Source organism: Pseudosulfitobacter sp. SM2401 (assembly GCF_042932805.1).
Lineage (GTDB): Bacteria > Pseudomonadota > Alphaproteobacteria > Rhodobacterales > Rhodobacteraceae > Ascidiaceihabitans.
The window spans coordinates 2,505,429-2,620,173 of sequence record NZ_CP170633.1; the positions used below are offsets into that span (position 1 = coordinate 2,505,429).

Annotated in this window: 109 protein-coding genes, 1 tRNA gene and 1 riboswitch (2 of these 111 only partly in view); of the genes, 64 read left to right on the forward strand and 46 right to left on the reverse strand. The window is 56.4% G+C overall.

Features of this window, described 5'->3' with window-relative positions; all coding sequences use genetic code 11:
- Positions 1 to 453: the start of an ABC transporter transmembrane domain-containing protein gene (locus ACFIO0_RS12475; RefSeq protein WP_390910722.1), read on the reverse strand. Its footprint begins 1,359 nt before the window's first position; 453 of the gene's 1,812 nt are visible here — the first part of the coding sequence; the start codon lies at positions 451 to 453; its stop codon lies beyond the left edge, outside the window.
- Positions 454 to 722: 269 nt separating this feature from the next.
- Between ACFIO0_RS12475 and ACFIO0_RS12480 the strand changes: the two genes are divergently transcribed.
- Entirely contained in the window at positions 723 to 1,460 is a 738-nt protein-coding gene (locus tag ACFIO0_RS12480; RefSeq protein ID WP_390910723.1) for a hypothetical protein, read from the forward strand.
- Positions 1,461 to 1,481: 21 nt separating this feature from the next.
- Here the strand turns inward: ACFIO0_RS12480 and ACFIO0_RS12485 are convergent, their stop codons facing one another.
- From ACFIO0_RS12485 to ACFIO0_RS12495, 3 genes are all read right to left on the reverse strand, one after another.
- Entirely contained in the window at positions 1,482 to 2,918 is a 1,437-nt protein-coding gene (locus tag ACFIO0_RS12485; protein ID WP_390910724.1) for an amidase family protein, read from the reverse strand.
- A gap of 172 nt (positions 2,919 to 3,090) precedes the next feature.
- Entirely contained in the window at positions 3,091 to 5,280 is a 2,190-nt protein-coding gene (locus ACFIO0_RS12490; RefSeq protein WP_390910725.1) for an NADP-dependent isocitrate dehydrogenase, read from the reverse strand.
- Between the two features lie 218 nt (positions 5,281 to 5,498).
- Positions 5,499 to 5,573, reverse strand: a tRNA-Gly gene (locus ACFIO0_RS12495).
- Positions 5,574 to 5,774: 201 nt separating this feature from the next.
- Here ACFIO0_RS12495 and ACFIO0_RS12500 point away from each other — a divergent pair.
- Positions 5,775 to 5,933, forward strand: a complete 159-nt coding sequence (locus ACFIO0_RS12500) for a hypothetical protein (RefSeq protein ID WP_390910726.1) — start codon at positions 5,775 to 5,777, stop codon at positions 5,931 to 5,933.
- A gap of 9 nt (positions 5,934 to 5,942) precedes the next feature.
- On the opposite strand, the gene ACFIO0_RS12505 is transcribed toward ACFIO0_RS12500, so the two are convergent.
- Together ACFIO0_RS12505 and ACFIO0_RS12510 are read right to left on the reverse strand one after the other, a co-directional pair.
- Positions 5,943 to 6,674 (reverse strand): Asp/Glu racemase, encoded by a 732-nt coding sequence (locus ACFIO0_RS12505; RefSeq protein ID WP_390910727.1) that lies wholly within the window; start codon positions 6,672 to 6,674, stop codon positions 5,943 to 5,945.
- On the reverse strand, positions 6,671 to 7,699 hold the full coding sequence (locus tag ACFIO0_RS12510; protein WP_390915336.1) for a pyridoxal-phosphate dependent enzyme: 1,029 nt from the start codon (positions 7,697 to 7,699) through the stop codon (positions 6,671 to 6,673). Before ACFIO0_RS12510 ends, ACFIO0_RS12505 begins: the two co-directional genes overlap by 4 nt.
- 143 nt (positions 7,700 to 7,842) lie before the next feature.
- Between ACFIO0_RS12510 and ACFIO0_RS12515 the strand changes: the two genes are divergently transcribed.
- Entirely contained in the window at positions 7,843 to 9,405 is a 1,563-nt protein-coding gene (locus tag ACFIO0_RS12515) for a trimethylamine methyltransferase family protein (protein WP_390910728.1), read from the forward strand.
- 17 nt (positions 9,406 to 9,422) lie between these two features.
- Here the strand turns inward: ACFIO0_RS12515 and ACFIO0_RS12520 are convergent, their stop codons facing one another.
- From ACFIO0_RS12520 to ACFIO0_RS12535, 4 genes are read right to left on the reverse strand one after another with little or no spacing between them, the layout of a single operon-like run.
- A complete protein-coding gene (locus tag ACFIO0_RS12520) occupies positions 9,423 to 10,757 on the reverse strand; it encodes an FAD-dependent oxidoreductase (protein WP_390910729.1) in 1,335 nt (444 codons plus the stop codon).
- On the reverse strand, positions 10,754 to 12,250 hold the full coding sequence (locus ACFIO0_RS12525) for an aldehyde dehydrogenase family protein (protein ID WP_390910730.1): 1,497 nt from the start codon (positions 12,248 to 12,250) through the stop codon (positions 10,754 to 10,756). The genes ACFIO0_RS12520 and ACFIO0_RS12525 overlap by 4 nt, the downstream gene beginning before the upstream one ends.
- A 4-nt stretch (positions 12,251 to 12,254) precedes the next feature.
- Entirely contained in the window at positions 12,255 to 13,172 is a 918-nt protein-coding gene (locus ACFIO0_RS12530; RefSeq protein WP_390910731.1) for a dihydrodipicolinate synthase family protein, read from the reverse strand.
- Positions 13,173 to 13,179: 7 nt separating this feature from the next.
- The gene (locus tag ACFIO0_RS12535; RefSeq protein ID WP_390910732.1) at positions 13,180 to 13,887 is read right to left on the reverse strand and encodes an FCD domain-containing protein; all 708 of its coding nucleotides are present in this window, start codon (positions 13,885 to 13,887) and stop codon (positions 13,180 to 13,182) included.
- Between the two features lie 82 nt (positions 13,888 to 13,969).
- On the opposite strand from ACFIO0_RS12535, the gene ACFIO0_RS12540 reads away from it, so the two are divergent.
- Positions 13,970 to 14,929: a helix-turn-helix domain-containing protein gene (locus ACFIO0_RS12540; RefSeq protein ID WP_390910733.1), complete on the forward strand. Its 960-nt coding sequence runs from the start codon at positions 13,970 to 13,972 to the stop codon at positions 14,927 to 14,929.
- Here ACFIO0_RS12540 and ACFIO0_RS12545 read toward each other — a convergent pair.
- The 8 genes from ACFIO0_RS12545 to ACFIO0_RS12580 form a co-directional block, all read right to left on the reverse strand.
- Complete coding sequence (locus tag ACFIO0_RS12545; RefSeq protein WP_390910734.1) at positions 14,926 to 15,546, reverse strand: hypothetical protein; 621 nt, start codon at positions 15,544 to 15,546, stop codon at positions 14,926 to 14,928. The two genes, ACFIO0_RS12540 and ACFIO0_RS12545, sit on opposite strands and share 4 nt — an antisense overlap.
- Before the next feature lie 11 nt (positions 15,547 to 15,557).
- On the reverse strand, positions 15,558 to 17,798 hold the full coding sequence (locus ACFIO0_RS12550; protein ID WP_390910735.1) for a molybdopterin cofactor-binding domain-containing protein: 2,241 nt from the start codon (positions 17,796 to 17,798) through the stop codon (positions 15,558 to 15,560).
- A 4-nt stretch (positions 17,799 to 17,802) separates the two neighbouring features.
- Positions 17,803 to 18,261: a 2Fe-2S iron-sulfur cluster-binding protein gene (locus ACFIO0_RS12555; RefSeq protein ID WP_390910736.1), complete on the reverse strand. Its 459-nt coding sequence runs from the start codon at positions 18,259 to 18,261 to the stop codon at positions 17,803 to 17,805.
- A 144-nt stretch (positions 18,262 to 18,405) separates the two neighbouring features.
- Positions 18,406 to 19,518, reverse strand: coding sequence for an S-(hydroxymethyl)glutathione dehydrogenase/class III alcohol dehydrogenase (locus ACFIO0_RS12560; RefSeq protein WP_390915337.1), 1,113 nt, complete (start codon positions 19,516 to 19,518; stop codon positions 18,406 to 18,408).
- Positions 19,519 to 19,622: 104 nt separating this feature from the next.
- Positions 19,623 to 20,402, reverse strand: coding sequence for an IclR family transcriptional regulator C-terminal domain-containing protein (locus ACFIO0_RS12565; RefSeq protein WP_390910737.1), 780 nt, complete (start codon positions 20,400 to 20,402; stop codon positions 19,623 to 19,625).
- 62 nt (positions 20,403 to 20,464) lie between these two features.
- Positions 20,465 to 21,823 carry a TRAP transporter large permease subunit gene (locus ACFIO0_RS12570; RefSeq protein WP_390910738.1) on the reverse strand — a complete coding sequence of 453 codons (1,359 nt, stop codon included), beginning with the start codon at positions 21,821 to 21,823 and terminating at the stop codon, positions 20,465 to 20,467.
- Complete coding sequence (locus ACFIO0_RS12575; RefSeq protein ID WP_390910739.1) at positions 21,823 to 22,491, reverse strand: TRAP transporter small permease subunit; 669 nt, start codon at positions 22,489 to 22,491, stop codon at positions 21,823 to 21,825. Before ACFIO0_RS12575 ends, ACFIO0_RS12570 begins: the two co-directional genes overlap by 1 nt.
- Positions 22,492 to 22,605: 114 nt before the next feature.
- Positions 22,606 to 23,838, reverse strand: coding sequence for a TRAP transporter substrate-binding protein DctP (locus tag ACFIO0_RS12580; protein WP_390910740.1), 1,233 nt, complete (start codon positions 23,836 to 23,838; stop codon positions 22,606 to 22,608).
- Positions 23,839 to 23,947: 109 nt separating this feature from the next.
- On the opposite strand from ACFIO0_RS12580, the gene ACFIO0_RS12585 reads away from it, so the two are divergent.
- From ACFIO0_RS12585 to ACFIO0_RS12615, 7 genes are all read left to right on the forward strand, one after another.
- Positions 23,948 to 25,543, forward strand: a complete 1,596-nt coding sequence (locus ACFIO0_RS12585) for a choline dehydrogenase (protein ID WP_390910741.1) — start codon at positions 23,948 to 23,950, stop codon at positions 25,541 to 25,543.
- A 127-nt stretch (positions 25,544 to 25,670) separates the two neighbouring features.
- Entirely contained in the window at positions 25,671 to 26,060 is a 390-nt protein-coding gene (locus ACFIO0_RS12590; RefSeq protein ID WP_390910742.1) for a rhodanese-like domain-containing protein, read from the forward strand.
- 434 nt (positions 26,061 to 26,494) lie between these two features.
- Positions 26,495 to 27,535, forward strand: a complete 1,041-nt coding sequence (locus ACFIO0_RS12595) for a TRAP transporter substrate-binding protein (protein ID WP_390910743.1) — start codon at positions 26,495 to 26,497, stop codon at positions 27,533 to 27,535.
- A gap of 76 nt (positions 27,536 to 27,611) precedes the next feature.
- Complete coding sequence (locus ACFIO0_RS12600; protein ID WP_390910744.1) at positions 27,612 to 28,412, forward strand: TRAP transporter small permease subunit; 801 nt, start codon at positions 27,612 to 27,614, stop codon at positions 28,410 to 28,412.
- 5 nt (positions 28,413 to 28,417) lie between these two features.
- Entirely contained in the window at positions 28,418 to 29,863 is a 1,446-nt protein-coding gene (locus ACFIO0_RS12605) for a TRAP transporter large permease subunit (RefSeq protein WP_390910745.1), read from the forward strand.
- 51 nt (positions 29,864 to 29,914) lie between these two features.
- Entirely contained in the window at positions 29,915 to 31,369 is a 1,455-nt protein-coding gene (locus tag ACFIO0_RS12610) for an aldehyde dehydrogenase family protein (RefSeq protein ID WP_390910746.1), read from the forward strand.
- Between the two features lie 25 nt (positions 31,370 to 31,394).
- The gene (locus ACFIO0_RS12615; protein ID WP_390910747.1) at positions 31,395 to 32,141 is read left to right on the forward strand and encodes a glucose 1-dehydrogenase; all 747 of its coding nucleotides are present in this window, start codon (positions 31,395 to 31,397) and stop codon (positions 32,139 to 32,141) included.
- 10 nt (positions 32,142 to 32,151) lie between these two features.
- Here ACFIO0_RS12615 and ACFIO0_RS12620 read toward each other — a convergent pair whose 3' ends face one another.
- From ACFIO0_RS12620 to ACFIO0_RS12630, 3 genes are read right to left on the reverse strand one after another with little or no spacing between them, the layout of a single operon-like run.
- Positions 32,152 to 33,411, reverse strand: coding sequence for a TRAP transporter large permease subunit (locus tag ACFIO0_RS12620; RefSeq protein WP_390910748.1), 1,260 nt, complete (start codon positions 33,409 to 33,411; stop codon positions 32,152 to 32,154).
- Entirely contained in the window at positions 33,408 to 33,938 is a 531-nt protein-coding gene (locus ACFIO0_RS12625) for a TRAP transporter small permease subunit (protein ID WP_390910749.1), read from the reverse strand. The genes ACFIO0_RS12620 and ACFIO0_RS12625 overlap by 4 nt, the downstream gene beginning before the upstream one ends.
- Positions 33,939 to 33,996: 58 nt before the next feature.
- On the reverse strand, positions 33,997 to 34,974 hold the full coding sequence (locus ACFIO0_RS12630; protein ID WP_390910750.1) for a TRAP transporter substrate-binding protein DctP: 978 nt from the start codon (positions 34,972 to 34,974) through the stop codon (positions 33,997 to 33,999).
- A gap of 208 nt (positions 34,975 to 35,182) precedes the next feature.
- On the opposite strand from ACFIO0_RS12630, the gene ACFIO0_RS12635 reads away from it, so the two are divergent.
- The 4 genes from ACFIO0_RS12635 to ACFIO0_RS12650 all read left to right on the forward strand — a co-directional run bounded on the left by ACFIO0_RS12635 (position 35,183) and on the right by ACFIO0_RS12650 (position 40,902).
- The gene (locus ACFIO0_RS12635) at positions 35,183 to 35,458 is read left to right on the forward strand and encodes a hypothetical protein (RefSeq protein ID WP_390910751.1); all 276 of its coding nucleotides are present in this window, start codon (positions 35,183 to 35,185) and stop codon (positions 35,456 to 35,458) included.
- A gap of 162 nt (positions 35,459 to 35,620) precedes the next feature.
- Positions 35,621 to 36,400 (forward strand): peptidoglycan-binding protein, encoded by a 780-nt coding sequence (locus ACFIO0_RS12640; protein ID WP_390910752.1) that lies wholly within the window; start codon positions 35,621 to 35,623, stop codon positions 36,398 to 36,400.
- A 54-nt stretch (positions 36,401 to 36,454) separates the two neighbouring features.
- Positions 36,455 to 38,470, forward strand: a complete 2,016-nt coding sequence (locus tag ACFIO0_RS12645; RefSeq protein WP_390910753.1) for a hypothetical protein — start codon at positions 36,455 to 36,457, stop codon at positions 38,468 to 38,470.
- 62 nt (positions 38,471 to 38,532) lie between these two features.
- Positions 38,533 to 40,902: a hypothetical protein gene (locus tag ACFIO0_RS12650; protein ID WP_390910754.1), complete on the forward strand. Its 2,370-nt coding sequence runs from the start codon at positions 38,533 to 38,535 to the stop codon at positions 40,900 to 40,902.
- Positions 40,903 to 40,935: 33 nt separating this feature from the next.
- On the opposite strand, the gene ACFIO0_RS12655 is transcribed toward ACFIO0_RS12650, so the two are convergent.
- The 3 genes from ACFIO0_RS12655 to ACFIO0_RS12665 form a co-directional block, all read right to left on the reverse strand.
- Positions 40,936 to 43,098, reverse strand: coding sequence for an ABC transporter permease subunit (locus ACFIO0_RS12655; protein WP_390915338.1), 2,163 nt, complete (start codon positions 43,096 to 43,098; stop codon positions 40,936 to 40,938).
- A 53-nt stretch (positions 43,099 to 43,151) separates the two neighbouring features.
- The gene (locus ACFIO0_RS12660; protein ID WP_390910755.1) at positions 43,152 to 44,168 is read right to left on the reverse strand and encodes a betaine/proline/choline family ABC transporter ATP-binding protein; all 1,017 of its coding nucleotides are present in this window, start codon (positions 44,166 to 44,168) and stop codon (positions 43,152 to 43,154) included.
- A 98-nt stretch (positions 44,169 to 44,266) separates the two neighbouring features.
- Complete coding sequence (locus ACFIO0_RS12665) at positions 44,267 to 45,208, reverse strand: glycine betaine ABC transporter substrate-binding protein (protein ID WP_390910756.1); 942 nt, start codon at positions 45,206 to 45,208, stop codon at positions 44,267 to 44,269.
- Between the two features lie 293 nt (positions 45,209 to 45,501).
- On the opposite strand from ACFIO0_RS12665, the gene ACFIO0_RS12670 reads away from it, so the two are divergent.
- From ACFIO0_RS12670 to ACFIO0_RS12685, 4 genes are read left to right on the forward strand one after another with little or no spacing between them, the layout of a single operon-like run.
- On the forward strand, positions 45,502 to 46,752 hold the full coding sequence (locus tag ACFIO0_RS12670; protein WP_390910757.1) for a sarcosine oxidase subunit beta family protein: 1,251 nt from the start codon (positions 45,502 to 45,504) through the stop codon (positions 46,750 to 46,752).
- 13 nt (positions 46,753 to 46,765) lie between these two features.
- On the forward strand, positions 46,766 to 47,053 hold the full coding sequence (locus ACFIO0_RS12675) for a sarcosine oxidase subunit delta (protein ID WP_390910758.1): 288 nt from the start codon (positions 46,766 to 46,768) through the stop codon (positions 47,051 to 47,053).
- The gene (locus tag ACFIO0_RS12680) at positions 47,050 to 49,995 is read left to right on the forward strand and encodes a sarcosine oxidase subunit alpha family protein (protein WP_390910759.1); all 2,946 of its coding nucleotides are present in this window, start codon (positions 47,050 to 47,052) and stop codon (positions 49,993 to 49,995) included. The genes ACFIO0_RS12675 and ACFIO0_RS12680 overlap by 4 nt, the downstream gene beginning before the upstream one ends.
- On the forward strand, positions 49,988 to 50,548 hold the full coding sequence (locus ACFIO0_RS12685) for a sarcosine oxidase subunit gamma (RefSeq protein WP_390910760.1): 561 nt from the start codon (positions 49,988 to 49,990) through the stop codon (positions 50,546 to 50,548). Before ACFIO0_RS12680 ends, ACFIO0_RS12685 begins: the two co-directional genes overlap by 8 nt.
- Before the next feature lie 9 nt (positions 50,549 to 50,557).
- Here ACFIO0_RS12685 and ACFIO0_RS12690 read toward each other — a convergent pair whose 3' ends face one another.
- Entirely contained in the window at positions 50,558 to 51,556 is a 999-nt protein-coding gene (locus tag ACFIO0_RS12690; protein ID WP_390910761.1) for a helix-turn-helix domain-containing protein, read from the reverse strand.
- 101 nt (positions 51,557 to 51,657) lie between these two features.
- On the opposite strand from ACFIO0_RS12690, the gene ACFIO0_RS12695 reads away from it, so the two are divergent.
- A complete protein-coding gene (locus tag ACFIO0_RS12695; protein ID WP_390910762.1) occupies positions 51,658 to 52,320 on the forward strand; it encodes a helix-turn-helix domain-containing protein in 663 nt (220 codons plus the stop codon).
- A 4-nt stretch (positions 52,321 to 52,324) separates the two neighbouring features.
- On the opposite strand, the gene ACFIO0_RS12700 is transcribed toward ACFIO0_RS12695, so the two are convergent.
- The 7 genes from ACFIO0_RS12700 to ACFIO0_RS12730 all read right to left on the reverse strand — a co-directional run bounded on the left by ACFIO0_RS12700 (position 52,325) and on the right by ACFIO0_RS12730 (position 58,610).
- Complete coding sequence (locus tag ACFIO0_RS12700) at positions 52,325 to 52,909, reverse strand: PAS domain-containing protein (protein ID WP_390910763.1); 585 nt, start codon at positions 52,907 to 52,909, stop codon at positions 52,325 to 52,327.
- 111 nt (positions 52,910 to 53,020) lie between these two features.
- Positions 53,021 to 54,088, reverse strand: a complete 1,068-nt coding sequence (locus ACFIO0_RS12705) for a heme-dependent oxidative N-demethylase subunit alpha family protein (protein WP_390910764.1) — start codon at positions 54,086 to 54,088, stop codon at positions 53,021 to 53,023.
- Position 54,089: 1 nt separating this feature from the next.
- Positions 54,090 to 55,052, reverse strand: coding sequence for a 2Fe-2S iron-sulfur cluster-binding protein (locus tag ACFIO0_RS12710; protein WP_390910765.1), 963 nt, complete (start codon positions 55,050 to 55,052; stop codon positions 54,090 to 54,092).
- Positions 55,049 to 55,660, reverse strand: a complete 612-nt coding sequence (locus ACFIO0_RS12715; RefSeq protein WP_390910766.1) for a dimethylamine monooxygenase subunit DmmA family protein — start codon at positions 55,658 to 55,660, stop codon at positions 55,049 to 55,051. Before ACFIO0_RS12715 ends, ACFIO0_RS12710 begins: the two co-directional genes overlap by 4 nt.
- A 58-nt stretch (positions 55,661 to 55,718) precedes the next feature.
- Entirely contained in the window at positions 55,719 to 56,867 is a 1,149-nt protein-coding gene (locus tag ACFIO0_RS12720; protein WP_390910767.1) for a glycine cleavage T C-terminal barrel domain-containing protein, read from the reverse strand.
- A gap of 157 nt (positions 56,868 to 57,024) precedes the next feature.
- Complete coding sequence (locus ACFIO0_RS12725; RefSeq protein ID WP_390910768.1) at positions 57,025 to 57,198, reverse strand: hypothetical protein; 174 nt, start codon at positions 57,196 to 57,198, stop codon at positions 57,025 to 57,027.
- Positions 57,199 to 57,221: 23 nt separating this feature from the next.
- Positions 57,222 to 58,610, reverse strand: a complete 1,389-nt coding sequence (locus ACFIO0_RS12730) for an ammonium transporter (RefSeq protein WP_390910769.1) — start codon at positions 58,608 to 58,610, stop codon at positions 57,222 to 57,224.
- 202 nt (positions 58,611 to 58,812) lie between these two features.
- Here ACFIO0_RS12730 and ACFIO0_RS12735 point away from each other — a divergent pair, with 202 nt between their 5' ends.
- From ACFIO0_RS12735 to ACFIO0_RS12755, 5 genes are all read left to right on the forward strand, one after another.
- On the forward strand, positions 58,813 to 59,742 hold the full coding sequence (locus tag ACFIO0_RS12735) for a glutamine amidotransferase family protein (RefSeq protein WP_390910770.1): 930 nt from the start codon (positions 58,813 to 58,815) through the stop codon (positions 59,740 to 59,742).
- On the forward strand, positions 59,742 to 60,425 hold the full coding sequence (locus ACFIO0_RS12740) for a protein GlxC (RefSeq protein ID WP_390910771.1): 684 nt from the start codon (positions 59,742 to 59,744) through the stop codon (positions 60,423 to 60,425). The genes ACFIO0_RS12735 and ACFIO0_RS12740 overlap by 1 nt, the downstream gene beginning before the upstream one ends.
- Before the next feature lie 11 nt (positions 60,426 to 60,436).
- On the forward strand, positions 60,437 to 61,783 hold the full coding sequence (locus ACFIO0_RS12745) for a glutamate synthase-related protein (protein ID WP_390910772.1): 1,347 nt from the start codon (positions 60,437 to 60,439) through the stop codon (positions 61,781 to 61,783).
- 102 nt (positions 61,784 to 61,885) lie between these two features.
- Entirely contained in the window at positions 61,886 to 63,214 is a 1,329-nt protein-coding gene (gene glnT / locus ACFIO0_RS12750) for a type III glutamate--ammonia ligase (RefSeq protein ID WP_390910773.1), read from the forward strand.
- Between the two features lie 110 nt (positions 63,215 to 63,324).
- Positions 63,325 to 64,659, forward strand: a complete 1,335-nt coding sequence (locus ACFIO0_RS12755; protein ID WP_390910774.1) for an NAD(P)-binding domain-containing protein — start codon at positions 63,325 to 63,327, stop codon at positions 64,657 to 64,659.
- A gap of 126 nt (positions 64,660 to 64,785) precedes the next feature.
- On the opposite strand, the gene ACFIO0_RS12760 is transcribed toward ACFIO0_RS12755, so the two are convergent.
- From ACFIO0_RS12760 to ACFIO0_RS12790, 7 genes are read right to left on the reverse strand one after another with little or no spacing between them, the layout of a single operon-like run.
- On the reverse strand, positions 64,786 to 65,652 hold the full coding sequence (locus ACFIO0_RS12760; RefSeq protein ID WP_390910775.1) for a dioxygenase: 867 nt from the start codon (positions 65,650 to 65,652) through the stop codon (positions 64,786 to 64,788).
- Between the two features lie 11 nt (positions 65,653 to 65,663).
- Positions 65,664 to 66,968, reverse strand: a complete 1,305-nt coding sequence (locus tag ACFIO0_RS12765; protein ID WP_390910776.1) for a TRAP transporter large permease subunit — start codon at positions 66,966 to 66,968, stop codon at positions 65,664 to 65,666.
- Complete coding sequence (locus tag ACFIO0_RS12770) at positions 66,965 to 67,531, reverse strand: TRAP transporter small permease subunit (protein ID WP_390910777.1); 567 nt, start codon at positions 67,529 to 67,531, stop codon at positions 66,965 to 66,967. Before ACFIO0_RS12770 ends, ACFIO0_RS12765 begins: the two co-directional genes overlap by 4 nt.
- A gap of 31 nt (positions 67,532 to 67,562) precedes the next feature.
- Positions 67,563 to 68,636: a TRAP transporter substrate-binding protein DctP gene (locus tag ACFIO0_RS12775; RefSeq protein WP_390910778.1), complete on the reverse strand. Its 1,074-nt coding sequence runs from the start codon at positions 68,634 to 68,636 to the stop codon at positions 67,563 to 67,565.
- A 44-nt stretch (positions 68,637 to 68,680) separates the two neighbouring features.
- On the reverse strand, positions 68,681 to 69,127 hold the full coding sequence (locus ACFIO0_RS12780; RefSeq protein WP_390910779.1) for an OsmC family protein: 447 nt from the start codon (positions 69,125 to 69,127) through the stop codon (positions 68,681 to 68,683).
- 24 nt (positions 69,128 to 69,151) lie between these two features.
- A complete protein-coding gene (locus tag ACFIO0_RS12785) occupies positions 69,152 to 69,817 on the reverse strand; it encodes a malonic semialdehyde reductase (protein ID WP_390910780.1) in 666 nt (221 codons plus the stop codon).
- Positions 69,814 to 70,698, reverse strand: a complete 885-nt coding sequence (locus ACFIO0_RS12790) for a fumarylacetoacetate hydrolase family protein (RefSeq protein ID WP_390910781.1) — start codon at positions 70,696 to 70,698, stop codon at positions 69,814 to 69,816. Before ACFIO0_RS12790 ends, ACFIO0_RS12785 begins: the two co-directional genes overlap by 4 nt.
- A gap of 49 nt (positions 70,699 to 70,747) precedes the next feature.
- Between ACFIO0_RS12790 and ACFIO0_RS12795 the strand changes: the two genes are divergently transcribed.
- The 8 genes from ACFIO0_RS12795 (at position 70,748) to ACFIO0_RS12830 (ending at position 78,413) form a co-directional block, all read left to right on the forward strand.
- Positions 70,748 to 71,170, forward strand: coding sequence for a YciI family protein (locus ACFIO0_RS12795; protein WP_390910782.1), 423 nt, complete (start codon positions 70,748 to 70,750; stop codon positions 71,168 to 71,170).
- A gap of 20 nt (positions 71,171 to 71,190) precedes the next feature.
- Complete coding sequence (locus ACFIO0_RS12800; RefSeq protein ID WP_390910783.1) at positions 71,191 to 71,856, forward strand: FCD domain-containing protein; 666 nt, start codon at positions 71,191 to 71,193, stop codon at positions 71,854 to 71,856.
- A 78-nt stretch (positions 71,857 to 71,934) separates the two neighbouring features.
- A complete protein-coding gene (locus tag ACFIO0_RS12805; protein WP_390910784.1) occupies positions 71,935 to 73,239 on the forward strand; it encodes a malonyl-CoA decarboxylase domain-containing protein in 1,305 nt (434 codons plus the stop codon).
- Positions 73,236 to 74,738 carry an AMP-binding protein gene (locus ACFIO0_RS12810; RefSeq protein ID WP_390910785.1) on the forward strand — a complete coding sequence of 501 codons (1,503 nt, stop codon included), beginning with the start codon at positions 73,236 to 73,238 and terminating at the stop codon, positions 74,736 to 74,738. Before ACFIO0_RS12805 ends, ACFIO0_RS12810 begins: the two co-directional genes overlap by 4 nt.
- 87 nt (positions 74,739 to 74,825) lie before the next feature.
- The gene (locus ACFIO0_RS12815; protein WP_390910786.1) at positions 74,826 to 75,854 is read left to right on the forward strand and encodes a C4-dicarboxylate ABC transporter substrate-binding protein; all 1,029 of its coding nucleotides are present in this window, start codon (positions 74,826 to 74,828) and stop codon (positions 75,852 to 75,854) included.
- 62 nt (positions 75,855 to 75,916) lie between these two features.
- Entirely contained in the window at positions 75,917 to 76,552 is a 636-nt protein-coding gene (locus tag ACFIO0_RS12820) for a TRAP transporter small permease subunit (protein ID WP_390910787.1), read from the forward strand.
- The gene (locus ACFIO0_RS12825) at positions 76,549 to 77,904 is read left to right on the forward strand and encodes a TRAP transporter large permease subunit (RefSeq protein ID WP_390910788.1); all 1,356 of its coding nucleotides are present in this window, start codon (positions 76,549 to 76,551) and stop codon (positions 77,902 to 77,904) included. Before ACFIO0_RS12820 ends, ACFIO0_RS12825 begins: the two co-directional genes overlap by 4 nt.
- Before the next feature lie 11 nt (positions 77,905 to 77,915).
- The gene (locus tag ACFIO0_RS12830) at positions 77,916 to 78,413 is read left to right on the forward strand and encodes a heme-binding protein (protein ID WP_390910789.1); all 498 of its coding nucleotides are present in this window, start codon (positions 77,916 to 77,918) and stop codon (positions 78,411 to 78,413) included.
- Here the strand turns inward: ACFIO0_RS12830 and ACFIO0_RS12835 are convergent.
- Positions 78,395 to 78,970, reverse strand: a complete 576-nt coding sequence (locus ACFIO0_RS12835) for a hypothetical protein (protein ID WP_390910790.1) — start codon at positions 78,968 to 78,970, stop codon at positions 78,395 to 78,397. The two genes, ACFIO0_RS12830 and ACFIO0_RS12835, sit on opposite strands and share 19 nt — an antisense overlap.
- 53 nt (positions 78,971 to 79,023) lie before the next feature.
- On the opposite strand from ACFIO0_RS12835, the gene ACFIO0_RS12840 reads away from it, so the two are divergent.
- Complete coding sequence (locus ACFIO0_RS12840) at positions 79,024 to 80,388, forward strand: hypothetical protein (protein WP_390910791.1); 1,365 nt, start codon at positions 79,024 to 79,026, stop codon at positions 80,386 to 80,388.
- Here ACFIO0_RS12840 and ACFIO0_RS12845 read toward each other — a convergent pair.
- The 5 genes from ACFIO0_RS12845 to ACFIO0_RS12865 all read right to left on the reverse strand — a co-directional run bounded on the left by ACFIO0_RS12845 (position 80,385) and on the right by ACFIO0_RS12865 (position 85,784).
- Complete coding sequence (locus tag ACFIO0_RS12845; RefSeq protein WP_390910792.1) at positions 80,385 to 80,966, reverse strand: cupin domain-containing protein; 582 nt, start codon at positions 80,964 to 80,966, stop codon at positions 80,385 to 80,387. The two genes, ACFIO0_RS12840 and ACFIO0_RS12845, sit on opposite strands and share 4 nt — an antisense overlap.
- Positions 80,967 to 80,976: 10 nt before the next feature.
- On the reverse strand, positions 80,977 to 82,857 hold the full coding sequence (locus tag ACFIO0_RS12850; protein ID WP_390910793.1) for a TRAP transporter fused permease subunit: 1,881 nt from the start codon (positions 82,855 to 82,857) through the stop codon (positions 80,977 to 80,979).
- Positions 82,858 to 82,916: 59 nt separating this feature from the next.
- Positions 82,917 to 83,849 carry a TAXI family TRAP transporter solute-binding subunit gene (locus tag ACFIO0_RS12855; protein WP_390910794.1) on the reverse strand — a complete coding sequence of 311 codons (933 nt, stop codon included), beginning with the start codon at positions 83,847 to 83,849 and terminating at the stop codon, positions 82,917 to 82,919.
- A gap of 108 nt (positions 83,850 to 83,957) precedes the next feature.
- Positions 83,958 to 84,896 (reverse strand): YHYH protein, encoded by a 939-nt coding sequence (locus ACFIO0_RS12860; RefSeq protein WP_390910795.1) that lies wholly within the window; start codon positions 84,894 to 84,896, stop codon positions 83,958 to 83,960.
- A gap of 144 nt (positions 84,897 to 85,040) precedes the next feature.
- Entirely contained in the window at positions 85,041 to 85,784 is a 744-nt protein-coding gene (locus ACFIO0_RS12865) for an IclR family transcriptional regulator C-terminal domain-containing protein (protein ID WP_390910796.1), read from the reverse strand.
- A 148-nt stretch (positions 85,785 to 85,932) separates the two neighbouring features.
- Between ACFIO0_RS12865 and ACFIO0_RS12870 the strand changes: the two genes are divergently transcribed.
- The 12 genes from ACFIO0_RS12870 (at position 85,933) to ACFIO0_RS12925 (ending at position 96,875) form a co-directional block, all read left to right on the forward strand.
- Positions 85,933 to 86,772, forward strand: coding sequence for a cyclase family protein (locus ACFIO0_RS12870; RefSeq protein WP_390910797.1), 840 nt, complete (start codon positions 85,933 to 85,935; stop codon positions 86,770 to 86,772).
- On the forward strand, positions 86,772 to 87,125 hold the full coding sequence (locus ACFIO0_RS12875; protein WP_390910798.1) for a cupin domain-containing protein: 354 nt from the start codon (positions 86,772 to 86,774) through the stop codon (positions 87,123 to 87,125). The genes ACFIO0_RS12870 and ACFIO0_RS12875 overlap by 1 nt, the downstream gene beginning before the upstream one ends.
- A 3-nt stretch (positions 87,126 to 87,128) precedes the next feature.
- The gene (locus ACFIO0_RS12880) at positions 87,129 to 87,914 is read left to right on the forward strand and encodes an SDR family oxidoreductase (RefSeq protein ID WP_390910799.1); all 786 of its coding nucleotides are present in this window, start codon (positions 87,129 to 87,131) and stop codon (positions 87,912 to 87,914) included.
- 2 nt (positions 87,915 to 87,916) lie between these two features.
- The gene (locus tag ACFIO0_RS12885) at positions 87,917 to 88,843 is read left to right on the forward strand and encodes a 3-hydroxyacyl-CoA dehydrogenase NAD-binding domain-containing protein (RefSeq protein ID WP_390910800.1); all 927 of its coding nucleotides are present in this window, start codon (positions 87,917 to 87,919) and stop codon (positions 88,841 to 88,843) included.
- Positions 88,844 to 88,865: 22 nt separating this feature from the next.
- Positions 88,866 to 90,137, forward strand: coding sequence for an ABC transporter substrate-binding protein (locus tag ACFIO0_RS12890; protein ID WP_390910801.1), 1,272 nt, complete (start codon positions 88,866 to 88,868; stop codon positions 90,135 to 90,137).
- A gap of 13 nt (positions 90,138 to 90,150) precedes the next feature.
- On the forward strand, positions 90,151 to 90,879 hold the full coding sequence (locus ACFIO0_RS12895) for an ATP-binding cassette domain-containing protein (RefSeq protein ID WP_390910802.1): 729 nt from the start codon (positions 90,151 to 90,153) through the stop codon (positions 90,877 to 90,879).
- Complete coding sequence (locus tag ACFIO0_RS12900) at positions 90,872 to 91,582, forward strand: ATP-binding cassette domain-containing protein (RefSeq protein WP_390910803.1); 711 nt, start codon at positions 90,872 to 90,874, stop codon at positions 91,580 to 91,582. Before ACFIO0_RS12895 ends, ACFIO0_RS12900 begins: the two co-directional genes overlap by 8 nt.
- Positions 91,582 to 92,445 (forward strand): branched-chain amino acid ABC transporter permease, encoded by an 864-nt coding sequence (locus tag ACFIO0_RS12905; RefSeq protein ID WP_390910804.1) that lies wholly within the window; start codon positions 91,582 to 91,584, stop codon positions 92,443 to 92,445. Before ACFIO0_RS12900 ends, ACFIO0_RS12905 begins: the two co-directional genes overlap by 1 nt.
- A complete protein-coding gene (locus ACFIO0_RS12910; RefSeq protein WP_390910805.1) occupies positions 92,442 to 93,461 on the forward strand; it encodes a branched-chain amino acid ABC transporter permease in 1,020 nt (339 codons plus the stop codon). Before ACFIO0_RS12905 ends, ACFIO0_RS12910 begins: the two co-directional genes overlap by 4 nt.
- A gap of 3 nt (positions 93,462 to 93,464) precedes the next feature.
- Positions 93,465 to 94,397 carry a 3-keto-5-aminohexanoate cleavage protein gene (locus tag ACFIO0_RS12915; RefSeq protein WP_390910806.1) on the forward strand — a complete coding sequence of 311 codons (933 nt, stop codon included), beginning with the start codon at positions 93,465 to 93,467 and terminating at the stop codon, positions 94,395 to 94,397.
- Between the two features lie 138 nt (positions 94,398 to 94,535).
- Positions 94,536 to 96,071, forward strand: coding sequence for an alkaline phosphatase D family protein (locus ACFIO0_RS12920; RefSeq protein ID WP_390910807.1), 1,536 nt, complete (start codon positions 94,536 to 94,538; stop codon positions 96,069 to 96,071).
- A 117-nt stretch (positions 96,072 to 96,188) separates the two neighbouring features.
- Positions 96,189 to 96,875: a pentapeptide repeat-containing protein gene (locus ACFIO0_RS12925; protein WP_390910808.1), complete on the forward strand. Its 687-nt coding sequence runs from the start codon at positions 96,189 to 96,191 to the stop codon at positions 96,873 to 96,875.
- A gap of 102 nt (positions 96,876 to 96,977) precedes the next feature.
- Here ACFIO0_RS12925 and ACFIO0_RS12930 read toward each other — a convergent pair whose 3' ends face one another.
- The gene (locus ACFIO0_RS12930; RefSeq protein WP_390910809.1) at positions 96,978 to 97,721 is read right to left on the reverse strand and encodes a glucose 1-dehydrogenase; all 744 of its coding nucleotides are present in this window, start codon (positions 97,719 to 97,721) and stop codon (positions 96,978 to 96,980) included.
- A gap of 326 nt (positions 97,722 to 98,047) precedes the next feature.
- On the opposite strand from ACFIO0_RS12930, the gene ACFIO0_RS12935 reads away from it, so the two are divergent.
- The 18 genes from ACFIO0_RS12935 to ACFIO0_RS13020 form a co-directional block, all read left to right on the forward strand.
- Positions 98,048 to 98,731, forward strand: coding sequence for an FCD domain-containing protein (locus tag ACFIO0_RS12935; RefSeq protein WP_390910810.1), 684 nt, complete (start codon positions 98,048 to 98,050; stop codon positions 98,729 to 98,731).
- Positions 98,732 to 99,109: 378 nt separating this feature from the next.
- On the forward strand, positions 99,110 to 100,105 hold the full coding sequence (locus ACFIO0_RS12940; protein ID WP_390910811.1) for a TRAP transporter substrate-binding protein DctP: 996 nt from the start codon (positions 99,110 to 99,112) through the stop codon (positions 100,103 to 100,105).
- Between the two features lie 99 nt (positions 100,106 to 100,204).
- Positions 100,205 to 100,735: a TRAP transporter small permease subunit gene (locus ACFIO0_RS12945; protein ID WP_390910812.1), complete on the forward strand. Its 531-nt coding sequence runs from the start codon at positions 100,205 to 100,207 to the stop codon at positions 100,733 to 100,735.
- Between the two features lie 3 nt (positions 100,736 to 100,738).
- Positions 100,739 to 102,019 carry a TRAP transporter large permease subunit gene (locus tag ACFIO0_RS12950; RefSeq protein ID WP_390910813.1) on the forward strand — a complete coding sequence of 427 codons (1,281 nt, stop codon included), beginning with the start codon at positions 100,739 to 100,741 and terminating at the stop codon, positions 102,017 to 102,019.
- Positions 102,020 to 102,060: 41 nt separating this feature from the next.
- The gene (locus tag ACFIO0_RS12955; RefSeq protein ID WP_390910814.1) at positions 102,061 to 102,579 is read left to right on the forward strand and encodes a redoxin domain-containing protein; all 519 of its coding nucleotides are present in this window, start codon (positions 102,061 to 102,063) and stop codon (positions 102,577 to 102,579) included.
- Positions 102,580 to 102,697: 118 nt separating this feature from the next.
- Positions 102,698 to 102,786: riboswitch (TPP riboswitch) on the forward strand.
- A gap of 42 nt (positions 102,787 to 102,828) precedes the next feature.
- Entirely contained in the window at positions 102,829 to 103,602 is a 774-nt protein-coding gene (thiM, locus tag ACFIO0_RS12960) for a hydroxyethylthiazole kinase (protein WP_390910815.1), read from the forward strand.
- Entirely contained in the window at positions 103,599 to 104,243 is a 645-nt protein-coding gene (gene thiE / locus ACFIO0_RS12965) for a thiamine phosphate synthase (RefSeq protein ID WP_390910816.1), read from the forward strand. The genes thiM and thiE overlap by 4 nt, the downstream gene beginning before the upstream one ends.
- Positions 104,240 to 105,043: a bifunctional hydroxymethylpyrimidine kinase/phosphomethylpyrimidine kinase gene (gene thiD, locus ACFIO0_RS12970; protein WP_390910817.1), complete on the forward strand. Its 804-nt coding sequence runs from the start codon at positions 104,240 to 104,242 to the stop codon at positions 105,041 to 105,043. Before thiE ends, thiD begins: the two co-directional genes overlap by 4 nt.
- 14 nt (positions 105,044 to 105,057) lie before the next feature.
- Entirely contained in the window at positions 105,058 to 105,996 is a 939-nt protein-coding gene (locus ACFIO0_RS12975) for an ABC transporter substrate-binding protein (RefSeq protein WP_390910818.1), read from the forward strand.
- Positions 105,993 to 106,679 carry a TenA family protein gene (locus tag ACFIO0_RS12980; protein ID WP_390910819.1) on the forward strand — a complete coding sequence of 229 codons (687 nt, stop codon included), beginning with the start codon at positions 105,993 to 105,995 and terminating at the stop codon, positions 106,677 to 106,679. Before ACFIO0_RS12975 ends, ACFIO0_RS12980 begins: the two co-directional genes overlap by 4 nt.
- Positions 106,676 to 107,401, forward strand: a complete 726-nt coding sequence (locus tag ACFIO0_RS12985; protein ID WP_390910820.1) for an ATP-binding cassette domain-containing protein — start codon at positions 106,676 to 106,678, stop codon at positions 107,399 to 107,401. Before ACFIO0_RS12980 ends, ACFIO0_RS12985 begins: the two co-directional genes overlap by 4 nt.
- On the forward strand, positions 107,401 to 108,129 hold the full coding sequence (locus ACFIO0_RS12990; RefSeq protein WP_390910821.1) for an ABC transporter permease subunit: 729 nt from the start codon (positions 107,401 to 107,403) through the stop codon (positions 108,127 to 108,129). Before ACFIO0_RS12985 ends, ACFIO0_RS12990 begins: the two co-directional genes overlap by 1 nt.
- A gap of 61 nt (positions 108,130 to 108,190) precedes the next feature.
- Positions 108,191 to 109,069, forward strand: coding sequence for a LysR substrate-binding domain-containing protein (locus ACFIO0_RS12995; protein WP_390910822.1), 879 nt, complete (start codon positions 108,191 to 108,193; stop codon positions 109,067 to 109,069).
- A 94-nt stretch (positions 109,070 to 109,163) separates the two neighbouring features.
- A complete protein-coding gene (locus ACFIO0_RS13000; protein ID WP_390910823.1) occupies positions 109,164 to 109,991 on the forward strand; it encodes a putative hydro-lyase in 828 nt (275 codons plus the stop codon).
- Between the two features lie 24 nt (positions 109,992 to 110,015).
- The gene (locus tag ACFIO0_RS13005) at positions 110,016 to 111,053 is read left to right on the forward strand and encodes a TRAP transporter substrate-binding protein DctP (protein ID WP_390910824.1); all 1,038 of its coding nucleotides are present in this window, start codon (positions 110,016 to 110,018) and stop codon (positions 111,051 to 111,053) included.
- A gap of 71 nt (positions 111,054 to 111,124) precedes the next feature.
- The gene (locus ACFIO0_RS13010; RefSeq protein WP_390910825.1) at positions 111,125 to 111,688 is read left to right on the forward strand and encodes a TRAP transporter small permease subunit; all 564 of its coding nucleotides are present in this window, start codon (positions 111,125 to 111,127) and stop codon (positions 111,686 to 111,688) included.
- 4 nt (positions 111,689 to 111,692) lie between these two features.
- Entirely contained in the window at positions 111,693 to 112,976 is a 1,284-nt protein-coding gene (locus ACFIO0_RS13015) for a TRAP transporter large permease subunit (protein ID WP_390910826.1), read from the forward strand.
- 67 nt (positions 112,977 to 113,043) lie between these two features.
- A protein-coding gene (locus ACFIO0_RS13020; protein ID WP_390910827.1) for a hydantoinase B/oxoprolinase family protein crosses the window boundary here: on the forward strand, positions 113,044 to 114,745 show its start. The gene runs 1,874 nt beyond the window's last position; 1,702 of the gene's 3,576 nt are visible here — the first part of the coding sequence; its start codon is at positions 113,044 to 113,046; its stop codon lies beyond the right edge, outside the window.

Sequence of the window (114,745 nt, forward strand, 5' to 3'; positions counted from 1 at the left end):
CACACTGAGGATCAGCGTGGTGTCTGTTGTGATGCGGCTCAGGACTTCGCCGGTCATGATTTGTTCGTAAAAAGACGGCGACATGCCGATCACACGGTCAAACACCGCTTTGCGAATGTCAGCAACGACGCGTTCACCCAAGCGGGTCACAAGCAAATAGCGCATGGCCGTGCCGATCGCCATCAGACCTGCAATGCCAAGGGCCGCAAGGAAATATTGGTCCAGAATTGCACCGTCCTCGACACGGAAATTGTCGACAACGCGGCGCACTGCCAATGGCAGCGTCAACGAGATCATCGCCGTCACGCACAAAGCCAGCAAAGCGGCAGTCATCAACATCCGGTACGGTCGCATGTAGGGCCAGAGCGCGCCAAGCGCCCCGATCTGCTTTGATTTCTCGCGCTCTTCCACGGCACCGGGCGCTGCGGGGCCGGGCTTGACTTGATCGGCCATGCACACTCCTGAGTGTTGATTGGCCTGCAGTATCGGCCAGAATTTACATTGCGCCGTTCTGATACGCGCATCCCTGCAGGTCAAGCGGACAGTTTGCCCGCATTTCCCTAGATTGGGGCGCGCAACATGTGCCATTATCGCCAATTCCCGCAATTTTAGAAAATATCAATCGTTTCGAATTTCCCTCTAATTGCCCAAATGTGAACACATTGTTTTCGTCTACAAGCAGCAATCCCGGTGCCACGCACCTTGCTTGTTTGGAAGATACCATGTTGAAATCTTATATCATTCTGCCATTGGCCTTGACTGTCACAGTTGCTGGTTGTGGCTATTCGCCGGTCACGAAATCAAATGGCGACGCAAGTCTTTCATTCATGAGCCAAAGTACTGAGGCACCGTTGAACGCATCGGACCACGCCGCAGAGATGCAGGAACAAGCCGCGACTTTGGACCGCATGATGCAAGATGTCGTGCGTGCCTCGACGGCCAAAGGTGCCATGATGGGGGCCGCTGTTGGTTGTGGTCTGGTTCTATTGTCCGCAAACAATTCCGCAAAATGTCTGGCCGGAGCGGCCGCAGGTGGCCTTGTCGGTGGCGTCGTTGGCAACAATGCTGGCAAACGCGATGCTACGCGCCGCGTCGGCTTGGTGTCGGCCAACAAACTGACGATGAATATCCGTCGCACAAACGATCAGGTGGATGATATTATGATCAGCCTGCGCGACACGTTAGCCAGTCAAGAAATCGAATTGGCAAACCTGCGCATCCAACGTGATGCAGGCAATATCGCAGCCGCAACCTATGACGCGCATGTTCAAACTGTCACGCGCGATCGTGCAGAATTGGCACATGCCCTGACGCTAAGCGCGGGCAAAGCTCAATTGGCGACCAAGCATCTGCAAGAGGCGTCAACCCGAGGTCAAACCGGTCTGGATTGGCACATCAGCGCGACCAGCCAGCTAGAACGCGACATCGAGTCCGCAAGATCCCAAATTTCGCTACTCTGACAAGATCGCAAAGAGCGGCCTTTACGTCACCATCGACGGCTTTCGATGCGCCCAAGATGCGGCTTGCTCAAGTTCAGCACACAGCGCAATCAAAGTGGCGTCTTGCCCGAATGGTGCCGCCACATGCACACCAACAGGCAGACCGCCTTCCGTCCAATGCATCGGCACAGTTGCCGCGGGTTGGCCACTGGCATTGAACGTCGCGCAAAACGGAGAATATTCGAACACGCCACCCGGCCCGACGCGGTAGTTTTCAAAGTCCTCGCGATCATGATGGAACCGGCCAACTTTTGCAGGCGGTTCCGCCAGCGTGGCTGACAAGATGATGTCATAGTCGTCAAATGCTGCGGCCATCTGGCGCCCGTAGGCGTGCACGGTGTTCACCGCTTGCAGATAATCAGGCCCCGAAATCGTTTGTGCAAATTTTGCAGCGCCACGTGCGACACCTTGCAGATCGCCTTGTTTTGCCACCTCACCTCTGGCTGTCGCGACATTCTGAATCCAAAGTGCGGTGCCGCACGCGACGATCTTGGTCCATGCGTGCATCATCCCCTCGTGATCCGCCTTTGGGCAATCGGGGGTCACATGATGACCCAGGTCTTCAAGAACTTTGGCGGTCTTGTCGACGGCGGTTTTGCATGCGGGATCAATTGCAGCGCCCGTAAACGTCGTGTCGCAAACTGCGATGCGCAAGCGACGCGGTGGGCGTTTGAGGGCTTGAGCGTAGGTCATTTCCATCGCGGGTGCCGCGTACGGCGCGCCCTGTTCTGGCCCCGCGCAGGCGTCCATCATCGCGGCGTTGTCGCGCACGGATCGTGACAAAAACCCGTCAATTGCCATGCCGCCCCAGCCCTCGCCAGAGGCGGGGCCGTCGGGGAAGCGCGCGCGCGTCGCTTTGAACCCGAACAACCCACAACTTGAGGCAGGAATGCGCACCGATCCGCCCCCGTCTGATCCGTGGGCCATGGGCACGATACCCGCCGCCACCGCCGCGCCAGAGCCGCCCGAGGACCCACCCGAAGTGCGCGTTGTATCCCACGGATTGCGCGTTGGACCGCCGTAAACCGACGCTTCGGTCACAGGCCCAATGCCACCTTCGGGCGAGGTCGTGCGCCCGAAGGTCACCACGCCTGTCGCCCGCATTCGGCGGAAAATTTCACTGTCGTAGCTGTATTTTGTATCGCGCATCAGGTTGGATCCACTGTGCGTCGGAAAATCGATAGCCTCGGCGCTCAGGTCCTTGATCAAAAACGGCACGCCTTTGAATGGGCCGTCCGGCAGCCCCGCTTTGATCGCGTTGCGCGCGGCCTGTTCCTGGATCAACACAACCGCGTTCAGCTGCGGGTTCAGGGCTGCGACGCGTTCCAATGCAGCGTCCAGCAATTCATCCGCAGACACGGCACCTGATGCGACCTGTTGCGCCAGAAATGTTGCGTCTTCTTGACCGTTGATTTCCATTTAGCCGGTCCTTTAGCTGAGGGCATCGGTTGGGGTTCTCCAATCCGCAGGCGGCGGATTAAGAAAAATCTTGCCCATCGCTGCGCCAAACACAACCCTTTACGCCCCCAAACGAAAAAGGGCCGCGCATTCCCTCAAAGAAGCACGGCCCGAAGGTTTGCGGCAGCTTGCCTTAGCCGATGATGGCGTTCAGGGTCGCTGACGGGCGCATTACAGCTGCGGTTTTAGCCGCGTCTGTTTTGAAATAACCACCCAGATCAGCAGCAGGCCCCTGCACAGCAGCCAGTTCAGAGAGGATCTGTTCCTCGCCCGCGGACAGGGCTGTTGCGATTGGCGCAAAGTGTGCGGCCAGTTCTGCATCGCCGGTTTGTTCGGCCAGCGCGTCGGCCCAGTAGCGGGCAAACCAGTAGTGGCTGTCGCGGTTGTCAGGTTCGCCAACTTTGCGCGACGGGGAACGGCTGTTGTCCAAAATGCCCTGGGTTGCGGCGTCAACGGCCTCGCCCAAAACGCGGGCTTTTTCGTTGCCTTTGGCGTCCGCAAGGAACGTCAGACTTTCGCCCAGCGCGCAGAATTCACCAAGGCTGTCCCAGCGCAGGTGGTTTTCTTCGACCAATTGCTGCACGTGTTTCGGGGCAGATCCGCCAGCGCCGGTTTCGAACAATCCGCCGCCGTTCATCAATTTCACAATCGACAGCATCTTGGCCGAGGTCGCCAGTTCAAGAATCGGAAACAGGTCGGTCAGATAGTCGCGCAGCACGTTGCCGGTAATCGCGATGCTGTTTTCACCTTTGGTGATGATTTCCAGCGAGGCGCGCGTCGCTTCGCGTGGGGCCATAATCTGGAATTTATCCGCAACGCCTTGGGCCGCAAGGATCGGTTTGACGTAAGCGATCAATTCCGCGTCGTGCGCGCGGGTTGCATCCAGCCAGAAAATCGCGCTGCAACCTTCGGCCTTTTGACGCGCAATCGCGAGGTTCACCCAGTCTTCGATCGGGGCTTTGCGCGCAGATGCAGAGCGCCAGATGTCGCCAACCTCGACGTTATGAGAGTGCAGCACAGTGCCGTCATCCAAGATCATCTTGACGGTGCCCGCCTCGGCGATTTCAAATGTTGTTGGGTGTGAGCCGTATTCTTCGGCTTTTTGCGCCATCAGGCCGACGTTTTGGACCGTGCCAGCGGTGGCCGGGTTCAGTTTGCCGTTTTCTTTGAAGAACTTGACCGACTCGTCATAGATTGGCGCGTAGGAATTGTCAGGGATCACGCAATTTGCGTCTGATTCCTTGCCATCTGGCCCCCAACCTTTGCCGCCAGCGCGGATCAATGCAGGCATCGACGCGTCGATGATCACGTCCGATGACACGTGCAAGTTGGTGATGCCTTTGTCAGAATCGACCATGTACATCGGTGGGCGGGACGCCATGCACGCGTCGATGTCAGCCATGATTGCAGCGTTGTCAGCAACGCGCGCCAGTAAATCGCCAAGGCCGGAATTCGGGTTCACGCCCAGATCAGCCATCGCATCGCCGTGCTTTTCAAAAACCGGCGCAAGGAACGCTTTGACCGCGTGGCCAAAGATGATCGGGTCCGAGACCTTCATCATCGTCGCCTTCATGTGCAGCGAAAACAGCGTGCCATCGGCTTTGGTTTTCTCGATCTCGCCTGCAAGGAAGGATTTGAGGGCCTTAGCGCTCATGAATGTCGCGTCGACAACCGTGCCTGCGGGGTAGGTGATCGCGTCCTTGAGGACAGTTTCGCCGGCGTCTGTGACCAGCACGATTTTTGCTGTCGCCTCTTTGCTCAGGGTCGCGGACACTTCGTTTGAGAAGAAATCGCCGCCCGACATCGCGGACACTTGGGTTTTGCTGTCAGCGGACCAATCGCCCATGCGGTGCGGGTTTTTCTGGGCAAAGCTTTTGACTGCCTTAGCGGCGCGACGATCAGAGTTGCCTTCGCGCAGAACCGGGTTCACGGCTGACCCTTTTAGCGTGTCGTATTTTGCGCGCGTCGCTTTGTCTGCGTCGGTTTCTGGTGCCTCAGGGTAATCAGGCAACGCAAAACCTTGCGATTGCAATTCTTTGATGGCGGCGACCAGTTGCGGCACAGAGGCCGAAATGTTCGGTAATTTGATCACGTTCGCATCTGCGGTTTTGACCAAGCGACCCAGTTCAGCCAAATCATCAGACTGACGCTGATCTTCTTTCAGATGCTCGGGGAACGTCGACAGGATACGGCCCGCAAGGCTGATGTCTTTTGTCCCGACAGAAACGCCAGCGGCGGCTGCGAATTTCTGGATGATCGGAAGGAACGACGCAGACGCCAGTTCCGGCGCTTCGTCCACTTTGGTGTAAATGATATCGGACATAGGAAACCCCTTGATGGTTGTTTTGCCGCTTCTTAACCGAAGCATCCGGAAGCGTCGATAGTATACTGTTGTATACATTGCAAACAGGTGGATAAAAGCCAACGCATGCGCGGCAATAGATCGCACCGGCTGATACAGGCGTGCCTAGCCTGAAACCAACGAGGGTTTGGGCCAAAAAACGTCAGATTTTATCTATTTTAGCGATCTGCTGGAAAAGGTGGAGCGGGCGGAGGGAATCGAACCCTCATCTTCAGTTTGGAAAACTGAGGTCTTAACCATTACACAACGCCCGCGTCATAGGTTTTACTGTTAGACCTAGGGTGGAATTACGTCATAGCCATCAGAGGGTCAAGACCGGATCGTTTAGAATTTCAGGGCTCCGGAACAGGGGCCATGCGTCCGGCGCAATGCGGGATTGCGTGGCGTCCCCTACCCTTTGCCGCAGCGCAGCACTATGTGCCAGTCAACGCAACAACAGCCCAGTTAGGTATATCATGTCCCGTTTGTTTTCCCGCCTCAAATCCAGCTTTGACACCACATCGACCATCGCCCAAGCCATGGAAATCCATGCCCTCAGCGACAAAGAAATGGCGGATCGCGGCATGAAACGGATCGATGTGGCCCGCGCGATCATGCTGAACACTGCTTGGTAAAACCGCACTTTAGGTCGGGGCGAACAATTGCCCTGGCCCTTGGGCCGCCACGCCGCCCAGACGCGCCATGTGCCAGGCCAAAACCTGGTTCGAGCTGAGCACAGGCAGGCCGATCGCCTGTTCAAGCGGATCGATCACATCCAAAGTGCGCAAATTTGTGCACGATAAAAACAGCGCATCTACGTCTGCGTCTTTGCACAGCGCGGTTGCTGCGGCGATGATCGACGGCCCGCTGATCCGCACCACTTTGGCTTCTTGCGCTTCGGCGAAGCTGCCAAAGACCGGCGTTTGCACGCCCCCCGCGGCCAAAACATCGCGCAACTTGCTTGAAACCTCTTCGATGTAGGGCGACAAAAACGCCAAACGTTTGATCCTCAAATGCGCGCAGGCTGCTTGCAAGGCGCTGACGGGTTCGCTGACGTGGCTGGTTTTTGCACCTTCGTTTACCAGCTGTGCGATCTGACCCGGGCCTATCTGCGCAGTGCCCGAGGTGCAGCCGTATCCGATAACCCCAAAATCCTGCGCCTGCGGCAACAGACCGGCCGCATGTGTGATTTGCCCTGCCATCTGTTGCAGCGTGTCCGAGGTGACTTCGGCCCCACTTGGCACCCGCGAAACATAGAGCGCAACGCCCGCCAACATCCGTTGCATGTCGCGTTCAATGGTTTCGTCGGTTTGCAATACGATCAGGCCCAGCGGGGCTGCGCCGTCGGGGGCCAATTCGTAGCTGAAAACGGTCATGCCGGTTCTTCGGACAAGATGCACAAAACAGTCGAGGTTGCGTTTAACCCCAAATCACCGACCTGCGCCGCAAGCAATGCTGCGATCCCGGCGGCGCCTGACGAGGATGACGCCATGCCATGATCGGCAACGGCCTGCACGCCTGCGGCCCCTTCGGCCTCGGAAATTGTCACAAAAGCGTCGGCATCTTGCGCCAATCCTTTGAGCGCAATCAACGACGGTTCTTTGCAATCGAGCCGCCCCATGTCTGACACTGGACCCGCGCTGACCACCGCCTTGCCCGCGTTGATCGAGTCGATGATGGCCGGTGCGAATTCCGGTTCGACCACGATAATTTTCGGCACATCGCCCCATGCTTTACGCGCCAGTGCAGCACATGCTCCGGCCAAACCGCCAACGCCCGCTTGCAGGATGATGTGCGTCGGTGTGGCGGGGACCTGTTCGATCGCCTCGCGCATCAGCATCAGGTAGCCTTCCATCAATCGATGCGGGCGGTCGAAATATCCGGGCCACGAGCTATCGGACAGCAAATCCCAGCCATTGTCGCTTGCGGCTTTTGCGGCGGCGGCCATGCTTTCCTCGTAGATATCGCCTTCGCGGCGTACATCAGCGCCGATGCCACGCAGCCTTTCAGCAAAGCTTTCGGGGACCGTTTCGGCGATGTAGACCACTGATTTGGCACCAAACGCTGCGGCCCCTGCGGCGACGGACATGCCGTGGTTACCCGCACTTGCAGTGACGTAAGTGCGATCTGCGACAGACCCGTTTGCGGCGTCATGGGCGATCACATAGGCCGCGCCCAATGCCTTGAAACTGCCTAGCCCCATGCGGGCGCGTTCGTCTTTGATCCACAGCGCGTCAACACCTAGATCAGCGGCCAGCTGATCCAGCGACGCAAGCGGCGTAGTGCCAGCGTGCGGGCAACGAGAAATGAGGGCGGCGACCGTGGCATCGTCCGTGCTGGGCAACGGGACATCATCAAGGCCTGCCATTTGGCGGCGCGGGGTGTTCATCAGTATATTCATACGTCCCAGAAACCCCTGTTTGTCCAATTCGTCAAGCGCCCAGACAGACAAGATGTGGTCGAAATCCGTCATGATGCTTCGCTTAGTGACAGGTCACAGAACCCGCGGCGTGGCAGTTTTGCGTCAACACGAAGGAACTTGATATGAATGACGCCAGCACTGAACCCCGCCGCCTGTCCCGCCAAGGGGGACGCGCAAACCGCCGCGCTGCCCGCAGCGTCACCGACACTGCGATGTTGCCGGGATTGTTCAACAAACTGCCCGCCTGCGAGGTCATGACCGGATCACAGGTCGAACGCATTGACGCGGCATCCATGGACATTCTGGAAAACGTCGGCGTGGTGTTTCGCGACGAAATTGCCTTGGCCGATTGGAAAGCTATCGGCGCAAAAGTCGTTGGTGAAACCGTGTATCTGGACCGTGCATTGGTCCGCGATTTGATTTCAACGATCCCGACGTCATTCACCTATCACGCGCGCGATCCGAAAAAGAACGTCGCCCTTGGTGGTCGTCATTCGATCTTTGTGCCGATGACCGGCGCGCCGTATGTGCGCGATCTGGACGATGTGCGCCGCAATCCGTTGATGGCGGATCTGTCGATGTTTCACAAACTCAGCCACATGATGCCATCGTTGCATTCCTCGGCGCATCACATCGTTGAACCCTACGATCACCCGATTTCACAACGCCATCTGCGCATCACCTATTCTTCGATGAAGCATTCGGACAAGACGTTCATGGGCATGACAACCTCGCCCAAGAACGCCGAGGACGTGCTGGACATGTGCGCGATCCTATTTGGTGATGAATTCATGGAAACGCACCCTGTCACGACCGGCAATTGCAACGGAAATTCGCCTCTGGTGTGGGACGAAACGATGTTGGGCGCAATGCGCGCGTTTTGCAAACGCAACCAGCCCGTGTTGTGTTCGCCGTTCGTGTTGGGCGGTGCCAATACGCCCGCGTCGGTCGCCGCATCCGTCGCGCAATTGAACGCCGAGGCCTTAAGTGCACTGGCCTACACCCAAGTCATCCGCCGTGGCGCGCCTGCAATTTACGGGCATTATTTGTCCACCGTTTCGATGAAATCCGGTGCCCCGATGGCTGGCACTCCTGAAATCTCGCTCATGAACTTTATGATCGGGCAGATGGCGCGGTTTTACGAGGTGCCTTGGCGCACGTCGAATACGTTGGGTGGGGCCAAAACCTTTGATGCGCAAGCCGGCTACGAAAGTGCCACAACCCTGTCCGCCGTCATGCACGCGGGCGCAAATTACATCTGGCATTCTGCGGGTTGGAACGAGGCTGGCATGCACTGTTCGGTCGCGAAATTCATCGTCGATGCCGAGCAATGCGCGATGGCCTACCGCATGGCCGAAGGGCCAAATTGGGATGACTTTGATGATGCGCTATCCGCCGTGTCAGACATCGGTCCGGGCGGGCACTATTTGGGGCATCAACACACCCAAGACAACTTTCAAACCGCCTATTTCATGCCCGAAATGTTTGACAACAATTCGATTGAACAGTGGCAGGCCGAAGGTGGCGTAGAGATCACAGAACGTGCGTTGAACCATGCGCGCAAGCTGTTGTCTGAGTACCAAGAGCCAACATTGGACATCGCCAAAAACGAAGAGCTATTGGCCTATATCGCACGTCGCGAACGCGAAATTCCAGCGGCAGACGAACTGAACCAGACTTACTAAGCAGCGACGTTCAGGGGCTATTCGGCCCCTGCGCGCCATTCTTTCCAGCGCAGATACGCATTGGCACCCATCTTGGCGAAGGGCTGCGGCGGGAGCCGTTTGGGCGCGGCTTCGGCCTCAAAGAACTGCGTTATTTCAGAGGGATGGCCCATCGCTGTTTCGGCTGCCGCCATTCCCGTCAAAGTCCCGCGGGCGGTTCCCAATCCGTTTTGCACGCATGCACTGTACACGCCGTCCCCGATTGCGCCCGCCACGGCCACGCCGTTCAGCGACAAACACAAGTGGCCCGCCCATTCGTATTGCATTTTCAACCCCGCCAGTTGTGGGAAACGTGCTGCAAATTTTGCCCGTTGCACTTTGGCGGCGCGCCCAACATCCCCTGCACTTGCCTGCATGTCAGGGCGCATCACAGCGCAGGTGCGTGTGACAATCCGGTGCCCGCCTTGGCCTGTGTCGATCCGGCGCACCGTGGTGCCCATCGGGTCGGACGGCGTGACGCCCCAGCGATCCGCACCGCCAAGGCGCGCACGCAGTTCATTGTCCAGTTCCGGCGTCATCGAGGCGAATAGAAACAGCTGCATTAACCGTCCTTTGGCAATGCCGAAGCTTTCCAAATGACCGTTCACAGCCAAAATTATCTTGGCGGCGGTGACTTGGCCTTTGGCGGTTTTCACACACCAGCTTTGCCCCGCGCGCGCAAAAGACAACACGGCGCTGTTTTCAAACAGATTTGCGTGCGTCGCAACCCCTGCCGCCAACCCGCGAATGTAACCTGCGGGCTGCAACATCACGGTGCCAGGCGTGAACAGGCCAGACGCGTAGTGACGCGATCCTGTCAGCTCATGCATCGCTTGCGTATCCAACCACTCAGAGGTTTCGCCAAGCGTGCGAAGGTGGGATTCGTAGCTGCGGTTGTGCGCGTCCCCCGCAGCACTCGCAGCCCCATTCACCTTGCCCGATTTATCGAAATAAGCGGGGGCAATGCCGAACGTTTCAGCCGCCTCTGCTCCAAACGCAATCGCTTGCCGGTTCAGCCGCGTCAGCAACTGATCGTCGCCAGCGCCGGCATAATCGTCCGATGCCAAATCATGCGGCAAATCAATCATAAACCCCGAATTGCGACCAGCGGCCCCCTGCGCGACGCGCGCCGCCTCAAGCACAACGACATTGGCGTTTGGGTCCAGTTGGCGCAGACGCAGGGCCGCTGACAATCCAGCAAACCCCGCCCCGATCACGACAACATCGGCAGTGATTTTATCCTCAAGCGTCGGATATTGTGCGCCGTTGCCAAGGATTTCCGCCCAAGCCGCCGGTCCTTGGTGAACTGGCGTGCGCGCAGCCAAATACGTCAATCCACGGCCTCGTCATCATCATCCGACAGGTCGATCCAAATGGTTTTCAGTTGCGTGTACTGATCATGCGCGTGCACCCCGTTGTCGCGCCCGCCAAAGCCCGATTGCCCAAAGCCACCAAAGGGGGTCGAAATGTCGCCCTCGCCGTAACAATTTACCGTCACAGTCCCTGCCCGCAGCATGCGCGCGCCGCGAATGGCGCGCTTGGCATTGGCCGTAAACAGTGACGCGGCAAGGCCAAAGGATGTGTCGTTTGCAACGCTGATTGCCTCGTCGAACGAGGCCACCGTGATCACGGACAGAATCGGGCCAAAGACTTCCTCGCGCGCCATGACGTGATCATTGCCGGGCACCTCGACCACGGTTGCCTGCACGAACGCACCGTCCGCTTTGCCACCGATCAACACGTTTTCTGCCTTGTCCAAATAGCCGCATACTTTGGCGGTGTGCGCTGTGCTGACCAGCGCACCCAACCGTGTTTCTGGGTCCAACGGATCACCCAAAGGCCAGTGTTTCATGTGCGCACCGATGCGAGTCAAAAGTTCGTCTTTGACGTCTTTGTGCACGATCAGGCGCGACGCGGCAGAACAGTTTTCGCCCATGTTCCAAAACGCACCGTTGACGATGTGCTGTGCAACACGGTCCAGATTTTCGGCGTCATCCAAGACCACGGCCGGGTTCTTGCCACCCATCTCAAGCACTATTTCTTTGGCGTTGCTTTCGGCCGCGTAGCCCAGGAAACGTTTGCCGGTTTCGGTGGATCCGGTAAAGCTGACCAAGTCGATGTCCATGTGTCGCCCGATAGGTTCACCCACGTCCGCGCCCATGCCTGGGACAACATTCAAGACGCCCCGCGGCAGGCCCGCTTCGGACGCAAGTTCGGCCACCCGCAATGCCGTCAACGATGTTTCCTCGGCTGGTTTCACAACGACGGAACATCCGGATGCCAGCGCCGGTCCGATTTTCCACGCGAGCATCAGCAGCGGGAAATTCCATGGCAGTACCAGGCCCACCACGCCCACAGGTTCGCGCACGACCATGGCGATGTGATCGTCAGACGCAGGCGCAACCTGATCGTAAATCTTGTCGATCGCCTCGGCGTGCCATTTGATGCAGTGGATCGTTTCTGGGATATCGACCGTCTCGCAATCAAAGACGGTTTTACCGCTGTCGAGGCTCTCCATCACTGCCAATTCGCGGGCGTTGCGGGTTAGCAATTTGCAAAAGCGGATCAGGATGTCTTTGCGCGCGGACGGGTGCATGCGGGACCAGCGACCATCCTCAAATGCTTCGCGGGCTTTGGCAACAGCGTGGTCCACATCCTCAGGACCGCAGGCCGCGACATCGGCTAGTTTTTCGCCCGTCGCAGGGTTCACTGTTTCAAAGGTTTTGCCGGATGCCGCCGCGCGGTAGCCCCCGTCGACGAACGCATTTGTGGCAAAATCCATATCAGCAGCAAGCGCGCGGTATTCTTCTGTTGTCAGTAAATTCATGTCTCTAACCCTCGCTCATGATTTGGGAAATTGTGGTTTGGCACACGCGGATCACCTGTTCTAACGCGCGTTTGTCGTCTTTGTTCAGCGCCTTGAGTGGCGGGCGAATTGCGCCGGTGTCGATGCCCTGAAAGGTGACGCCGTATTTGATGCATTGGACGAATTTTCCGCCCTGCTCCAACACCCGCATCAGCGGCATCATGGCCGACATAATGCGGCGGCCTTTGGCGAAATCGCCCTTGATGGCACAGGTTTCGTACAACGCGATGTGCTCGGCCGGCAAAAAGTTGGACCCGCCACAGACCCAGCTACGCGCGCCCCATGCAAAGAATTCCAGCGCTTGATCATCCATGCCGCAGGACATTTGAATGTGTGGATAATCACGGGCCAACAGGTGGACGCGGTTGATGTCGCCCGAGCTTTCTTTGATCCCGCAGATGTTGCGCGAACGCCCCACGCGGTCGAGGAATTCTTCGCCCATGTGTACCCCCATCCGGCCCGGATAATTGTACAGCATTACCGGCAGGTTCGCGGCCTTGTCGATCGCCAGCGCGTTCAACGCATTCTCGCGCTCCGTCGGCACGGAATACGGCGGAGTGGCAAGCAAAATTGCATCCGCCCCCATAGCGCGAGCACCCGTGGCCATCAGGATCGAATCCGCAGTCAGCATCGATCCCGTACCGACAATCACAGCCACGCGCCCCTTGACTTGATCAACGGTGAACTTCGCGATTTCCATGCGTTCCTGTGCGGTTTGCGCATAGTTTTCGCCGGTTGATCCACCGGAAATCACGCCATGAACACCAGCCGCGATCAGCATTTCGATGACATCGGACAAGGCATCAAAGTTGACGCTGTGATCGTCGTGAAAGGGGGTCACGAGCGGCGTGTAAATCCCTTCGAATTTGAAAATTGGGGTCATGGGGTCCTCAGGCTATAGAACGGGGCAATTCGCCAAGCGGCACATCAAGTCCACTGGGCATAACGAAAGATTGGATTTGATCACGCGACAGACGCCAATGATCAGCGGCCAGTTGCGCGGCAGTGTCCGCATCGTGGGCAATAATCGCCGCAATGATCGCGTCATGCTGCGTGCTGGCGGCCGAAACCTTGTCAGTCATTTCACCGTCTTGCGGGCGATAGAACGTCATCGAAATACGGGCGTGATCAATCAACAAACGATGAAAGCTGGGCCGCAAATAGATGTTGTCAGCCATTTCGCCTGTGACCGCGTGGAAATGGTTGTTGGCCAAGGCGCGATCGGCGGCTGACCCTGTGGCAAGCGCTGCTTTGAATGCATCCTGCGCGTGCTGTAGTTCGACAATTTGCGCATCCGTGCGGTTGTGCGCGGCCAATTGCAGGATCGCGCCATAGACCATCGGTGCTGCAACAAAGAAATCGCGCAATGACCCTTGCGACATTTCACTAACACGTGCGCCTTTGTTTTCACGAAGCTCAACGTAGCCCGCACCGGCCAAGTCACGCAGCACTTCGCGCATGGGCGTGCGGGACAGATCGAATTCGCGGCTGAGGCGCTGTTCGTCCAGATCGGCCCCCGGGCCACGTGCTTGTGTCAGGATCGATCGGGCCAGCATGTCGTAGGCGGCTGATTTTCTATCTTTGGGTGTTGTGGGCATAGGTCATTTTGCTGATTGCTGTAGATTCTAAAAATGGTATACACATTGTACACAACTTGCACCACATCGAATTGCGACTGCTATGAACACCCACACGACACCTGAACATTTTGTCTTTTTGCTGGTGCCTGAATTTTCGCACCTCGCGTTTTCCTGCGCGGTGGAGCCGTTGCGGATTGCCAATCTGGTCAGCGGCTCTGAACTGTACCGTTGGTCGTTTGCCGCTGAAAACGGAACAACCGCGACCTGTTCAAACGGGTCGGTCACGCAGGTGCACCACGGCTACGCAGATTTACCCCCTTGTGACCGATTGTTTCTGCTGTCTGGCATCCATGTCGCAGATCACGTTGGCCAAGCATTGCTGGGAACGTTGCGCCGTGCTGCCCGTTCACCTGCGGCTATCGGGGCGTTGTGTTCTGGTGCCTACATCCTTGCCCGCGCTGGCATGCTGAACGGGATGAACGCCGCGATCCACTGGGAATTTCATGACGGGTTCATGGAGGAGTTCCCAAAGGTCAATCTGCTACGCAACGTGTTTGTGACCGACGCAAAACACATCACCGCAGCGGGCGGCACGGCGACGGCAGATTTGATGCTGCATTTGATCGAAACGGCGCATGGATCGGACCTTGCCATCGCTGTGGCCGACCAGATGGTGTACAACGCGGTACGTGATGCAAGTGCCGAGCAACGCGTGTCGTTGCAATCGCGTCACGGTATGCGCAATGCGCATTTGGCGCGGGCTATCCAGATCATGCAAGACACACTGGAAAGCCCTGTGTCCCCAGCCGAAATCGCTGATGACATCGGTATTTCTGTACGCCAGCTGGAACGTCTTTTCGGGCGCTACCTGAACTGCTCGCCCAAGAAATATCACGTCGAAATGCGGCTGGAACGCGCCCGCAATCTGCTGATCCAAACCGACCGCAGCGTGACCGAAGTTGCCTATGCCACAGGCTTTGAAAGCCCGGGGCATTTCAGCCGAGTGTACCGCGCCAGTTTTGGGTTAAGTCCTTCAAAGCAAAAGGTTAAAATTACCTAATCGTTTGCGCAAGGCATGCCCGAAACGCCCCATGCCAACACGTCATTGACGTGTTCCTGAAGGCTGTAGGGTGCTGGTTCGCGCCCACCGCCCGGTGCCCATGCCCAGTGCAAAATGACGTCGTGATCAAGGTGGCCGGCGATGTCCATAAAGGTGCGGTCGCCGTTACGCTCTGGGTCGCGCAACTGGTTGCAGACCTCGATTGACGACTTGCCATTCCATTCGAATTCAACGGGCGGTAATTGCCATTCAGCGGCGACTTGCGGGGCCATGTGCGCGCCTGAATTCCCGCCGGTTTTGTTGGTGACGTGACATGTGGCGCAAGGGATGTGCTCCGCACCAATCCGGCTTTCGCCTGCGTTGATGTTCATGCCATGCGGACGGGCTTTGCCGTAGCTTGGGCCTGACCACATCGGGCGGTTGCTGTCACCAACATGGCAGTTGGAACAGCGCGGATGCGAGGCGACTTCGTAAATCCGCCCCCACGCAACCAGTCCTTGTTCAACCGAAACCGATCCCTCAGCGGGGGGTAAAATTGTGATCTCGTCCGATGCGGCCCAAGCCAATGTTCCAGTAAAGCCAGCAACAGCCGCAGCGATAAAAAAGCGCGTTTTCATGTATCGCCCCCTCACACAAAATCGATGAATTTGTTCATCGGCATTTCGCGAATACGCTGACCGGTCGCTGCAAAAATCGCGTTCGACAAGGCGGCCGCAGCAGGGGGCACCATCGGTTCACCCATGCCACGGATGTGTTCGCCATTCTCGAGCCCCGCCACCATAATGTTGGGCGTTTGATACATCCGCATTCCTTCAAACGCGTGGTAGTTTGATTGCTCGACCATCCCGTCAGAATAGGTGATTTCCGAATTCATCGCGTGCCCCAAGGCCCAGATGACGCCACCCTGCACCATGTTTTCAAAGTTCACCGGATCGACGACTTTGCCCACCTCGGCTGCCACCCAGACGTTATCGATTCTGATGCCAGCGTCGGTGTTGGTGACCTCGATCACCTCGGCCACGGCCACACCAAAGGACATGCAGAATGAAACGCCGCGCCCTTTGTTCGGACCCAGTTCCGAACCCCATTTCGACATCTCGGCGACTGTTTCAAGCGTCTTGCGCGATGGATCATGCCAGCATAAACGCATGCGTTCTTCCATCGGGTCGGCACCCGCAGCAACGATCAATTCATCCAGAAACACGTCGTGGAAAAACCCGTTTGTCGACGCCCCAACGGAGCGCCAAGAACTGATCGGGCCAAGTTCTGGCGCGCGGTATCCGGTCACGCGATAGTTCGGGATCGACAAGGGCTGTTCCCACGCGCCGGCCACGATTTGCGTATCGGGGCCGGGTATCGACAACCCTTGGCGCCCCATTTGACTGGCGATCACCGAAGGCATTGCGATGCCAAGATCGTAGGCTTCGACCTGCCCGTTTTTCACCGTGCCACGCCCCCGTGCCATCGCGATTTGGCGCGTGTCATTGTGGGTCATATCCTCTTCGCGACTATACGTCAGTTTGACCGGCGTCCCCTTTACCGCCATCGCAATTTCGGCGGCTTCTTTGACCACCCGCGCCTCAAGCCGGTGCCCAAAGCTGCCCCCCATCATCAGCACGTGAACGAAGACTTTGTCGTAATCCATGCCCGTGATGTCAGACACGTTAGTTTGCAAAAAGCGCGGAATTTGCGTGCCGGTCCAAACGTCAACGCGGTCATCCTGCACGTGCACCACGGCCGTGATTGGTTCCAACGGCGCGTGGGCCAAATAGGGCGCGCGGTACTCGGCTTCGATGATTTCGCCGCTGTCCAACGCGGCCACAACATCGCCTTCGTCCTTTTGGCGGCTATCAAGTTGATCGTCGTTAAAACTGTCGGACAAGGCCTGCCAATGGCCGTCCATTTCAGCCGGATAGGGGGCCGCGCCCCATTCGACGTCAATCGCGTTCACGGCCTGGATCGCGCGCCATGTATTGTCAGCGATGACCGCAATGCCGCCTGTGATCGGCAAGACCTGTTGAACGCCGCGCATGCCTTCGGCCCCGGATGCGTCATAGCTAAGCATCTCGCCCCCGCGCCGTGGGTTTGTGCGCACAGAGGCGTGCACCATGTTGTCCATGTTGAAATCAATGCCATACGGCAACGTGCCGGTGGACTTTGCAACGATATCAACGCGCTGGGTTGGTTTACCCATCAAGCGCCACTGGGACGGATCGCGCAAGGTGACGTCTTTGACTGGATCTAGCGTGGCGGCAATCGCGGCCAGTTCTGTGTAGGCAATCGCCGTGCCATCGGGCAGTTGTACGGCCCCGTTTGCGGTCTTTAGATCCGCCACAGGCACACCCGATTTTTGGGACGCCGCCGCCTTAAGCGTTTCGCGGGCAACGGCCCCCGCGATGCGCAATTTGTCGTAGCCATCCGGCACTGTGGTCGACCCGCCCGTGACCTGCATGCCAAGGAACTTCATCAGCGCGTCCATCACGACCCGTGTGGAATTTGCGCCAAAACTATCATCAGTCGGTGCAAACGGCGCGCCATCCGCACCCAACGCGGTGTTGTAGTAGGCCTTGTCGGGCATGCCGGGATCAATGCGGACTTGATCTAATTCGACGTCCAGTTCTTCGGCGATCATGGCGGCCTGCACGTGGTAGGCCCCCTGCCCGCTGTCGGCGCGCGGCGTGATCAACGTGATGCCATTTGCGTCGATCTTGACGTAAGGCGTCAGCCCCGCCTCGCCGTCGGCAAGATCATTCAGCAAAGGGTTTTTCACAGGCGCTTTGTATTTACAGACGCCAAAGGCCACGCCACCGGCAATGGCAACAGAGCCAAACAAAAACGTGCGACGGGCGATTTTTCCAAGTTTGCTCATGGCGTTATGCTCCGTTCAGTTTTTGGGCGGCTGTTTTCACAGCGGCGCGGATGCGTGGGTAGGTGCCACAACGACACAGGTTTGCGCTCATGGCCGTGTCGATGTCGGCGTCGTTAGGTTCAGAGTTGGTTTCCAAAAACGAAGCCGCCGCCATGATTTGGCCGGACTGGCAATAGCCGCATTGCGCGACTTGATGTTCGATCCATGCCTCTTGCACCGCGTGCAACGCATCAGGTGTGCCAAGGCCCTCGATCGTGATGATTTCGCCATCGATGTCGGCGGCAGCAACTTGGCATGATCGCACAGCGACCCCGTCCATGTGCACGGTGCAAGCCCCGCATTGCGCGATTCCACAGCCATATTTCGGGCCAGTGATGCCCAGTTCATCGCGCAAAACCCAAAGCAGCGGCATGTCGTCTTCGACATCCACCTCGTGTGCGGTTCCGTTGACGGTAAGTTTCATGGCTGCGCTCCCTGCTGGCTTGGACACAATATAGACCCAAAGCCGGCAGAAAAAACCTGCGGATCGCGCCAACCGACAGGCAAATGACGCAACGGATGTTTTACCCGCGGCGTAAGGTGCGCGTGTTCGCGCACCTCGTTGGTTTTAAAATTCGACGACGGCGCGGATAGATTTGCCTGCGTGCATCAATTCAAAGCCTTCGTTGATCTGGTCCAAAGTCAGTTTGTGCGTGATCATCGGGTCGATCTCGATCTTACCGTCCATGTACCAATCGACGATTTTGGGAACGTCCGTACGCCCCTTTGCCCCGCCAAATGCAGTGCCGCGCCAGACACGGCCCGTGACCAATTGAAACGGACGGGTCGAGATTTCGGCACCCGCAGGGGCCACGCCGATGATGATGCTTTCGCCCCAACCTTTGTGCGCCGCCTCAAGGGCTGTGCGCATCACGCGCGTGTTGCCGGTGGCGTCAAACGTGTAGTCCGCGCCGCCTTTGGTCAACTCGACCAGATGTTCGACCAAGTCGCCCTCGACGTTGTTCGGGTTCACAAAATCGGTCATGCCAAAATAGCGCCCGACTTCTTCTTTGTCGTCGTTCAGATCGACGCCAACGATTTGATCCGCCCCAGCCAGACGCAAACCCTGGATCACGTTCAAACCGATGCCACCCAAGCCGAACACGACGCAGCGCGCGCCAATTTCCACTTTGGCCGTGTTGATCACCGCACCGATGCCGGTGGTGACGCCGCAACCGATGTAGCAAATCTTGTCGAACGGCGCGTCTTTGCGCACTTTGGCCAGCGCGATTTCGGGCACAACTGTGTGGTTGGCAAAAGTCGAGCAGCCCATGTAGTGGTGGATCGGCGTGCCATCCAGCATCGAAAAGCGCGTGGTGCCGTCTGGCAATTGGCCACGCCCTTGGGTCACGCGGATTTTCTGGCACAGGTTGGTTTTGCCCGACAGGCAGTATTCGCATTCACGACATTCTGGCGTGTAAAGCGGGATCACGTGATCGCCGACTTCTAGCGTCGTGACGCCTTCGCCGATTTCCATGACAACGCCTGCGCCCTCGTGGCCTAGGATTGCGGGAAAGATACCTTCGGGATCGTCGCCAGAGCGGGTGAATTCATCGGTGTGGCACAGGCCTGTGGCCTTGATTTCCACCAGAACCTCGCCCTTTTTGGGGCCTTCGAGGTTCACTTCCATAATTTCCAGCGGTTTGCCCGCCTCAACTGCGACGGCTGCACGTGTGCGCATCATGCCCATTCTCCCTATTCAATTTCGTTCGAGCGCCCGTCATTGGCAACGCTGCGTTGTCACGATCAAGGCCAGCGATGTGCCGATTTGTCAACGGGTGTGGATCAGCTTTGCAGCAGTTCTGTCAGCTGCTGGGCAGCATTTTGCAAGGTCGTGACATTGCCGGTCAGATCCGACAGCTGGTGGCGTTGCAAGGGCGCGTGTGCGGACAGTGTCGACACCAACCGCCCTTGATCATCGAGGATCGGCACGGCAACGGCGACCATGCCTTCCATGAATTCTTCGTTGTCAGTGGAATAGCCACGTTTGCGCGTCAGGGCCAATTCCGCCTTAAGCGCCTTGATGTCGGTGAACGTCATTTTTGTGTGACGGTTCAGCGCATGGGCGGCCAGCAGACGGTCCAGATACCGCAAGTTCAGCGATGACAAATACATTTTGCCCGAGGCTGTGCAGTGAAACGGAACTTGGGTGCCAACAGGCAGCTGGATACGCAGCGGCCATTTGGTTTCGATGCGGTCCAGATAGACCATGCCTTCGCGGTCCGGCACGGCGATGTTGCAAGTTTCGCCCATCGCCTCGACCACGGAATTCAGGATCGACAGGCGCACGGTGCGCAGGCGTTGCGAGCTCAGCGTGTTGACGGACAGGCGGCGCAAACGTGGCCCGGGCCCATAGGACCGCCCATCAATGTCGCGTTGCAAGAACCCTTCTTCTTCGGCGGTGTGGAACAGCCGGTGAACGGTGGGTTTGGGCAAGCCCAAAGACCCAACGACGTCCGCGGGCGTTACAGGAACACCCGCGCGCGCGACTTCTTCCAGAACCAGCAGCAATCGCAGGTTCGTTGGAATTTGCCCTTTGGTATCAGCGGCCCCGTCGTCCGGCATCTTTCGTCCTTATGTCATCAGCACTGGCATTAAATCACGCCAGCGCTGGTCTTATTGGCACCTTAACGTGCAGGGAGCAAGAACAGTGCGAGATCCGGCACCAACGCAACCAAGAACCACGTGCTGATCAAAGCGATCAGATAGGGCACTGTGTAGCGCAGAAGTCGGAAATACGGCACGCCCGTCACACCAGACGCCACGTATAGGTTCAACCCGTACGGTGGTGTGATAAAGCCGATCGATGCACCCACAAGGAAGATCACCGAGAAGTGGATCGGATCAACACCAACGGACACCGCAATCGGAGCCAAAATCGGAGCAAGGATGATCGTCACAGGCAGGGATTCCAGAATCATCCCTGTCACGAACACAATCAACATCGACGTGAACAGAACCGCATAGTACCCGCCCATACCGGTTACGAATTCGCCGATGAATTCCTTGGCCCCCAAGGATGACATGACCTGTTGCATCGCCACAGAGATCGCGATGAGCGGCACCAAAATACCCGTGATTTGTGCAGAACGGGAAACGATCTGCGGCAAACTCATCAACGTGAAACCTTTGACCACCAACATAGAGGCGACTGATTTGTCCTCGACGTTCGTGTTCTCGTCTTCGCCCATGATTTTATTCAGCGGATAGCACAGCAAGCCGATGAAGATACAAACGCCAACTGTGACGCCCGCCGCTTCGGTCGGTGACGCGCGGCCTGTGTAGATGCACCACAGCACCAGACCGATTGCGAAGAAACCCAACCATGCGCCGATGGCTGTCTTGATAACCCGCGACAGCGACAGCTTGATCAGGTAACCCCAGCCGTTGATCGTGCAGATGATAAATGCCGCCGTCATCATCGCCAGAACCATCAAGGCCCCCGGCACGATGCCCGCGATAAACAGATCCGAGATCGGCAGGTTCAGCAAAAAGCCGTAAACGATAAAGATGATCGACGGTGGAATAATGATCCCCACAGTACCGCCCGCAGCAGCAGTCGCCGCCGAGAACCGTTCGTCGTAACCGCCTTTGACCATCTCAGGATGCAGCATCGAACCGATGGTTGCAGTCGTCGCCGAGTTCGAACCCGAGATCGCCGCGAACAGGCCGCAAGCCGCGATGGACGCCATAGAAAGACCGCCACGCAACCACCCCAAGCAGGAGTAGGCAAAATCCGATAGTCGTCTCGCAATTCCCGACTGGTTGATCAAATCCCCCGTCAGAATGAACAGCGGCATCGCCAGCAAGGCAAAGCCTTTGTTAAACACGTTCAGCAGTTCGTTGCCCGTATTGTCCAGCGGCAAGCCAATGACAAAGCTACAGCCGATCACCCAGTAAAAGATGACCAATAGAACCGGTGTGCCAAGCATAAACAGCATTGTCACACCAATTGAAATAAGCGTAATCCACGTTGCATCGGTCATCAGACATCCCCCCCGATAACGGCTTGTTTGATGATGGGTTGGCCAGCTTTGTAGTTGCCCCAGTCTTCAAGCCAGTTGCCCACCACGCGGCCGGACATCAAAACAAACGCAATTGGAACGGTGATGTAGAACCACCATTTCATTGTGTCATCAACGCCGTCGACCATTTGAAAGTTCTGGGCAGACAGTACCGTAAAGCGAAGCGAAGTTGTGATCGCCAGCAAGCAAAAGCCGAGCCACAAAACTGTGTCCATCGTCAAAACGCTCATCTGGTTGCGCGGATTCATCTTTGAGCGGAATTCGCTGAAACTGAGGTGCGTGCGCAATTTCACGTTATACGAACACGCGAACCACGCCATGATCATGAAAAGAAACGGCGGGACGGTTGTTGATCCAGACCATTGGTTGTTGAACACAAACCGGTCGATCACGCCCCAAAAAATGATTGCTGCGATCAACATATACATGATCACGGCCACGCTGCGTTCTAAATGACGTTCGATAAAAGGAACGAATTTAAACAGAAAATGCGCTAAAATACCACCAAACAGTGTCACCACAGCACTAAACAACCACATTCCATCCTTTTTGAATGCCGTTGTCATTTCCCATGGATCGCCGGATGCAATGGCAGGTAGTACTGACCACGCTTCGGACAAAATCGACATAAAGTATCCCCCCTTTTTCTGGCATTCAGTCGCGTTTTGAAGGCCTGCGTCTTTTTGTTGAAAAAAAAAGCCGACCCGCGTTTTGCGGATCGGCCCAAAACTAACCTAAATAGATTAGCCTTTCCACCAGCGACGTGGTTCAACATTTTCTGGCAGCGTGTCTGCAGAAATTGTGCGCACTTCGTCGTAGATTTCTTGGTACGTGTCGCGTCCACCGGACCAACCGTTCAAGCGCTCGCGCCATTCTTCCCACAGCTGTGGTTGGAACTCAGGAGAGCACATTTCTTCGGCTTTCTTGATCTCTGCGTCGGACAAGAATGCGTTACGCACGTTGTTCTGGGCAAAGATTGTGCCTGGAAGCTGTGGATCGGACTGACCAACAGTTTTCACCAGCGCCGCTTCGTTGGCTGCTTGAACGTGAACTTGTGCGAGGTAGGAAGATTCCATAACCGCGTCTTGCAGTTCGCCGCCCAGACCGTCGAACACAGATGCGTTCATGGACGTGGCTTCTGTACCGCAGAAGAAGTTCAAGTGAACAGACTGCGAAACAACCGGAGACATGTTGGCGTATGCAACCGCAGATGCCCATGTTTCCGCACCATCAATCAGGCCTTGCTTCAGACCGTCGAGTGTTTCTTCCCATGCAACCGGAACCGGGTTCAGGTTCAAAGCTTTCATCGCGATGCGACCCAGCTGTGTACCTGTTACGCGGTTTTTCGTGCCTGCGAGTTGCTCAACAGATGTCACTGTTTCTTTGTCTTGCCACTTCAGACCCAACTGGATCCCACGCAATTCAGCGTGTGAGAACAACAACTTCAGACCGTGACGCTTTTCGTACGGCTCACGCAGCAACGCAGCTGACGCAGGCGAATACAAGAAGTGGTATTGGTCAGCGCGGTTACGGAACATGTATGCATAGTCCAACACGTTCAAGTAAGGTGCACCCCCCGCAGAGTTCTGTGTAGAGGCCGCATAGATATCAACGATACCTTGCTGGGCTTTTTCTACGCAGGACGTTTGACCGCAGATTTGGTTGTCGCCGATAAATTCAACGCGAATTTCACCGTCTGTACGTGCTTCTAGGTCACGTGCAAATTCCAACGCGCCGGCGCGTTCGATCAACAAGTTGCGAGCGTTAAAGCCAGCAGCGCCAAATTTCAGCGTGTGTTTCGCTGGTTTTGCAAAGCGCTTTTCGTAGGTTGATTCAGCTGCAGACGCCAAGTTGGCCAAGCTCATCGCCCCACCAAAACCACCCGCCGCCATGAGCGTGCTACTCATACCGTAACGGCCAGCTACACGGAACAGATCGCGACGCGACATATTCCCCAGCTTATTGCTAATAGACATGACAATTTCCTCCCTTATGTCAATTATTGAGACTTTTAGTTTCAAAAAACTGTAGTATGACAAATCCAATCTGTATAGTGTTAAATCGAACCAACGAGAGGATATTTTTGTGGAAGCGGACTTTATCGTAGTGGGCGCAGGCTCTGCGGGCTGCGTTTTGGCCAACCGGCTCAGCGCTAACCCCAAGCACAAAGTGATTCTACTAGAGGCAGGCGGTCGTGACCTGAACCCTTGGATTCACATTCCTGTCGGCTACTTTAAAACGATCCATAATCCCAACGTTGACTGGTGCTACAAAACCGAACCTGATCCTGGTCTGAACGGACGCTCTATTGAATGGCCCCGCGGCAAGGTTTTGGGCGGTTCGTCCTCTCTGAATGGTTTACTGTACGTACGTGGTCAGAGCCAAGACTATGACCGTTGGGCGCAAATGGGCAATAGTGGATGGTCTTGGGATGATGTCTTGCCCCTGTTCAAAAAGGCAGAAAAGAACGAACGCGGTGCCGATGACTACCATGGCGACCAAGGGCCCCTGTCCGTTTCCAACATGCGTATCCAGCGCCCGATCACCGACGCGTGGGTCGCCGCAGCCCAAGCCGCCGGCTACCCGTTTAACCCCGATTATAACGGCGAAACCCAAGAAGGCGTTGGTTTTTTCCAGTTAACATCGAAAAACGGGCGGCGCTGTTCGACAGCTGTAGCCTACCTTAATCCGGCGAAAAACCGTGACAACCTGACCATCATCACCCATGCGCAGGTTCAAAAGGTAAACATCGAAAACGGTGTCGCAACAGGTGTCACCTACAAGGACCGCGCTGGCCGCGATCACGTGGTCAAAGCTGGTCGCGAGGTGATTCTGTCCGGCGGGTCCATCAACTCCCCCCAGATTTTGATGCTGTCTGGTGTGGGCGAAGCAGCCCAGCTTCAGGAACACGGCATCGAGGTCAAAAAAGACCTGCACGGTGTTGGCAAAAACATGCAAGATCACCTGCAAGCGCGCCTTGTCTACAAGACCAATGAACCGACCCTGAACAACGAGGTCAGCAGCCTGTTTGGCCAAGCCAAGATCGCGCTCAAGTATGCGATGTTCCGTGCCGGTCCAATGACAATGGCCGCGAGCCTTGCGACCGGTTTCATGAAAACACGCGAAGATCTGGAAACACCTGACATTCAGTTCCACGTGCAACCGCTTTCGGCAGAAAACCCGGGCAAAGGCGCTGACAAGTTCTCGGCCTTCACCATGTCCGTGTGCCAATTGCGCCCCGAAAGCCGCGGAGAGATTCGACTGAATAGCGCTGATGGCAAGGTTTACCCCAAGATCATCCCGAACTATCTGGCGACCCAAACCGATTGCCGCACTGTAGTGGCTGGCGTGAATATCGCGCGCACAATCGCCAAACATGCGCCGCTGAAATCCAAGATTTCCGAAGAATTCCGCCCCAACCCCAGCCTTGATATCGAAGACTACGACGCGACCCTCGATTGGGCCCGCAACAACACAGCATCGATCTATCACCCGACCGGCACCTGCAAGATGGGGTCTGGCACTGACGCTGTTGTGGACGCAAAACTGCGCGTGCACGGGGTCAAAGGACTGCGGGTCGCAGATTGTTCGATCATGCCCGAAATCGTATCCGGCAACACCAACGCACCTGCGATCATGATTGGCGAAAACTGTTCCAAAATGATTTTGGCCGACCTCTAGCGGCGAAAAACCGTTCAAGACCTTAGAAAAGCACGCAGGTGGCAGTCCAAATCGGGCTGCCACATTGCGTTTTGCCTGCTGGTCCATAACTATCGATCCTGCATAGCGATCAAATGGAGCCCCGCGCATGAAAACCTCAAAAGACTACATGGCCGAAGCAAACGCTGTTGTCCCGCGCCTTAGCAGCGAAGACGCGATTGCCGCCCACGCCAATGCCAGCGGCGTGTTTGTAGATGTGCGCGACAGCGCCGCGATTGCTGTCACTGGCACCATTCAGGGGGCCCATCACATTCCGCGCGGCATGCTTGAATTCATCGCAGATCGCGAAAGCGGTGCGCACAACCCCGCCCTAAGCAGTGCGGAGGCGATCTATGTGGTCTGTGCAGCTGGCGGTCAGGCGGCACTGGCTGGCAAGACCCTGAGGGACATGGGCTACGAAAACGTCTTTAACATCGGCGGTGTCGGCCCATGGGCACAAGCAGGCGGACCGACGCAGCCTGCCCCGTCAAAAAGCTAGATCCATGCGGTTCTTTGGCTTAGGCAAATCGCCCCGCAAAGTGGTGTTTGGGCCAACCTTTGCATCTTTCCCCTGATTCACGCAGCTTTGCATCAGGGGGCATTTCACAGCACATATTTCGAAAACAGCGGTTTTGGCCAAAAAACTTGACCAAAATGGCAAATTCATTTGCACACTTACAGTTTCTTTTTCCCAATAATTTCATCACCCTAGATCGCCGCATACCCAATACCACGTAGACGGCGCTGGATTCTAAAGCCTTGCCAAGAGTATTAACGCTGGTGGACAGTTTCGTGACATCATTCAGGTGCTGCCTGTAGACAGAGCAATAATGTATACGCTAACGTATTCATTATCGGGGGATACGGTTTGACCAATCAAGCCAAATCGTCTGACGAAGCGGCCGCAAAGGCCATCCTAGGGAGGAAAACAATATGAAAACCAACTTTATCGCGACAGCCGTCGCAGTGACCATTGCCGCCGGAGCTGCCTCGGCGCAGGACACGATTGAAATGACGTCGTCATTCCCGTCCAGCTTGCCGATTCTGGGCACTGCGTCCGTTGACTTTAAGGACCGTTTGAATTCGATCTCGTCCGAAGTGCAAATCGAACACTTCGATCCGGGCAAATTGGTCCCAACGCTCGAAGCGCTTGATGCGGTATCCAGTGGGTCCGTTGACGCAGCCTTTGCGACATCCGGTTACTGGCAGGGCAAAATCACGTCTGCATCGCTGTTTGCCGCTGTTCCGTTTGGCCCAGAGGCCGGCGAATTCATGGGCTGGATCTTGTATGATGACGGCCAGGAATTGTGGCAGGGCATGTACGACAACGCAGGCTACGACGTAAAAGTCATGCCATGCGGGATCATCGCGCCAGAAACATCCGGCTGGTTCAAAAACGAAATCAATGGCGTCGAAGACCTTGAAGGTTTGAACATGCGCTTCTTTGGTTTGGGTGCCGAAGTCATGCAGCGTTTGGGCGTGTCCACGTCCTTGCTGGGGGCTGGCGACATTTTCCCGGCACTTGAGCGTGGCGCGATTGATGCGACTGAATTCTCGATGCCGCGGATCGACTCGCGTCTTGGGTTCCACAAGATCGCCAAATACAACTACTTCCCCGGTTGGCACCAGCCGTCCACCTTGTTCGAACTGATCGTCAACGTCGACGTTTGGGACGGTCTGTCCGAGCGCGCCCAAGCGCAAATCCAGACGGCTTGCTTGGCCAACGTGACCACGTCACTGGCCGAAGGCGAAGCGACGAACTATGCGGCCATGGTTGATAACACCGAAAACAACGGCGTTAAAATCAAGCAGTGGTCCCCGGAAATGCTGGAACTGTTTGAATCCACATGGAACGAAGTTGCAGCAGAACTGGCCGCAGAGGACGAATACTTTGCCAAAGTTTGGGCTGATCTAGCTGAGTACCGTGCGGGCTATAAAATCTGGTCCAACAACATCTACCTGCCGCGCAAATAACAGCGCTGAGGCATAAAAACGAAGGGCGGCATCCACATCGGTGCCGCCCTTTGACACTGGGCAAGAGGACTTGGGCATGACAGACGCACCGCAAACAGCAACAGGCGAAACGCTCACCGTTGAAACGGTTCTAGCGATCACTGATCCGGGCGAGGTTGATCGCGACAAGCACGGGATCATCGATCGGTTGGTGATCAACGTCGGCAACGTTGTGGCTTGGGCCTTTCCGCTGCTGATGGTCGCGATTGTGGCGCAGGTGTTTTTGCGCGGGAATGGTCACAACCAAGCGTGGTTGGACGATGCGCAGTGGTGGATTTACGGCGTCGCAATGCTGACGGCCTTTGGCTATGCGATCACCACGTCATCCCACGTGCGCGTCGATATTTTACACGAACATTACAGCCCCGAGAAAAAGGCCCGCATCGAGGTGTTTGCCATTGGCTGGCTGTTGATGCCCTTCATCGGCATTATGACCGATGTGCTGTTTCACTACGCCTACACCTCGGTCATCGCAGGCGAAGGATCAGACAGCCCGAACGGATTGCACCGCTTGTATTTGCTCAAAGCGTCGCTGCCGATCTTGTTCTTGCTGGCGGGCTTGGCGTCTTATGCGACCCTCATGCGGAACCTGAAACAGTACAGCCCCGCGCGCTTGCATCACGTGATCGTGGCAATGCTGCCGATGGCGGTTTTCCTGGCATGGCGGCTGGTGGTCTACATTTTGTACTGGGTCATCTACCTCACCAATTCCGACATCATGGCACGCCGCATCCTGCGCGAGCCTATCTTTGAATACGCCCTGTTGATGGCCATCGCGTTGGTCGCTGTGCTCTTCGTCATCGGTTATCTGCGCAACCGCGCCAGCGCAAAGGGCTGATCCACATGCAACTGTTATCTCTCATTAATTTCCTGACGTTGAACGAATGGCTTGTGCTGGTCATGTTCATTGTCTTTGTGACCATGCTGTTTCGCGGCATTCCGGTGGCCTATGCGCTGGTTGGTGTCTCACTGGTGTTTATCGTGCTTGCGATGTTTGTGCTGGATCCGGCCAAGGATGCCCTGCGCGAGGTCATCGAATATGACGACACGCGAATATCGTTCAAGAAACTGGGCGCAAATGCCGGTCGCTTCTTTGGTGGGGTCATCAAGAATCCGGTCTTGGTCGCATTGCCAATGTTCATCTTTATGGGGCTGATGCTGGATCAATCCGGTGTGGCGCAACGGATGATGAAATCCATGCAGGTGCTGTTTGGCGCGCTACGAGGCGGGCTGGCCCTGTCTGTCATGCTGATCGGGATCATTCTTGCGGCCTCAACCGGTGTCATCGGGGCCTCTGTGGTGCTGCTTGGCGTGATGGGTTTGCCGACAATGATGGCGCAGGGCTATTCCAAGCCTATCGCCACGGGCACCATCGCCGCCTCTGGCACCTTAGGGATTTTGATCCCACCGTCGATCATGCTGGTGATCATGTCGGACCAACTGGCCATCAGCCTTGGTGATTTGTTCATGGGCGCACTGTTTCCCGGCCTGTTGCTGGGCGCACTTTATATCACGTTCATCGTGGTCTATGGCCTGATCAGCCCAAAATCCATGCCGGTCCCTGCAGACCGCGAACCGGTCACCATGGCAATCGTGCTCGAGGTCCTGCTGTCGGTTCTGCCGCCCATGGCGCTGATCCTTGTCGTGCTTGGCTCGATCTTTTTCGGGTTCGCAACCCCGACCGAAGCATCAGGCCTTGGCGCACTCGGTGCGATGGTGCTGGCGATTTTTAACCGCAAGCTGAACTTCAAAGTGTTCAAGGATGTGATGCGTCAGACGCTTAACACCTCGGGCTACATTGTCGGCATTTTCATCGCCGCGAATTTCTTTGCCTACGTTCTGCGCCTCTATGGCGGCGACGAAATCATCGAACACATGATCGCTGGTTCCTTCGAAAACCCCTACATGATCGTGGTGTTCATCCTGTTCATCGTGTTCCTGCTCGGGTTCTTGCTGGACTGGATCGAAATCACGCTGATCATCATGCCGCTGGTTTTGCCGGTGGTGTCGGGACTAGCCATCGCCGTGGACGGGTTCGGTGTGGTCGACAACCCCGAGGTCGTCTGGTTCGCCATTCTGGTCGCCGTCACCTTGCAAACCTCGTTTTTGACACCGCCTGTAGGCTTTGCGCTGTTCTACCTAAAAGGCGTCTGCCCGCCCGGCGTGACCTTGGGCCACATCTATCGCGGCGTGGTTCCATTTGTGTTGTTGCAATTGTTCGGGCTGTTCATCGTATTTGAGTTCCCGTGGCTCGTGACATGGTTGCCAGCAATCGCTTACGCGAACTAGATTAGGGGCCAGCAGTAACGCTGGCCCTCATAGTTTCAGGACGTTTTCCGTATGACCCTCAAAGTGATGAATATCGACCCTTCCTTGTGCTTTGTAGCGAACACTTGGGTGCCTGCGTTGTCTGCTCAAACGCTGTCGCTCGGGAACCCGTCGGATGGGTCCACGATTTGCGAGATCGCGCGCGGAAATGCAGATGACATTGCCTGCGCAGTTGGCGCAGCTGAGGCGGCCTTGGTTGGCGAGTGGGGGCAAATGCCTGCGTTTGAACGTGGGCGCATCCTGACCCGCATCGGCACCGAGGTTCTCAAGAACATCAACGAACTGACCACCCTTGAATCCATGGACGTGGGCAAGCCCACCAAACAGGCGCGCGCCGACGTGATCGCACTGGCGCGCTACATGGAATTTTACGGCGGGGCTGCCGATAAAATCCACGGCGAAACCATCCCGTTCCAAGACGGCTACACCGTCTACACCCTGCGCGAACCGCACGGTGTCACGGGTCACATCGTGCCATGGAACTACCCGATGCAGATCATCGGACGCTCTGTCGGGGCGGCTTTGGCGATGGGCAATGCGTGCGTTTTGAAACCCGCAGAAGAGGCCTGTTTGACGGCCCTCGCCTTTGCCGAGATCTGCAAGCAAGCGGGTTTGCCCGATGGCGCGCTGAACGTCGTGCCCGGCCTTGGGGCCGAGGCCGGTGCCGCGCTGACAGCCCACCCATCCGTACATCACGTGTCGTTCACAGGGTCAGTCGGGGTTGGCAAAATGATCCAGTCGTCCTCTGCGCAAAACGCGGTTCCTGTGACGTTGGAATTGGGCGGAAAATCCCCGCAGTTGGTGTTTGATGACGCTGATCTGGACGCAGCGTTGCCGTTTCTCGTGAACGCAGGTATCCAAAATGCAGGGCAAACCTGTTCCGCATCTTCGCGCATTCTGGTGCAGCGCGGGGTCTATGACCAAGTCGTCGCGCGCATGGCGACGGCCTACGCCAAATTGCGCGTCGGGCCTGCGAGCGATGATCTGGAACTGGGGCCGCTGATTTCACAACGTCAAAAAGACATCGTGCAAGGGTTCATCGACCAAGGCGCTGATCTGCGCTGCGCTGCAACTGGCCAAATCATGGGCAACGCACCGGGCACAGGGGCCTACATCGCCCCGACCCTGTTTGCCGACGTGCCGCCAGATCACATGCTTGCCCAGCAAGAAATTTTCGGCCCGGTTCAGGTCGTCATCCCGTTCGAGGACGAAGACGACGCCATCGCCATCGCCAATGGCACCGATTTCGGGCTGGTCGCGTCGGTCTGGACCGCAAATGGCGCGCGCCAAATGCGGCTGGCCAAACGACTGCGCGCGGGGCAGGTTTTCTTGAACAATTACGGTGCTGCAGGCGGCGTGGAATTGCCGTTTGGCGGCGTCGGCCTGTCCGGTCATGGCCGCGAAAAAGGCTTTGAGGCGTTGTACGGGTTTTCAACGTTAAAAACCGTCGCTGCCCTGCACGGCTAGTCATTTCGAAACAAGGAGAAACGCAATGCGTTTGGATGGAAAAGTAGCAATCGTCACCGGTGGCGCGTCAGGCTTTGGCGCTGGAATTGCACGCAAGTTTGTCGCCGAAGGGGCCCATGTGATGTTGGCGGACCTGAACATCACAATGGCGCAGGAACTGGCCAAAGAGCTTGGTGAAAACGCCCGTGCGATTGAAACAAACGTGGCCAATGACGCTTCGGTTGCGGCGATGACCAAGGCCACGCTGGACGCCTTTGGGCGCATCGACATTCTGATCAACAATGCAGGCACGACCCACTGGCCTGCGCAGATGGAAGACGTGTCCGAGGATGATTTTGACAAGGTTTTTGCCGTCAATTGCAAGTCGATCTACCTAACGGCCAAACACATCGCGCCACTGATGAAGGCGCAGAAGTCGGGGGCGGTTTTGAACGTGTCTTCGACGGCGGCCCTGTCCCCGCGCCCTCGGTTGAACTGGTACAACGCATCCAAAGGCTGGGTGAACAATGCAACCAAAAGCATGGCCATCGAACTGGCCCCGGAAGGCGTGCGCGTAAACGCGATAAACCCGGTCGCGGGTGACACACCATTGCTTAAGATGTTCATGGGCGAAGACACGCCTGAACGTCGTGCGCAGTTTCTGTCGACCATCCCGATTGGCCGTTTTTCCACACCCGAAGACATGGCAAACGCCGCGTGCTACCTGTGCTCGGACGAGGCCAGCATGGTCACAGGCATCTGCATGGAAATCGACGGCGGGCGCTGTATTTAGGGGCTTAACCCTAGATCAGTGCCGTCGACAGGATCGGAAAATAGCTGAGCAAGATCAGCACAACCAGCACCGACACCAAAAATGGCCACAGCCCGCGCATGATTTGCGTCGGGCTCGCGCCGCTCATGCTGGATGCGATGTAGAGCCCGATCCCCACCGGTGGTGTCAGCAGGCCCAGCACCAAATTCAAGCTCATCACGACGCCAAATTGATAGGGGTCGATGTCGTAATTGTTCATCGCGATGGGCAGCAAAATTGGCGTCACCAGAATGATTGCCGCAATGCCGTCGATCAGCATCCCCACGCACAGCAACACCAGATTGACGATCAGCAAAAACGTGAACGGATCGTCGGTGATCGAGGTGATCAATGCCGCGAGTTTCTGGGGTAGTGCTTCGTAAATAATTACCCAGCCAAAGACGTTGGCGGCGGCGATCATAAAGATTACCATGGATGCGTTGCGGGCCGTGCGGCCAAACAATTCGCCCAGTTTGGCCAGCTTGATTTCGCCGTACACCAGCCATCCGACCAGGAATGCGATCAGTGACGCGACGGCAGCAGATTCAGTGGGGGTCGCGATGCCAAACAGAATTCCGCCGATGATCGCGGCAGGAATTAACGCGGCCGGCAATGCATGGATCAGCGCACTGCGAATGTCCGGCCAAGACATCCATTCACCTTTTGGGAAATGCACGCTGAGACCAATCAAAGAGATGACAACAAAGAACGCAAACGCCAGCATCAGCCCCGGAATGATGCCCGCAAGGAACATGTCGCCAATCGGAATCTGCGCCAAAACGCCGTAGATCACAAACAACATCGACGGGGGAATCACGGGGGCCAAAAGCCCGCCTGCTGCGGTCGTGGCGGCGGCGAACCCTCTGGAATACCCCTCTTTTTCCATTTCAGGCACCATTGCACGGCTCATCACTGCGATCTGGCTGGCAGCGGATCCGATGATCGCGGCCATGAACATGTTTGCCAGCAAATTGATGTAGGCCAGCCCACCGCGAAACCCGCCGACAAACACCCGTGCAGCGTTGATAAGACGCGAGGTCATGCCACCCTCGTTCATCAGTTCGCCTGTCAGCATGAACAACGGAATCGCCAGCAACCCGTAGTTTTCGACACCCGAAAACATCTGCTGTGCAAAGCTGTCAAACAGCACGGTATTGCCGCTTTCCGCGATGTACCAAATGGCTGTGAGGGTCAGGACCAAAGCGATGGGAACCGCGCCAAACAGCAAAAGCGCAAAGATGAACGGGGTCATACGCGCGGCCCTCGCAGGGTTGCGATCAGGTTGGCGATGGCATGCACGCTGGCCCCGAACGCAAAGGCGGCCATGATGATCCAAACCCAGATCTTTTTGATGCCCAGCGTGGTGGTTGGTTCGGCGTAGACAAAATTGAACGTCTCGCCTTGGAATGTTTCGATATCAAAGCCAGCGCGCAGCAGATCCAAAGGCAATAACCAGCGCCAGAGAAAATACACGATGGCGGCGGCAAACAGCAAAACAATCAGGTCAATTGTGATGCTCAACACGTGGCGCGCACGTGGGCCAAGCATGTCCTTGATCACGGTCACGGACACTGCACTGCGTTCGTGCACACCTGCAGAGGCGGCCAGAAACGTCATCCAAACCATTGCGTAAATCGCGGCCTCATCCACCCAATAGATCGATGCGTTCATGGCCCGCGTGACCACGTTCAACAGGATCAGCAAAGTGATCAGAATGGCAAGGAACGAGGCACAGAATATCTCTGCACGCGCAAGACCATGCGACAGTTTGGTGATCATTTGGGCAACAGCCTTTGCAATGTCAGGACCGGAACGTGACCGGCCCTGATCGCTTTAGTTACTGAACAGCAGCGGCGGCATCACGCAGCGTGCTCAATTGCGATGATTTTTGTGACCACGCAGCGTCCCACTCGGCAATTGCTGGGCCGAAGAATTCAGGCCCGACATCAACAAAGGTTTTGCCGGTGCCACGCACTTGGTCCAACCACTCCACGTCTTTGGCGACGTAGGTGTCGATGACTTTGCCCAGCTCGGCTTGCATGGCAGTTGTGATCATCGCTTTGTCTTCGTCAGACAGACCTTTCCAGACCTTGGCAGACACCAACCCGACCATCGGGAACATCATGTGATTGGAGGCCAGAACCGTGTCCGCATGTTCGTAGTATTTCAGCTTCCAGATCAGTTCGGCGTCCATATCGATGGCGTCCACCTGACCATTCGCCAAAGCATCGTAGACCGCAGGCAGCGGCATCGGCGTCGGGGCAGCCCCAACCGCGTTGTAGAAATCAAGGATCGGATCAAACGGCGTGATCCGCAGTTTCAGGCCAGACAGATCAGCAGCCGTGGCAACCTCGCCGCGCGACACGATCTGGCGCAAACCCGCCATGCCATAGCCAAGGCCAACAACGCCGACTTTGCCCGGCAGTTGATCCAGCATTGCGCCCGCCGCATCCGTGCGCAAAATGCGACCCGCATGGGCAATGTCATTGGCAAGATAGGGCGCATAGAACGCCCCGAAATCCGGCGCGCGATTGGACACTTCTGCGACTGTCAAAAATGCCATATCCAGCGCACCAGTCTGCAATTGCTGCAACATTTGCGCCTCGTTGCCCAATTGACGTGCCGGGAAAACGGTCAGGGTGTGCGCCCCACCCGAGGCGTCATTTAGCGCTGCGCCAAAGCTGTCAGCCGCCTTGGTCCAGATGTGCGAGGGCGGTGTGATCAGCCCGATACGGAAATCATTGGCGCTGGCGAACGTGGCTGCAAACGCCATTGTGGCGCTGACTGCGGCCCCGATAAATGTCGTGAATTTCATATGATTTAGTCTCCCCTATTGCTCAAAATTATTAAACACAGCTTGCAGCGCATGGCCGCCATTAGGCAACAGCGATGTCAGGTTTTTGCGCATCAGACGCTGCGAAAATGACGGATTTCGCCAAATTCCCGCATCAAGGGTAAGGAAAACCTCACTTGTGAGACTCACGTTAATCGGGAAACCTGACTGCATTCAAAGGAGTTATTTTATGCGTGATTTTTTAGTGCGTTCCTTAAACAAGATTATCTGGCTGGTATTTATAGCGATGATTATCGGGACAATTGCCGGGGCGCTGATCGCCCTGAGCCAACATATTGTCCTTGGGGTTTTGGTCTTTTTTGGCGGCCTGTTGCTGTCCATGTTCATCGCGGGATCGTTTTTTGTTGCGACCGGAATTTATGAACTATGCCTAGGCATTTACAATAATACGGCGCGCTCGGCTGACGCGCTAGAGGCCCTCGCAGGGGTTGATCCAGCCGGCTGAATCCACGCAATCAGGGTCGCAATTTTCGCGCCCTAACGCTGGATCACATTTAGAACTTACGACGCCTAACCTATTCAGGGCGAACACTTTTCGGGTGAACGATATCACCTTGCCTAATCGATTTTGAACTGACGTTTCACACAACTGATTAAGGAGACCAAAATGTATATTTTAGATGGCGACCCTTCTGCCCTTTCGGCATGGATCCGCGATGAAATCACCTTTCCCGGAGAATTCGGACGCGGCAAGCGCGGCAACTCTGCCAAGCGCGCCCAAGAATGGCTGTGCCTGCACGGATTCGGGTTGGTGATTGATGGCGATTTCGGACGCGTCAGCGAAGATACCGTGATGCGGTTTCAGTTCGACCTGGGCCTGCACAGTACCGGAAAAGTCGACGAACCGACATGGACCGCCCTTGTGCAACCGATGCTGGATGTGTTGGTGAACCCCTTGCTGGCGTCGATGTCGTTTGGCGATGCAGTCGCTGAGTTTGCCAACCAACATCTTATCCCGCATCCGCGCGAAGTCGGTGGGCAAAACGCAGGCCCCTGGGTGCGTTTGTACATGAAGGGTAATGAGGGGCGCGACATGCCGTGGTGCGCTGGATACGTGTCGTTTTGCCTGCACCAAGCCAGCGAAGCCTTGATGCATCCAATGCCAATGGGCACCAGCTTTTCTTGCGATAATCTTGCGCGAAACGCCCAAGACACCGGCCTGTTTTTACGCGAACGCGACGCCTCTGCGGATCAAATTCCGATGGGGTCTGTCTTCTTGCGCCGCTCCGATCCGCTTGACTGGACCCACACGGGCATCGTCACCCACGCAGCCCAAAGCCACTACGAAACCAACGAAGGCAACACCAACGATGAAGGATCGCGTGAAGGCTACGAAGTCTGCACGCGCCGCCGTGGATATTCAAACACCGATTTCATCGTTTTCTAAAATTACACGACACCAATTTTACCACCTTAACCATTGAAAAGAAGGAATTATCAGATGGCCAAAGCAACCAAACTTCAGCAACGGATCGCAAACCGCGCCGCCCGTGCCGCAGGTCCCGCATTTGTCGGGCAAATCATGTCGAGCGTCGTCGAGGATGACGACGGCGGCAAGCACGAGATCGTTTTCCTGCCAGACAAAAACAACCCTGATCTGCGCGACGCCGGTAAGCCTATGCACTTTTATTTCTTGCCTCAAACCAACAGGTTAGCACGACACTCCGGCGGTGATTTCGTCTTTGGGGTGCAGCGGTTTTCCGGCATCATGGACCCATCCAAAAACATCGGTGAAGACGGGTTTTCTGAGCTTGCCGGCGGTGTGATGAACTTCACAGCCACGCTTGCCCCCCCGCCCGGCGTTGTTGAAAAAGCGTTTGAGAAGGTCAAGGAACAGCTGCAATTGACCCAGAACAAGCACTATTTCTGGCAAAAGAATACGCCCATCGTGGCCACCCCTGCCCCGGTTGCGTTGCGGTCTAACGAAACCGTCTTGCACAGCCTGAATTACAAGAATTCAGATACCGGTCAGGACGGCGCAATCAGCGACAATCCCGATGCGTGGGCCTTTGAAATCCAAGGCACTGGCGCGGGCACGTTGAACATCATGGCCACCAACGCCTACACCGTGATGATGGGGCGCCGCCCGATCGAATTGGTCTGGGGCGCTGCGAAAAAAGGCACCTCGCCCCTGACCTTGGAAAACCACATTTCCTACGACGTTTGGACCGTGCCCTACACCTTGAAAATCGTCGGTGACTGGGAAAAAATCCGCACCCATTTTTCCGCCTCGGTCGAGGGCCAATATGCTTGGTTCAAAGCGTCCGCCTCGCATGAGGTCAACAAGCTGATGGAAAACGGCGCGATCACGGTCGACATCACGGTTGGTGCTGGCATGGACATGGAATTGCGCCAGAAAATTGACATGGCGGCTGACTCGATCATCACATCGATCACCACAATGGTGATGGACAAGATGAAGCAAGCTGGCACCACGCTCGATGAGGAAGTCGACGGTGCCGAAGCCCAAGAGCACACCCAAGAGAAGAAGAAAAAGCGCAAATGGTGGTCGCCGATCCAGACCTTTAAGGTCGGCCTGTCAGTCGCTGTGAAAAACCGCAAAGACGTGTTCCAAGGCAGCTTTACCTACGAGAAACGGATCGAAGAGCAAGTTACCCGCTCCGAGGTGATCTCGGCCCAAATGGAAGGCGTGTTCGACGAAATCAAAGCCGATGAAACCAATCTTGATCGCTACTTTACCGAAGTGTTCATGGAAGAAGGGTTTCGCAAAGTTCACGTGGTTACCTCGGCCATTGCCAATTGGCCCGAAAACCAGATCGGCGACCCGATCCATTCGCTTAAGGTGCAGATCGGTTATCCTGACAGCAACGGTCAGATCAACTGGAAACCATCGGGGCGCGTGCTGGACGGGCCAACGGACGTCGAAATGTCAGGCACGACAATTCCCGCCATTTGGGTGCCCGGCAACAAGGACGCGCGGTTCATCTTTGATTTCACCCGTCACGGTGATCGCGGCGATGACAGCGAAAAAATCTGGGTGCGCAAAACCATTGCGTTCAAAGAAAGCCCCGATGTCGCGATCAACGAGGTGGTTGAGGAATACGAAACCGATGCCCACACAATCGACGTGCGTGCGGAAAGTTCAGGCCAGCTGTTGGTCGGGCCCATCAACATCGACATGGTGATCCCGGACGCAGACAAGCAAATCGACGTGATCGTGCATGTCCGCACCCCGAAATTTGGCGAAAAGGCTTATCGCTTTAACGGCAGCACCGCCGCCGCCGAGCGGTACTACAAAGTCTGGTACGCCAAACCGGAGGACCTTGAGGATTACGAATACAAGGTCGAGGCAACGGTCAAAGGCAAACGCTTTGGTCAGAAATCGGTGCGCTGGGAAGGCGATTGGACAACGGGGTCCGGCAACGGGCCACTAACCGTTGAAATCCCCGCCCCACCGGACGCTTTGAACGACAAACTCGATACGTATTTGTCCTGACGCAACGATGCAGCCTGAGCCACGCGCAAAGGCTGCATCCCTTCGATTTCGGAGCTGAACCAATGCCTAAATTCACCACATTCAACGCCGTGGGCGCAATGGCGACACGCGTCGAAGCAGGCCGCCTGATCCCTGCGCAGCGCTTTCAGTTGGCGCCAGGTAGTCTGAAAACCACGATGGCCAACGTGACAAAATCCGACCAAATGAACACGGTGGCAACCGCCAGTTCGGGTCTCAAGATGATGATCACCGAGGCACGGCACAAAATCCTGACCTCGCTGGTGATGGCGGGTACGTCGGGTTTTTCCAATGCCCAAAACGTCGCCGGCCCGATCATGTCTGGCTCTGGTGCAATGGTCTTGCGCGATCGCAAGAATTCAAAACTGCGCTGGGTCAAACGCGTGTTTGAAATCGCCGGTCCCGCCGAGTTGACGCAACCGGTATTTCGCGCCCGTCAGGCAGGTACGGCAATTGATGGCAGTGACTTGTGGACCGCCGATTTGACATTGCCCGTGCGCCAAGTGCGCCTTGTCGCAACGCAGCGCCAAATTGATCAAACGCTGACACGCACACCCGGTTTGACGTTTCGCGACATCCCGTCTGAATTGCGCGAAGCGACGCTGAAGCTGCCCTACACTTCTGCCGACGGACACCGCGTCGTCGAGCTGCAAGGCAAGGTTACACCTGCAGGCAATGCGGTTAGTTTCACCTTTACCGGCGACGCAATTTCACTGGCGTACAAGCTGTTGCGAGATACCGACGATGCAAGGGTCGAACTGTTATCGGACTACACGGTGTACGAGGCGCTCAAATCAGAAACAATCGTCAACCCGTCCCCTGCACCTGCGGCGCTGGCTGTCCCTGTGGCGCGTATTGGGGGATTACGCCGTGCTGATTTGTCGACGATTTTTGGCAATCGCGTGCGTGCGGCAGATATCTCGACCCGCCGCCGCGCAGATATTTCAGGCGCGCGTCGCAAGCCCAAACATTTGAATGCATTGTTCAAGAACAACCGTCTCAAAGGGCGTGCAGCCATTCTGGCCGCTGCGCAATCGGCGAAACTGGCAACGATTACGGCCGCCCCCGTCAGCCCCCCAAAGCTGAGCTTTGCCAAGCAACGCATCGTGGTGAACATGGTGCACACTTTGGATTTTCGCGGGCCGCAATCGGCCAGATTGTTCGTGACCAAAGCCGTGGGCAACGGTCAGGATCACATCATTCGCACCCCTCCTTGGTCCCACACCGCTGGACCCATCCGCCAAATCGAAGAGGTCGATTTGCGCGGTTTAAACATCAAAAACGCGCTGCGTCGCCGCTTGCGGATCTTTGCCTCGAGCGTCGATGTAGGTGTCTACCACGTCGTGCCATCGGCCTATGTTTTGGGGCGTGAACCTGAAACCGGGCGCTTGCAGTTCCACGCCGAAGTCATCAGCGATCCGGTCAACCCGGAAAGTTCGGCGGTGCGGGTTTCCGTCGGATTGGTACCCGAAATTTCGCCCATAGAAGAGCTGGAATTGCGCGCAGCACTTGAGCGTCACATTGTGGCGACGCAGCCGCTGGGATCGGAAATTCCGGCGCTGACCATGGGCTTTCCAACCGATTTGGGCACGCTTCCGGAACTGACGTGGGGCGATCAGATGTCCCAAGCCAGCCCGCCGGTTTTGGACGGGCGCACGGTTTTGCTGACTGTTACGACCAAAACGCTGGGTTTTGCCAAGATCTTGTTTGACACGCTTGCCGCACGCGATCGTGTGTTGTCGGCCAGTTTGAAATTCAATTTGCCGGACGACATCAGCGCGCAAAGCTCGGTCCTCGTCGGGCTGACCCGGACGTGTGGACCGACCTTGTCTGCGCATGCAGCGGGCGGCGCGTTGCACATCGAAGATCTGGTGGGGCATCCACAAAACGTAACATCTGTGGCGCGTGCAGGTGGTGCAGGACAGGTCATCACGCTGCCTTTGCCTGCCCCGATTGCCCTGGCCGCCGCCGGCCAGAACCAAAGCAATTTGGCCAATCTTGAGGACGGAAAATGGATTCCAGACACCATTGTTGCGTACCCAGACGTTGTCACGCTGGATCCGCAACGGGTGAATGTGGATGAAATGGTGACGCCAGTGATTGTGTCGACGTCACTGATTCAAGGCGCTGATTTTGATGGCAGCGGGTTACAGGCGTTCTTGATCGAAATCAGATTGCATGGCCGTGCGCCAATTGGTGTCACCATGCACGCCGATGCCGCGTCGGGATTTTTCGACCCTCAAATCCTGAACCTGTCAGTGCCGTTGACCAATGCGTTGTCAGCTGGTGGGCGCATTCTGGACTACCGGATCACGGCGCAGTTTGATGACGGATCATCGGTGCAAACCGATTGGAAAACCCAAAACTTTGGGGCCAATCCTGACATCACGTTGCGTCGGTCGGATTTGGTTTAAGCTGTCGGGCGATTTGACGTCGCCCGACAAGCATTACAATCCCAATATCTTTTTCTTGTCGGATGCCCATTTCAGGATCACCAAATCGAACGACAAAGCCATCAGTGACACGCAGATCCCCAGAACAAAGTTCCGGCCCAGATCAGTCCCTGCCAATGTGCGTTGCAATTCCTGACCCAGATCGATTGTGCCGATAAAGGCTGCAATCATGGTCATGAAAAACGCGAACATCAGCGCTTGGTTGAACCCGACAGCCATCGTCGGCAGCGCCAGTGGAAACTGCACAAGCCACAATTTTTGCAGGCGCGTCGCACCGGACATATCAGCAGCTTCGGTCATTTCTTCGGGCACGTTGCGCAGCCCTTCGATGGTGTAGCGCACCAGTGGGACCATCGCGAAAATCGTGATCGCAAAGATGACGGCGATGTCGGTAATCCCGAACAGCATAATCGCCGGGATCAGGTAGACAAAGCTGGGAAATGTTTGCGCGGAATCTGACACCAGCAACAAGAAAACGTCGCGCAGCATTTGCCCGGCAAAGCGCCACATCAGATAAAAGCTGGCCGCAAAAATGAGCCAAAAAGTGGTCCGATATGCGATCAATGTCGGGTCTTCGCCAAAGACGCCCAAGCTCCAGAGAATGTAGCGTAAAACGCCCGCTGCGATCAAAGACACAAGTGCGATGAACGAGCGGCGAAAGATCAGGCTGATCACGCCGACAACGACACCCGAGGTGATACCTTTGGAAAAATCGATGCGTTGCGCAGGTGGCCCCGCGCCCCAAACTGCCAACGGAATGGCTAAAATCATCGCCACAAACGTCGAGGACAACACGTAATAGATCGTGATCACCGACCGATCCCACCACCCGCTGAGTGCGACATAGGTAAAGAACGCGCATGCGACAATGGCTTGGCGTGGGCCAGCAACTTTCCACGCAAACGCCGCGATAATCATGATGAAAGCAGGCGTTGGGATAGACAACAAAAGATCACGAAACGGGATCAAAACGTAGATGTTCATCACGTACCGCAGCGATCCTGTCGTCCATTGTAACGCGTCGTTGGTAAGCACGGTTTTCTTGATGAACGTGTCCAGTTCTTTGCCTTGGCTAAAGTCCTGTTTGCGCCCGATTTCCGAGGCGACATCGACGAATTGCGCCAGCACCACACAGCTGACAAACGCAGCAATCGCCATGACCAAAAACTTGTGGCGCTGCACCCAAGACGTGCCTTTTTCAAAGTGCTCGGGCTGTTTTGCAACCCATGCTTTGGACAGGCGGTCCAAGGTAACGGCCAGTAAAACAATGGTAATCCCGATCTCGAAACTACGCCCGATCTTAAAGCTGCCCATCATCGCAAGCAATTTTGCGCCCAAGCCCGGCATGCCGATAAAGGCGGTCAGAACGACCATGGCAAGGCACAGCATGATGACTTGGTTCACGCCAACCAAAATCTCCGTCCGCGCAGACGGGATGTAGACATGACGCAGCATTTGCCAGCGCGAACAGCCCGACATTTTGCCGGCTTCGACGACTTCGGGGCTGACTTTTTTCAAACCCAGCGTCGTCATCAAGATCATCGGCGGAATGGCATAGATCAGCGTGGCAACAGCACCCGCGGTCGGCCCGACTTTGAAAAAAATCACGGCAGGCAGCAGGTAGGTAAAGAACGGCAGGGTTTGCAGAACCGACAAGATCGGTTGCAACAAACGGTCCACCCAAGGGCGACGCCACGCAGAAATCCCCAACATCAAACCGATCAGAAATGCCATCGGGGCAACAACGGTCAGGACCGACATGGTCTCCATCGCGATTTTCCATTGGCCGATCAGGGCTGTCCACGTGAACGTCCCACCCGCCAAAACGGCCAAGCGCCAGCCGCCCAGATAGTAGCCAATCACAGCTGCCACAGAGGCAATCGCCGTCCACGGGATAGGGCCCAGATTTGGCCAGCGTCGCTTGCCGTACAGCAAATTTGCCGTCGCATCCAAGACATCCTCAAGACCGGCAGTCAGAAAGCGCGTGAGCTTGAGCAGGCCAAGATCGTCTTTGACGAAGTTAAAAATACCGTCCAGCGCCCACTCAAACGGGGGCAGCAAATACAGCGGCACGCGGTGCAGGAATTCGGGCAGCAATCCGATCCATTGCGTCAGTGTCAGAACTGCGGCGATGACAATCAGCCCCCAAACCGCCATATTGCGTTTAGGGATCACACGCGGTGCATTTGCTTGCTCGTTCACCGAGGCCATCAGTTGGCCTCCAGCAGTACTGCCAGCCCGTCTTGGCGGTTCAAGCCACCGATGATTTTGCCGTCTTTGGACACTGGGATGACGTCGCGTGTGTCGTGGACCAGCAGTTTGGCCAGTTCTTTGATCGTGGCTGCGGCGTCAACCGGATCACCGGTACCTTTGACGTCGGATTTTGCCAGAACCCCGGCATGCACGACGCGCGCCTTATCGATTTCCTCGGTGAATTTGCGCACGTAATCGGTGGCAGGGTTCAGCACGATTTGATCAGGGGTATCGCATTGCTCGACCGCGCCGTCTTTCATGATCGCGATGCGGTCGGCAAGGCGCAGGGCCTCGTCAAAATCGTGGGTGATGAACACGATCGTCTTGCCCAGCAACCCCTGAAGGCGCAAAAATTCATCCTGCATTTCACGACGGATCAACGGGTCGAGCGCCGAAAATGGCTCATCCAAGAACCAAATATCAGGTTCAATCGCGAGGGAGCGCGCGATGCCCACGCGCTGCTGTTGACCACCAGACAACTCACGGGGGAAGTAATCTTCGCGCCCTGACAGGCCAACCAGTTCAATCACCTCTAGCGCACGGGCACGGCGGGTGTGCCGGTCTTGGCCACGCATTTCCAGCGGAAAGGCGATGTTTTCAAGAACGGTGCGATGCGGCAGCAATCCAAAGCTTTGGAACACCATGCCCATTTTGTTGCGGCGCAGGTCGATCAGCTCTTTTTCAGGGAGCGCCATGATGTCTTGGCCCTCGACTTCGATCGTGCCGCCGGTGATGTCGTGCAGGCGCGAGAAACAGCGCACCAATGTGGATTTTCCAGACCCCGAAAGGCCCATGATCACCAACATTTCACCGCGGCTGACCTCCATCGACACGTCCTTGACGCCTGCGATGTAGCCGTCGGCGCGGATCTGATCAAAGCTGTGCCCGGCTGGCATCGTTTTCAGATAGGCCTCAGGGTTTTTGCCAAAGACTTTCCAGACATTTTTGCAGGAAATCACGGTTTCATTGGTCATGTCTGAGAGGCTTTCTAGGTTAGGCTTTGGTCAGTGTTGAAAATGCCCGCCCGAGGGTTTCTCAGGCGGGCACATGGTCACTCAGTGTGAAGCTAGACTTATTTTGTCCAAGCCATCCACGTGTCTTTGTTGGCGTCCAACCATGCGGTGGCTGCATCTTCTGGCTCCATTTCGTCGATGTCGACGAATTTTGCCATTTCAGCAATCTGTGGGTTGGTGAAAGAAATCTTGGTCAGCGTTGCGTAGGCTGCTGGCCATTTGTCTTTCATGCCGTCCCACGCTGCTTTTTTCAGGTAGCCTTTTGCAGGGTTACCACAGTCATACAGCGCGTCTTTGTTGACGCCAACGGCCGGATCTTTGTCGCAGCCTTCTTCCCATGCTGGGAATTCGACGAATTCACCTGGCCATACGGCCTCGGCAAAGTTTGGCGTCCAGTTGAACACGACAACTGGTTTCTTTTCGGCTTCGGCAGCGCCGATTTCAGCCCACAAAGCAGCCGCAGAACCTGCGTTCACAACAACAAAGTTCATATCGAGCGCTGCAACACGTTCTTGACCGTGCTTGAGCCAGTCAACTGGGCCGTCCAGATAACGACCTTTGTCGCCAGTTTCCGCTGTTGCGAACAATGCCGCACAGTCGTTCAATGCTTCCCATGCTGGCAAGCCCGGGCATGCATCTTTGGTCCACATCGGGTACCACCAGTCTTCGCGTGTGACAGCGTTGTGATCGCCCGCGTCATGTAGGCCACCTTTTTCCAGAGCCGCACGGTAGGATGCGCCAAACGCGCCTTCCCAAACTTCCAGCTCCATTGTCACGTCGCCCAGACGTACCGATTCATAAACGGCTTGGCTGTCGGTTGTGACGAATTCAACGTTGTTGCCCATAGATTCGAAAATCTGGCCAACCACGTTGGACATCACGATTTGCGAGGACCAGTTGTGGATTGGAATAACAATCGGATCGCTGCTGTCTTCGGCAAATGCGGCCAATGGCATACACGCCATGACACCTGCGCTCAGCGCTGTCGTAAACTTCTTCATCGTTTTCTCCCGGTTGAGATGCGGTGATTTTTCGCCGCTATTATTTTCAGAGGCATCCGTTTGGATGTTCAACTCAGCCGTAAAAATGAATCACGTCCGAATGGAATCTCTGCGGTGCAGTCTTGCACGATTTTCCTATCAATCAAGTTTTTTTCTTGTGGAGGCGTGTATTTGTCAGTTTAACGTCCGCAACATGCGCCAAATGATGTCCGATTTGGTGAAAACGATGTCGGGTTTCAAAAGGACACCACCCTGCGTTTTCAGTAGGTTTTGAGTAAGAGGAGTCTGATTCCATGCGTTATTCCGGTTTCAAAGTCATCAAAGAGGCGCTGACAGGTCACAAAGGGTGGAAGCCCACGTGGCGCGATCCTGAACCGCAAAGCCACTATGACATCATCATCATCGGCGGCGGTGGACACGGTTTGGCCACAGCCCACTATCTGGCAAAGGTCTACGGCGAGAAGAAAGTCGCGGTGCTGGAAAAGGGCTGGATCGGTGGTGGAAACGTCGGGCGGAACACGACGATTATCCGCTCGAATTATTTGCTCGATGGTAACGAGCCGTTTTACGAAATGTCCCTGAAACTGTGGGAAGGTCTGGAACAAGACCTGAATTATAATGCGATGGTCAGCCAGCGTGGCATCATGAACCTGATACACTCGGACGCCCAGCGCGATGCGTTCGTGCGGCGCGGCAACGCGATGATGTTGAACGGGGCCGATGCAGAATATCTGGATCTGGATCAAATCAAAAAGGAATACCCGTTCCTGAATTTCGACGATGCGCGGTTCCCGATTAAAGGCGGTTTGGCACAGCGACGCGGCGGCACGGTCCGTCACGACGCAGTCGCGTGGGGTTATGCTCGCAGCGCTGATGGCAATGGCGTCGACATTATCCAGAACTGCGAAGTCACCGGATTTCGCATCGAAGGCGGCAAATGTCTTGGCGTCGAAACCTCGCGCGGATTTATCGGTGCAACCAAGGTTGGCTGCGCTGTTGCTGGGTCCTCTGGCCGCTTGATGGCCAAGGCGAACATGCGTTTGCCGATCGAATCCCACGTCTTGCAAGCCTTCGTATCCGAGGGCCTGAAACCGGTCCTGCCGGGCGTCATAACATTCGGTGCGGGCCACTTTTACGTCAGCCAGTCTGATAAGGGCGGCTTGGTCTTTGGCGGCGATCTGGATGGTTACAATTCATACGCCCAACGGGGCAACCTGCCCGTGGTCGAGGACGTCTGCGAAGGCGGCATGGCGATCATGCCGATGATCGGACGCGCACGACTTTTGCGCATGTGGGGCGGCATCATGGACATGTCGATGGACGGATCCCCCATCATCGACAAAACCCACATCGACGGGCTCTATTTCAACGGTGGCTGGTGTTATGGCGGGTTCAAAGCCACGCCTGCATCCGGATTTGCATTCGCGCATCTGTTGGCCAAAGACGAACCTCACGAAACCGCCACAGCCTATCGATTTGACCGGTTCGAAAAGGGCCGCATGATCGACGAAAAAGGCATGGGCAATCAACCCAACTTGCATTGAGGGAACCCAGAACATGATTATCAATCACCCCCTCCTTGGCCCACGCGACAGCGCTGAATTCGTTTACATGGGCGACGCAAATTTGATCGAACGACCCGATCCCGAGGCCGAAACTGCCGCCCGTGAATTCTACGAATACGCGTATTTGCGCGACAACCCCGCAGGCGAGCATCGCGAGCTGTGGTTTCACGAGGCCGGCGACAGATCGTGGTTGGTCGTCACTCGCAACACCCTGACGCACGAAATTTCAGACGTTCAAATGGCCCGCGATGTGGCCCGCAGCAAGGGGCGTTCAAAATGAACCAGATCAACCGTTTGAAGGGTGGGCAGATTGACCGCACCCAAACGCTGAACTTCACCTTTGATGGCAAAACTTACCAAGGGCACGGCGGCGACACGCTGGCCTCTGCGCTGCTCGCCAACGGTGTCCGTCTGATGGGGCGGTCGTTCAAATATCACCGCCCGCGTGGGCCGTTGTCGGCTGGGTCCGAAGAACCAAACGCGATGGTCGAACTGCGCACCGGCGCGCGCCAGGAACCCAACACCCGCGCCACAACTGCGGAACTGTTTGAGGGTCTGTCCGCGCAATCACAAAACCGCTGGCCGTCGCTGAAATTCGACGCGATGGCGATCAATGACCGGTTCTCGAATTTTCTGACGGCGGGGTTTTACTACAAAACTTTCATGTGGCCTGCCGCGTTTTGGGAAAAAATCTACGAGCCAATTATTCGCAAGGCTGCGGGGCTTGGGTCCTTGTCCATGCAGGCCGACCCTGATGAATACGACAAAGGGTTCCGCCACTGCGATCTGTTGATCATCGGCGCAGGCCCTTCCGGGTTGATGGCCGCATTGACGGCTGGGCGTTCAGGCGCAGAGGTCATCCTTGCGGACGAAGATTTCGCGATGGGTGGCCGTTTTAACAGCGAAACTTTTGCCATCGACGACGCATCCGCCGATGTTTGGGTACAGGCAAGCATTGCCGAGTTGGCCGCGTTGCCAAACGTACGCTTGATGCCGCGCACCACGGTGATCGGCGCGTTTGATCACGGCATTTACGGCGCCTTAGAACGGGTTTCGGACCACTTGGCTGAACCGGCACCGGGCAAACCACGCCAAATTCTGTGGCGCATTTACGCTGCCAAAACTATTTTAGCAGCGGGGGCCACCGAACGCCCGATCGCGTTTGAAAACAACGACCGCCCCGGCATCATGTTGGCCTCCGCGATCCGGTCCTACGCCAATCGCTGGGCCGCCACCCCGGCGCAGCGCGTCGCGATTTTCACAAATAATGATGACGGGCATCGCACCGCCGCCGACTTGCATGCCGCTGGTGTCAAGATCGCCGCCGTGGTCGACACCCGCACAGATGCACCGCGCAGCCCTGACTACGAGGTCCTGCAAGGCGCGCAAGTCATTGATAGCAAAGGCCGTTTGGGCCTGACATTTGCCGAGGTGAAATTGGCCGACGGCTCTATGCGTACACTCGAATGTGGTGCGCTGGGCGTATCGGGCGGCTGGAATCCGAACGTGCACATGACCTGTCACCAACGCGGTCGCCCGACGTGGGATGACAGCCTCGCGGCGTTTGTTCCCGGCAGCACGCTGCCCCCCGGCATGACGGTTGCAGGTGCGGCGACAGGCAATCTGTCCAGTTACGGCGCACTGCAAACTGGCGCGCAGGCTGCAAAAACGGCACTTGGCCTAAAAGGCCGTTTACCTAAACCGCCATCAGCCGAAGACGCGCCCGTGTCCCAAACGCCGTTCTGGTATGTTGAGGGATGCAGCCGCGCCTGGCTGGACCAGCAAAACGATGTGACCGTCAAAGACGTGAAGCTTAGCCACCAAGAAGGCTTTCGCTCGGTCGAGCATCTGAAACGCTACACGACGCTGGGCATGGCAACGGATCAGGGCAAAACATCCAACATGGGTGGCCTTGCGATCATGGCTGAACTGGCGGGCAAATCGATCCCCGAAGTTGGCACAACGATCTTTCGCCCGCCCTACACGCCGACCGCGATTGGCGCGATGGCGGGGCGCATCAAGGGTATGGATTTCCATCCGACCCGCCTGACGCCCTCGCATTACTGGGCCAAGGAACGTGGCGCTGTGTTTGTCGAAGTCGGCAACTGGTTGCGCGCGCAGTGGTTCCCGATTGCCGGCGAAACGCATTGGCGTCAATCTGTGGACCGCGAAGTTGCCGCCACGCGTGCCTCAGTTGGTGTGTGCGACTGCACCACCTTGGGCAAAATCGACGTTCAAGGCACGGACGCAGCCCAGTTCCTGAACAAAATCTACTGCAACGGATTTGCGAAATTGGCGGTCGGCAAGGTCCGCTACGGCTTGATGCTGCGCGAAGACGGCATTGCGATGGACGACGGCACCGCGGCGCGACTAGAGGAAGACCATTTCGTCGTGACCACCACCACGGCCAACGCGGCCAAAGTGTATCAACACATGGAATTTGTGCGCCAATGTCTGTTCCCGGACATGGACGTGCAGTTGATTTCAACCACAGAAGCTTGGGCGCAATACGCCGTCGCCGGCCCCAACTCGCGCGCCTTGCTGCAAAAGATCGTGGACCCGGAATTCGACCTGTCCAACGAAGGCTTCCCGTTCATGGCCTGCGCCAACATCACCGTTTGTGGTGGTTTGCGCGCACGACTGTTCCGTATTTCGTTCTCGGGCGAAATGGCATTTGAAATTGCGGTCCCTGCCCGCTACGGCGACGCGTTGATGCGCAAATTGATGACCGAGGGCGAAGAATTTAACGTGGTTCCCTACGGCACCGAAGCGTTGGGCGTCATGCGCATCGAAAAAGGCCATGCGGCAGGCAACGAGCTGAACGGCACGACATCGGCGCTGAACCTCGGTATGGGGCGCATGGTGTCCAAAGCCAAAGACAGTATCGGGTCAAAACTGTCCGAACGCGAAGGGCTAAACCAGGACGATGCCCTGAACCTTGTCGGGATCAAACCGCTGGATGCAGGCGACAAAGTCACCGCCGGTGGGCACCTGATGAACGCGGATGGGCCTGTCGATGCAAAGCACGATCAGGGCTACGTCACATCAGCCGCGTTCTCGCCTAGCTTGGGCAGTATGATCGGGCTGGGCTTTGTCAAAAACGGCAGCGATAGGTTGGGCGAAAAGATGCGTCTTGTGTCGCCGGTGACCGATCTGAACGTCGATGTAGAAATCGTATCCGCCCACTTTGTGGACCCTGAGGGAGGACGCCAACGTGCATGATTTAACCCCCATCACCGCTTTGGGCGGCACCAATGCCCGCGTCGAAACGATTGGCGCTGTGACCTGCAGCGAAGTGCCGGACGTGGCGTTGGCCTCGGTTGCGGCGCGTTTGGGCAAAGAAAGCCAAACGCGCACCGCGGTCAAAAAGATCATCAAAGCCGATGCGCCAGATGTCAGCCGTTTTGACGGGGGCGACGTTTTGGCGTTCTGGGCTGGTCCAGATCAATGGATGCTCGAGGCCCCGTTTGACAGCCATGAAGACATCGCCGCACGCGTCAAATCTGTGTGCAAAACCAATGCATCCGTGGTCGAGCAAACTGACGCGTGGGCCCGTTTTGATGTCTCCGGCGCAGAGGTTTTGGCGGTGATGGAATTGCTGTGTAACGCAAACAGCCGTGCAATGGATGTCGGTGCATGCACCCGCAGCAGCGTCCATCACTTGGGATGTTTTGTACTGCGCCGCGCAGCCAAAATGTTCAGTATTTATGGTCCACGCGCCTCGGCTGGGTCACTGCACCACGCGATCATCACCGCGATGCACACGGTCGCATAAGCTAGGCGCCTAAAGCGACGGCACAGGCACGTCGCGATTGACCCGAAATGCGTTGATCGCTTTGCGGTCTTCTTGCGGTGTCACCCCAAACGCTGCTTTGTAATGCGCCAAAAGCGGCGTTTGCGTTGTGTAGCCCACAGAGGTTGCGATCTGCGCCATTGTGTCCTTGGAATAATGCACCAGCTGCCGCGCGGCTTTCATACGCATCGCGCGGTAAAATTGCGTCGGATTTTGTCCAGTTGCTTTCTTGAACGCCCGCTCGATTTGGCGTGGCGTGACGCCGAGGGTCTCTGCAACTTCTGCCACCGAAATTGGCGTTTCCAATCGGGCCGCAAACAAATCAACGGCATTTACGACCAATGTAGGCAAGCCTTGATGATCAGACGTTGGCAACGGAATGCGTTGGCGCACCCCTTCGCCGCGCACCAGTGGATGCTGGAACCAGCACGCAACTTCGTGCGCGATTTCCGCACCCAAAGCGTCTTGGATCAGGTGCAATGCCAGATCAAAAGCGGCGGCGGCCCCCGACACAGTGTAGCGCCGCCCATCCGTCACGATAACCTCGTCCATTGCGGCGATTTCAGGGAACTCAGCGCGGAAAGCAGCCTCGTAACACCAATGGACCGAGCAGCGATGCCCTTGCATCAGGCCGGCGCGCGCCAAAGGAAATACACCGCCGCTGACGCCACCAAGAATGACGCCGTGCCGGTCCATCGCCCGCAAGGCGCCATACGCCCGCCGCGGATCATCGGGCTGCGCCAATGGGCTGCTGAGCAAAAACAACGCATCCACATCCAGATCAGAATTGAGCGCATGGTCGGCTTCAAAAATAACTTGAGCGCTGGATGTCACGCGCGCGCCCGTTTCGGACACCAAGGACCACGTAAAACTGGTCTTACCCGCGATCTCGTTTGCGGCCCGCAACGGTTCAATCATCGAGGTCAAGCACGCCATCGGAAAGCCTGGGAAAATCAGAAACCCGATCTTCATGTTTTCACTCTTGTTCATCTTTTTTACACTCTGAGGAAAATTTTGATCTATACTCGGATAAGGTTTATGCGAATTTGGAATTGTCTGTCTACTGGCAGCTGGGTAGGAGAGCTCTGAAAATGAATATTGAAAAGGGTGCCCCTGATATGTCCAATATGCTGACACAGAACCCACACAGCACGCGTGAAGGTGATCGGGAAAAAGTTCTCGAAGTTGCAATTGGCCGCGAAGTGCGCGCTTTTCGGCGCCAGCAAGAAACAACCGTGGCGGATTTGTCCGCGCGGACCGGTATTTCAATTGGCATGTTGTCCAAAATCGAAAATGGCAACACATCGCCGTCGCTGACAACCCTGCAAACTTTGGCCAATGCCCTAAGCGTGCCGTTAACCAGTTTTTTCCGCCAGTTTGAAGAAAGCCGCCAAGCGGTTCATACCAAGTCCCGCGAAGGTGTCGAGATTGACCGCGAAGGCACCCGTGCAAACCATCAATACAACCTTTTGGGTCACATCGGGGCCAATGCATCCGGTGTGATTGTTGAACCGTATTTGATTACGCTATCGGACAAATCTGACATTTTCCCAACGTTCCAGCATGGCGGAATTGAAACGATTTACATGTTGGAAGGCGAAGTTGACTATCGTCATGGGGATGCAGTTTACCCACTAAAACCGGGAGATACCCTATTTTTTGATGCCGATGCACCGCATGGCCCCGAAAAATTGGTCAAACTGCCTGCGCGCTATCTGTCAATCATCAGCTACCCGCAGAACGCCAATACCTAGGCCACTACGTCGACGCATTTGATTGGGTCATTTTTTTGGAAATGATGCTGGCCCATTGCGCATTTTGGTCCGCCAGTCGCTTCATCTCTTCTGCAACAATTGTAAATCCACGCCCGTCATCGCCCAGCCGCGCAGCTTCGATACGGGCGTTGATTGCAAGCATTGTTAGTTGGCGAATGGATCCCGTGATTTTCTTGGTTAAATCAATAATTTCACCGTTTGCGGCTTGCGTCTCATTCAACAGTTTTTCCAAATCTGCCTGCGCTGCAACCTCTTCATCTGCGCTGACAACCAAGCCTTGAAGGTGGGACAACTCGCCGTTTTCAAACACCGCACTTCCGCGTTCGCGTATCCATGCAACGCCACCGTTGGCATGTTTCATGCGATAGACCATATCCCAGGGTTCACCCCGCTCTATCGCCGCATCAACAGTCGCAAATACCCGTTCTTTGTCATCATCATGGGTAAGTCCAACAAATGAATGCACTTTGTTGCCAATGATATCCTCGGGATCATAGCCCATGATCGCATTAACGCCGCCGATCATGTGCTCCATCGTATAATCCGCATCATTGCGACATCGATACACAAATGAGTCGATCGCTGAAAATACGCTTCGAAATATTTCGACCGTCAAAGAAATCGCCCCCTCATTGTGGTGAGGGAGCGATAACAGCTAGTGATTAATGAACGATTGAGCCTAGGTTTTTAGCGGCGGTTCGCTGTCAAGTTCAGGCCAAATTCCGTTGGATGTGTCCTGCCCGTCATCAAATTTTGACAGGTAATCCAACATCATCGGGCGGTTGTCGATGAACCCCTTGTAGGTCGCCAATTCCTCGGGCAGATCGCGTATCACACGGTGCAATCGGCGCCCCCATTTTGGCACGCTGACAATGTCCTGAAATGCACACAAATAACACCGGATCGGGAACACCAAAGCGTTCGAGCGCGGCAGGCGAAAGAACGTTTGCAGTTCGACCCGCAGGTGCTGTTTGGCACCGATGTTTTCCGGCGTCAGTGACGTCTTTTGGATGCCCCATTTGTGGTAGTTTTCAGGGCTTGTATCCAGCAACGGATTAACCGTCATCGTCCAGTTCAAGCGACGCGCGGGCGCACCTTGCTGGATGTTCAAAAGGAACTTGAGCGCGCGTACAAAGATGCCTTTTTCATGGGCCAGCGGAACCGGCGCGTGCCATTCGAAAAAGTTCATACCGATGTCGAAATCCAACGACCAATCAGCCTGTGTTGTGATCGTACCTGCATCCATCCAAAGGTTATCATCCCGTTGATCTAGAACACAAAAATCGCCCTGCGTCTGCCGTGTGATATATTCCATCGGGCCGTATGGCAGCGTGGTTTCATCCATGAATGTAAAGTGATCATCGATGCCCAACGGCTTGTTGATCCAATGCCATTTGTCGCCATCGCGGTGCAGCTGAAACAGGTCGGGATAGTCCTCGGACTTGGACACCATGATCAGTTCCAGCAGATCCCAGCCGGCCAACGTCATGTGCGGCAACGACTGACAGCGCAGCGGGTCATCCGCCAGTACCATCGCCCGGTCACGCATTTCGCTCACGTAATGTTCGTCCACATCGAACCGCATCTCGTAGATGGAATCCGACGGGCCACCACGATGCTGTTCCATGTTGACCGCATACATGTAGCTGTCTTTGTCGAAGGGAAACGGGAACCGTTTGATCGCCCGTTCAGAGTTGTGAAACGAATAGTCGTCGCGGAACGTTTCGTCGTTAAATTGCAGTGTCATTTTAACGGTCCAATACTAAAGTTTTGCCCTCAAAGCGGGACACACATGGCATGATTTTTTCACCCGATGCGTGTTCGTTATCTTCAAGCCAATGATCGCGGTGAATGAAGTTGCCAGTGTAGTCGATCACCCGCGTTTCACACATGCCACACGCGCCGCCGCGACACAGATAAGGTGCGTCGACCCCTGCCCGTTCGATGGCTTCTAACAGGCTTTCTTGTTCACCGACCTGGATCACTTTGTTAGACACTGCCAGCTTGACTTCAAACGGTTTGCCGGGCTGCGGAGCGAGGAATTCTTCGTAGTGAATGGCTTCGCGGGGCCAGCCCAAATCGGTAGCTTTTGCGCGCACCCAGTTGATCATTCCCTTGGGGCCACAAACATAGATGTGCGTGCCAAGTGGCTGACGATCCAGTAGATTTTCCAGATCGATGGCTTGGTCCTGATCGTCGTAGTAGACGCTTACGTCATTTGGGTGGGTATCAGTCAGATAGTCGACATAGCTACCCAGCGCTTGCGAGCGGCACGCATAATGCAGTTCCCAATTGCCATGCGCGCGGTCCAGTTGTTTGATTTGCGCAAGGAACGGCGTGATGCCGATGCCGCCTGCAATCATCAGGTGCTTTTTGGCCCGCAAATCCAGCGAAAACAGGTTCACAGGGTTCGAGATGACCATCTCGTCGCCAACGCTAACCGATTTATGCATGAATAGCGAACCGCCACGGCCCTCGTCGTCGCGACGCACTGAAATTGTGTAGGCGCTTTGATCAAAGGGGTCGGACATCAATGAGTACGGGTTCAGGCGGGTGATCGCCCCGTCTTGCATTTCGACAACGGTGTGCGCACCGCCGGAAAATGTCGGCAACAGACCACCATCGACGGGTTCAAAGCGAAAGCGCGTCACGAGATCATTCAAGGGTGTCACTTCGGTCACGCGGACTGCAATTTTCTCAGCGCCACTCATTGCTCTGTCTCCTTGGCGTAAATCCCCTTTTGTGCAGGCACGTTGCCGGGGTCCTCGGCGTCGATGCAGACAGCTTGGTAAGCGGCCAAACGGCGCGAATAGTGATCGCGCACGAACAGGTTCAACCCACAATGGCTACACACGAACGGATCAGTTTCCACGTCTTCGGTGATGCCTTTGCAATGCACACACTGCATGCGCCGCGCGATGGATCCGCGATGTTCGGTCTGGATTGCGGTGTGCGGAATGCCGGCTTGCATTGCTTCGTTCTGGGCCTGCCCCATCAGACCTTCGGTGCCGGTCAGATAGACTTGCAGCCCCATCGAGGCGTCTTGCAAAACCCGCTGGATACGGCTGACGGAGGCGGCGTAAGACGGACCTTCGTAAAATTGTGCGGGGTTAAGCGCGCGCAGTTTGTCCGCGAAATCTGCCCCACGCGGAATGTAGATGATGTGGGTTTTCGCCATCAGATCAGGCGTGGCAACGTCTAGGATCGCCTCGGCCCCTGCGGCGTCCGCGATCATCAGGTGATGTTTGCCTGCACGCACTTCTAGCGTGCCATAGACAGGACGGCTTCGGATAGACGGCGGAAATTCGAATTTTGACATGTGATCCTCGGTAGAGTGCAAAAGAGGCGCAAACCTGACGGCGCGCCCCTTTGTGTGATCAGCCCTTTGCGGTGCGGATCGTTTTGTCTTTGTCGTAGAACGGCATTTCTTCGGCTGTGGCCGCCAGCTCTGATCCGTCCAGTTGAACGATCGTGAGCTTGGTGCCGGCTTTTGCAGCCTCGGGCGACAGACGTGCAATCGCAACGCTGTAGTCGTTCAGGTCTGACGACAGGCCATAGGTGATGACGCCCACGTCGTTGCCGTTGTGCATAATCCGCGCGCCCATATCCATCTGCGCCATGCTGTCAGACAGTTGCACCCCGTAGATTTTGAACCTCTCTTTGCCCTCAAGCGCATAGTGGTTTTCCGCGCCGATAAAGCCGGTTTTGCCCGGTGAAACTGTGAATTCCAGCCCCAGTTCCCAGATCGTGTCACCGCACAGGTCGTTCTCGAACGGGAAGGTTTCAGAATTATCGCCCGGATAGAACAACAGGTAGCTTTCGATGCGCAGCATATCCAGCGTCGAGAACTGCACAGGGCGCACGCCACGGTCTTTGCCGGCCGCCAGAATGTTGTCCCACAGGTGCACAGCATCCTTGCCGCGGCAGAAGATTTCATAGCCACGCTCGCCCGTGTAGCCGGTGCGCGAAATCATCACGTCACGGCCGTACAGGCGCGTTTGCATGATGCCAAAGTAGGCCAGATCACGGATCGCCGGAATTTCTTCGGCCAACAGATCCACGGACACGGGGCCTTGCAGTGACATGTCGTGCAGATCGTCGTCAAACAGAACCGAACAGTTCTTGGCGGCCGCAACCGAGGTCAACTGCTCCATCCCGGTGCCCGTGCCATGCACAACCAACCACGAGTTTACCGCAAGATGATAGATGATGCAGTCGTCGATAAATTTGCCGTCGCTGTTCAGGATCGACGCGTAAGTCGACCGGCCCGGCGCGATTTTCTCGACGTTGCGGGTTGTGACGCGGTCAATGACATAGGCCGCATCCGGCCCGATCACGTGGCATTTTTTCAGACCTGAAACATCCATCAAACCGGCTTTGGTGCGGATCGCCTCATAGTCAGCCTTGGCGCGCTCGGGCGTGTCGTCGTAGAACCACGCCGTGCCCATGCCGTTCCAGTCTTCTAACGCTCCGCCGATTTCGGCGTGGCGATGCGCCAATGCGGAATGTCTCCATAGAATTGCCATGTGTCTTCCCCTGTTTATTTTGAGTCTTTGTTAAGCATCATTCAGCCTCAGGCATTTGTAAAAAGCAAGAATGAGATGCAAATTATTTTCCTGTCAGGCAATATTTTACGCGAAAGGGCCACCCAATAGGCGGCCCCTTGCTAAAGTCTTGGTCAGCTTACTTGTCGAAGCGTTTGGCTTTTTTCGCCTCAGAGCTGTGTCCGATCACCAATACGGCGACGCAAATGATCGCTGCAATTGCGGTGTACAGACCGGGCATCGCTGTGCCCCAGCCCATGAACATTGCGCCATCTACGACGGACCAGTCTGCTGTGTCATATGGAAAACCCATGGTTCTCTCCTTTTCGGTTTCGTTTATTCAGCAGGTGCTGGTGAAGATGGGATGCCTTCGGGGTACCCCTGTGCAGGCACTTTGACGGTGTCCATACCAGCGATTTCCGCACCTTCTGGCACACGCAGCATTCCGAACATCTTGAGGATGTAGGACACCACGTAACCTGGCACGAAACCCAAGCCAAAGAAGACCGCCGCACCAATGATCTGACCCATCAGGTTGATCGTCGGAGCCCCTTCGCCTTGCAGCGCTGGATATCCGGATGCGAACACACCCAGCATAATCACACCGTAAAGGCCGATTGTGCCGTGGACCGTGACCGCACCAACCGCATCATCAATGCCGCGTCGCTCAAGCCAATTGGCGGCAGGTGCAAGGATGATACCCGCTGAGAACGCGATGATGAACGTAAGGCCCGGGAAATAGATGTCCAGACCGGACGCCGTCGAGATAATACCAGCAAGGGCGCCAGACATCATCCAGAACGGGTCTTTGGTGATGATCCACGCACCGATGATGCCACCAGCAATCGCCATCAGGATGTTGAACGACAAGGCAGACAAGGTGATTGGCGTGCCGTAGATTGTCGCGAATTTATCGCCAAACCAGCTCCATGCTTCGCCCGGAACAATGACGCAAGCCATCAAGAAGCCCCAGAAACCGACGATGATCAGCATCAGGCCGACAACTGTCATTGGCATGTTGTGACCGGCGATATGGTTGGCTGAACCGTCATCGTTGAATTTGCCGATGCGTGGTCCAAGGTTGATCAGAACACCCAGCGCAAAGAAACCGGCAACCGCGTGGACAAGTCCCGCCGCACCAAAGTCATGGACACCGAATTTCGTAACCAACCAGCCATCTGCGTGCCAGCCCCAAGCCGCCGCAACGACCCACGCGAATGAGCCAAGCACGATAGCAAGAATGACAAAACCAACAGTTTGAATACGTTCGATCACAGCACCCGACATGATGGATGCGGTTGTGGCTGCAAACAGTGCAAATGCACCAAAGAACACGCCAGACGCGTTGTCTGCGATGTTTGGACCCATGTATTGCGCGCTGTCGCCCCAGCCCCATGCGATCGCACTTGCATAGGCTGCGCCGGAAATTCCGGCTGGACCTTCGGATAGGGTCAAACCTGTTGGAAAGCCCCAATAGATCCACCAGCCGAAAAAGTAGAACGTCGGGATCATAAAGGCGAAGGCCAAAATGTTTTTCACACCCGAAGACAGAACGTTTTTCATCCGTGACGCGCCCATCTCGTAGGCCAAGAAACCTGCGTGAATGATGATCATCAACGGAATTGTTAGATAATAAAATGTTTCAGCGAACATGCGGTTTGTTGTGCCGCCACTTCCCTGAAGTGCTGCGACTTGTGCCGTCAGCTCTGCGATTTGTTCTTCCACGGTTTTTCCCTCATCGGCTGTTGGTATTCGTGCACCATCGCATGCAAATTCGTGGTGCTGCCCGAAGGGAACCATGATGCGGGCAATCTGGCTAGTCTTTTTTAACTTAGATGAAAAATAGTTTCCTAGTGGTTGAGCGTTAGATTTTTTGGTGCTAGCACTTGAGTCGAACAAGAATTCACTTTCAAGGAGGGCGCGTGCCATGTGCGGGATCGTCGGACTTTTTCTAAAAGACAAATCACTTGAGCCTCAGCTTGGTGAAATGTTGACGGACATGTTGGTCACGATGACCGACCGCGGCCCCGACAGTGCCGGCATCGCGATTTATGGTGGCGAAACAGAGGGTAAGGTCAAATTGACCCTGCAATCTGACACCCCTGAAAGCGGCTTTGCCAAGCTGGATAATGCACTGCGCAAAGCGATCAAGGGCAAGGTCGACATGAGCGTCGTAGACACCCACGCCCGCCTTGAAATTCAGGCCGATCAGATGGCCGAGGCCCAAGCATACCTTAAGGCAAATCACCCTGATTTACGCATGATGAGCCGTGGCGAATCCCTCGAAATCTACAAGGAAGTCGGGCTGCCTAAAAATGTGGCAGAACGCTTTGATGTGCGCAAAATGTCCGGATCGCACGGAATTGGACACACACGCATGGCAACAGAATCAGCCGTGACCACGATGGGTGCCCACCCGTTCAACACCGGTCTTGATCAGTGCCTCGTGCACAACGGATCGCTGTCCAATCACAACTCTTTGCGCCGCAGCTTGCGCCGTCTTGGTGTGCACATCGAGACTGAAAACGACACCGAAGTCGGGGCTGCTTACCTCACGTGGAAAATGCAAGAAGGTGCAACTTTGGGCGAAGCTTTGGAAAGCTCGCTGGACGATCTGGATGGCTTCTTTACCTTCGTGGTTGGCACCAAGGATGGCTTTGGCGTCGTGCGTGACCCGATCGCTTGCAAGCCCGCCGTCATGGCCGAAACCGATCAGTTCGTCGCCTTTGGATCCGAATATCGCGCGCTGGTAAACCTGCCCGGCATCGACAACGCCCGCGTCTGGGAACCAGAGCCCGCAACCGTCTATTTCTGGAGCCACACGTCGGCCCCAACAGCGCAAGAGAAAGCCGCCTGATGCAAAGTTTCGATCTAGAAGCGCAGGGTCTGCGCGCACTCAATTCTGTCCTGCATGACCAGGCCGCAAACACCAATCAAACGGTCTGGGAAATCAACAACCCCAAAGGCAGCCATGCGATTGCCGTGGGTTTGGACGCCCCGATCGAAGTGAACGTCAAAGGCTCCACCGGCTACTACTGTGGCGGCATGAACAAGCAGGCGACGATCCACGTCCATGGCTCAGCAGGGCCCGGCACCGGCGAAAACATGATGTCCGGCAAGATCGTGATCGAAGGCGACGCCAGTCAATATCTGGGGGCCACGGCCCACGGCGGGCTGATCGTGGTCAAAGGCAACGCATCCTCGCGCTGCGGCATTTCCATGAAAGGTGTCAACATCGTCGTGCAAGGCAACATCGGCCACATGTCTGCGTTCATGGGTCAATCAGGCAATTTGGTGGTCTGCGGTGACGCCGGCGACGCGTTAGGCGACAGCTGCTACGAGGCGCGGTTTTTCGTGCGTGGTTCCGTCAAATCCCTAGGGGCCGATTGCGAGAAAAAGGAAATGCGCGCCGAACATCTGGAGTTCTTGAAAGAGATCATCGCAGAGTCCGGCGTTGACGCCAAACCCGAAGAGTTCACGCGCTACGGCTCTGCCCGCACGCTTTATAATTTCGACGTCGACAATGCCGGCGCGTACTAAGGATACTGATGATGAACAGCCATGACGACAAAGGTATCCCGCACACGACTCCGCGGCAGTCCGCAACATTTACCGCCGATGTGAACAGCGACATTCGCCGTGCCGCGGCCACCGGGATTTACGATATTCGCGGCGGTGGGGCCAAACGCAAGGTGCCGTCTTTTGACGATCTCTTGTTCATGGGGGCGTCGATTTCGCGCTACCCATTGGAAGGGTACCGTGAGAAATGCGAAACAAACGTGACCATTGGTGGCTTGCACGCCTCCAACCCGATTGAGCTGGATATCCCGATCACCATCGCAGGCATGTCGTTTGGCGCCCTGTCCGGTCCCGCCAAAGAGGCATTGGGCCGTGGTGCATCCATGGCCGGCACGTCGACCACCACCGGTGACGGCGGCATGACCCCCGAAGAACGCGGTCATTCCGACAAGCTGGTCTATCAATATCTGCCATCCCGCTACGGCATGAACCCCGATGATCTGCGCAAGGCGGATGCGATCGAAATCGTGGTGGGCCAAGGGGCCAAACCCGGCGGCGGCGGCATGTTGTTGGGTCAAAAGATTTCGGATCGTGTGGCGGGCATGCGCAACCTGCCCAAAGGCATCGACCAACGTTCAGCCTGTCGTCACCCTGACTGGACCGGACCGGATGATCTGGAAATCAAAATCCTCGAACTGCGTGAAATTACCGGTTGGAAAGTACCAATTTACGTCAAAGTCGCGGGCGCACGCCCCTACTACGACACGACCTTAGCGATCAAAGCAGGGGCCGACGCCGTTGTTCTGGACGGCATGCAAGGCGGCACGGCAGCGACCCAAGACGTGTTCATCGAGCACGTTGGTCAGCCGACTTTGGCCATCGTGCGCCCTGCTGTTAAAGCGCTGCAAGACCTTGGTATGCACCGCAAAGTGCAACTGATCCTGTCGGGCGGTATCCGCTCTGGCGCGGATGTGGCCAAGGCAATGGCGCTGGGCGCTGATGCGGTTGCAATCGGCACCGCGGCTCTGATCGCACTGGGCGACAACGACCCGAAATACGAGGCCGAATACAACGCGCTTGGCACAACGTCTGGTGCCTACGACGATTGGCACGAAGGCCGCGACCCTGCGGGCATCACCACCCAAGACCCCGAGTTGATGAAGCGCTTTGACCCGATCGAAGGCGGTCGCCGCTTGAAAAACTATCTCAAGGTGATGACGCTAGAGGCGCAAACGATCGCGCGGGCTTGTGGTAAAAACCACCTGCACAATCTGGAACCAGAAGATCTGGTTGCCCTGACAATGGAAGCTGCGGCCATGGCTAAAGTTCCGCTGTGTGGTACTGATTGGTACCCGGGCAAGCCAAACACATCTTACTAAATAAACGGGCGCAGCCGAAAACGGTCTGCGCCCTCACTCATTAAGAATACAAGACGCTAAATAGCGTCAATGACATGAAAACGACAATAGGGAAATTTGATCATGGCAACTGATCTCGCACAATTCGCCGAAGACAATGGCGTCAAATACTTCATGATATCCTTCACCGATCTGTTTGGCGGACAGCGCGCTAAACTGGTTCCAGCGCGTGCGATTGCAGATATGCAGGAAGACGGCGCAGGCTTTGCAGGCTTTGCCACATGGTTAGACCTGACACCAGCGCACCCCGATATGTTGGCCGTACCTGACCCCGAGGCCGTGATCATCCTGCCATGGAACAAAGAAATCGCGTGGGTCCCCGGCAACTGCGTGATGGAGGGCGAGGACGTCGCCCAAGCCCCACGCAACGTGCTGCGCAAACTGATTGCAGAGGCCGCTGACGAAGGCATGCACGTTAAAACCGGCATCGAAGCCGAGTTTTTCCTGCTGACCCCAGCGGGTGATCAAATCAGCGATGCATTCGATACCGCCGCCAAGCCTTGCTATGACCAACAAGCGTTCATGCGCCGCCTCGATGTGATCCGCGAAATCAGTGACTACATGCTCGAACTCGGTTGGGGTGCCTACCAGAACGACCATGAGGACGCGAACGGCCAGTGGGAAATGAACTGGGATTTCGACGACGCACTCAAAACAGCTGACAAACACTCCTTCTTCAAATTCATGACCAAATGCGTCGCTGAAAAACACGGCTACCGCGCCACGTTCATGCCCAAACCCATCGAAGGGCTGACAGGCAACGGCTGCCACGCGCACATCTCTGTTTGGGATGCACCGGGCAAGGATTCAAAAGTCAACGTTTTCGCAGGCGAAGGATCAGGGCAGACCGGCGAATTGGGCCTGTCCGAGCGCGGCAAACACTTCCTCGGTGGCATCATGAAGCACGCCAGTGCATTGGCCGCGATCACCAACCCGACAGTGAACAGCTACAAACGTATTAACGCGCCACGCACGATGTCAGGTGCAACATGGGCCCCGAACACGGTCACGTGGACAGGCAACAACCGCACACACATGGTCCGCGTCCCAGGCCCCGGCCGGTTCGAACTGCGCCTGCCTGACGGCGCGGTGAACCCGTACTTACTCCAAGCGATCATCATCGCCGCTGGTCTGTCCGGCATCCGCTCCAAAGCGGACCCGGGCCCGCGTCACGACATTGATATGTACGCCGAAGGACACACCGTCACAGGCGCGCCACTGCTGCCGCTAAACATGCTGGACGCGATGCGCGAATATGACAAAGACACTGAACTAAAGGCTGCGATGGGTGATGAATTCTCTGCCGCCTACCTCAAGATGAAAATGCAGGAATGGAACGATTTCTGCGGTCACTTCTCTGATTGGGAAAAAGCCAACACACTCGATATCTAAAACACAGGGCGGTGCGCAAAAGCGCCGCCCAATTTGTTCTGATCAAAAATACTCCCGCCGGAGGCACCCTGCCCTTTCAACCGGCACCAGCGATGAAAAAGGACCCCCTCATGACCAAACGTGTTGCCATCATCGGTGCAGGACCCTCAGGTCTCGCGCAAATGCGTGCTTTTCAATCTGCAGCCGCCAAAGGTGCGGAGATTCCAGAGATCGTCTGCTTTGAAAAGCAGTCCAACTGGGGCGGATTGTGGAACTACACGTGGCGCACGGGCCTTGATAAATTTGGCGAACCGGTCCACGGCTCAATGTACCGCTACCTGTGGTCAAACGGGCCAAAAGAAGGTCTGGAATTCGCGGATTATTCGTTTGAAGAACACTTCGGCAAACAAATTGCATCCTACCCGCCACGCGCCGTGCTGTTCGACTACATCCAAGGCCGCGTTGAAAAAGCGGGGGTGCGCGACTGGATCCGCTTTGAGACAGCCGTGCGCGGTGTGTCCGAACACAACGGCAAGTTCACCGTCTCTGTCACCGACCTGCCAAATGATCGCGATTACGCCGAAGACTTCGATCACGTCATCGTCTGCTCCGGCCACTTTTCTACCCCGAATGTTCCGCAATTCGACGGCTTTGAATCCTACCAAGGCCGCGTTCTGCATGCCCATGATTTCCGCGACGCGATGGAATTCGCCGGCAAAGATATCCTGATCATCGGGACCAGCTATTCCGCTGAAGACATAGGCAGCCAATGTTGGAAATACGGCGCAAAATCGATCACCGTCAGCCACCGCACTGCGCCCATGGGCTACGATTGGCCTGACAACTGGCAAGAGGTGCCATTGCTGCAAAAACTGGTCGGCAAAACTGCACATTTCAAGGACGGCACAACCAAAGACGTCGATGCCGTGATCTTGTGCACAGGTTACAAGCATCACTTCCCGTTCATGGACGACGCAATCCGCCTGCGCACGCCAAACGTGCTGGCCTCGGACGATCTGTACAAGGGTGTCGCTTATGTCAAAAATCCCGATGTGTTCTACATCGGGATGCAGGACCAGTGGTTCACGTTCAACATGTTCGACGCCCAAGCGTGGTGGGCACGCGACGTGATCATGGGGCGCATTTCTGTGCCTGACACCGCCGCCATGCAGGCCGACATAGACGACCGTCAAGCGCGCGAAGCCGCAGGCAAAGACGACTATGACGCGATCTGGTACCAAGGCGATTACGTCAAAGAATTGATCGCTGAAACCGACTATCCATCGTTCGATCTAGAGGGCGCGTGTCAGGCGTTCAAGGCGTGGAAAGGTCACAAGAAAACCAACATCATGACCTTCCGCGACAATGCCTACAAGTCGGTCATCACCGGCACGATGGCCCCAATGCACCACACCCCGTGGAAAGATGCGCTGGACGACAGCCTCGAGGAATACCTCAAAAACTAAACAACTAGGGCTCAGAGCAAATCACAGCGCTGAGCCCGTTTTCCTTTGGGGTGTTGATGCCCTACGCACCTGTTTTCAATCCCTCTAGCACTACGCAATTGCGCAGCCATCGCGTGAGCCCGTCGCTTACTTTTTGGCGAGGATGACGTCGAATTTCACCGACAAGAACGGGGCATCAATCTTGCCCGACAAGACCATCCCCTTCGGGAACTCTTCGGGTGGTTTTTCATGGTAGGTCATCACCAGATCATTGCGCACGCCAAAGACCGTATCTTGGTCAAGATAGGGATCATCATCGGGGAAAATCTCGGTCACAAGAGGACGATAGCCCGGTGCTGTGACAATGTAATGCAGGTGGGATGGGCGCCACGGATGACGTCCACAGGCCCGCAGGATGTCGCCAACCGGACCATCAGACGGAACCGTGTATTCGACAGGTTTGACGGTGGTGAACGCATAACGCCCGTCCTCGCCGACCGTCATAAGGCCATGGAAAGAATAGGTGTCTTGGTCTGCGTCCTGACTGGCATACAGCCCGTTGGGTGCTGTTTGCCAGATGTCGATTTGAGCCCCGGCAATGGGCTGGCCTTCTGTGTCGCGGATGACCCCTTCGGACAACAAAACAGGCCCACCAAAGTGCCGTTTCATGTCACCGCCGACGGCCAAAGGTGGCGCCCCTGACACATGGAACGGCCCAAGCACGGACGACGACGTTGCATCGTCGCGCGAATGCAGCATGTCGACCAATGACGACAACCCCAGCACGTCCGATGCGAGAACAAATTCGTGCCGGTCTTCAGTTTCGATCGCAGCGCAGCCTTCGAGGAACGCAATGCCACTGCGCCATTCATCATGGGTCAGGTTGGTGTCGCGCGCAAAGTCATGCAGGTGCTGCACCAATGACCCCATGATTTCGCGCATCCGCGGGTCCATATCGTCGGCCATGTAGCCCTTGAACACATCTGTGATGTTGTCTTTGGTAACGTTGCGCATAGCGGATATCCTTACAGAAGAACGAGGCTGAGGGTCGGGAATTCAATCAGGAAAAACAAGACGATCAACATCACGAACGCAAAGGGAAGCGCGCCCATGAACACATCTTTGAGCGAAATGTTGTCGTCGTTGAGCGTCGATTTGATCACAAAACACGAGATGCCCAGTGGCGGCGTCAGCAGCCCGATCTCGGCACCGACCACCGTGATGATGCCGAACCAGACAAGGGACAGATCCATCACCTCGACCAAGGGCAAGAACAGCGGCACAACGATCAAGATGATCGATGCGGTGTCCAGCAACGTGCCCAGAAACAACATTAACAGAACGTACAGGATCATAATGGTCCAGAACGAGGCCGCGTTGCCAGCCAGAATGTCCTGCAGTTGATTGGGCAAGCCGGCAAGCCCGAGCATACGCGAATAAATCGAGGCGGCAGTGATCAGGAACAAGATCGCCGCCGTGATGTGGCCAGTTTCCAGCAAGGCGTCCCAAAACCCACGAAGCGACATGGACCTTCGCACCAGCGCTATGACAACCGCAACCAACGCCCCCGTTGCCCCCGCCTCGACTGCCGTCATCCAGCCGGTGTAAATGCCGCCGAGCACGATGGTGATTAGACCCAACGTCGGCAAAGTCTTGGATGCGACTTCGCGCTTGGGCATCCATTCGGTGTCAGCGACGGTGCGCCCGCCTACAAAGTTCGGAGTGTATTTGGCCATGAGCCAGATCGCACCGACATAAGCGATGGCCAGCATGATGCCCGGTACAACCCCCGCAAGGAACATGTCACCAACGGATTGCTCTGCGACAAAACTGTAGATGATCAACATCGCCGAGGGCGGAATGATCATGCCAAGCACGGACGACCCTGCAACGACGCCGACAGCAAAGCGCGGGTTGTAATCTTGGGCGATCATCTGCGGTACGGACACTTTGGTGAACACCGACGCCGATGCAATCGATGATCCGGTGACGGCTGCGAACACAGCGTTTGCACCCACGGTTGCCATGCCGATGCCGCCTTTGACGCGGCGAAACCGCATGGTCATGACTTCGTAAATGTCCCTGCCCAATCCGGCCTTGGACACGATTAATCCCATAAACGTAAACAGCGGAATGGTCGCAAAACTGTAGACCATGGCGCTGTCGCCCACGGCGATTTTTAGCAGGTTCAGCGACAAGGTGAAATTGTCACGCATCAGCCAGATCGAAATCATCGATACGATCCCCAACGCGATGGGAATGTAGACGCCAGCGTAGATCAAAAAGACAATGGCAACGACCGAGATGAGGCCGATTTCAATAGGTGTCATGGTTTTGGCCTGCTTGCTTTTGGGTCATCGTGTTCTGGTGCGCGGATCAACTGGGGTCGATCCTGCGCACTCACGACTTTCAGAACAAAGATCACACTGGCAAGCGCACTACCGCTCGCGATCACCAGCTTGATGGGCCACCAAGGGACAGTGAAAATGCCAGGCACACCAAAGAAATCCTGCGTGCCCCACATCTTGATGAATTCGGGAAACATGATGTACGCAATCAACCCCATAAAGATCGCGGACACCGCATTGATGATCCGGCGCAGACTTGCCGTCAGCCTTGGGCGGCGGTTGTGCAGCAGGTTCAAAAACCCGTCCGAACGCGTCAACCGGTCCACCCGCACCACGTCTGCCAGTTGCAAAAACACGATCAGCACGACGGACAGCTGGACCAGCTCGTAGGTGCCTTTGAGCGGCGCGTTAAACACCCCTCGGGCAATGACATCGACGTTCAGCAGCACCACCAACGCCAACACTGTAAGTGTTCCGGCAACGTTGGCAGCGATGGCCATTGAATTGGCGACCCAAGACAGGCCGGACAGCGTAGATTTTAGCATAATCTTGGCCCCTTCCCGGGTCACTCAGAACTTAAGGCTGGGTCCAGTCGCGCACACCGACAAAACCGGCCGCCTCAAGCTTGCCGAGATAGGCCTCGAGCATTTGCGTGCCCGGTTCGCCTTTGTCGTTCAGCGTGTTCGCCCATTCCTGTGCGATGTTTGGCATGGCTGCGGCCCACGCGGCGCGATCCTCATCAGAGACATCAATGATTGTTCCACCAGCGGCGACATAGGCGGCCTCGGCGGCAGCCGCGCGGTCCATCGCGATCCCTGACAAATGATCACGGTAATCGATGGCCACAGCTTGCAACGTCTCTTTGACCTCGTCGGGCAGCGCATTCCAATAGTCCTGGTTCACCGTGACGGTTTTCGAATTCACCGCCCCCAGATCTGCGCGCAACATGTACGGTGCCACTTCTGAGATTTTGAACGTCGCTGCCGCCTCCGGCCACAACATGCCCGCATCAACCAAACCGGTTTGCAGCATGTTGTAAAAATCCGTCAGCCCACCGCGCACACCTGCGGCGTCTTTGATCCCTTCGAGGTAGCGCAAGTTCATGCCCGCGCCCGCGACTTTGAAACCTTCTAGGTCCGAGACACCGGATACTTCTTTGGCCGAGAAAATTTGATAGCTGTTCAGCACAACGCCTGTCGCAAGGTAGACTTGGTTTTGTGCCGCAAATTCGTTTTGCATGGCCGGAAATTCGCGCGCGATCTCGTCCACGGCCTTGGCCACAACACGGGCGTCAGATGACACCAACGGGGTGACGGCGGCCAAACCCTGGCTCGGTAATTTTGACGAATGGAAAATGGTTGTGACAATGCCGATGTCGCCGAGACCCAGCTGGATGCCTTCGAGCACGCCTTTGGGTTTCACGATGGAACCGCCGTAATTTTCTTGCCAGTTCATCACGTAGTTGCCGTTTTCGGCAAGCCGGCGGTCCACTTCGGGGATAAAGAAGTTGGTGAATTCCTTAACCCACAACGCGCGGTCGGGGTAGCCGTCGATCACAACCGCTGAAACGGTTTCTTGTGCGGCGACAGGCAATGCTGTCATCGATGCGAGGGCTGCGCAGAAAAGGCTGCGGCGTGTCCAGTTGATCATAATTTTTCCTCCCAGAAAAATGGGCGCGTTGGCCCAATTTGAATTTAGTCTGCCTTTGTCCAGTTGACCCTCAGGTCTGTCCCTGCAGCTTCAAAAAGCTTGGCAATGGCGCAGTATTTTGCGGTCTCCAGCCCGACGCTGTCCAACGCCTCTTGGCTGGCTTGGGTCCTACAGTTGACGGTCAATGTGATTTCAGGAAACGGCACGTCGATCTCCTCCTCCATGAGGACGCCGCGCCGGTCGAATTTGCAGTTTGCGTCGATTGTGACCTCTCCCAGATCGACATTCAGACGTTTCGCGCATTTGTGGCCAATCACGTTTGTGCAGGCGATCAACGCGGTCATTGCTGCCTCGGTTGGGCTGGGGCCAAGGTTGCTGCCGCCCCGCTCCAGAGGCTCATCGATCACGACGTTCAAATCGCGCACAGGAATTTCGGTCCGCGCATGTGTCGGGCACGCAGCATGCGCACGGTACGTCACGACGGATTTCATTTTGATGGCGATGGGATGTTCCTTTTAGGCAAAGCTGCACACATCATCGAAAGAAAAGCGTGGCAGTTTTTGAAACAGCGCGCTTTCGTCGGCGTATCCGATGTTGCACAGGAAATTTGATTTCAGGGTCGTGCCGGTAAAGAATTCGGTGTCGACAATTGCATTGGAAAATCCGGACATCGCCCCGACATCCAACCCCAAGGCGCGGGCCGCGATCATGAAATAGGCACCCTGCAAGGTGCCATTGCGATAGGCGGTGTCGGCACAGTATTCAGGGTTTCCGTCGAAAAGATGACGACGATCTTCGTGGGGAAACAGGAACGGCAGTTCGTGCCAGAAATCCGTGTCATACGCGATGATTGCGGTCACTGGTGCGCCCATCATCTTGGTCACGTTTTGCGGCTTTAGTGACTTGGCAAGTCGCGCTTTTCCCTCTGGCGACTTCACAAAAACAAACCGCGCAGGCAGCGTGTTCATGCTGGTCGCGCCATTGATCATGATGTCGTAAAGTTCGTGCAGCAGAGCGTCGGAAACAGGTTTGTCCGTCCATGCATAGTGCGAACGCGCGGCGCGCAAAATCAGATCGATGGCATCATCTGACAACCGCTCGATACGGCCGTGCAGTGCGCGGTGATCGTCCTGCGCCTTGGCACGTGCGGCGTCCAAATCTGATCCGACTGGCGCGGTCATGCGGCAGCAACCGTTGCGGCATGGTCTTTTTCATCGACAATTGGGTTCGAGCAAATGCCGATGCCCTCGATTTCGATATCCACGACTTCGCCGGGCACCAACCAACGCGGGTTGGGTTTTTTGGCATGGCCGACACCGGGTGGTGTGCCCATCGCAATCAGATCACCGGGTTCTAATGTCGTGTATTCTGAAATCGTGGCGATGGTTTGGGCCACCGACCAGATCATGTTTCCGGTGTTGGAGGATTGCAAAATCTCGTCCCCGACGCGGCTTTCGATTTTCAACCCACTCGCGCCTGCCGGGACCTCGTCTGGCGTTACAACAAATGGCCCGATGGCACCGGTGTCGTCGAAATTCTTGCCCGGTGTCCACTGATGGGTTTTGCGTTGATAATCCCGCACCGATCCGTCGTTGAACACGGTGTAACCGAACACGTGATCCAGCGCGTCGGCTTCGGAAATGTGGCGCCCGCCTTTGCCGATGATCAGCATCAGCTCGGCCTCGTAATCCAGCTTGTCCGAGCACGTTGGCCGCACCAGTGGCGCGCCGGCCGCCATTATCGAATTCTTGCCACGCATGAAAAGCGCTGGATATTCAGGAATGTCGTACCCGCCCTCTTTGATGTGGTCAGTGTAGTTCAAACCTAGGCAAATGATCGTGCCGGGCTTGGCCACAGGCAGCGCCGGTTTGATCGAAGACGTCGCGACTTGCGATACATTGCCCATTTGATCGCGCACCGATTCTATCAAAGCAGGGTTTTGAACAAGACCCATCAAATCGGGGCCGATTTTAGCGTTCAAAGCCGTAAGATTAACGGCCTTTTCGCCGTCCACAGCAAACACCGCAGTGCCGCTTGTTGTCTCGCCTACTAGATATTTCATCAATGCAATCCTTGTCAGTTTGAAAAAATTCTGACTACTATCGCGCATAATGTCAATAAATATCGATTTTTTACGGAGCATCAAAATGGTTGCATGGGCTGACTACAAATCCGAGGCCAAGAAACGCGGCGCACTCGCGCTGGAGCTATTCGTCGCGCACAGCACACCCGCAAAAACGCCCGAAGACGTCAAAGCGGCGCTGCCCGATCACCTCGTGTATCAGGCCCGACTTGAGGCCCAGGGGCAGCTCGCGTTTGCCGGCCCGATGTCAGACGAAACGGGCGAACACATGCAAGGCATGGGGTTGATTATCTATCGCGCAGCCAGTTTTGATGCCGCACGCGCCTTGGCCGAAGGTGACCCAATGCACAAAAGTGGGGCGCGCAGTTTCATATTGCGCCGGTGGATGATAAACGAAGGATCGCTGAACCTGTCGGTTGGACTTTCCACCAATGCCGTTAGCATGACTTAATTATTGTAAAGGTTTGGACCATGGACATGATCGATGCCCCCAGCGGCAAGGAAACTTCGGCCACACATGGTGCCTATCTTGCCTTGCGCGACATGATCTTGACCGGCAGGCTGCCTGCGGGTCGCAAGCTAAAGATCGAGGAATTGCGCGGTCTGCTAAACACCGGTGCATCGCCTGTACGCGAAGCGCTGAGCCTGCTGACGTCCGACATGCTTGTGGAGCGTATTGACCAGCGTGGATTTCGTGCGGCCCCGACCAGCAAAGCCAATTTCGAAGAAATCCTGGCCCTGCGCTGCTCGCTCGAGGACATGGCCCTGCGCCAATCAATTGCGAACGCGACCCCGGATTGGGAAGAGCATCTGGTGCTGACCCATCACCGCATGAAGAAAGCCGCGGGGCTCGACACTGCGGTTTTTGAAGCGGCGCACAAGACCTTTCACATGGCCCTGCTGGCCAACAGCGGATCACCGATGCTCGCGCGGCTTTGCGACCAGCTTTATGATCTCAACATCCGGTATCGGTATCTTGCCGCCGCCAGCAGTCGTTATCAAAACCGTGACGTTTCGATGGAACACGACGATATTCTTGAGGCGACAGTAGAGCGCGATGCCAACCGCGCCTCTGCCAGCTTGCTCAGCCATTATCGGCTGACCGGAGAGTATTTATCGCGCACTTTGGACACTTAGTGCCCATTTTGACGATTTAAATTGATATGATATAAAAATATCGATATTAATTGCATCACGACTCTCTTGTAACCGGAGATGACAGTGCAACGAAATCGCTTCCTTGGGGACTTGCTGTCCCAGCTTCTTGTCCGGCGCGGATCGACCCGCAGCAAGGACGATACCCGTGATATTTATGAGTTATCTCAGGCGCTCCTCTCGGCTGAGGGTGAAGTGTCTGGCCTGCGGCTTGCCTCCGCTGTGATGGATCGATACGCGGCATTGAACGGCGACGAAAAGCGGGCGTTCTTTGTGTATCTCAACACCGAGCTAGAGATCGATCCCGAGAATGTCGCCCGTCTGGCAACCCAATATTCGACGGCCCCAACGCCCGATCTGTTTCGCGATTTATGTCAAGCGGCAGAGCCCAAGCGTCAGGAATTTTTTCGCCGTTTGAACCAACCCGTCGGGGCTACGGCGGATCTGGTTTCCATGCGCGTTGATCTGTTGAAACTGTTGAAAGGCGACCCCGATCTTGCACGCACAAACCATGACTTTGTGCATCTTTTGCGCAGCTGGTTTAATCGCGGATTTCTGGTGTTACAGCAGATCAGTTGGGACACGCCCGCGCGCATTCTCGACAAAATTGTCGCCTACGAAGCCGTGCACCAGATCAACGATTGGGATGACCTGCGCCGACGCCTTTACCCCGCCGATCGCCGATGTTTCGCATTCTTCCATCCCGCCATGCCGGATGAGCCGTTGATCTTTGTCGAAGTGGCCCTGACCGAAACCATCCCGAATTCGATTGATGCAGTGCTGTCCGACAGCCGCACGCCGCTAGAGGCGGATCAGGCAAAAGTAGCCGTATTCTATTCGATCTCGAATTGCCAAAAAGGACTGACCGGCATTAGTTTTGGGAACTTGCTGATCAAGCAAGTGGTGGCGGAACTATCGTTAGAATGCCCGCAGTTAGAGGCTTTTGTCACCCTGTCCCCGATCCCCGGTTTGAACCGTTGGCTAAAAACCCAAACCGAAGATCCGGAACAGGGTGGCGCAGCACAGGCCGTGCTTGCGGCCACCGCTGATCCCGAAGACGTGCGCGCTATGGCGGCCCGATATCTCGTGACCGCCAAACGTGGCGATGGCATGCCACTGGACCCTGTCGCCCGTTTCCATTTGGGCAACGGCGCCCAGGTTCACGACATTCACGCAAGCGCCGACACCTCGCAAAACGGCACCGCCCAATCCAGCGGCGCGATGGTCAACTACCTCTATGATTTGACGCAAACCGAACGAAACCACGAAGACTTTGCCACGGCCTCAACCATCGCAGCCTCACGATCTGTGCAGGCGCTGTCGACGGCGGCGTTGGTGACAAAACCCATGGAACCCGCGCCATGACCAACACGCTTTACGATGCGCTAATTGCGCCGCATGCTGAAAACAACGCCCCGTTTTTGATCAACGACGAGGGTACGGCACTGACCTACGCGGGGTTTGTCCGCCGCGTCGCACAATTGGCCAACGTGCTGAAAAACATGGGCGTCGCGCCCGGTGACCGCATCGTTGTACAAGCACCAAAACAGACCGACACAATCGCGCTGTATGGCGCGGCGGTTCAGGCGGGTGCCGTTTATCTGCCGCTGAACACCGCCTACACCCAAGCCGAATTGTCGTATTTCCTGAATGACGCAGCACCCCGTTTGGTTGTGTGCGACAGCAAGGATGAAGCTGCCGTGACGCGTCTGTGTTCCGATCTTGGAGCCAAAGTTCTGACGCTTGGCGCGGATGGAACGGGCAGCTTGCCCACGGCCGCCGACACCGTGCCTGAGCAATTTGACACCGTCGCGCGCGGCCCTGATGATCTTGCGGCTTTGCTCTATACGTCGGGCACGACCGGTCGATCCAAAGGCGCGATGCTGTCGCATAAAAACCTGCTGTCAAACGCACGCGCGCTGACCAATCTGTGGGACATCACCCGCAACGACAGGCTAATCCATGCCCTGCCGATTTTCCACACGCACGGTCTGTTTGTCGCGATGAACACCAGTCTGCTGGCGGGTGCTCAGGTCCGTTTTATGGCAGCCTTTGATCAGGATGCGATTTTGGACGAGCTGCCGAATTCCACAATGTTGATGGGTGTGCCGACCTTTTATACCCGCCTGCTGGGCGACCCTCGTCTGACCAAAGACCGGTGCGCTGGCATGCGACTGTTTGTGTCCGGTTCCGCGCCGCTTTTGGCCGAAACGCACACTGCATTTACGGACCGCACCGGTCATCGCATCCTTGAGCGGTACGGGATGACCGAGACAAATATGATCACCTCGAACCCGTATCAGGGCGAGCGGATCGAAGGCACCGTCGGCTACGCGCTGCCCGGCACAGAGGTCGAAATCACCTCGCCCGACACCGGTCAACCCGTGCCTGTCGGTGACATTGGCATGATCGAGGTGCGCGGCGACAACGTGTTCCAAGGCTACTGGAACATGCCGGAAAAAACCACCGAAGAGTTGCGCGACAGCGGGTTTTTCATCACCGGCGATCTGGGCATAAAATCGGCTGACGGGCGGATCAGTATCGTGGGTCGCCAAAAGGACCTGATCATTTCGGGCGGCTACAACATCTACCCCAAAGAAATCGAAGACGTGATCAATGACGTGGCAGGCGTGCTGGAAAGCGCTGTGTTTGGCGTGCCGCACCCTGACTTTGGCGAAAGCGTGCAGGCCGCCATCATCTTTGAAAATGGGGTGACGTTGGATGGCGCAACGATTGCCCAAAAAATCGCTCCGTTGCTGGCCCGCTTCAAGCAACCACGCAACTACATTTTGCTCGACGCGTTGCCGCGCAACAGCATGGGCAAAGTTCAAAAAAACATTTTGCGCCAAGATCATAGCCCTTGAATTCAACGGCTGACTTGCAATGCAAAACACGGCCTTGGGGAAAGGCAAACCAACCGGCGAAACGCCGAAAATATCTGGGAGGATAACATGAAATTTCTGAAGAACGCGACGGTTCTGGGGCTAATACTGGCAGCAACGTCAGCAACAGCGCAAGAGGTCGAAGGCCCCGCAGTCAACTGGAGCCTATCCATGTGGGGCAATCCACGGGCCTTGTCAGCGGGCATGGAGGCGATTTCAGCGCGTGTGGAAGAGGCCACAGGCGGCAATTTCAAAATCAACATCTTTTATGGCGGTCAGTTGTCCGGCGCGCGTGAAAATCTTGACGGCCTGCAATTGAACGCCTTTGAGGGTGCCGCGATCTGCAACTTTTACCACCCCGGGAAAAACCCCGCATGGATGGTATTCTCGCTGCCGTTCTTGCCGCTCGGCGATCCGAAAGTCGATCAGTTCGTGCGTGCAAAAATGTTCGAACACCCCGCCATTGTCGCTGACATGGAACGCTGGAATGCGGTGCCGTACATGTCCGGTCTGTTACCGCAATACGAAATTCTGGGCAAAGGTGACGCGCCAACCAACCTCGCGGATTGGAGCGGTCTGCGCGTCCGTGCCGGCGGTGGTCTGGGCAGCGCGATGGAAGTCTTGGGGGCCACCAAGCAAACATTGCCCGCGGGCGAAACATCAACCGCGTTCCAACGCGGTGCCCTTGATGCGGCCGCATTCCCCTACACTTACGCGCATGTCTCGTTTGGTATCGCGGACGAAGCCGACTGGTTCACATCGAACCTCGCGCCTGGAACGTCGGAGTGTGGGTGGGTGTTCAACAAAACCGCCTATGATGCCCTGCCCCCGCAGTACCAAACCCTCTTGATGGATTTGCGCGGCATGGGCATGGACATTGAACAGGCCGCCTACGCCGAACAGGACGCCAAAAACCTGCCGGTGTTTCGCGATACAATGCAGGAAATCGTCTATAGCGACGCCGAGCTTGCCAAGTTTCGCGACATAGCGGGCAAGCCGGTTTGGGATGCTTGGATCGACGCCAACAAAGACAAGTTTGACGCGCAAGGCGTGTTCGACGCGATCTTTGCGTATGCGCAAGACGCCGCAGCCCAATAGGGCGTGTCTTTGGTTCGGCCTCGATGACGGGCCGGACCCTCAGTACATCTTAAGGACAAGGCATGGCACATCACACCAGCGCTGACGGAACCGTTTTGGGCCGCTTGCACCGCGCATTCATTCCCGTCGAAGACCTCGCCAATTTGCTCGCTGCATGCGCAATCATCATGTTGATGGTTTTGGGCGTCCTGCAAATTGTTTTGCGGACAATGTTTAACGCGCCAATCTCAGGTTACATCGATCTTGTCGAACTTTCGATGGCCAGCATGGCGTTTTTGGGCGCTGCGTATTGCCAGCGTTTGGGCAGCCACATTCGGATGGAACTGCTGGTTGGTCGCCTAAAGGGACGCCCGCTTTGGGCGCTCGAGGCGTTGGGCACCGCACTGGCGTTATTTATCATCGGCGTGCTGGTCTACTACAGTTTCGGTCATTTCCTGCGCTCCTACACTTTGGGCGACACAACGATGGACGCCGAATTTCCGGTTTGGCCGTCAAAATTATTGGTGCCGATTGCCTTTTCGATCTGGTTTGTCCGGCTTGGCCTTCAGCTGGCAGGATCCCTGCGGCTGTTCATTGATCCCCGCAAAGACCCCATTGCCGTCGTCACCGCAAAAGACGTCGCGACACAGGCACAGGACGAAATTCACGAGGTCATGGGCGACGACGTCGACCTGTCGGTGTCGGAGGAACGCACATGATTATCGGCATCGGTATGTCCAATCCGTTTCTGGTCGGCGTGATTACCCTGCTCTTGTTGCTGGGGCTTATTCTGATCGGCGTGCGCGTTGTTTTTGCAGCCGCAATTGTCGGGCTTTTGGGGCTGGTCGAACTGCGCGGTTGGGGGCCTGCCGCTGGCATTGTTGGCACCATTCCACACGCAAAATCCTCGACCTATGCGCTGAGCGTGCTGCCCATGTTTATCTTCATCGGTTTTCTAGCCTTTCATGCGGGCATGACGCAGCAGCTGTTTGATGCTGCGCGCAAATGGCTGGGTTGGCTGCCGGGGGGCTTGGCTATTGCCACGGTCTTTGCCACTGCCGGGTTTGCCGCGGTTTCTGGTGCGTCCACTGCGACGGCCGCCGTCTTTAGCCGTGTGGCGATCCCTGAAATGCTGAAACACGGTTATGACCGCAAGATGGCGGCGGGTGTTGTTGCATCGGCCGGCACGCTCGCGACCCTCATTCCGCCCTCGGCCATCTTGGTGATCTATGCAATTATCGTTGAACAATCCGTGGGTAAACTGCTGCTGGCAGGCTTTTTACCCGGCGTCGTTTCGGCCTTTATCTACGCCGCAATCATCGTCGTTTGGGCGCTGTTGAAACCCGGGCACGCGCCGTCAGTGTCCGGCTATACGTGGGGCGAACGCATGCGCACGATCCCCGGTATTTCACCGATCTTTCTGGTCGTGATTATCATCATGACCTCGATCTACGGCGGCTGGGCGACACCAACCGAGGCCGGTGCCTTGGGCGCGGCGATTGTCTTTGCCCTTGCGCTGGTGCGGGGCACACCGCTGTCGGCGATCAAGAATTCCTTGATGGAATCTGCCAAGTTGACGGTGATGATTTTCTCGTTGATCTGGGGCGTGTTGATTTTCGTGCGCTTCCTCGGGTTTTCTGGCATCCCCGGGGAATTCACCGAATGGGTTGTTGGCCTAGACGCAGAACCGATGACGATCATGATCTGCATCCTGCTGGCCTATGCTGTGTTGGGCATGTTTATGGACGCGATTGGCATGCTGCTGTTGACCCTGCCTGTGGTTTACCCTGCGGTCATCGCCCTTGGGTTTGATCCGATCTGGTTCGGCATTATCGTCGTCAAAATGGCCGAGATCTGCTTAATCACCCCGCCCATCGGGCTGAACTGTTTTGTGGTAAACGGGGTCAGGCCCGACATCCCGCTAGGGCAGGTTTTTCGTGGCGTGGCCTTGTTTTTCATCGCGGATGTGATCACCATCGCCGTATTGCTGATGTTCCCCGAGATCGTCACATGGCTTCCCAACTTCGAGTTTGACGTTTGGTGGGCAGGCCTTTGGGCCGTCAATTCATAAGGAACACTGCCATGCGCTTGCAAACATCGCTCCCCTTGGACAAAGCCAACCTGATCGTCGCGCAGGCTCTGGTGTTGGGGCGCAAAGCTGGATTGCTGCCGCTCACGGTTGTGGTTCTGGATGCGGGGGGCAAAATGGTCGCGATGCAATCCGAGGACGGCTCTGGCCTCATTCGTTTCGAGATCGCGTTTGGCAAGGCCTACGGCGCACTTGGCATGGGAATATCTAGTCGACTGATCCGCGACCGATTGTCGGAACGCCCAACATTTCAAGCCGCGCTTGCCACAGCGTCAGATGGGCGATTGATCCCGGTTCCGGGCGGCGTTTTGGTGGAAACTGCAGACGGGATAACGCTGGGCGCTGTCGGCATCAGTGGCGACACATCCGACAAGGATGAATACTGCGCGATCGACGCCGTCAAAACCGCAGGCTTGGTCCCGGAACCGGCAGACCCTGCCCCAGATTGGAAGACATCGTCCCTGTCAGATCACTACCCGGCATCCACATAAACCGGATGATCGATATGGCGATGGGTCATCTGAAGCCGAGGCAGCTCAGCGTCCGCCGGATCAACCAGCGTGAACGTGGATTTCCCCTCGTACTGCGGCGGCACAACCATGCAGCGCACAAAGCTGGTGACACCTGTGCTTTGCAGCGCGACCGCACGCACAGGCGTGTCCGCAGGTTCGAACCAATGGTCGCCTTGCGAAATACGCCGCGCATCAGAACCGGCTTCGATTTGCAGCGCACCACGGGTCAAAACCCGAAATCCCGCAGCGGTGTGCGTGTGATGGTGGGCGATGGCCCCAACCGGAAAACAGACCTCGTCGATGCGCAACAAAGCCGGACCAGCAGGCAGCAAAATCGGATGTGTCGCGATGACATCCGCGCCGTGCAGCGCCGTTTTCGACAAACCGAAAACCAAATCCGCATCGACCACCTTGCCGATGTACACTTGACCCGCTGGATGCGTCGTGCCGCCGTTTGGCAAAGCGACCCAACTGAGGGCGCATTCAAGCGCGGCATTTGGTGCGATTTGCGGACCTTTGGCAATAGTCAAAAACATAGGCTGGCCTCTTGGGTTTATCGCGAACACTTTAGCATAATTGATGCTGTCCGATGAAGACATCCCTGCCCTTAACGCTGATTGCTTTGTCAGCTGGCGTGTTGTGGGCGAACACTTTGGGCGGGGTGTTCGCGGCGCAGATTGTGCGCATCTTGTTTTGCCTGCTGTGCATCTTGGGCCTTGCCACCCGTTCGATCCGCGAGACGATTTTACTGGGTGTTGCAATAGCTCTGGCCCTGTTGGTTCTCGCCAAACCCCAAGGCTATTCGGCCCTGTTGATCGCACTGGACCTTGCCGCGTATTTTGCCGCGTTTATCGTGCTGCTGACCGCGTTGAAAATTGCCGCAGAACGATCACAATCCGTGCTAAAGGTCGGCCGCTATTTGATCGGGCAGCCGACGGGGCGGCGTTTTCTTGCAACGGCCACGGGCGGGCACATCCTTGGTGTGTTCCTGAATTTCGGGGCCGTCAGCCTGATGGCTCCGCTTATTCAATCGGCGACCAAACACCTTGACGGCAGCACTGATCCGGATTTGGAACGCCGCCAATTGTCGGCCTTGATGCGCGGATTTGCGTGGATTTTGTTGTGGGCACCCACCACGTTGACCCAAGCGGTTCTGCTGACGTTGTTTACCGAAATTGACCTGACGCGGATCGTGTTGATCGGGACGGCAACCTCCGTTCTGATGATGGTCATCGGCTATCTTTATGACCGTTTCGAGTGGCGAAACCTACCGGTGCGCGTCGATCCAACTGCGCCCGATTGCCCGCGTCGATCGCTGCTTGTGCTTGGCTCTGTTTGTGTGTTGTTGATTGGGGCAGTTGCCACCTTGCAGATGGCGATGGGGTATTCGACGGCGTTGTCCTTGATGTTTGTCGCGCCTGTCATCACGCTTGTTTGGTTCGTGCTACAAAAGCCGGATGACATCACGTTGCCGGCGCAATGCGCGCGGTTTTGGCCTGCATTCACAACCAACGCGCCGGGGCTTGCCCGCAGTGCAATGGCGTTGGGGTTATCCGGATTTATCGGCCGAATTCTGGCCGAGGTTTTGCCTGTCGCCGCGATCACCGCGCAGCTGGATCTGAGCGTCCTGCCCGGTTGGGTTTTCCTTGCTGCATTGCCGGTTCTGATCACGCTGGGCGGTCAAATTGCGCTTAGTCCGATCATTCTTGTGGTGTTTATCGGGCAAGCGATCCAGACCATGCCCGCCCTGCCTGCCGATCCGACAAACATCGTTTTTGCGCTGAGTGCGGGGTGGGCGATCAGCATGTTCGCATCGCCGAACGCAACGGCCACGCTGCTGATTTCGGCGACGTCAAACATTCCGCCGACAACGCTGACTTGGCGATGGAATTTACGGTACGCCGCGATCTGCTATCTGGTGCTGGTCGCGATCTTTGTGGGGCTAGAGGCCTAGTCGCGCGGCGGTATCCCCTTGCCCTCGCCCGCAGTTGTTACGCCATCGATCAGCACGAACATAATCGTGCAAGGCTCTGTGCCGCGATTGGCCCACGCGTGATTGGTGCCGCGCTGCACAACGACATCGCCGGCCTTGAGCAGGACGTCATCTTGTTCGTTGTCCATCACCATCCAGATTTCGCCATTCATCACGATGCCGTAGTCGACTGAATCGGTGCGGTGCATCCAAGGGTGGCGCCCCCCTTGCACGATGTTGGCACCTGCGCCCATTTCAGCAAAAGCAGCCGCCCCGTCTGTGCTGGACAGTTGCGCCATGACTTCGGGGTCTTCGGGCATGAATTCAACACATCTGAACACGGACCCGTTGGTTGGCGGATGCAGAATGAACGGTCCTGTGCACGTTTCGGTCGGGCCGTCGTATTCCGCAGGGGTTTGATCGGTCAGCCAAAAATTTGTCAGGCGCACACCGGGGCGGTTCGGCCGTTCTAGCATTTGCGTTGCGGTTTGATCGCTCTCGATGATTGCGACCCCGTTTTCATCATGGCCAGTGACGACGCGTCGGTATTCTTTGTGCATGGATCACTCCTTAGATCGGGATTGGTTTTGGTTTTGTCCGGTCGAAAAACACGACCGCGCTGAACAGGACTAAGCCTAGAATCCCGCTGAGATAGCCCTGAAACAGCAGGGCCAACCCCGCAACGGCGGCCAAGCCACGCAGCATCGGCGTCAAACGCTGGGTCAGACAACCGATGATGGCCACAGCAATCGCTGCCGTTCCAAAAGCGGCGGTCACAGCGGCAAAAGCGTTTTCGAGCAGGCTGCCTTGCATCAGAATTCCCGGCCCGTAAACAAAGGCAAAGGGCAGGACAAAACTGGTGGCGGCGTAGCTTGCCGCGGTCCAGCCGACCTTGTTTACATCTGCCCCCGCGATGCCCCCCGCCACGTAGGACGCAAGCGCGACGGGCGGTGTGATCGTCGAAATGCAGCCGTAATAAAACACAAAGAAATGCGCCGTTAGCACCGGAACTTCGAGCCGCACAAGCGCTGGTGCAACCACGGTCGCGAGGATCAAATACGCCGCTGTCGTCGGCAGCCCCATCCCCAGAATGATCGAGGTGATCATCGTGAACAGCAGCGCAAGGAACAAATAGCCGCCAGACGCGACGTCGATCAGCGTCGCGATCTTTGATCCCAGACCGGTGACACCGAGAATGCCTGCAATAATGCCCGCCGCCGCACAGGCCGCCGAAATCGTCACGACGCTGCGCGCCCCTTCGGAAATGCTGTTGCAGATTTTGCCAAAGAATTCACGATCAATTTTGCGCCGCCAAACAATGTCCAGCACGATCAGCGCCCCCATGGCCCACAGCGACGCCATGAACGGCGAATAGCCCATCAGCATCATGGTAATCAGCGTGCCAAAGGCAAAAATGAACGGTCCACCTTTGATCAACACGTGCAACAGCGGGATCTCATCTGTTGCCTCCGTCACATTGGGGGCGATCCCCAGTTTGGTTGCTTGCAGGTGCACCACCACAAAGGCAGAACCGAAAAACAACAGCGCGGGCAACAAGGCCGCCAGCATAATCGACGTGTAGGGAACCCCGACAATTTCGGCCATGATAAAGGCCGCAGCCCCCATCACGGGCGGCATGATTTGTCCGCCAGTCGAGGCCACGGCCTCAATCGCGGCGGCTTGATGTGGTTTATAGCCCTCGCGCTTCATGATCGGGATAGTGACCGTGCCCGTGACCGCGACGTTCCCCGCAGCCGACCCCGACACCATGCCGATCAGCGTCGAAAACAACACTGCCGACTTGGCGCTGGCCGCCCGAAGCCCGCGTGTGCACCGCGTCGACAGCTCGAAAAAGAAATCACCGGCGCCGAAGTTAGAAAGCAAGGCCCCAAAGATCGTAAAGACGATGATGTAGGTCGCAGCCACCCCGACCGGAATGCCGTAAATACCTTGGGTATCGGTCGTCAGCACCAGCACGATCCGCTCTAGGCTAGACCCGCGCCCCTCTAGGACACCGGGCAAATACGGGGCCGCAAACGGGTACAAAAAGAACACCAACGTGATGCCCGCAAGGAACAGGCCAATGCCGCGCCGGGCGGCCTCAAACACCACCAAGAGCAAAACCACACCGGCGACGTAATCCCCGTCAGACGTGATACCACCACTAAAGGCGATGGATTTCCACTGGCTCAGCAGCCAAAGACTGGCCCCGACCGTTGCGCCCACAAGACCCGTCGAAATCGCCGCATTCAGAACGGTTCCTTCTAGTCTTTTGGACGCAGGTTTGATCACGAACAACAGGGACAACGCCAGCATCACATGCGTCACACGCATCGGCATGGTCGAGATTGAAACCACGCCCGAGACGACCATCAAATGGTACGCTCCGAGGCCGAGCCCCGCCAGATAAATTGCGTTTCGAAGGGTCACAAAGCGTTCAAGAAATGTCATGGAAAATGTCCCAGCGGTCAGTGATCGACGAGAGACCGCACAGGCCCCTCGTCCGTTGTTTACTTCGCGTCGAAATACGCCTGCGCGCCGGCGTGTAGCGGGATCGCCAGCTGTAGTGACATCGCAGGCTCGATCTGGCGTGCGTTGGCGTTTTCGCCCTGCAGCTCTGCCAGATTGTCAAAGATCGCAGCCGTCACCGCCTGGACTGTCGCCGCATCAAGCGTGTTTGGCGCGACCAGCATGTTGTTCACACCGATCAGCGTACCGCTGTCAGCGGTGCCGTAAACATCAGGCGCGATTTCGACGGACATGTAGGCCCCATTCGCCGCCAATGCTGCGTCAAGCTGACCTTCGGAAAACGCGATAAAGCGCAATTCAGCGCCAGCTGTGGCTTGCATCACGGCCCCTGCCGGATAGCCGGACAATGCCAGTGCTGCGTCAACGGTTCCGTCGGTCAGTTGGCTAAACCCGTCCGAGTAAGACACAAAGCTGGGCGTGAAATCATCGACGGACATGTCGTGCAATGGCAGCAGGAAATTCAGAAAACCAAGCGTGCCTCCCCCCGCAGGGCCAACCGCCACGCGTTTGCCCGCCAGATCCTCGAACGTTTTGATGTCACTGTCGGCCAGCACCATCATGTGCAACACGGACGGATGCAACGCGGCCACAGCACCGATGTCGATTGGCCCCGCTTTGGTGTAGGGACCTTTGCCTTTGATCGCCAATGCCGCGAGGTTGTTGTTGGTGATCGCAATTTCGACTTCGCCAGCGGCAATCAAGTTGGGGTTTTGCACCGAACCACCGGTCACAATCGGCACCATCGATAGGCCAGCGCCCGCATGTTTGGTCACAACATTCGAGATGCTTTGACCCATCGGATAAAACGCGCCACCAAGTGATGCGGTCCCGATACGCAGCTCTTCCGCAGATGTCGCTGAGGCCGCGACCGTCAATGCTGCCGCGCCCAAAAATGTCTTCATTGATCTAAACATAGAATCCTCCCTGGATAGAAAGTGATCCTAAAGACATTTTTACGGATTGCAAAAAATATCGATATTAATGTAATTACGTTACAAATATCACTATAAATTACGAACCAATTAGGGTCGCTGAGGCCGTGCAGATGCATCACAGACTTGATTCGGGTCTTCCAACGCGCAACCTGCTTCGGCGCGCAGGCATGACACGATGGCGTTCGATCCAGCATCGCCAGCATGATAGTGATAGCCCAGCGTCTCGGTTTCATGCCCGCCGCATTTATCCAGATCATCTGCGCCAGAACCATCGGACAGCAAATTGTCGAAAATGCCATACCCGTCCATTGCAATCCCGATCTGTGATGCGTGGCCTGTGGCCGTTTCTGCGCCCGTCAAACAGTCGGTCACAGCATGGTAATGATAGCCGACATGGGGGTTCACGTGCCCACCACAATCATCAAATGGCGCAATGGTGTGTGCGGCAAGAATGTCGTCCACAGGGGCAGGTCCATCGAGGCGGATGCCATTGTTTGCCACCCCTGACCCTGAGGCATTCGTCGGGTTCGTGCGCCAAGTACGCTGCGGTTCTAACGGAATTACATAGGTCATTGTTGCATCATCCGGCATATATTCTGGCAGGCATTGCACACAATAGTTGTTAAATTCTGGATCAACGTCGGGGCGCGCAGCCGCCTCGCAGGCCGCCTTGCTATCGGTCACGCGTATCTTGCCCGTGGCCTCATCGAACAGCTGCCATTCTTCGTCATCATACATCGTTGCCAAGCCGGAAATGAACGCCCCGTCGACGTCATGCACGGTTCCGTCCTTTAGCCAGATGCCACCCTTTTCGGCGGTGTCGTCTATCGACGTCGGGCACCACGGCCCCGGTGTATAAGACTTGGGGTCTGCCTTGACCGTAATTGAAAAACACTTTGTCTGTGTGCCGCCAGACAGCGTGCAATCGACGATCTCGGGGCCAGAAACCACGTTCGCATTTTCAAAGAAATGCCCGATGGAATGCAATTGGTCCGATTGGGTGTCAGCCAGCGACGGGGTAGCCAAAAGGCATGCAAAAAATGGAGGCGGAAGGAATTTCATGGCACGTCCAATCAGCTGGTGTCGCGTTTTGGGGGCGCAGGTTTGCACTCCGGTTGTCACTACTACGTAGCTCCGCGGACTTTCCGTCGGTTTATTTTGTGCGGCGCGTTAGGTTTTGAGAAACGCGGCCCTGCTCGCTTCCATGCATTTTCTAAGATCAGGCTCCACAGACACAAATCGACTGCTTGGCGCTGGCACCGAAATGGCAAAAACATCGCCGTTATGTCCTGCAATCGCAAAGCCCAACGCACTGACGCCGTCGGTGTGATCGTTCTCGTCGCGGGCCAATTCACCCGCCCGTATTCGCGACAGCTCCTTCAAAAGCGGGCCAAGTTGAATATCGAACTCAGGATTCTCTGACAGCTCGGACAAAATCAGTTTTTCTGCGGCAGTCTCGTCCAGACACGCAAGGGCGGCTTTGCCATTTGCGGTGGTGGTCAGAGGAAAAGTTTCGCCGATGCTGGACACCGTTCTAAGGCGCTGGCTACCGATGACCTGATCGATAAACCGCATCTTGCGACCTTCCAGAACCGCCAGATCCACGGTTTCCGATGTGGCGGCAGATATCTCTTTCATGACCGGACGCAGACGCGCGCGCAGATCGAACACCGGGGCTTTTGACAGGCTCTGGATTTCCGGACCCAACCTGATTCGCCCTTGCCCCCCGTCGGTCGCAACAAAGCCCTCAAGCGAAAGTGCGCTTACGATCCGCTGTACCGTAGAGCGGGGCAGTTCGACTTGGTTGGCGATTTGCCCAAGGCTAAGCCCATCGGTATTTTTCCCCAAAACACGCAGGATGTCTGCGGCGCGGGTAATGACCTGAATGCCTTGTATTCTTTGCGCATCGTTCACTTTTACTGTCTCACTTTTGCATTTCCGAGCCGCCGGTACGGCCTTGTGTAGTCTACAAAACGCGCCTTTGGAATTCAATACTTGACCGCTATGCGGTACATATTGCACCATTATGTGGAACACTGGGAAATTTACTTGAGGAAATGCGATGACTGTTACAGTTCGCGGAATTGAATTTCAGGCCAATTTGGACAACGATATGGGGCTGGAGTTTGTCAATTTGAGCCATCGGTTCGGATACCAATGCCCCAATTGGCCGTATTTTGACGACGTCGATATCAAGCGAAAGCACTACATGGCGAAATCCGGTGTGCTGAGCCAAACCATCACCACCACGATGCACGTCACAACGCACATCGATGCCCCTGCCCACGTCGTACAGGGCACGCCGTTCATTGACGAAGTGCCACTGCCGCATTTCTTTGGATCCGGTCTGGTCGTGTCGATTCCGAAACAGAAATGGGAAAAAATCACCGGCGAAGATCTGGAAGAAGCCTGTGGTCACGCAATCCGCAAAGGCGATGTTTTGATCATCAACACCGGTTGGCACAAGCAATACGAAGACGGCGATTATTTTGCCTACTGCCCTGGCTTGGTGCAGTCCGCCGCCGATTGGATGGTCGAAAAAGGCGTAAAGGTTGTCGGTCATGACACCCAAGCCAATGACCACCCGCTTGCCACTGCAATCGGCCCGCAACGCAACGGTCCGATCCATCCGCACCTCGAACAAGAGTACTTTGAATGGTCAGGCGGTGTGGACTGGAAAGATGATTTCCCAGAGTGGGAACCGGTGCACAATACGCTGTTCAAAAACGGAATCCTCGGGATCGAAAACGTTGGCGGCGATCTGGATTCTGTGACCGGCAAACGCGTCACATTCGCGTTTTTCCCATGGAACTGGGATCGCGGCGACGGCTGCATCATTCGCCTTGTTGCGATGACCGACAAAAAACAGGCCTACCGCATCGAAGCCGGGGACGCGTTTTAATGCACCTCAAACGTTTCGCAGATGCGCAGACCTATGATGCGCCCAACCACTGGGGCGTCACCGGACTGCGGTTGCAAGGGTTTGAAGATGGGGGTCCGAAAAACCAATGGATCGGGTTTTCCCAATTTCTACCCGGTGGTGGCGCTGGCCCCGACAGCACCCCGTTTGAAAAGGTCTATGTGGTTCTTGAGGGCGAAATGACGGTCGAAATCGACGATGTGCAAACCGTTCTGCGGGCCATGGACAGTTGCACGATACCCGCAAACGAGGTCCGTAAAATCGAAAATCAGACGAACCACATTTGCAAAATGCTCGTTGTGATCCCGTATCCCGACACACAGCAACCGGAGTAGATCATGTCACTCGATCACCCACATCTTATGTTCGATGTCGCCGGTAAGGTGGCTTTGATCACCGGTGCGTCCGGTGCATTTGGCGCAGTTGCCGCGCAGTGCTTGTCTGGTGCTGGTTGCAAAGTCGTTCTGGCCGCAGGAAACGCCAAAACGATGGCTGACGTGGCCGACCGCTGCACCGGCGAAACGCATCAAGTAAACGCCCGCCCGGACAGTGAAACCGCCTGCAAAAAAATGATCGCAGAAACCGTCAAGGCGTTTGGGCAAATCGACATTTTAGTCGTCGCATCGGGGATGAACAAAGTGGCCAGGATCGAAGACATGGCACCCGACACCTTCGGGTCCGTCATGGACGCCAATGTCACGCAATCATGGTTAATCGCGCGTGCGGCCACCGCACAGATGAAGGCCCAAGGCGCAGGTGGCAAAATCGTTTTTGTATCATCCGCGCGCGGACTTTTAGGACATCCGGCAGGCTACACCGCCTATTGCGCGTCCAAAGCTGCCGTTGACGGGATGACCAAGGCCTTGGGCTGCGAACTTGGGCCAACGGGCATTACGGTTAACGCGATCGCCCCAACTGTGTTTCGCTCACCGCTTACCGCTTGGATGTTCGAGGAAACCCCGGCCGCAACCGCCGTGCGCGATGGTTTCCTTGCCCGCGTCCCAAAGGGTCGCTTGGGCGAACCCGAGGATCTAGCAGGACCTTTGCTGTTCCTGTCGTCCAAAGCATCGGATTTTTACACCGGCCACATCTTATACGCCGACGGCGGCTATACGGCGGGATAGACATGACATTACGCAACAAAATCGCAGTGATCGGGGCGGGCTTGATGGGCCACGGCATTGCTTTGACCTTTGCGCGCGCTGGTCACTCTGTTCGCATTGCAGACCCCAGTACCGACATTCTGATGTCGACCATGGAACGGATCGCAGACAGCCTGTGCCTGATCGGCGCAACCCCGTCAGAATTGGCGGCAACGTTGTCTCGGGTGACCTTGATGCAGACCACAGCCGAAGCCGTCATCGACGCTGAATTTGTATTCGAAGCTGCCCCCGAAAAGCTGGAGCTAAAGCAAGCCATTTTCGCAGACATCGAGGCGCATGCGCTGCCGGATGCGATCCTTGCATCCAACACTTCTGTGATCCCGATCACCCAGATCATGGCGAACCTACAGGGGCGTCACCGCGCGCTCGGCACCCACTGGTGGAACCCGCCGCACATGATCCCGCTGGTCGAGGTTGTGAAAACTGAATGGACGGATCCGGCCTTGGCGAAGGTGATGTTTGATCTGCTGGCCCACGCAGGCAAGACCCCTGCGATGGTCGAAAAAGACGTGCCCGGTTTTATCGGAAACCGTCTGCAACACGCGCTGTGGCGCGAGGCGATTTCCCTTGTGGAAAACGGCATCTGTTCGGCAGAAACCGTGGATGATGTGGTCAAAGCCAGCTTTGGACGCAGGCTTGCCGTGCTTGGGCCGCTGGAAAACGCCGATCTTGTTGGTCTGGAGCTGACCCAAGACATTCACGCGCAAGTTCTCTTTGATCTTGATAACAGCGCGACCCCATCCCCCTACCTGCAAGACATGCGCGACGCCGGACGCAGCGGCATGGCCGCAGGTGCCGGCCTGCGCGACTGGAGCGAGGGTGACCTAGAAAAAACCAAGGCCCGCGTGGCCGAACATCTTCGAAAACTGGAGGCAATTTTGCCTGACTGACATCGCTTTGGGAGGAGCCAAGATGACGACAAAAACCAACAGGCGTCAAATGTTGACTGGACTGGCTGCGACCGTTGCAGCCCCCGCCATTCTGACGACCAGCCGCGCCTATGCGCAAACACCGACGATCCGGGTGGGCCATGTTAGCCCGCGCACCGGGCCGCTCGCCGGTTTTGCCGAAGCCGATAATTTTGTGCTTCAAGGCATCAATGCGGCGCTGTCTGGCGGCGTTGAAAACAACGGCAAAACCTATTCAATCGAGATCATCTCGAAAGACAGCCAGTCCAATCCGAACCGCGCAGCCCAAGTGGCCGCCGACCTGATTTTGGGCGACGAGGTCGACATCATTGTTGCGGCCTCTTCGCCCGATACCACCAACCCGGTGGCCGATCAGGCCGAGATAAACGAAGTGCCCTGCATCACCACGGATTGCCCGTGGCAGCCCTATTTCTTTGGGCGTAACGGCGATCCGGCACAGGGTTTTGATTTCACGTTCCACTTCTTTTGGGGGCTTGAGGACGTCATCGGGAACTTCCTCGACCTTTGGGGCAGTGCCGGTGTGTCCAAAAGTATCGGCGCGCTGTTTCCGAATGACGCGGATGGAAACGCGTGGGGGCACCCCGAGTTGGGTTTTCCCAAACCGCTGGCTGATGCCGGGTTCACCCTGACCGATCCCGGACGCTATCAGCCTCTGAATGACGATTTTTCAAACTACATCACCGCGTTCAAAAACGCCGGCGTTGAAATCGTAACCGGCAATATGATCTCGCCTGATTTTGCGACGTTCTGGGCGCAAGCCGCGCAGCAAAATTTCAAACCAAAGATCGTGAGCATCGGCAAGGCGCTGCTGTTCCCGTCGTTTGTGCAATCGCTGGGTGATCGCGGTGCTGGCCTGACCTCGGAAATCTGGTGGAGCCCGTCGCACCCGTTCAATTCATCACTTACCGGTGACAGCGCCAAGGACCTCGCAGATGGGTACACCGCTGCAAGTGGGCGCCCCTGGACGCAACCCATCGGTTTTAAACACGCGTTGTTCGAAGTTGTGCGTGATATCGTGTCGCGGGCTGATGATCTGGATGATCCGATGGCAATCGTCGAGGCGATCAAGACCACCAACATGTCGACAATTGTGGGCAATGTGAATTGGGCCACGGGGCCGGTTCCCAATGTCAGCAAAACACCGCTTGTCGCGGGGCAATGGCAACAATCCGGCGACGCGACAGAACTTGTGATCACCAACAACGCCGCGGCACAAAACATCCCGCTGGGTGGTGAACTGCAGCTTTTGTCTTAGGAAAGAAACCGTCTTGTCCCCCATTTTATCCGTTCATGCCTTGCACAAATCCTTTGGGGCCGTCGTCGTCGCGGACGCCACCAGCTTTGATGTGGCACAAGGCGAAGCCATTGGCATCCTTGGCCCAAACGGGGCGGGCAAGACGTCGTTGTTCAATTTGATCACCGGTGCGATGCGCCCAAACAGTGGGCAAATTGTCTTTGACGGGCGCGACATTACCCAGACGTCAGCCGCGGCGCGGTGCAAGATGGGGATCGCGCGGTCGTTCCAAATTCCGCAACCCTTTGGGGGGATGACGGTGTTCGAAAACGCACTGGTGGGTGCAACCCAAGGCGCTGGATTGGGAACGCGCGAGGCCGAAGCATTGGCCTTGGATGTTTTGGCGCAAACCGGGCTGATGCCACACGCGAACCAACGGGCCGGAACCCTGTCGCTGCTGGATCGCAAACGTCTCGAATTGGCCCGCGCACTGGCGGCAAAACCCAAACTGTTGTTGCTGGACGAAATCGCGGGCGGGCTGACGGACGCCGAGTGCACCGCGCTGATTGAAACCATCAAACGCATCCACGCGAACGGCACCACAATTGTTTGGATCGAACATGTTGTTCACGCGCTGTTGGCTGTGGTTCAAAAGCTGATCGTGATCGATTTTGGCCGCAAAATTGCCGAGGGCGACCCCAAGGCGATCATGGACAGCGCACAGGTCAAAGAGATCTACATGGGGATCACAGCTGATGCCTGAACCCATCCTTAAAATTGACGGATTGAACGCGTTTTATGGCGACTTTCAGGCGTTGTTCGGCGTCGATCTGACAATCCAAACCGGCGAAGTCGTCGCGATTATCGGCGCGAATGGTGCGGGCAAGACGACACTCATGCGCGCGATTTCCGGGCTGTTGCCCAGTGCTGCGTCACACATCATCTATCGGGGGGAAAACATCGGGGCCCTGCGCGCCGATCAGGTGGCCTATCACGGCTTGGCCTTGGTGCCAGAAGGACGTCAGTTGTTCCCGTCATTGTCGGTCGAGGAAAATCTGTTGATTGGCCAGCACGTTGGTCGATCAGGCCCTTGGTCGTTGGACAAGGTTTACACCTTGTTCCCGGTGCTAAAAGAGCGCCGAAACCAGGCATCCGCAACGCTGTCTGGTGGCCAACAACAAATGGTCGCGATTGGGCGCGCGTTGATGGCGAACCCGGATTTTGTCATGTTCGACGAGATCAGCCTTGGCCTCGCACCCGTCATCATCAAAACCATTTATGACGCCCTGCCACGGATCGTCGGCCAGGGCATGACAGCGATGATTGTAGAACAAGACATCAGCAAAGCACTGGCCGTTTCGTCCCGCGTCTACTGCCTGCAAGAGGGCCGTGTGTCGTTAGAGGGCCGCACCAACACAATCAGCCGCGACGAGATCACGCGCGCATATTTCGGGATGGATGCGTAATGGATTGGGTTTCTGCGATTGTCCAAGGCACGTTGCTGGGCGGGCTCTATGCTTTGTTTGCTGCGGGGTTATCGTTGATCTTTGGCGTGATGCGGTTGGTGAACATTGCCCACGGCGATCTGATCGTTCTGGCCGCCTATCTTGGGCTCAGCGCCACCACGATGTTAGGGGTTCATCCGTTTGTCGCACTGTTGATCGTCATGCCTGCCATGGCCGGGATCGGGTATGTTGTGCAGCGCGGTATCCTCAATCAAACGCTTGGCGATGATCTGTTGCCGCCTTTGCTGGTCACATTCGGCCTGTCCGTGATCCTGCAAAACGCGATGCTAGAAGGCTACAGCGCTGATCCCCAAAAGCTAAGCGCGGGCGCAATCGAAACAGCCAGTATTTCCGTAGGCGCGCTGTCAATCGGCGTGTTGCCACTGCTGACCTTTGGCATCGCGATTGCGGTCATCGCGGGTCTGCAATTCATTTTCTACCGCACCAAGATCGGCCGTGGATTTCGCGCTGTGTCTGACAACGCCGACATTGCGCAACTGATGGGGCTGAACAAGGCGCATGTCTTTGGGTTGGCGATGGCGTTGGCGCTGGCCGTGACGGCAATTGCTGGCATCCTGCTTGGTATCCGCACCAGCTTTGATCCGTCCGTTGGCGGTGCGCGGCTGATTTTCGGGTTCGAAGCGGTGATCATTGGCGGGCTTGGCAATTTGTGGGGCACACTGGCAGGCGGTGTCATTCTGGGGGTTGCGCAAACTTTGGGCGCTAAAATTGATCCCGGGTGGCAATTGCTTGCGGGTCACATCGCCTTTTTGGTGGTGCTGGCCGCCCGCCCCAACGGTCTGTTCCCGAGGGTCGATCAGTGAACGCGCACATCACCAGAACAACTCCGGCTGCAAAGACCGCGATGATCATTGCTGCTGTGGGGCTATTGATATTGGTCGCGGCACCTTGGTGGGCGGGGCGCGCAGAACTACGCCTGTTTGGCGAGGTATACCTGTACCTCTCGCTTGCCGTTCTGTGGAATTTGATGGCGGGATATGCCGGTTTGGTTTCCGTCGGGCAACAGGCCTACGTGGGGTTTGGCGGCTACATGCTGTTTGCCCTAACGATGTTTGCGGGCCTGCATCCAATCACGGCTGTGCTCGTATCCGGCGTGTTGGCGGCGATCCTTTCGGTTCCCGTTGCCGCGTTAATCTTCAGACTAAAAGGGGCCTATTTTGCGATCGGAACCTGGGTCATGGCCGAAGTGTTCCGCCTTAGCTTTGCCCAAGTATCCTCGCTTGGCGGTGGATCAGGATCGTCACTGCCGGTTGGTGTTGTCAAATCGCTCGCATCGTCACGCTCGGGGCGCGAAGCCCTCAGCTATTGGCTGGCTCTTGGGGCCGCGGTTGTCGTCATCGCCTGCGTGTACCTGTTCTTGCGATCACGACGCGGCCTTGCCCTGACCGCCATCCGCGACAGCGAAGTCGCCGCCGCAGGTCTTGGCATCAATATCTGGCGCACCAAGCTTGAGGTCTACGTGGTCACAGCCGCCTTTACCTCGATCATCGGCGGGCTGATTTTCCTGCAAAAACTGCGGATTTCGCCCGACGCGGCATTTTCGGTCAACGACTGGACCGCCTTTGTGATCTTTATCGTCGTCATCGGCGGGATCGGCACCCTAGAGGGGCCAATCATCGGCACGATCCTGTTCTTTGTTCTGCGCGAAACGCTGGCCGACCTTGGCACCACCTATCTGATCGTTCTTGGCGTCGTGGCCATCGTGATCATGTTGAAAGCCCCCAAAGGCGTTTGGGGCTTGGTGCGCGACCGCTATGACCTCGAACTTTTCCCCCTCAGCTACCGCGTCCGCACCGACGCCCCCGACCAAGGAACCTGACCCATGGCAAAACAACAAAAGACGATCATTACCTGCGCTGTGACCGGCGCGATCCACACACCGACCATGTCAGATGCGCTGCCCTACACCTATGATGACATCACGACCCAAGCGATTGCAGCGGCGGATGCGGGTGCGTCCATTTTGCATTTGCATGCGCGCAACAACAAAACCGGTGCGCCATCGGTCGACATTGATGATTTTTCACCGTTTCTGGGCCGCATCAAACAGGCCACAGACGCGGTCATCAACATTTCCACGGGGGGGTCGCTTACCCTTTCAATCCAAGACCGGATCAAACCGGCCAAAACCTTCAGCCCCGAAATGTGTTCGATGAATATGGGGTCGATGAATTTTTCATTCCATCCTCTGGCCGGTCGTTATGACGAATGGGCGTTTGATTGGGAAAAGGATTACGTCGAAGGATCCGACGGCAATATCTTTCGCAACACCTTCCGCGACATCAAAGAAGCCGCCGAAACGCTGGCCCCCCATGACATCAAGTTCGAACACGAATGTTACGACGCGGGTCATCTGTATAATCTCAAATTCTGCATGGATATCGGGCTGTTCAAGGCCCCTATTTTTATCCAGTTCATCTTTGGTATTCTGGGCGGTATCGGCGCTGACGTCGACAATCTGGTCTTTATGAAACGCACCGCCGACAAGCTGTTTGGCGACGATTATCGCTGGTCTGTTCTGGGGGCTGGTGGTGCGCAAATGGGGCTGGCTGCGACGGCCAGTCAAATGGGCGGGCATCTGCGTGTTGGGCTCGAAGACAGTCTTTTGATCTCTCGCGGGGCATTGGCAACCTCCAACGCGCAGCAGGTCGCAAAAATACGGCGGATCGTCGAGGATCTTGGCAGCCAGGTCGCGACCCCGGATGAAGCCCGCGAGATACTGGATCTCAAGGGTGGCGATCGGGTGAAGTTCTAAAAACTCTGGCGATTGTTCCTGCAAAGAGTGATCCGTCGCGGTGTCACATTTCGCAAAACCGTCGCATCATTGTCGACCAGCTGTTACGCAACAAGGGGACACCATAGTGGTCTTTTAGCAAGCCACGGAGCCTCCCTCATGCCACGTATTTCGTTCACCCGCCGTCAAACCTTGTTGGGGGGCGCGGCCCTTGGCACGTCACTTGCCATGCCCGCAATTTCGCACGCCCGTTCGCGCCCTCAAATCACCCACGGCGTCATGTCGGGCGATGTGGCTTATGACGGTGCAATGATCTGGGGGCGCGCGGACCGCGAAGCGAAAATGCACGTCGAATGGTCGACGACAGAAATGATGACCGATGCCCGCGCGGTTCCGCCCTTGGCCGTTGGCACGCCCACCGATTTCACGGGCAAACTGGCGCTCACAGGGTTGCCGAGCGATCAGGATATCTTTTACCGCGTGACGATGAGCGACCTTGCCGACGCCACCTTGTCCGAGCCGATGACAGGCCATTTCCGCACCGCACCAATGGGCAACCGCGACGTCAGTTTCGTGTGGTCGGGCGACACCGCAGGCCAAGGTTGGGGCATCGACGAAGACCGTGGCGGCATGACCACTTACGCCACAATGTTGAAGCACACGCCGGACTTCTTTTTGCACTCCGGTGATACGGTCTACGCGGATGGCCCGCTGCAAGACACCGTGGCGTTGGCGGACGGCAGCACGTGGAAAAATATCGTCACCCCGGCCAAGTCCAAAGTCGCCGAAACTCTGGATGAGTTTCGCGGACAGCATTTGTACAACTACATGGATCACAACGTTCAGGCCTTTAATGCGGCCGTCCCGATCATCGCGCAATGGGATGATCACGAGGTGACGAATAACTGGTATCCCGACGAGGTGCTGGCAAGCGATGATCGGTATTCCGTCAAGTCGGTGCAGCTTTTGGCATCGCGGGCTGCCCACGCGTTTCACGAAATGATGCCAACGCGGCAGACCCTAAGCGAACCAATGCGGGTTTACCGCAAGGTTGCGTACGGCCCGCTGCTGGACATCTTTGTGATCGATCTGCGCAGCTATCGCGGCGACAACACAGCCAACACCGACGCCGAGGGCACGCCGTTTCTAGGGCCAGAGCAGCTCGCTTGGCTTAAGCGCGAGATGATCAATTCGACAGCGACCTGGAAAGTGATCGCATCGGATATGCCCATCGGCATGATGGTGCGCGACGGCGACAGCGCCATGGAAAACGGGGCCAATGGCGATGGTCCGGTCTTGGGTCGTGAACACGACATCGCGGCTGTTTTATCGTTCATCAAAACCGCGCAAATTGCCAACACGGTCTGGTTAACGGCGGATGTGCATTACACTGCAGCACACCACTATTCCCCCGATCGCGCGGTTTTTCAGGACTTCGATCCCTTCTGGGAATTCGTTTCTGGCCCGTTGCATGCCGGCACATTTGGCCCCTCACAATACGACAACACTTTTGGACCCGAGGTTCGGTTCGCCAAGCATCCAGAGGCAGGACAAGCAAACCTGCCGCCCAGCGACGGCCTACAGTTTTTCGGCAAAGTCGACATCGCGGCAGATACGGGCGTCATGACAGTGCGACTGATGGACAGCGGCGACACCGAACTGTGGTCGGTTGAATTGGATCCCAAATCGATCTGACGCGAAGGGACGATCGGGGCGGTTTTGTTGGACCGCCCCTGCCCTATCCCAAGCCGTTTTTGGCCCAAGGCCACATCCCTCTTGAAACCGGAAAAATCCGGTGCGAGACGTGATGCCATGGAACACGCCCCACACAAACTACCGGATCAAAAACTGGCAGCTGCTGATGTCGCGCGCTTATCTGATGCACAAACCACTGCTGTGCTCAGCAATTGCGACCTTCGTGAATTGGACCTGTCAGGTTGCGACATGACCGGGTGGCACTTTGATAAATGCAACCTTACCGGCGCGTCTTTTAACGGGGCCAATCTGGAAAGCGCCGTCTTTTCAGGCTGTCGGTCTGCCGGTGCCAGCTTTTTGGGGGCCGTGCTGACCGAAGCGCAGATTTTAGGGGGCGATTACAGCAACTCCAGCTTTCGCGGGGCCATACTGGCGGCGACAAAAATCGCTGGGTGCAAAATGATCGGTGCAGACCTAAGCGAAACGCATGCGATGGGGTTTGAGCTTGAGGATTGCCTGTTCGGTTTTTCCCTTCTCGCAAAGTTGTCGTTTCGCAAAATGACGCTGAAGCAGATCGATTTCACCGAGGCCGATCTTCGATCCTGTGACTTTCGGGAAACGGTTTTCGAAGACTGTTCGTTGCGGGATGCAAATCTATCGGATTGCCGGTTTGGCAATGCTGATTTGCGCGGTGCTGACCTTGGTGGGGTAAAGTTGGGTGACGCCAGACAGTTCAAAGGCGCTGTTATCTCGAAACGACAAGCAGCAGACCTTTTGATCCAGCTTGGGTTGCAGGTTCACTAACGAACTTACCGACCAAAGGATTTCGAAAACGACACGGCCGCCCCGATCAAAGGGCGACCATCTAGGCAATTTATTTGGGTCACTCACGCACCCCGCAATCGATCAGCTGAACAGCATGCCGCCGTTGATATCGACATTGGTACCGGTGATGAACGCGCTGTCTTCGCAGGCAAGGAACAACACCAGATTGGCCACATCGACCGGCACGCCTTGGCGTTTGACCGGCGATGCCGCCTCGAACCCTTTGCGCGCGGCATCAGCGGTGTGGATGTTGTGAAAGTCCGTATCAATCATGCCCGGACACAGGGCGTTAACCCGCACATCGGGGCCCAATTCTTTGGCCAATCCCCGGGTCATTGTCATAACCGCACCTTTGGACGCTGCGTATGCGACGGACCCCGGGCCACCACCATCGCGACCTGCTTGGCTGGCCAGATTGACGATCGCGCCGGATTTTAGATGTGGCAGGCAGGCTTTGATCATCAGGAACGTGCTGGTCAGGTTCAGATCCATAACCGAATTCCAATGTTCCAGCGACATTTCCGCAATTGTCTTGCGCGCGATCAGGCCGCCTGTGTTGTTAACCAGCACGTCGACGCCGCCAAATTCGGCGACCGTGCGATCGACCAACGCGTCAACGCCTGCCTGCGTGTTCAGATCGCCTTGCAGCGCAAATGCGTTACCACCTGCGGCCTTAATTTCAGCCACGGCACTTTCAGCGCCTTCGCTGCTGGCAAAATAGTTAATCGCGATATTGGACCCTTCAGATGCCAATTTAATCGCACAGGCCCGCCCGATGTCACGGCCACCACCGGTGATAATAGTTGTTTTCCCGTCAAGCTTCATTTTGTTTCCTTCCAGCAGGTGTGACTTATAATTTCTTCGACATCGCGCGCCTTTGACCAAGCGATCTTGGGCCACAGGCGGACCACTAAGACGGCCCACCAATTGTCCAACAAGCGGAGCCACGATTCGCGCCGTTCAAAGTTGTATATCACTATAGTTTTCTAGTATACTAGTATAGAAAACAATCTCATTCTACGATCCACCCGATGGGTTGACGCAATTCCAGTCGCTGGGAAAAGGGGCTCTGCTACGCGCACGCCGCACTGTGCAAAAGCTGGCAAAATCACTGGCCATCAACTAAGTTGGTCAAAATCAAAGGAACGATGATGTCTTCAACAGCACGCACGAGAGACCGCAGAACCAGCGTCGATGTCGTGTTCGAACATCTTCACAAATCGCTTGTCACACTTGAGTTGCTTCCAGGGGACAAAATTTCCGAGGCCGACATTGCAGCCAAATTCGGCGTCTCGCGACAACCTGTACGGGATGCGTTTAGCCGGCTAGAAAACCTTGGCCTTTTGCTGATCAGACCACAAAAAGCGACCGAGGTTAAACGGTTCTCGCGGCGCGCAGTCACCAAGTCCCGTTTTGTGCGCTTTAGTGTTGAGACCGAAGTGTTACGCCGGGCCGCAGCGGCCGCATCCGTGGCTGATGGCCTCGCACTTGACGCCCATCTTGCCCATCAGGCGATTGTCGTTAACGCGCGGAATTATGAGGAATTTGGCAAGCTGGACTACGCTTTCCACGAAGAATTGTGCAAAATTGCCAAAGTTGAATTCGCCTTTGAGGTCATTTCGTTTGAAAAAGCCAATGTGGATCGCCTTTGTATGCTGAGCCTGTCCAAGGAAGACCGTATGGAGCAGCTTTTGGAAGATCACCGCGCAATTGCGGACCGGGTGAAGGCTGGCGATCAAGCAGGTGCCGTCCAAGCCGGCGCGGTCCATCTGTCTCGGCTTGATGCGACGATTGACGCAATTTTTGCCCATAATCCTGAGTACTTTGAAGACTGAAGTTTTCTGATTTGCGCACTCTTTGACATGCATTTCACAGCCGCACCTTGAACACGAAAAACCTGACCTCTCGTTCCAAGGTCGCGCGTCACCCGACACAGGAACCGTCCATCCCCGTCAAAGCCGGCACGATCTCTATCGCTCTGGTACGTCCTTGAAATTCAATCCCTTTTGAACCCCACCGGTTTCATTTCGCCGAAACGAGGTCGGGACAGCGTCTTTGAAACTCTACAGAATTGACTCGTCACATCAATTAAAATACTAGTATACCAATTGCCAACCATGACCCCTAACGTCATGCTGGTGACCAGGGACAGCCTCTGCAATTTTGACATTTACGTACGTGCAGAGGCGTTGAAAATGATCGGGAGGGATCAAATGATGTTAAAAACAACACTTCGCAAAACCCTAATGGGGGCTGCTGTCGTAAGTGCTGCGGCTGTTGCCGGCACGTTGGCGTCGGCCAGCGAAATGCGCGGCTGGAACATCCACGTTGAGGACTATCCAGTCTCAATCGCGATGGAATCCTTTATGAAGGACGTCGCGGAGCAAACCGGTGGCGAAATCACCGGCAAAATCTATCATAACGGCGTTTTGGGCAGCCAGCCTGACGCAATCGAGCAAATTCGCCTTGGCATCATCGACTTTGGTGAATTCAGCCTTGGGCCGATGGGCCAATCGATCCCTGAAACCAACGTGGTTTCGCTGCCATTCATTTTTCCGTCGATCCCTAAGATGTACGAATTGATGGACGGCGCAGTTGGTGAGGCCATCGGTGAAGGCATGATCGCCAAAGGTATCGTGCCGCTGGGCTGGTATGACGCTGGCGCGCGGTCTTTTTACAACTCGATCCGCCCGATCAACACGCCTGCTGACGTTGAAGGTCTCAAAGTCCGCGTCATGAGCAACGATTTGTTCGTTGGCATGGTCGAAGCAATGGACGGCAACGCAACACCAATGGCATTTGGTGAAGTGTACCAGTCGATCAAAACCGGTGTTGTTGACGGTGCGGAAAACAACCCGCCATCCTACGAGTCAACGAACCACTTTGAGGTCGCAAAATACTACTCGCTGACCGAGCACCTGATCATTCCTGAATGCCTGTGCATGAGCTTGAAAACGTGGAACACCTTCACGCCCGAGCAGCAAGCGATCCTGAAAGAAGCCGGTCACAAAAGCGCCGTTTTGCAGCGTGAACTGTGGCAGGCCCGGGAAGCGGCAAGCATGGAAACGGTCCAAGCTGGCGGCACAACAGTGAACAAAATCGCCGACAAGGGCCCGTTCCAAGCGGCAATGTCCCCTGTCTACGACCAGTTCCTGGTGGCAAACCCCGATCTACAAGGTCTTGTCGATTTGATCCGCAACGCTGAGTAAATTCGACCTAAACACACAAAGGCCCGTTGATATTTCAGACGGGCCTTTGTTCTGCTTGTTTCGATCAGGCATGATTTGATTGCGTAATAGGAAACCCAGATGGCGGGACAGTCTTCTAGAATTGCGATGCTCGAGGCCGGATTGGATAAAATCCGCGCTCTGTGCATCTTTGTGGCCTCGATTGCCTTGGTGGTGCTGATCGCCACGTTTGGCTGGTTGGTTTTTGGCCGTTACGTTTTGAACGTCACACCGACTTGGGTCGAACAACTGGCGCTGCTTTTGATCTGCTACATCGCCTTTATCGGGGCGGCCGCGGGCGTCAAGGAAAACACCCACCTTGGTGTGTCGCTGTTTCGCGACATGATGCCCGACACCGTGCAAAAAATCGTCATTATCGCGATTGATTTCACCCTCGCGGCCTTTGGCGCTGTGATGTTTTTTGCGGGTGTGACCCTGATGAAATTTGGCTGGGACACGCTGTTGCCCATGCTCGACATTCCAGAGAGCTTTCGAACGCTGGCGATCACGTCATGCGGCGGGTTGGTTTTTCTATTCTCGGGTGCGCGCGGAATGCTGCGTCTCTTTACATTTTCCGACTGGCAAACAGTCCCCCAAGATCTGGATACCTGAACCATGGGTCTGACCATTCTTTTGCTGACGTTCTGCGTACTTGTTGTCGTTGGAATGCCTGTCGCATTCGCCATGGGGCTCGCTGCTGCCTCTGCCTTTTGGTACGAAGGTTTTCCCATGCTCATCACGTTTCAGCGTGCGACAGCCGGCGTATCGGTGTTTTCGCTACTGGCCATTCCGTTCTTTGTTTTTGCTGGCGAAATCATGTTGCACGGGGGCATCGCCGCCCGCTTGGTCAAGCTTGCCGCGGCCCTTGTCGGGCACCTCAAGGGTGGCTTGGCGATGGTCAACATCTTTTCGTCCATGTTGTTTGGCGGCATTTCGGGATCTGCGGTGGCGGATATTTCAGCCCTTGGTTCGCTCTTGATTCCGGTTATGAAAGAACGCGGTTACCGGCCTGATTTTGCCGTAAACGTCACCGTGACCTCGTCCATCGCCGGGATCGTCATTCCGCCCAGCCACAACATGATCATTTTCGCCGTCGCTGCGGGTGGTGGCATCTCGGTTTCCAAACTGTTTCTTGCAGGCGTGATCCCCGGTATCTTGATGTGTTTCTGCCTTGCTGTTGCCGCCTATGTGATGTCAGTCAAACACAAATATCCCGCCGAACCTTTCCCTGGTTGGGGCGAAGTCGGGCGCAGTGCGGCTGACGCAATCCCGGGCTTTATCACTGCAGTCATCATTGTCGGCGGAACGCTGTCCGGCATCTTTACCGTCACGGAATCCGGTGCTTTCGGCGCGCTTTATGCCTTGATCCTGACCAAATTCTACTACCGGTCCCTGACGTGGAACGCCTTCGTGCTGGCTGTCACCGGCGCTGTGCGCACTACCGCAATGGTGATGATCCTGATCGCATTTGCCTCGTCGTTTGCGTATCTTTTGGCCCTGTATCAAGTCCCCTCCAAACTCAGCGATTTGCTGGTTTCGATCTCGGACAACCCGCTGATTATTTTGCTGATGATCAACATCATCTTGCTTTTGCTGGGTATGATTATGGACATGGCGGCGCTTATCCTGATCTGCACGCCGATCTTTCTGCCCATCGCCAAAGGCCTTGGCATGGATCCAACCCAGTTTGGCATCATGATGCTGGTGAACCTCGGGCTAGGCCTGTGCACACCACCTGTCGGAACCTGCTTGTTTGTCGGCTGCGCCGTTGGAAAGATCAAAATCGAAGAGGCCCTGAAATCGATTTGGCCGTTCTATCTGGCCATTCTATTCGCCCTGATTTTGGTGACCTACGTTCCTGCAGTGTCCTTGTGGTTGCCGTCAGTTCTCGATTAAAATTAGCTGCGCAGATTATCCCCAACTGAAAGGCCCAACTTATGCCCACGCCCAAACCTGTCCCCGGTAGCATCCTTGCCCCGATGTCATTTCCCAAACTGGGGGGCGGCGAAATTTCAGTTGGTGGACCACGCGAAAACTGGACGCTGTTCATCGTTTATCGCGGCAAACATTGCGGTCGCTGCAAGAAATACCTGAACATCCTGAATGGCATGCGCGATCAGTGGGCGGCGGCGGGGTTTGACCTCGCGGTGGTGTCCGCCGACCCCCAAGAAAAGGCGCAGTCCGATCAGGCCGAATTTGGCTGGGAATTTGACATTGGCTATGACCTCAGCGAGGCGCAGATGGAAACGCTTGGCGTTTATGCGTCTGACCCGCTGTCATCGGGTGAAACCGATCGCAGGTTCGCAGAACCCGGCACCTTTGTGATGCGTCCGGATGGCAGCATTTTGATGATCGCAATTTCGAACGGGCCATCGGCGCGCCCTGATTTAGTCGAATTGCTGGACGGTATGATCTTTACAAAAGACAACGGCAAGCCACCGCGCGGCAACGTCTAAACCGACGTCACCTTGCCCCCTTTAGGCCAGCAAACGGCCCTTGACGTGAAACGCCTGCCTGCGTTTCGCGCTTCACCCCCTGATTGCATTTGACGACACGACCCAAAGCAACTACCCCTGTCAGAACCAGGGGCGCTGTAAAGCTGAGATGTACCCTTTGAACCTGAACCAGATAATGCTGGCGGAGGGAGGTCGTATGTTTCTTCGTGCTACATGCGTTGTCTCTTTTTCGCCGGAAAAGGAGACAGAATGGCCCCCCAAGACCTGCTTATTGCGTTGCGCGACCAAAACCCGCTGGTCCATTGCATGACAAACTACGTGGCAATGAATATTGCCGCCAATGTCGTTCTCGCAGCCGGGGCATCGCCTGCGATGGTGCACGCCAGCGAAGAAATCGCTGAATTCACCCCGATCTGTGGTGCCCTGACGATCAACATCGGAACGCTGTCGGCGCCGTGGTTGGCCAGTATGCTGGCCGCCGCAGACATCGCGCACGCGCGCAACATTCCGTGGGTGTTGGATCCCGTCGCGCATTTCATTTCCGATTACCGCAAACGCGCAGCCCAAGATTTGTTGGCGCTGCGTCCCGCAATTGTGCGTGGCAATGCGTCAGAGATTCTTGCCTTGGCCGGACAAGTCGGCGCGGGCAAAGGGGCTGACAGCGGTGACAGCGTCGATGCGGCCCACGCATCAGCCCACGCGCTGGCTGCAGAATTCGGGACGGTTGTCGCGATCACCGGGCCAGTCGATTTTGTCACGGACGGCACCCAAGAGGCGCGTGTTTCCGGCGGATCATCTTTGATGCCGCAGATCACCGCCTTGGGCTGCTCGCAGACCGCGTTGATGGGGGCTTATGGCGCTACTGGCCCCGCCTTTGATGCCGCTTTGGCCGGCCTTGCGCATTTCAAAGTCGCAGGCACTGCGGCGGCAAAACTAGCCAAGGGACCGGGCAGCTTTCAAATGCATTTCCTAGACGCACTTGCCGCAACGCAACCCGATGATTTTGCGCAGGTCATCGCATGAAGTCGACGATACAAAACCAACTGCGCCTTTGCCTTGTGACGGACCCACAGCTGTGCGCCGCATTGGGTCTTGTGACCACCGTTCGCCGCGCTGTGGCCGGCGGTGTCACCATGGTGCAGCTGCGCGACAAGACGGCGACCACCGCACAGCGTATTGAAATGGCACTTGCGCTAAAGCAGGCGTTGGCAGGGTCCGGCGTTGCAATTATCATCAACGATGATGTCATGGCCGCTGTCGCAGCAGACGTTGACGGCGCACATGTCGGACAGGGTGATGTGCCGCCCGATCAGGCGCGTTCGATGCTTGGGGCCGGCAAAATACTTGGCTTGTCGTGTGAAACGCCGCAAACCGTCCAAGCGGCTGATCCCAAGGTTGTGGACTATCTGGGCCTAGGGCCGGTGTTTGGCACAGCGACCAAAACGGACCATGCCCGCCCGATCGGTTTTGACGGGTTGGCCCGATTGGTTGCCTTGTCACCGCTGCCCACCATCGCAATCGGCGGCCTGAAACCAGCCCATGTCCAAGACGTGCGCGCAAGTGGTGCGGACGGGATCGCGGTTGTGTCTGCCATTTGTGGCCATGCCGATCCATGCGCTGCGGCCCGCGCGTTTCAGCAAGACAAGCCGGAGCATCCGGCATGATCCCCAACGTCCTTAGCATCGCAGGGTCCGACCCATCTGGCGGTGCAGGCATTCAGGCAGACATCAAAGCGATCTCTGCAAACGGGGCCTTTGCCATGGCCGCATTGACCGCGCTAACGGCCCAAAACACCCAAGGCGTAAGCGGCATTCATTTGGTCCCACCCGCCTTTGTCACCGATCAGATCACGACGATTTTTCGCGACATCCGCGTGGATGCGGTCAAGATCGGCATGATCGCCACAGCAGATATTGCCGCTGCTGTTGCCTTGTCAGTTCAGGATCATAGCGCCGTGCCCATCGTGCTTGACCCTGTGATGATCGCCAAAGGGGGGGCCGCGCTTTTGCAACCGGATGCCGTTGTGGCGCTGCGCGATCATTTGCTGCCCTTGGCCACGTTTTTGACACCGAATTTGCCTGAGGCCGCGCATTTGCTGGGTGTGCAGACGGCCACCACACGCGATGAAATGGTGGCGCAGGGTTTGGCGCTCTGTGCGCTTGGACCACGCGCTGTTTTGATGAAAGGCGGGCACCTCGATGGGCCGGACAGCCCCGATTGCCTTGTCACCCCGCAACACCTCACGTGGTTCGAGGCGAAACGCATCCAAACAGCGAACACTCATGGCACTGGTTGCACCCTGTCATCTGCTTTGGCTGCGCACCTTGCAAAAGGGTTATCCCCCCAACACGCCACCGCTGCGGCCAAGGCTTATGTCGCCACGGCAATCGAACAGGCCGGTGCCCTGTCTGTTGGGTCAGGCCACGGACCAACCCACCATTTTGCCAATCTCATCTCGTATTGAAAGTGACCCGGAAAATGAAAAACATATCTTTCGCAACCGTTCTGTTCTTTTGGGCATCGCCGGTTTTGGCACAGGATCAAGTGACCTTGTTGCTGGGCTGGTTTGTCAATCCCGATCATGGCCCCGTGATCATTGCACAGGAAAAAGGGTATTTTGCCGAGCAAGACCTAGACGTCGAAATCATTGCCCCCGCTGATCCCTCGGCCCCACCCAAAATGGTCGCGGCGGGCAAAGCGGATTTGGCGATTTCCTACCAACCGCAGCTACACCTGCAAATTCACGAAGGCTTGCCATTGCAGCGGGTCGGCACGCTGGTCGCAACCCCGCTTAGCTGTTTGTTGGTGCTGGCCGACGGCCCCGTCAAAACGCCTGCAGACCTCAAAGGGCGTAAGGTCGGCTTTTCCGTCGGTGGCGTCGAAGAAGCCGTGCTGGGCCAAGTTCTGAAAACCCACGGCGTGTCGCTGGATGACATTGAGCTGATCAATGTGAATTGGTCCATGTCACCGGCGCTAATGTCGGGCCAAGTGGATGCTGTCATCGGTGCATTTCGCAATTTTGAACTGAACCAGATGGATATCGCAGGCGTGCCGGGCCGTTGTTTCTACGTCGAAGAAGAAGGCCTGCCACCCTACGACGAACTGATTTATGTGGCCAATACAGACACAATGGACGTCGATATGATCCGCCGTTTTCTGGCTGCGACCGAAAAAGCGACACAATACATCGTCAATCATCCCACCGAAAGTTGGGTGATTTTCGCAAGCACAGCGCCTGAGCTTCAGGACGAGCTGAACAAACGGGCGTGGGGTGATACGGTGCCTCGCTTTGCGCTGCGGCCCGCTGCGTTGGATGCTGGTCGGTATGCGAGCTTTGAGGCGTTTTTGCACGACGCAGGCCTGATCCCGACGCTCAACCCCGTCAGCGACATCGCCATCGATGTGACGGCGCAATGACCGGCGCACCCTATGGGGCCGCATTCACGCAGTGGCGCGCAGGCTGCCCTGATGCGTGGCACGCCTACACCCATCATGCCTTTGTCGAGGGGCTGCGCGACGGATCCCTGCCGCGCCCTGCGTTCCTTCATTATCTGGTCCAGGACTACGTGTTTCTGGTGCATTTTGCGCGGGCGTGGTCACTGGCCGTGGTCAAAGCCGAAACGCTGGACGAGATGAAAATCTGCGCAGGCACGGTAAACGCGTTGGTCAATCACGAGATGGCCTTGCACGTCCAAACCTGCGCCGGCGAAGGAATAAACGAGGCCGCATTATACGCCGCCTGCGAAGAGGTCGAAAACCTCGCGTACACCCGATACGTGATGGATGCAGGCCTGCAGGGCGATTTCCTCGACCTGATGGCTGCCCTCGCGCCCTGTTGCTTTGGCTACGGCGAAATCGGACTGCGACTGGCACGGTCCGCCGCGCCGGACACGCCCCATCGCGCCTGGATCGACACCTACGCGGACGATGGCTATCAATCGGTTATGACCTCGGTCGGGCAGATGATCGATGGTGCCATTTCGCGCCGCTTGGGGCCTGATCCCGTACGCGCCCCACGGTGGGCGCACTTGCAGAACCGCTTTTCGACAGCGACCCGTCTCGAGATCGGGTTTTGGGATATGGGGCTGCGCGGGTCATGACCCCTGCGCCAGAGCTTTGCCTAAGCGGCACGTATTCTGTCGAAGGCGTGCCGCTGTTCGGGCCGATCGACATGCGTCTGCCGGCGGGGCAATGGACCTGCGTTTTGGGTCGCTCTGGTGTGGGCAAGTCGACGTTGCTGCGCGTGATTGCTGGCCTGCCTTGCGCGGGTGAATTCGACGGGCAAGTCACTGCATCAGATGGTGCCACACTGTTTGACCGCATCAGTTTCATGGCACAATCAGATCTGTTGTTACCCTGGCTCAGTGTTCTGGAAAACACCGTGCTAGGGGCACGATTGCGCGGCGAACAGCCAGACGTGCAAAAGGCCGAAACCTTGCTGGCCCGTGTCGGACTGGGTGATCATTTGCTGAAAAAGCCCAGCGCGCTGTCTGGCGGAATGCGGCAACGCACGGCCCTTGCCCGCACATTGATGGAGGACAGGCCGATCGCGCTGCTGGACGAACCGTTTTCAGCACTGGACGCAAGCACACGCGCCGACATGCAAGAGCTTGCCGCCGAAGTTCTCGCCGACAAGACTGTGCTGTTGGTCACCCACGACCCTGCCGAGGCTGTCCGGCTTGGGCATCAAATCATTGTCTTGGCACCAGACGCAGCGCGCACGTGGCCAATGCCGTACTGCGATCCGATCCGTGATCAATACGCCGCGCAAACTGTGGCATGTCAGGCCAATCTGCTGTCCTTTCTGCGGGGTGCGCCATAATGCGGTTGTGCTATGCGCTGGCGGCCTGCACCTTTGCACTGCTCCTGTGGCAGGGCGTGGTCTGGTTCACCGATGTTCCGCAATTCATTCTGCCGTCACCCGCGCGCGTTGCGCAGGCTGCGATCGCCAATCGCATCTTGATTGCACAAAACGCAATGGTGACTGCATCCGAAGTCGGCTTGGGCCTCATCATCGGAACGCTTTTGGGCGGGGTCACTGCGATCCAGCTTGCACGCTCGGCGTGGCTCCATCGATTGATCATGCCGTTGCTGGTGTTTACCCAAGCCATTCCGGTGTTTGCATTGGCCCCGATCCTGACACTGTGGTTCGGCTATGGCATCGCATCCAAAGTGGTAATGACCTTGTTGATCATCTATTTTCCGGTGACCTCCGCGTTTTATGACGGGCTGACACGCGTGCCATCCGACATTCTGGACATGGCGAGAACCATGGGCGGCACGCCGCGGCACATCATGTGGCGGATCAAAATCCCCCACGCGTTGCCATCTTTGGGCAGCGGATTAAAACTGGCTGCGGTTTATGCCCCCATTGGGGCGGTGATCGGTGAATGGGTCGGTGCGTCCAAAGGCTTGGGCTATCTGATGTTGCTCGCGAATGGACGTGCCAAAACGGATCTGATGTTTGCCAGCCTCTTTGCCCTCGCGATCATGACGTTTCTGTTGCATCTGGTCGCAACCAAAACGTCTGACTATCTGAGCAAACACTGACGCGTTCAGCGCTGTTGCGTTTATGGATACCAAATCAAGTTGATCGATAATATGAATAGGTATGACCTTTGACCAAATCAAAACATTCCTGTGGGTTGCGCGCCTCGGCGGATTCCGCAAGGCCGCTGAACGCCTAAATCTGTCGCAGCCTGCTGTGTCGACGCGCATTTCCAACCTCGAAGAAGAACTGCGCGTGCCGCTGTTTGAACGCGGCCAAGGCGACGTCGTTCTGACCAAACATGGAACGCTGCTGCTGTCTTATGCCGAGCAAATGTTGTTTGTCGAAGAAGAGATCAAACAGCGCGTGGCGAACCCGTCAGAAACGACAGGCCTGTTTCGTGTCGGGGCCTCTGAAACGATTGCCCAAGCGTGGTTGCCCGAGTTTCTGAAAGCGTTCTCAGAACAATATCCAAGGGTCAATGTGGACCTCACCGTCGATATCTCGCTGAACCTGCGCGCCGCGCTTTTGGAGCGACGTTTGGATCTGGTTTTTCTGATGGGTCCGGTGTCTGAATTTTCCGTCGAAAACGTCGCCTTGCCGCCTTTTGACTTGCACTGGTATCGCTCAACCCAGAACCAGGAAACCGATCTGAGCGCCATTCCGATCATCTCGTATTCCAGCAAAACGCGCCCCTACAGAGAGCTGATGTCAGAGCTGTCACGGCGCATCGGACCCCAGCTGCGGGTCTACGCATCAGCGTCTTTGTCAGCCAGTTTGAAAATGATCGCAGCGGGAATCGCCGTCGGTCCATACCCACGCGCTTTGGCCGAAGACTTCCTTAGGTCAGGGCAAATCATTGAATTCGATCCGGGGTTCCGGCCACAGCCGTTAGAATTCACCGCCTCCTATTTGTCAGAGCCTCGCAGCTTTCTTGTTGAAAACAGTGCAGAAATTGCCAGAGGCGTCGCGCAAAAGTGGGATGTTTCGCATCCAAGGTAGTTCTAAAAAATCTATCACACCTGATACAAAATGATAATTTGCATGAATTGACGCATCCGTGGAATGTATTTCCTACATTACATAGGCGTCCGTCATGACCTTACACACCACCGCATATTCCGATCTCGTTCACATGTCTCCCGGTCAAGTTCGAGCGGCAATTCGCGTTGGATCGTACGCGGGTCATACGGCTGGCCTTGCCGCAGGAAAGCTCCAATGCAATCTCGCTATCTTACCGGAGCGATATGCGTTGGACTTTCTGCGGTTCTGTCAACGCAACCCCAAACCCTGCCCGATTGTGGGTGTTAGCGACAGCGGCGATGCGTTCTTGCCGACCCTTGGTCATGACATCGATATCCGCACGGATGTGTCCAAATACCGGGTGTTCAAAGACGGGGCGTTGGCAGAAGAAGTGACCGACATCAAAGCGCTTTGGACCGATGACATGGTCACTGTAGCGCTGGGGTGTTCGTTCACGTTTGAAAACGCACTTTTGCGCCACGATATCCCTGTGCGCCACATCGAAACGGGTCGCAATGTTCCGATGTTTCGTTCGAACATCGATCTGATGCCGGCGGGGCCGTTTGCCGGAAAAATGGTCGTAACAATGCGCCCGATCCCTACAGAACAGGTCGAACAGGCGCGCAATATCAGCGCCCGCTATCCTCATGCTCACGGTGCACCGATTGCGATTGGTGATCCCGCAGACATTGGGATTTCGGATTTGTCACAGCCCGATTGGGGCGACGCGGTCGACATCAATCCCGGCGAAATCCCCGTCTATTGGGCCTGCGGCGTCACCCCGCAAAACGTTCTTTTGGACGCGAAATTGCCGCTGTGTATCACCCATTCCCCCGGCCACATGTTGATCGCAGACGTGGCTGAGGACGCAGAAACCACCATCCTACAACCAAAAAAATAACAACAACCAACTTGGAGAAAAGACATGAAAAAAGTAACAACAGCAATCGCCGCCCTCGCCCTGAGCGCCAGCGCTGCGCTCGCCGATGATCCGGTGGTGCTGAACGCCGTGGGCACGTGGTCCAGCCTGACCAACTACCAAAAGCACGAAGAGCCGTTTTTCAACTCGCGCCTGAACGAAGCGTCTGGCGGCAAAATTATTGGCAAAATCCAATCCCAGTCCGGCCTTGGCCTTAAGGGTTTCGAAATCATGCGTTTGGTCAAAAACGGCGTGTTTGATTTTGCCTTTGGCCTGCCCGGCTACGTCGCTGCCGAAAACGCGATTTTTGAAGGCGCGGACCTGTCGACCTTGACCCAAGACATCGACACGCAGCGCAAAGTGTCGGATGCGTATTATCCGACTTTGGAAACTGCTTTTGCGGACATTTACAATGCCAAATTGCTGATGCTGTACCCGTTCCCAAGCCAGACACTGTGGTGCAACGGCGAAGTGAACGGCATCGAAGACCTGAAAGGCAAAAAGATCCGCGTTTATTCCACGACTTTGGGTGACTTTGTCGAAGGCGTCGGCGGCACGTCCGTCACTGTGTCCTTCTCCGAAGTGATCCCGGCCTTGGAAAAAGGCGTTGTCGATTGCGCAATCACCGGCACGATGTCGGCCTACACCGCCAAATGGAACCAAGTCGCGACACACGCCTACACCCTGCGCGTTGGTTGGGGCCTCGCGTTCGGGGCGATGAACATGGACAAATGGAACAGCCTAACGGCGGATCAGCAAACGCTGCTGCAAACAGAAATCGGCACGCTGACAGACGCGATGTGGGCAGAAACAGCGACCGAAGATGACGTTGCGATTTCCTGCATCACAGGCGGCGAATGTGCGATTGGCGAAGCCGGTTCCATGACCTTGGTCGAACCATCGAAGGCCGATTTGGCCGCGCGTGACACCATCGCCACGGACGTTGTTCTGGCCCGCTGGGCCGAACGTTGTGGCGCGGACTGCGCTGCAAACTGGAACGAAACGGTTGGCCCGATTTTGGGTCTGACTGCCGCCGCCAAATAAGCGGTACCCAACTGAGCGGCGGGACATTTTCCGCCGCTCACCCCACCCTCTCCTTGCACAGGATTTCCCCGATGTTAGAGCGATTGCTAACCCAGACGCGTACTCTCAGCCTTTGGCTCACATGGTTGGGCGGATCGCTGATCGTCCTGTCAGCCTTTCTGGTCACAGCCGAAGTGTTCCTGCGCAAGGTCTTCAATTTTTCCATTGGCGGCGCGGATGAAATTTCAGGTTACGCGTTCGGCGTCGCAACCGCCCTCGCCCTGTCCTACGCGCTGTTTGAGCGTGCCCATATTCGGGTCGACGCGCTGCTCGGCGTGTTCCCCAAAGCGCTTCATGGCCTCATCAATCTGTTTGGAATGATCATGCTGATCGGCTTTGCCGCCGTGGTCGTCTACAACGTTTGGTCCATGGTTGGTGACACGCTCGACAACGGGTCACGTTCGATTACGCCCATGCGCGTACCGTTGGCATTGCCCCAAATTCCCTGGCTGTTCGGATGGATGTTCTTTGTCTTTTCTGGTGCCTTGCTCTGCCTTGTCGCGATCAAACGCATGATGGCAGGCGACACCGCCGGCACCCAAGATCTGATCGGTGTCAAATCCCTCGACGAACAAATCCAAGACGAGACGGTATAATCTGATGCTTATCAAGACACTGCTTATTCTGCTGGCCCTGATTGGTCTGGCCGTCCCGATTGCCGCCTCGCTTGGGTGGTTGGGTTTGATCCTGCAATTCACCGATAGCATGATGCCGTTGCACCGCGCGATTTCCGACATGGCCTGGCAGACTTCAACCGACTTTCTGCTGGTTGCGATCCCGATGTTTGTGATGATGGGTGAAATCCTGCTGCGCGCGGGTATTACCGAACGGATGTACGACGGCATCGTCAAATGGGTGGGCTGGTTGCCCGGCGGCTTGATGCATTCCAACATCGGATCATCTGCGCTGTTTGCGGCGACCTCTGGGTCATCCGTGGCAACGGCTGCGACCATCGGTACAGTCGCCGTACCCCAAATCGAAAAACGCGGCTACAACGAGAGCCTGTTTCTAGGGACCGTCGCGGCAGGTGGCACCTTGGGCATCTTAATCCCGCCGTCGATCAACCTGATCCTGTACGGGCTGCTGACAAACACCTCTGTTCCTGAACTGTATCTCGCGGGCTTCATCCCCGGTTTCCTTTTGGCCCTGCTGTTCATGGCCACAATCGTTGTCGCCTGCATGATCAAGCCCGAATGGGGTGGCGAAAAGCTGCGCCACACTTGGGCTGAACGGATGCGCGCGCTGCCTGCTTTGATCCCGCCGCTGGGCATCTTTGTGGTTGTTGTCGGGTCGATCTACGCAGGGCTTGCCACCCCGACCGAGGCTGCGGCACTCGGGGTTGTTGCCTCGATGTTGCTGGCCTTGCTGAATGGCAAAATGTCCATCGACATGATGCGCCAAGCCATTGAGGGCACCATGCGCACCACCGCCATGATCATGCTGATCATCATCGCCGCCGTGTTCCTGAACTTTGTTCTGTCGATCATCGGCCTAACCCAAGCATTGACGGATTTCGTCACCGGCCTTGGCTGGACACCGATGCAAACGATGCTGATGATCGTTGCTGTGTTGATCCTGATCGGCTGTTTCATGGAAACGCTGTCGATGCTTTTGACCATGGCACCGCTGATCACCCCGATCGTTGTGGCACTCGGCTTTGATCCCGTCTGGTTCGGTATTTTGCTGATGGTCTTGCTGGAAACAGCGCTGATCACGCCGCCCATTGGCATCAACCTTTACGTCGTCCAAGGCATTCGAAAATCGGGGCCAATGATTGATGTGATCAAGGGGGCGCTGCCATTTGTTGTCACGATGTTTGTGATGCTTGGCTTGTTGCTGATCTTCCCGAACCTCGCGCTTTGGTTGCCATCTTTGGTCTACTAAGTCCGAACAACACCATTTCTTGAAAACTGAAAAATGCTGGCGCGCCAGCACATAAAGGAGCTGTGCCATGTGGCAATTTTGGGTCGACCGTGGGGGCACCTTTACCGACATCGTTGCTAAATCTCCGGAGGGGGAATTGCGGACGCATAAATTGCTGTCCGAAAACCCGGAGGTCTACGTCGACGCCGCTGTGCATGGCATTCGTGAATTGCTGGGGCTAGGGGCGAACGATCCGATCCCAAAGGGTCGCATCGGGGCCGTTAAAATGGGCACAACGGTCGCCACCAATGCCCTGCTTGAACGCAAAGGCGAACGCACGCTGCTGCTGATCACCAAAGGCATGCGCGATCTGCTGCGGATCGGATTTCAAAACCGGCCGCGCTTGTTTGACTTGAACATTCAACTGCCAGAGCTGCTGTACGAAGACGTGATCGAAGTCGAAGAACGCATTGCTGCAGACGGCGAGGTCATCGCCCCCCTTGATGCAAAAGCAACGCGCGAGGCCTTGTCACGGGCTTACGGTCAAGGCTATCGATCCGTCGCCGTGGCCCTGATGCACAGCTACCGGTTTGCAGATCACGAAAAACAAATCGGCGACATGGCCCGCCAATCCGGCTTTGACCAAGTGTCGCTCAGCCATGAGGCCAGCCCGTTGATCAAGCTGGTATCACGCGGCGACACCGCCGTTGTTGACGCCTATCTTTCCCCGATCCTGCGCCGCTATGTCAGCCAGGTTGCCGATGCCTTGGACGCTGACAAAGGCGGCTGCGAACGCCTGATGTTCATGCGATCAAACGGCGGGCTGACTGACGCATCCTTGTTTGAAGGGCGCGATGCGATCCTGTCGGGGCCAGCTGGCGGCGTGGTCGGCATGGTCAGCACCGCGACCGAGCACGGTTTTAACAAGCTGATCGGATTTGACATGGGCGGCACATCGACAGACGTGTGCCATTACGCAGGCGAATTCGAACGCAGCTTTGAAACCGAAGTCGCTGGCGTGCGCATGCGCGCCCCGATGATGTCGATCCACACGGTTGCGGCTGGCGGCGGGTCAATCTTGTCGTTCCGCGACGGGCGGATGCAGGTCGGCCCCGAAAGCGCCGGTGCCAACCCCGGCCCTGCTGCCTACCGGCGTGGTGGCCCGCTGACCGTCACCGATTGCAACGTCCTGCTTGGCAAGTTGCAACCTGATTTGTTCCCGCCGGTGTTTGGCCCGAATGCCGATCAGCCGCTAGATGTCGATGCCGTGCGCACAAAATTCAAAACCATGGCGACCGAGATCGGCAACGGTTTGTCGGTCGAGGAAATCGCCCAAGGCTTCCTGCGGATTGCCGTCGAAAACATGGCCAACGCGATCAAAAAAATCAGCGTTCAGCGTGGTTATGACGTGACCAAATACACGATGAACTGCTTTGGTGGCGCGGGCGGTCAACACGCCTGTCTGGTCGCGGATGCTTTGGGGATGCAGAGCGTCTTTATCCACCCGTTTGCCGGTGTTCTGTCCGCCTTCGGGATGGGCCTTGCTGACGTGCGGGCTATGCGGGAAAACCAGTTTGGCAACGCCATTGATCAGATTGACGCGGCCTGCGGCGTACTGGATCAGCTTTGCGCCGATGCAAAAACCGAAGTCAGTGGCCAAGGGATACCCGAACAAAATATCACCACCGTCAGAATGGCGCACATCCGCCCCTCGGGCGCGCAACAAACCCTAGAGGTCCCGTTCGGAACCGCTGCCGAGATGACCCGCGCCTTCAACACCGCCCACCAGC

Coding starts and splice junctions, on each gene's coding strand:
- ACFIO0_RS12480 (WP_390910723.1), top strand. CDS start 723: ATGTTGAAATCTTATATCATTCTGCCATTGGCCTTGACTGTCACAGTT.
- ACFIO0_RS12485 (WP_390910724.1), bottom strand. CDS start 2,918: ATGGAAATCAACGGTCAAGAAGACGCAACATTTCTGGCGCAACAGGTC.
- ACFIO0_RS12490 (WP_390910725.1), bottom strand. CDS start 5,280: ATGTCCGATATCATTTACACCAAAGTGGACGAAGCGCCGGAACTGGCG.
- ACFIO0_RS12500 (WP_390910726.1), top strand. CDS start 5,775: ATGTCCCGTTTGTTTTCCCGCCTCAAATCCAGCTTTGACACCACATCG.
- ACFIO0_RS12505 (WP_390910727.1), bottom strand. CDS start 6,674: ATGACCGTTTTCAGCTACGAATTGGCCCCCGACGGCGCAGCCCCGCTG.
- ACFIO0_RS12510 (WP_390915336.1), bottom strand. CDS start 7,699: ATGAATATACTGATGAACACCCCGCGCCGCCAAATGGCAGGCCTTGAT.
- ACFIO0_RS12515 (WP_390910728.1), top strand. CDS start 7,843: ATGAATGACGCCAGCACTGAACCCCGCCGCCTGTCCCGCCAAGGGGGA.
- ACFIO0_RS12525 (WP_390910730.1), bottom strand. CDS start 12,250: ATGAATTTACTGACAACAGAAGAATACCGCGCGCTTGCTGCTGATATG.
- ACFIO0_RS12530 (WP_390910731.1), bottom strand. CDS start 13,172: ATGACCCCAATTTTCAAATTCGAAGGGATTTACACGCCGCTCGTGACC.
- ACFIO0_RS12535 (WP_390910732.1), bottom strand. CDS start 13,887: ATGCCCACAACACCCAAAGATAGAAAATCAGCCGCCTACGACATGCTG.
- ACFIO0_RS12540 (WP_390910733.1), top strand. CDS start 13,970: ATGAACACCCACACGACACCTGAACATTTTGTCTTTTTGCTGGTGCCT.
- ACFIO0_RS12545 (WP_390910734.1), bottom strand. CDS start 15,546: ATGAAAACGCGCTTTTTTATCGCTGCGGCTGTTGCTGGCTTTACTGGA.
- ACFIO0_RS12550 (WP_390910735.1), bottom strand. CDS start 17,798: ATGAGCAAACTTGGAAAAATCGCCCGTCGCACGTTTTTGTTTGGCTCT.
- ACFIO0_RS12555 (WP_390910736.1), bottom strand. CDS start 18,261: ATGAAACTTACCGTCAACGGAACCGCACACGAGGTGGATGTCGAAGAC.
- ACFIO0_RS12560 (WP_390915337.1), bottom strand. CDS start 19,518: ATGCGCACACGTGCAGCCGTCGCAGTTGAGGCGGGCAAACCGCTGGAA.
- ACFIO0_RS12565 (WP_390910737.1), bottom strand. CDS start 20,402: ATGCCGGACGACGGGGCCGCTGATACCAAAGGGCAAATTCCAACGAAC.
- ACFIO0_RS12570 (WP_390910738.1), bottom strand. CDS start 21,823: ATGACCGATGCAACGTGGATTACGCTTATTTCAATTGGTGTGACAATG.
- ACFIO0_RS12575 (WP_390910739.1), bottom strand. CDS start 22,491: ATGTCGATTTTGTCCGAAGCGTGGTCAGTACTACCTGCCATTGCATCC.
- ACFIO0_RS12580 (WP_390910740.1), bottom strand. CDS start 23,838: ATGTCTATTAGCAATAAGCTGGGGAATATGTCGCGTCGCGATCTGTTC.
- ACFIO0_RS12590 (WP_390910742.1), top strand. CDS start 25,671: ATGAAAACCTCAAAAGACTACATGGCCGAAGCAAACGCTGTTGTCCCG.
- ACFIO0_RS12595 (WP_390910743.1), top strand. CDS start 26,495: ATGAAAACCAACTTTATCGCGACAGCCGTCGCAGTGACCATTGCCGCC.
- ACFIO0_RS12600 (WP_390910744.1), top strand. CDS start 27,612: ATGACAGACGCACCGCAAACAGCAACAGGCGAAACGCTCACCGTTGAA.
- ACFIO0_RS12605 (WP_390910745.1), top strand. CDS start 28,418: ATGCAACTGTTATCTCTCATTAATTTCCTGACGTTGAACGAATGGCTT.
- ACFIO0_RS12610 (WP_390910746.1), top strand. CDS start 29,915: ATGACCCTCAAAGTGATGAATATCGACCCTTCCTTGTGCTTTGTAGCG.
- ACFIO0_RS12615 (WP_390910747.1), top strand. CDS start 31,395: ATGCGTTTGGATGGAAAAGTAGCAATCGTCACCGGTGGCGCGTCAGGC.
- ACFIO0_RS12620 (WP_390910748.1), bottom strand. CDS start 33,411: ATGACCCCGTTCATCTTTGCGCTTTTGCTGTTTGGCGCGGTTCCCATC.
- ACFIO0_RS12625 (WP_390910749.1), bottom strand. CDS start 33,938: ATGATCACCAAACTGTCGCATGGTCTTGCGCGTGCAGAGATATTCTGT.
- ACFIO0_RS12630 (WP_390910750.1), bottom strand. CDS start 34,974: ATGAAATTCACGACATTTATCGGGGCCGCAGTCAGCGCCACAATGGCG.
- ACFIO0_RS12635 (WP_390910751.1), top strand. CDS start 35,183: ATGCGTGATTTTTTAGTGCGTTCCTTAAACAAGATTATCTGGCTGGTA.
- ACFIO0_RS12640 (WP_390910752.1), top strand. CDS start 35,621: ATGTATATTTTAGATGGCGACCCTTCTGCCCTTTCGGCATGGATCCGC.
- ACFIO0_RS12645 (WP_390910753.1), top strand. CDS start 36,455: ATGGCCAAAGCAACCAAACTTCAGCAACGGATCGCAAACCGCGCCGCC.
- ACFIO0_RS12650 (WP_390910754.1), top strand. CDS start 38,533: ATGCCTAAATTCACCACATTCAACGCCGTGGGCGCAATGGCGACACGC.
- ACFIO0_RS12655 (WP_390915338.1), bottom strand. CDS start 43,098: ATGGCGGTTTGGGGGCTGATTGTCATCGCCGCAGTTCTGACACTGACG.
- ACFIO0_RS12660 (WP_390910755.1), bottom strand. CDS start 44,168: ATGACCAATGAAACCGTGATTTCCTGCAAAAATGTCTGGAAAGTCTTT.
- ACFIO0_RS12665 (WP_390910756.1), bottom strand. CDS start 45,208: ATGAAGAAGTTTACGACAGCGCTGAGCGCAGGTGTCATGGCGTGTATG.
- ACFIO0_RS12670 (WP_390910757.1), top strand. CDS start 45,502: ATGCGTTATTCCGGTTTCAAAGTCATCAAAGAGGCGCTGACAGGTCAC.
- ACFIO0_RS12675 (WP_390910758.1), top strand. CDS start 46,766: ATGATTATCAATCACCCCCTCCTTGGCCCACGCGACAGCGCTGAATTC.
- ACFIO0_RS12680 (WP_390910759.1), top strand. CDS start 47,050: ATGAACCAGATCAACCGTTTGAAGGGTGGGCAGATTGACCGCACCCAA.
- ACFIO0_RS12690 (WP_390910761.1), bottom strand. CDS start 51,556: ATGAACAAGAGTGAAAACATGAAGATCGGGTTTCTGATTTTCCCAGGC.
- ACFIO0_RS12695 (WP_390910762.1), top strand. CDS start 51,658: ATGAATATTGAAAAGGGTGCCCCTGATATGTCCAATATGCTGACACAG.
- ACFIO0_RS12705 (WP_390910764.1), bottom strand. CDS start 54,088: ATGACACTGCAATTTAACGACGAAACGTTCCGCGACGACTATTCGTTT.
- ACFIO0_RS12710 (WP_390910765.1), bottom strand. CDS start 55,052: ATGAGTGGCGCTGAGAAAATTGCAGTCCGCGTGACCGAAGTGACACCC.
- ACFIO0_RS12715 (WP_390910766.1), bottom strand. CDS start 55,660: ATGTCAAAATTCGAATTTCCGCCGTCTATCCGAAGCCGTCCTGTCTAT.
- ACFIO0_RS12720 (WP_390910767.1), bottom strand. CDS start 56,867: ATGGCAATTCTATGGAGACATTCCGCATTGGCGCATCGCCACGCCGAA.
- ACFIO0_RS12725 (WP_390910768.1), bottom strand. CDS start 57,198: ATGGGTTTTCCATATGACACAGCAGACTGGTCCGTCGTAGATGGCGCA.
- ACFIO0_RS12735 (WP_390910770.1), top strand. CDS start 58,813: ATGTGCGGGATCGTCGGACTTTTTCTAAAAGACAAATCACTTGAGCCT.
- ACFIO0_RS12740 (WP_390910771.1), top strand. CDS start 59,742: ATGCAAAGTTTCGATCTAGAAGCGCAGGGTCTGCGCGCACTCAATTCT.
- ACFIO0_RS12745 (WP_390910772.1), top strand. CDS start 60,437: ATGAACAGCCATGACGACAAAGGTATCCCGCACACGACTCCGCGGCAG.
- glnT (WP_390910773.1), top strand. CDS start 61,886: ATGGCAACTGATCTCGCACAATTCGCCGAAGACAATGGCGTCAAATAC.
- ACFIO0_RS12755 (WP_390910774.1), top strand. CDS start 63,325: ATGACCAAACGTGTTGCCATCATCGGTGCAGGACCCTCAGGTCTCGCG.
- ACFIO0_RS12760 (WP_390910775.1), bottom strand. CDS start 65,652: ATGCGCAACGTTACCAAAGACAACATCACAGATGTGTTCAAGGGCTAC.
- ACFIO0_RS12765 (WP_390910776.1), bottom strand. CDS start 66,968: ATGACACCTATTGAAATCGGCCTCATCTCGGTCGTTGCCATTGTCTTT.
- ACFIO0_RS12770 (WP_390910777.1), bottom strand. CDS start 67,531: ATGCTAAAATCTACGCTGTCCGGCCTGTCTTGGGTCGCCAATTCAATG.
- ACFIO0_RS12775 (WP_390910778.1), bottom strand. CDS start 68,636: ATGATCAACTGGACACGCCGCAGCCTTTTCTGCGCAGCCCTCGCATCG.
- ACFIO0_RS12780 (WP_390910779.1), bottom strand. CDS start 69,127: ATGAAATCCGTCGTGACGTACCGTGCGCATGCTGCGTGCCCGACACAT.
- ACFIO0_RS12785 (WP_390910780.1), bottom strand. CDS start 69,817: ATGACCGCGCCAGTCGGATCAGATTTGGACGCCGCACGTGCCAAGGCG.
- ACFIO0_RS12790 (WP_390910781.1), bottom strand. CDS start 70,698: ATGAAATATCTAGTAGGCGAGACAACAAGCGGCACTGCGGTGTTTGCT.
- ACFIO0_RS12795 (WP_390910782.1), top strand. CDS start 70,748: ATGTCAATAAATATCGATTTTTTACGGAGCATCAAAATGGTTGCATGG.
- ACFIO0_RS12800 (WP_390910783.1), top strand. CDS start 71,191: ATGGACATGATCGATGCCCCCAGCGGCAAGGAAACTTCGGCCACACAT.
- ACFIO0_RS12805 (WP_390910784.1), top strand. CDS start 71,935: ATGACAGTGCAACGAAATCGCTTCCTTGGGGACTTGCTGTCCCAGCTT.
- ACFIO0_RS12810 (WP_390910785.1), top strand. CDS start 73,236: ATGACCAACACGCTTTACGATGCGCTAATTGCGCCGCATGCTGAAAAC.
- ACFIO0_RS12815 (WP_390910786.1), top strand. CDS start 74,826: ATGAAATTTCTGAAGAACGCGACGGTTCTGGGGCTAATACTGGCAGCA.
- ACFIO0_RS12820 (WP_390910787.1), top strand. CDS start 75,917: ATGGCACATCACACCAGCGCTGACGGAACCGTTTTGGGCCGCTTGCAC.
- ACFIO0_RS12825 (WP_390910788.1), top strand. CDS start 76,549: ATGATTATCGGCATCGGTATGTCCAATCCGTTTCTGGTCGGCGTGATT.
- ACFIO0_RS12830 (WP_390910789.1), top strand. CDS start 77,916: ATGCGCTTGCAAACATCGCTCCCCTTGGACAAAGCCAACCTGATCGTC.
- ACFIO0_RS12835 (WP_390910790.1), bottom strand. CDS start 78,970: ATGTTTTTGACTATTGCCAAAGGTCCGCAAATCGCACCAAATGCCGCG.
- ACFIO0_RS12840 (WP_390910791.1), top strand. CDS start 79,024: ATGAAGACATCCCTGCCCTTAACGCTGATTGCTTTGTCAGCTGGCGTG.
- ACFIO0_RS12845 (WP_390910792.1), bottom strand. CDS start 80,966: ATGCACAAAGAATACCGACGCGTCGTCACTGGCCATGATGAAAACGGG.
- ACFIO0_RS12850 (WP_390910793.1), bottom strand. CDS start 82,857: ATGACATTTCTTGAACGCTTTGTGACCCTTCGAAACGCAATTTATCTG.
- ACFIO0_RS12855 (WP_390910794.1), bottom strand. CDS start 83,849: ATGTTTAGATCAATGAAGACATTTTTGGGCGCGGCAGCATTGACGGTC.
- ACFIO0_RS12870 (WP_390910797.1), top strand. CDS start 85,933: ATGACTGTTACAGTTCGCGGAATTGAATTTCAGGCCAATTTGGACAAC.
- ACFIO0_RS12875 (WP_390910798.1), top strand. CDS start 86,772: ATGCACCTCAAACGTTTCGCAGATGCGCAGACCTATGATGCGCCCAAC.
- ACFIO0_RS12880 (WP_390910799.1), top strand. CDS start 87,129: ATGTCACTCGATCACCCACATCTTATGTTCGATGTCGCCGGTAAGGTG.
- ACFIO0_RS12885 (WP_390910800.1), top strand. CDS start 87,917: ATGACATTACGCAACAAAATCGCAGTGATCGGGGCGGGCTTGATGGGC.
- ACFIO0_RS12890 (WP_390910801.1), top strand. CDS start 88,866: ATGACGACAAAAACCAACAGGCGTCAAATGTTGACTGGACTGGCTGCG.
- ACFIO0_RS12900 (WP_390910803.1), top strand. CDS start 90,872: ATGCCTGAACCCATCCTTAAAATTGACGGATTGAACGCGTTTTATGGC.
- ACFIO0_RS12905 (WP_390910804.1), top strand. CDS start 91,582: ATGGATTGGGTTTCTGCGATTGTCCAAGGCACGTTGCTGGGCGGGCTC.
- ACFIO0_RS12915 (WP_390910806.1), top strand. CDS start 93,465: ATGGCAAAACAACAAAAGACGATCATTACCTGCGCTGTGACCGGCGCG.
- ACFIO0_RS12920 (WP_390910807.1), top strand. CDS start 94,536: ATGCCACGTATTTCGTTCACCCGCCGTCAAACCTTGTTGGGGGGCGCG.
- ACFIO0_RS12925 (WP_390910808.1), top strand. CDS start 96,189: ATGGAACACGCCCCACACAAACTACCGGATCAAAAACTGGCAGCTGCT.
- ACFIO0_RS12930 (WP_390910809.1), bottom strand. CDS start 97,721: ATGAAGCTTGACGGGAAAACAACTATTATCACCGGTGGTGGCCGTGAC.
- ACFIO0_RS12935 (WP_390910810.1), top strand. CDS start 98,048: ATGTCTTCAACAGCACGCACGAGAGACCGCAGAACCAGCGTCGATGTC.
- ACFIO0_RS12940 (WP_390910811.1), top strand. CDS start 99,110: ATGATGTTAAAAACAACACTTCGCAAAACCCTAATGGGGGCTGCTGTC.
- ACFIO0_RS12945 (WP_390910812.1), top strand. CDS start 100,205: ATGGCGGGACAGTCTTCTAGAATTGCGATGCTCGAGGCCGGATTGGAT.
- ACFIO0_RS12950 (WP_390910813.1), top strand. CDS start 100,739: ATGGGTCTGACCATTCTTTTGCTGACGTTCTGCGTACTTGTTGTCGTT.
- ACFIO0_RS12955 (WP_390910814.1), top strand. CDS start 102,061: ATGCCCACGCCCAAACCTGTCCCCGGTAGCATCCTTGCCCCGATGTCA.
- thiM (WP_390910815.1), top strand. CDS start 102,829: ATGGCCCCCCAAGACCTGCTTATTGCGTTGCGCGACCAAAACCCGCTG.
- thiE (WP_390910816.1), top strand. CDS start 103,599: ATGAAGTCGACGATACAAAACCAACTGCGCCTTTGCCTTGTGACGGAC.
- thiD (WP_390910817.1), top strand. CDS start 104,240: ATGATCCCCAACGTCCTTAGCATCGCAGGGTCCGACCCATCTGGCGGT.
- ACFIO0_RS12975 (WP_390910818.1), top strand. CDS start 105,058: ATGAAAAACATATCTTTCGCAACCGTTCTGTTCTTTTGGGCATCGCCG.
- ACFIO0_RS12980 (WP_390910819.1), top strand. CDS start 105,993: ATGACCGGCGCACCCTATGGGGCCGCATTCACGCAGTGGCGCGCAGGC.
- ACFIO0_RS12985 (WP_390910820.1), top strand. CDS start 106,676: ATGACCCCTGCGCCAGAGCTTTGCCTAAGCGGCACGTATTCTGTCGAA.
- ACFIO0_RS12990 (WP_390910821.1), top strand. CDS start 107,401: ATGCGGTTGTGCTATGCGCTGGCGGCCTGCACCTTTGCACTGCTCCTG.
- ACFIO0_RS12995 (WP_390910822.1), top strand. CDS start 108,191: ATGACCTTTGACCAAATCAAAACATTCCTGTGGGTTGCGCGCCTCGGC.
- ACFIO0_RS13000 (WP_390910823.1), top strand. CDS start 109,164: ATGACCTTACACACCACCGCATATTCCGATCTCGTTCACATGTCTCCC.
- ACFIO0_RS13005 (WP_390910824.1), top strand. CDS start 110,016: ATGAAAAAAGTAACAACAGCAATCGCCGCCCTCGCCCTGAGCGCCAGC.
- ACFIO0_RS13010 (WP_390910825.1), top strand. CDS start 111,125: ATGTTAGAGCGATTGCTAACCCAGACGCGTACTCTCAGCCTTTGGCTC.
- ACFIO0_RS13015 (WP_390910826.1), top strand. CDS start 111,693: ATGCTTATCAAGACACTGCTTATTCTGCTGGCCCTGATTGGTCTGGCC.